The 109,005-nt window shown below is 43.6% G+C and carries 98 protein-coding genes and 2 tRNA genes; 57 read left to right on the top strand and 43 right to left on the bottom strand.

Going from position 1 to position 109,005, the window contains the following annotated elements; all coding sequences use genetic code 11:
- Window positions 1-806 precede the first annotated feature (806 nt).
- The 6 genes from BLS59_RS28810 (at window position 807) to BLS59_RS28785 (ending at window position 12,384) form a co-directional block, all read left to right on the top strand.
- Complete coding sequence (locus tag BLS59_RS28810; RefSeq protein ID WP_091156623.1) at window positions 807-1,358, top strand: adenylyl-sulfate kinase; 552 nt, start codon at window positions 807-809, stop codon at window positions 1,356-1,358.
- A 25-nt stretch (window positions 1,359-1,383) separates the two neighbouring features.
- Window positions 1,384-2,214, top strand: a complete 831-nt coding sequence (locus BLS59_RS28805; protein WP_091156620.1) for a sulfotransferase — start codon at window positions 1,384-1,386, stop codon at window positions 2,212-2,214.
- A gap of 198 nt (window positions 2,215-2,412) precedes the next feature.
- A complete protein-coding gene (locus BLS59_RS28800) occupies window positions 2,413-3,954 on the top strand; it encodes a CotH kinase family protein (protein WP_091156617.1) in 1,542 nt (513 codons plus the stop codon).
- A 205-nt stretch (window positions 3,955-4,159) separates the two neighbouring features.
- Complete coding sequence (locus BLS59_RS28795; RefSeq protein WP_091156613.1) at window positions 4,160-6,997, top strand: DNA gyrase/topoisomerase IV subunit A; 2,838 nt, start codon at window positions 4,160-4,162, stop codon at window positions 6,995-6,997.
- 174 nt (window positions 6,998-7,171) lie between these two features.
- Complete coding sequence (locus BLS59_RS28790; protein ID WP_240315371.1) at window positions 7,172-7,939, top strand: PLDc N-terminal domain-containing protein; 768 nt, start codon at window positions 7,172-7,174, stop codon at window positions 7,937-7,939.
- Between the two features lie 212 nt (window positions 7,940-8,151).
- Window positions 8,152-12,384: a hybrid sensor histidine kinase/response regulator gene (locus BLS59_RS28785; RefSeq protein ID WP_091156610.1), complete on the top strand. Its 4,233-nt coding sequence runs from the start codon at window positions 8,152-8,154 to the stop codon at window positions 12,382-12,384.
- Between the two features lie 46 nt (window positions 12,385-12,430).
- On the opposite strand, the gene BLS59_RS28780 is transcribed toward BLS59_RS28785, so the two are convergent.
- The gene (locus tag BLS59_RS28780) at window positions 12,431-12,790 is read right to left on the bottom strand and encodes a TfoX/Sxy family protein (protein ID WP_091156607.1); all 360 of its coding nucleotides are present in this window, start codon (window positions 12,788-12,790) and stop codon (window positions 12,431-12,433) included.
- A gap of 103 nt (window positions 12,791-12,893) precedes the next feature.
- Here BLS59_RS28780 and BLS59_RS28775 point away from each other — a divergent pair, with 103 nt between their 5' ends.
- The 7 genes from BLS59_RS28775 to BLS59_RS28745 all read left to right on the top strand — a co-directional run bounded on the left by BLS59_RS28775 (window position 12,894) and on the right by BLS59_RS28745 (window position 17,317).
- Window positions 12,894-13,370 carry an RNA polymerase sigma factor gene (locus tag BLS59_RS28775; RefSeq protein ID WP_091156603.1) on the top strand — a complete coding sequence of 159 codons (477 nt, stop codon included), beginning with the start codon at window positions 12,894-12,896 and terminating at the stop codon, window positions 13,368-13,370.
- Window positions 13,354-13,965, top strand: coding sequence for a hypothetical protein (locus BLS59_RS28770; protein WP_091156600.1), 612 nt, complete (start codon window positions 13,354-13,356; stop codon window positions 13,963-13,965). Before BLS59_RS28775 ends, BLS59_RS28770 begins: the two co-directional genes overlap by 17 nt.
- A 67-nt stretch (window positions 13,966-14,032) precedes the next feature.
- Entirely contained in the window at window positions 14,033-14,485 is a 453-nt protein-coding gene (locus tag BLS59_RS28765; protein WP_091156597.1) for a nuclear transport factor 2 family protein, read from the top strand.
- Between the two features lie 10 nt (window positions 14,486-14,495).
- Window positions 14,496-14,972 carry an OsmC family protein gene (locus BLS59_RS28760; protein WP_091156594.1) on the top strand — a complete coding sequence of 159 codons (477 nt, stop codon included), beginning with the start codon at window positions 14,496-14,498 and terminating at the stop codon, window positions 14,970-14,972.
- A 45-nt stretch (window positions 14,973-15,017) separates the two neighbouring features.
- Window positions 15,018-15,917 carry a LysR substrate-binding domain-containing protein gene (locus BLS59_RS28755; protein ID WP_240315370.1) on the top strand — a complete coding sequence of 300 codons (900 nt, stop codon included), beginning with the start codon at window positions 15,018-15,020 and terminating at the stop codon, window positions 15,915-15,917.
- A gap of 75 nt (window positions 15,918-15,992) precedes the next feature.
- Window positions 15,993-17,003, top strand: coding sequence for an NAD(P)/FAD-dependent oxidoreductase (locus tag BLS59_RS28750; protein WP_091156591.1), 1,011 nt, complete (start codon window positions 15,993-15,995; stop codon window positions 17,001-17,003).
- Window positions 17,004-17,005: 2 nt separating this feature from the next.
- On the top strand, window positions 17,006-17,317 hold the full coding sequence (locus BLS59_RS28745; RefSeq protein WP_091156587.1) for a 2Fe-2S iron-sulfur cluster-binding protein: 312 nt from the start codon (window positions 17,006-17,008) through the stop codon (window positions 17,315-17,317).
- A gap of 284 nt (window positions 17,318-17,601) precedes the next feature.
- Here BLS59_RS28745 and BLS59_RS28740 read toward each other — a convergent pair whose 3' ends face one another.
- From BLS59_RS28740 to BLS59_RS28715, 6 genes are all read right to left on the bottom strand, one after another.
- Window positions 17,602-18,075, bottom strand: coding sequence for an SRPBCC family protein (locus BLS59_RS28740; RefSeq protein ID WP_091156583.1), 474 nt, complete (start codon window positions 18,073-18,075; stop codon window positions 17,602-17,604).
- 45 nt (window positions 18,076-18,120) lie between these two features.
- Window positions 18,121-18,957: a sulfurtransferase gene (locus BLS59_RS28735; RefSeq protein WP_091156580.1), complete on the bottom strand. Its 837-nt coding sequence runs from the start codon at window positions 18,955-18,957 to the stop codon at window positions 18,121-18,123.
- A gap of 60 nt (window positions 18,958-19,017) precedes the next feature.
- Window positions 19,018-19,491 carry a ribonuclease H-like YkuK family protein gene (locus BLS59_RS28730; RefSeq protein ID WP_090652302.1) on the bottom strand — a complete coding sequence of 158 codons (474 nt, stop codon included), beginning with the start codon at window positions 19,489-19,491 and terminating at the stop codon, window positions 19,018-19,020.
- Window positions 19,492-20,077: 586 nt separating this feature from the next.
- Complete coding sequence (locus BLS59_RS28725) at window positions 20,078-20,809, bottom strand: lysophospholipid acyltransferase family protein (RefSeq protein ID WP_091156574.1); 732 nt, start codon at window positions 20,807-20,809, stop codon at window positions 20,078-20,080.
- 42 nt (window positions 20,810-20,851) lie between these two features.
- Window positions 20,852-21,412 (bottom strand): NUDIX domain-containing protein, encoded by a 561-nt coding sequence (locus BLS59_RS28720; RefSeq protein WP_091156571.1) that lies wholly within the window; start codon window positions 21,410-21,412, stop codon window positions 20,852-20,854.
- A 4-nt stretch (window positions 21,413-21,416) separates the two neighbouring features.
- On the bottom strand, window positions 21,417-22,040 hold the full coding sequence (locus tag BLS59_RS28715; protein ID WP_091156568.1) for a LysE family transporter: 624 nt from the start codon (window positions 22,038-22,040) through the stop codon (window positions 21,417-21,419).
- Window positions 22,041-22,241: 201 nt separating this feature from the next.
- Between BLS59_RS28715 and BLS59_RS28710 the strand changes: the two genes are divergently transcribed.
- On the top strand, window positions 22,242-23,168 hold the full coding sequence (locus BLS59_RS28710; protein WP_091156564.1) for a cobalamin-binding protein: 927 nt from the start codon (window positions 22,242-22,244) through the stop codon (window positions 23,166-23,168).
- A gap of 121 nt (window positions 23,169-23,289) precedes the next feature.
- Window positions 23,290-25,380: a TonB-dependent receptor gene (locus tag BLS59_RS28705; protein ID WP_091156561.1), complete on the top strand. Its 2,091-nt coding sequence runs from the start codon at window positions 23,290-23,292 to the stop codon at window positions 25,378-25,380.
- 314 nt (window positions 25,381-25,694) lie between these two features.
- Here the strand turns inward: BLS59_RS28705 and BLS59_RS28700 are convergent, their stop codons facing one another.
- Window positions 25,695-28,241 carry a family 20 glycosylhydrolase gene (locus BLS59_RS28700; RefSeq protein WP_091156557.1) on the bottom strand — a complete coding sequence of 849 codons (2,547 nt, stop codon included), beginning with the start codon at window positions 28,239-28,241 and terminating at the stop codon, window positions 25,695-25,697.
- Window positions 28,242-28,342: 101 nt separating this feature from the next.
- Window positions 28,343-28,726 (bottom strand): MmcQ/YjbR family DNA-binding protein, encoded by a 384-nt coding sequence (locus BLS59_RS28695; RefSeq protein WP_091156554.1) that lies wholly within the window; start codon window positions 28,724-28,726, stop codon window positions 28,343-28,345.
- A gap of 171 nt (window positions 28,727-28,897) precedes the next feature.
- Here BLS59_RS28695 and BLS59_RS28690 point away from each other — a divergent pair, with 171 nt between their 5' ends.
- Complete coding sequence (locus BLS59_RS28690) at window positions 28,898-29,602, top strand: peptidase associated/transthyretin-like domain-containing protein (RefSeq protein WP_091156551.1); 705 nt, start codon at window positions 28,898-28,900, stop codon at window positions 29,600-29,602.
- Between the two features lie 99 nt (window positions 29,603-29,701).
- Here BLS59_RS28690 and BLS59_RS28685 read toward each other — a convergent pair whose 3' ends face one another.
- The gene (locus tag BLS59_RS28685) at window positions 29,702-30,325 is read right to left on the bottom strand and encodes an NUDIX hydrolase (protein ID WP_091156548.1); all 624 of its coding nucleotides are present in this window, start codon (window positions 30,323-30,325) and stop codon (window positions 29,702-29,704) included.
- 224 nt (window positions 30,326-30,549) lie between these two features.
- Window positions 30,550-31,278 (bottom strand): hypothetical protein, encoded by a 729-nt coding sequence (locus tag BLS59_RS28680; protein ID WP_091156545.1) that lies wholly within the window; start codon window positions 31,276-31,278, stop codon window positions 30,550-30,552.
- Between the two features lie 130 nt (window positions 31,279-31,408).
- Here BLS59_RS28680 and BLS59_RS28675 point away from each other — a divergent pair, with 130 nt between their 5' ends.
- Complete coding sequence (locus BLS59_RS28675; RefSeq protein WP_091156541.1) at window positions 31,409-32,668, top strand: prephenate dehydrogenase; 1,260 nt, start codon at window positions 31,409-31,411, stop codon at window positions 32,666-32,668.
- 512 nt (window positions 32,669-33,180) lie between these two features.
- Here the strand turns inward: BLS59_RS28675 and BLS59_RS28670 are convergent.
- Together BLS59_RS28670 and abc-f are read right to left on the bottom strand one after the other, a co-directional pair.
- A complete protein-coding gene (locus tag BLS59_RS28670) occupies window positions 33,181-34,656 on the bottom strand; it encodes a type IX secretion system plug protein (RefSeq protein WP_240315369.1) in 1,476 nt (491 codons plus the stop codon).
- 248 nt (window positions 34,657-34,904) lie between these two features.
- Window positions 34,905-36,830, bottom strand: a complete 1,926-nt coding sequence (gene abc-f, locus BLS59_RS28665) for a ribosomal protection-like ABC-F family protein (protein WP_091156534.1) — start codon at window positions 36,828-36,830, stop codon at window positions 34,905-34,907.
- A 323-nt stretch (window positions 36,831-37,153) separates the two neighbouring features.
- Between abc-f and BLS59_RS28660 the strand changes: the two genes are divergently transcribed.
- The 4 genes from BLS59_RS28660 to arsB are packed head-to-tail and all read left to right on the top strand — an operon-like array spanning window position 37,154 to window position 39,632.
- Window positions 37,154-37,714, top strand: a complete 561-nt coding sequence (locus tag BLS59_RS28660; RefSeq protein ID WP_091156531.1) for a DUF6428 family protein — start codon at window positions 37,154-37,156, stop codon at window positions 37,712-37,714.
- Between the two features lie 10 nt (window positions 37,715-37,724).
- The gene (locus BLS59_RS28655) at window positions 37,725-38,138 is read left to right on the top strand and encodes an arsenate reductase ArsC (protein WP_091156526.1); all 414 of its coding nucleotides are present in this window, start codon (window positions 37,725-37,727) and stop codon (window positions 38,136-38,138) included.
- Between the two features lie 44 nt (window positions 38,139-38,182).
- On the top strand, window positions 38,183-38,512 hold the full coding sequence (locus BLS59_RS28650; protein WP_091156522.1) for an ArsR/SmtB family transcription factor: 330 nt from the start codon (window positions 38,183-38,185) through the stop codon (window positions 38,510-38,512).
- A 49-nt stretch (window positions 38,513-38,561) separates the two neighbouring features.
- A complete protein-coding gene (gene arsB, locus BLS59_RS28645) occupies window positions 38,562-39,632 on the top strand; it encodes an ACR3 family arsenite efflux transporter (RefSeq protein WP_091156519.1) in 1,071 nt (356 codons plus the stop codon).
- An 86-nt stretch (window positions 39,633-39,718) separates the two neighbouring features.
- Here the strand turns inward: arsB and BLS59_RS28640 are convergent, their stop codons facing one another.
- Window positions 39,719-41,803: a beta-galactosidase gene (locus tag BLS59_RS28640; protein WP_205411383.1), complete on the bottom strand. Its 2,085-nt coding sequence runs from the start codon at window positions 41,801-41,803 to the stop codon at window positions 39,719-39,721.
- 212 nt (window positions 41,804-42,015) lie between these two features.
- Between BLS59_RS28640 and BLS59_RS28635 the strand changes: the two genes are divergently transcribed.
- From BLS59_RS28635 to BLS59_RS28625, 3 genes are all read left to right on the top strand, one after another.
- The gene (locus BLS59_RS28635) at window positions 42,016-43,773 is read left to right on the top strand and encodes a family 43 glycosylhydrolase (protein WP_091156515.1); all 1,758 of its coding nucleotides are present in this window, start codon (window positions 42,016-42,018) and stop codon (window positions 43,771-43,773) included.
- A 66-nt stretch (window positions 43,774-43,839) separates the two neighbouring features.
- Entirely contained in the window at window positions 43,840-44,343 is a 504-nt protein-coding gene (locus BLS59_RS28630; protein WP_091156512.1) for a hypothetical protein, read from the top strand.
- Window positions 44,344-44,391: 48 nt separating this feature from the next.
- Window positions 44,392-45,348: an acetyl-CoA carboxylase carboxyltransferase subunit alpha gene (locus tag BLS59_RS28625; protein WP_091156509.1), complete on the top strand. Its 957-nt coding sequence runs from the start codon at window positions 44,392-44,394 to the stop codon at window positions 45,346-45,348.
- A gap of 650 nt (window positions 45,349-45,998) precedes the next feature.
- Here the strand turns inward: BLS59_RS28625 and BLS59_RS28620 are convergent.
- Window positions 45,999-49,136 (bottom strand): protein O-mannosyl-transferase family, encoded by a 3,138-nt coding sequence (locus BLS59_RS28620; RefSeq protein ID WP_091156505.1) that lies wholly within the window; start codon window positions 49,134-49,136, stop codon window positions 45,999-46,001.
- A gap of 215 nt (window positions 49,137-49,351) precedes the next feature.
- Between BLS59_RS28620 and BLS59_RS28615 the strand changes: the two genes are divergently transcribed.
- From BLS59_RS28615 to BLS59_RS28590, 7 genes are all read left to right on the top strand, one after another.
- Window positions 49,352-49,422, top strand: a tRNA-Gln gene (locus BLS59_RS28615).
- 177 nt (window positions 49,423-49,599) lie between these two features.
- Complete coding sequence (locus BLS59_RS28610; RefSeq protein WP_091156502.1) at window positions 49,600-50,544, top strand: ribose-phosphate pyrophosphokinase; 945 nt, start codon at window positions 49,600-49,602, stop codon at window positions 50,542-50,544.
- Window positions 50,545-50,685: 141 nt separating this feature from the next.
- Window positions 50,686-51,270, top strand: coding sequence for a 50S ribosomal protein L25/general stress protein Ctc (locus BLS59_RS28605; protein WP_091156498.1), 585 nt, complete (start codon window positions 50,686-50,688; stop codon window positions 51,268-51,270).
- Window positions 51,271-51,381: 111 nt separating this feature from the next.
- On the top strand, window positions 51,382-51,594 hold the full coding sequence (locus tag BLS59_RS32345; RefSeq protein WP_240315368.1) for a four helix bundle protein: 213 nt from the start codon (window positions 51,382-51,384) through the stop codon (window positions 51,592-51,594).
- A 20-nt stretch (window positions 51,595-51,614) separates the two neighbouring features.
- Window positions 51,615-51,740 carry a four helix bundle protein gene (locus BLS59_RS32750; RefSeq protein ID WP_394330857.1) on the top strand — a complete coding sequence of 42 codons (126 nt, stop codon included), beginning with the start codon at window positions 51,615-51,617 and terminating at the stop codon, window positions 51,738-51,740.
- 87 nt (window positions 51,741-51,827) lie between these two features.
- Entirely contained in the window at window positions 51,828-52,388 is a 561-nt protein-coding gene (gene pth, locus BLS59_RS28595) for an aminoacyl-tRNA hydrolase (protein WP_091156495.1), read from the top strand.
- A gap of 17 nt (window positions 52,389-52,405) precedes the next feature.
- Complete coding sequence (locus tag BLS59_RS28590) at window positions 52,406-52,756, top strand: Spx/MgsR family RNA polymerase-binding regulatory protein (protein ID WP_091156491.1); 351 nt, start codon at window positions 52,406-52,408, stop codon at window positions 52,754-52,756.
- A gap of 22 nt (window positions 52,757-52,778) precedes the next feature.
- Here the strand turns inward: BLS59_RS28590 and BLS59_RS28585 are convergent, their stop codons facing one another.
- Both BLS59_RS28585 and BLS59_RS28580 read right to left on the bottom strand, forming a co-directional pair.
- The gene (locus BLS59_RS28585; protein WP_091156486.1) at window positions 52,779-53,090 is read right to left on the bottom strand and encodes a type II toxin-antitoxin system RelE/ParE family toxin; all 312 of its coding nucleotides are present in this window, start codon (window positions 53,088-53,090) and stop codon (window positions 52,779-52,781) included.
- Window positions 53,077-53,304: a hypothetical protein gene (locus BLS59_RS28580; RefSeq protein ID WP_091156483.1), complete on the bottom strand. Its 228-nt coding sequence runs from the start codon at window positions 53,302-53,304 to the stop codon at window positions 53,077-53,079. Before BLS59_RS28580 ends, BLS59_RS28585 begins: the two co-directional genes overlap by 14 nt.
- A gap of 239 nt (window positions 53,305-53,543) precedes the next feature.
- Between BLS59_RS28580 and BLS59_RS28575 the strand changes: the two genes are divergently transcribed.
- Window positions 53,544-55,526: a M1 family metallopeptidase gene (locus BLS59_RS28575; protein ID WP_091156480.1), complete on the top strand. Its 1,983-nt coding sequence runs from the start codon at window positions 53,544-53,546 to the stop codon at window positions 55,524-55,526.
- 175 nt (window positions 55,527-55,701) lie between these two features.
- Here the strand turns inward: BLS59_RS28575 and BLS59_RS28570 are convergent, their stop codons facing one another.
- Entirely contained in the window at window positions 55,702-57,438 is a 1,737-nt protein-coding gene (locus tag BLS59_RS28570; protein ID WP_091156477.1) for a thiamine pyrophosphate-dependent enzyme, read from the bottom strand.
- 87 nt (window positions 57,439-57,525) lie between these two features.
- Here BLS59_RS28570 and BLS59_RS28565 point away from each other — a divergent pair, with 87 nt between their 5' ends.
- Both BLS59_RS28565 and BLS59_RS28560 read left to right on the top strand, forming a co-directional pair.
- Entirely contained in the window at window positions 57,526-57,840 is a 315-nt protein-coding gene (locus BLS59_RS28565) for a hypothetical protein (protein WP_091156474.1), read from the top strand.
- Window positions 57,841-57,869: 29 nt separating this feature from the next.
- Window positions 57,870-58,271, top strand: coding sequence for a VOC family protein (locus BLS59_RS28560; RefSeq protein WP_162842803.1), 402 nt, complete (start codon window positions 57,870-57,872; stop codon window positions 58,269-58,271).
- A gap of 9 nt (window positions 58,272-58,280) precedes the next feature.
- Here the strand turns inward: BLS59_RS28560 and BLS59_RS28555 are convergent, their stop codons facing one another.
- Window positions 58,281-59,435, bottom strand: a complete 1,155-nt coding sequence (locus BLS59_RS28555) for a peroxiredoxin family protein (protein WP_091156466.1) — start codon at window positions 59,433-59,435, stop codon at window positions 58,281-58,283.
- Window positions 59,436-59,523: 88 nt separating this feature from the next.
- Window positions 59,524-61,566, bottom strand: a complete 2,043-nt coding sequence (gene ispG / locus BLS59_RS28550) for a (E)-4-hydroxy-3-methylbut-2-enyl-diphosphate synthase (protein WP_091156463.1) — start codon at window positions 61,564-61,566, stop codon at window positions 59,524-59,526.
- Window positions 61,567-61,711: 145 nt separating this feature from the next.
- Here ispG and BLS59_RS28545 point away from each other — a divergent pair, with 145 nt between their 5' ends.
- Window positions 61,712-62,548 carry a hypothetical protein gene (locus BLS59_RS28545; RefSeq protein WP_091156460.1) on the top strand — a complete coding sequence of 279 codons (837 nt, stop codon included), beginning with the start codon at window positions 61,712-61,714 and terminating at the stop codon, window positions 62,546-62,548.
- A gap of 3 nt (window positions 62,549-62,551) precedes the next feature.
- Here BLS59_RS28545 and BLS59_RS28540 read toward each other — a convergent pair whose 3' ends face one another.
- From BLS59_RS28540 to BLS59_RS28510, 7 genes are all read right to left on the bottom strand, one after another.
- Window positions 62,552-62,803 carry a Txe/YoeB family addiction module toxin gene (locus BLS59_RS28540; protein WP_262492980.1) on the bottom strand — a complete coding sequence of 84 codons (252 nt, stop codon included), beginning with the start codon at window positions 62,801-62,803 and terminating at the stop codon, window positions 62,552-62,554.
- The gene (locus BLS59_RS28535) at window positions 62,803-62,997 is read right to left on the bottom strand and encodes a DUF2683 family protein (RefSeq protein WP_091156456.1); all 195 of its coding nucleotides are present in this window, start codon (window positions 62,995-62,997) and stop codon (window positions 62,803-62,805) included. Before BLS59_RS28535 ends, BLS59_RS28540 begins: the two co-directional genes overlap by 1 nt.
- A 47-nt stretch (window positions 62,998-63,044) precedes the next feature.
- Complete coding sequence (locus BLS59_RS28530; protein ID WP_091156452.1) at window positions 63,045-63,656, bottom strand: RDD family protein; 612 nt, start codon at window positions 63,654-63,656, stop codon at window positions 63,045-63,047.
- 530 nt (window positions 63,657-64,186) lie between these two features.
- Window positions 64,187-65,182 (bottom strand): MBL fold metallo-hydrolase, encoded by a 996-nt coding sequence (locus tag BLS59_RS28525; protein WP_091156448.1) that lies wholly within the window; start codon window positions 65,180-65,182, stop codon window positions 64,187-64,189.
- Window positions 65,183-65,261: 79 nt separating this feature from the next.
- Complete coding sequence (locus BLS59_RS28520) at window positions 65,262-66,092, bottom strand: alpha/beta hydrolase family protein (protein ID WP_091156445.1); 831 nt, start codon at window positions 66,090-66,092, stop codon at window positions 65,262-65,264.
- 8 nt (window positions 66,093-66,100) lie between these two features.
- A complete protein-coding gene (locus tag BLS59_RS28515) occupies window positions 66,101-67,627 on the bottom strand; it encodes a carbon-nitrogen hydrolase family protein (RefSeq protein WP_091156442.1) in 1,527 nt (508 codons plus the stop codon).
- Between the two features lie 208 nt (window positions 67,628-67,835).
- Window positions 67,836-68,207 carry a DoxX family protein gene (locus BLS59_RS28510; protein WP_091156438.1) on the bottom strand — a complete coding sequence of 124 codons (372 nt, stop codon included), beginning with the start codon at window positions 68,205-68,207 and terminating at the stop codon, window positions 67,836-67,838.
- 166 nt (window positions 68,208-68,373) lie between these two features.
- Between BLS59_RS28510 and hemA the strand changes: the two genes are divergently transcribed.
- The 14 genes from hemA to BLS59_RS28440 all read left to right on the top strand — a co-directional run bounded on the left by hemA (window position 68,374) and on the right by BLS59_RS28440 (window position 81,640).
- Window positions 68,374-69,603, top strand: a complete 1,230-nt coding sequence (gene hemA, locus BLS59_RS28505) for a glutamyl-tRNA reductase (protein WP_091156434.1) — start codon at window positions 68,374-68,376, stop codon at window positions 69,601-69,603.
- A 314-nt stretch (window positions 69,604-69,917) separates the two neighbouring features.
- Window positions 69,918-71,492, top strand: coding sequence for a hydroxymethylbilane synthase (hemC, locus tag BLS59_RS28500; RefSeq protein ID WP_091156651.1), 1,575 nt, complete (start codon window positions 69,918-69,920; stop codon window positions 71,490-71,492).
- A 90-nt stretch (window positions 71,493-71,582) separates the two neighbouring features.
- Window positions 71,583-72,554 carry a porphobilinogen synthase gene (gene hemB, locus BLS59_RS28495; RefSeq protein ID WP_091156430.1) on the top strand — a complete coding sequence of 324 codons (972 nt, stop codon included), beginning with the start codon at window positions 71,583-71,585 and terminating at the stop codon, window positions 72,552-72,554.
- Window positions 72,555-72,633: 79 nt separating this feature from the next.
- Window positions 72,634-74,004, top strand: coding sequence for a glutamate-1-semialdehyde 2,1-aminomutase (gene hemL, locus BLS59_RS28490; RefSeq protein WP_205411382.1), 1,371 nt, complete (start codon window positions 72,634-72,636; stop codon window positions 74,002-74,004).
- Between the two features lie 74 nt (window positions 74,005-74,078).
- Window positions 74,079-74,948, top strand: a complete 870-nt coding sequence (locus tag BLS59_RS28485) for a sensor histidine kinase (protein WP_091156427.1) — start codon at window positions 74,079-74,081, stop codon at window positions 74,946-74,948.
- Window positions 74,949-74,966: 18 nt separating this feature from the next.
- Window positions 74,967-75,674, top strand: a complete 708-nt coding sequence (locus tag BLS59_RS28480) for a response regulator transcription factor (RefSeq protein WP_091156644.1) — start codon at window positions 74,967-74,969, stop codon at window positions 75,672-75,674.
- 3 nt (window positions 75,675-75,677) lie between these two features.
- A complete protein-coding gene (locus BLS59_RS28475; protein WP_091156423.1) occupies window positions 75,678-76,199 on the top strand; it encodes a tetratricopeptide repeat protein in 522 nt (173 codons plus the stop codon).
- Between the two features lie 77 nt (window positions 76,200-76,276).
- On the top strand, window positions 76,277-77,302 hold the full coding sequence (gene hemE, locus BLS59_RS28470; protein ID WP_091156419.1) for a uroporphyrinogen decarboxylase: 1,026 nt from the start codon (window positions 76,277-76,279) through the stop codon (window positions 77,300-77,302).
- Between the two features lie 90 nt (window positions 77,303-77,392).
- Window positions 77,393-77,926 carry a protoporphyrinogen oxidase HemJ gene (hemJ, locus tag BLS59_RS28465; RefSeq protein ID WP_091156415.1) on the top strand — a complete coding sequence of 178 codons (534 nt, stop codon included), beginning with the start codon at window positions 77,393-77,395 and terminating at the stop codon, window positions 77,924-77,926.
- Window positions 77,927-78,016: 90 nt separating this feature from the next.
- Window positions 78,017-78,205 (top strand): hypothetical protein, encoded by a 189-nt coding sequence (locus BLS59_RS32110; RefSeq protein WP_091156410.1) that lies wholly within the window; start codon window positions 78,017-78,019, stop codon window positions 78,203-78,205.
- On the top strand, window positions 78,205-78,774 hold the full coding sequence (locus tag BLS59_RS28455) for an RNA polymerase sigma factor (protein WP_091156408.1): 570 nt from the start codon (window positions 78,205-78,207) through the stop codon (window positions 78,772-78,774). The genes BLS59_RS32110 and BLS59_RS28455 overlap by 1 nt, the downstream gene beginning before the upstream one ends.
- Window positions 78,764-79,558, top strand: a complete 795-nt coding sequence (locus BLS59_RS28450) for a hypothetical protein (RefSeq protein WP_205411381.1) — start codon at window positions 78,764-78,766, stop codon at window positions 79,556-79,558. The genes BLS59_RS28455 and BLS59_RS28450 overlap by 11 nt, the downstream gene beginning before the upstream one ends.
- A gap of 28 nt (window positions 79,559-79,586) precedes the next feature.
- Window positions 79,587-80,411 (top strand): outer membrane beta-barrel protein, encoded by an 825-nt coding sequence (locus BLS59_RS28445; protein ID WP_091156400.1) that lies wholly within the window; start codon window positions 79,587-79,589, stop codon window positions 80,409-80,411.
- A 230-nt stretch (window positions 80,412-80,641) separates the two neighbouring features.
- Window positions 80,642-81,640 (top strand): ABC transporter ATP-binding protein, encoded by a 999-nt coding sequence (locus BLS59_RS28440; RefSeq protein WP_091156640.1) that lies wholly within the window; start codon window positions 80,642-80,644, stop codon window positions 81,638-81,640.
- Between the two features lie 635 nt (window positions 81,641-82,275).
- Here BLS59_RS28440 and BLS59_RS28435 read toward each other — a convergent pair.
- The 12 genes from BLS59_RS28435 to ilvD form a co-directional block, all read right to left on the bottom strand.
- Window positions 82,276-83,004 carry a hypothetical protein gene (locus BLS59_RS28435; RefSeq protein ID WP_091156396.1) on the bottom strand — a complete coding sequence of 243 codons (729 nt, stop codon included), beginning with the start codon at window positions 83,002-83,004 and terminating at the stop codon, window positions 82,276-82,278.
- 167 nt (window positions 83,005-83,171) lie between these two features.
- Window positions 83,172-84,422, bottom strand: coding sequence for a threonine ammonia-lyase IlvA (gene ilvA, locus BLS59_RS28430; protein ID WP_091156393.1), 1,251 nt, complete (start codon window positions 84,420-84,422; stop codon window positions 83,172-83,174).
- Window positions 84,423-84,424: 2 nt separating this feature from the next.
- Window positions 84,425-85,591 (bottom strand): 2-isopropylmalate synthase, encoded by a 1,167-nt coding sequence (locus BLS59_RS28425; RefSeq protein ID WP_091156391.1) that lies wholly within the window; start codon window positions 85,589-85,591, stop codon window positions 84,425-84,427.
- 198 nt (window positions 85,592-85,789) lie between these two features.
- Window positions 85,790-86,641: a class I SAM-dependent methyltransferase gene (locus BLS59_RS28420; RefSeq protein ID WP_240315367.1), complete on the bottom strand. Its 852-nt coding sequence runs from the start codon at window positions 86,639-86,641 to the stop codon at window positions 85,790-85,792.
- A gap of 123 nt (window positions 86,642-86,764) precedes the next feature.
- The gene (leuB, locus tag BLS59_RS28415; protein WP_091156389.1) at window positions 86,765-87,835 is read right to left on the bottom strand and encodes a 3-isopropylmalate dehydrogenase; all 1,071 of its coding nucleotides are present in this window, start codon (window positions 87,833-87,835) and stop codon (window positions 86,765-86,767) included.
- Window positions 87,836-87,898: 63 nt separating this feature from the next.
- The gene (gene leuD / locus BLS59_RS28410) at window positions 87,899-88,489 is read right to left on the bottom strand and encodes a 3-isopropylmalate dehydratase small subunit (protein WP_091156388.1); all 591 of its coding nucleotides are present in this window, start codon (window positions 88,487-88,489) and stop codon (window positions 87,899-87,901) included.
- Window positions 88,490-88,493: 4 nt separating this feature from the next.
- The gene (locus BLS59_RS28405) at window positions 88,494-88,829 is read right to left on the bottom strand and encodes an antibiotic biosynthesis monooxygenase family protein (RefSeq protein ID WP_091156386.1); all 336 of its coding nucleotides are present in this window, start codon (window positions 88,827-88,829) and stop codon (window positions 88,494-88,496) included.
- Window positions 88,830-88,914: 85 nt separating this feature from the next.
- A complete protein-coding gene (gene leuC / locus BLS59_RS28400; protein WP_091156384.1) occupies window positions 88,915-90,330 on the bottom strand; it encodes a 3-isopropylmalate dehydratase large subunit in 1,416 nt (471 codons plus the stop codon).
- A gap of 150 nt (window positions 90,331-90,480) precedes the next feature.
- Entirely contained in the window at window positions 90,481-91,539 is a 1,059-nt protein-coding gene (gene ilvC / locus BLS59_RS28395) for a ketol-acid reductoisomerase (RefSeq protein WP_091156633.1), read from the bottom strand.
- A gap of 163 nt (window positions 91,540-91,702) precedes the next feature.
- Window positions 91,703-92,308: an acetolactate synthase small subunit gene (ilvN, locus tag BLS59_RS28390; protein WP_091156382.1), complete on the bottom strand. Its 606-nt coding sequence runs from the start codon at window positions 92,306-92,308 to the stop codon at window positions 91,703-91,705.
- 112 nt (window positions 92,309-92,420) lie between these two features.
- The gene (gene ilvB / locus BLS59_RS28385) at window positions 92,421-94,160 is read right to left on the bottom strand and encodes a biosynthetic-type acetolactate synthase large subunit (RefSeq protein WP_091156380.1); all 1,740 of its coding nucleotides are present in this window, start codon (window positions 94,158-94,160) and stop codon (window positions 92,421-92,423) included.
- A 111-nt stretch (window positions 94,161-94,271) separates the two neighbouring features.
- Window positions 94,272-95,984, bottom strand: coding sequence for a dihydroxy-acid dehydratase (gene ilvD / locus BLS59_RS28380; RefSeq protein WP_205411380.1), 1,713 nt, complete (start codon window positions 95,982-95,984; stop codon window positions 94,272-94,274).
- Window positions 95,985-96,462: 478 nt separating this feature from the next.
- On the opposite strand from ilvD, the gene BLS59_RS28375 reads away from it, so the two are divergent.
- Window positions 96,463-97,242, top strand: coding sequence for a Fic family protein (locus tag BLS59_RS28375; protein ID WP_091156378.1), 780 nt, complete (start codon window positions 96,463-96,465; stop codon window positions 97,240-97,242).
- Between the two features lie 78 nt (window positions 97,243-97,320).
- Here the strand turns inward: BLS59_RS28375 and atpC are convergent, their stop codons facing one another.
- From atpC to BLS59_RS28355, 4 genes are all read right to left on the bottom strand, one after another.
- Window positions 97,321-97,575 (bottom strand): ATP synthase F1 subunit epsilon, encoded by a 255-nt coding sequence (atpC, locus tag BLS59_RS28370; RefSeq protein ID WP_091156376.1) that lies wholly within the window; start codon window positions 97,573-97,575, stop codon window positions 97,321-97,323.
- 143 nt (window positions 97,576-97,718) lie between these two features.
- Window positions 97,719-99,224 (bottom strand): F0F1 ATP synthase subunit beta, encoded by a 1,506-nt coding sequence (gene atpD, locus BLS59_RS28365; RefSeq protein WP_091156374.1) that lies wholly within the window; start codon window positions 99,222-99,224, stop codon window positions 97,719-97,721.
- A 162-nt stretch (window positions 99,225-99,386) separates the two neighbouring features.
- A complete protein-coding gene (locus BLS59_RS28360; protein WP_091156371.1) occupies window positions 99,387-100,376 on the bottom strand; it encodes an NAD(P)H-quinone oxidoreductase in 990 nt (329 codons plus the stop codon).
- A 286-nt stretch (window positions 100,377-100,662) separates the two neighbouring features.
- Window positions 100,663-103,053 carry an ABC transporter permease gene (locus BLS59_RS28355; protein ID WP_091156369.1) on the bottom strand — a complete coding sequence of 797 codons (2,391 nt, stop codon included), beginning with the start codon at window positions 103,051-103,053 and terminating at the stop codon, window positions 100,663-100,665.
- Between the two features lie 153 nt (window positions 103,054-103,206).
- Here BLS59_RS28355 and BLS59_RS28350 point away from each other — a divergent pair, with 153 nt between their 5' ends.
- The 7 genes from BLS59_RS28350 (at window position 103,207) to BLS59_RS28320 (ending at window position 108,924) form a co-directional block, all read left to right on the top strand.
- On the top strand, window positions 103,207-103,668 hold the full coding sequence (locus BLS59_RS28350; protein ID WP_091156367.1) for a redoxin domain-containing protein: 462 nt from the start codon (window positions 103,207-103,209) through the stop codon (window positions 103,666-103,668).
- Between the two features lie 346 nt (window positions 103,669-104,014).
- Window positions 104,015-104,088, top strand: a tRNA-Arg gene (locus BLS59_RS28345).
- A gap of 90 nt (window positions 104,089-104,178) precedes the next feature.
- Window positions 104,179-104,751, top strand: a complete 573-nt coding sequence (locus tag BLS59_RS28340; protein ID WP_091156366.1) for an adenylate kinase — start codon at window positions 104,179-104,181, stop codon at window positions 104,749-104,751.
- Window positions 104,752-104,894: 143 nt separating this feature from the next.
- A complete protein-coding gene (obgE, locus tag BLS59_RS28335) occupies window positions 104,895-105,899 on the top strand; it encodes a GTPase ObgE (RefSeq protein ID WP_091156364.1) in 1,005 nt (334 codons plus the stop codon).
- A gap of 304 nt (window positions 105,900-106,203) precedes the next feature.
- On the top strand, window positions 106,204-107,202 hold the full coding sequence (gap, locus tag BLS59_RS28330) for a type I glyceraldehyde-3-phosphate dehydrogenase (protein ID WP_091156362.1): 999 nt from the start codon (window positions 106,204-106,206) through the stop codon (window positions 107,200-107,202).
- Window positions 107,199-107,633 carry a GNAT family N-acetyltransferase gene (locus BLS59_RS28325; RefSeq protein ID WP_091156360.1) on the top strand — a complete coding sequence of 145 codons (435 nt, stop codon included), beginning with the start codon at window positions 107,199-107,201 and terminating at the stop codon, window positions 107,631-107,633. Before gap ends, BLS59_RS28325 begins: the two co-directional genes overlap by 4 nt.
- Window positions 107,634-107,733: 100 nt before the next feature.
- Window positions 107,734-108,924, top strand: a complete 1,191-nt coding sequence (locus BLS59_RS28320; RefSeq protein ID WP_091156358.1) for a phosphoglycerate kinase — start codon at window positions 107,734-107,736, stop codon at window positions 108,922-108,924.
- The last annotated feature ends 81 nt before the right edge of the window (window positions 108,925-109,005 follow it).

The raw sequence follows: 109,005 nt of genomic DNA, 5'->3' as shown, positions 1-109,005 counted from the left end.
GGCTACGGCCACGGATGCCTGCTGCTTACTGCCATAAACACTTACCGGCAGCTTCTCGTACCGGGTTTCTTCCAATAAATTTAATCGGGCCATAATTTTCTCCTGAACCTTTGATTTTATATGTTGAACAAAAAATAGCTATACAAAAAACCCCCGCCGAAACGAGGGTTTTATCAAACCAATTAACAAAACTGTTTAAACCTCACCGACATGAGGCTAAAGTAAATTCCGTTATATATTATATACTGCATTGCGATACAAACATAATAAAACTAATTTTTAATTCCCATTACTTTTTAAATTATTTTAATAAGTAATTTCTTTTTTACAATGAGTTTATAGGTTAATAAAAATAGCGGGCATAAAAAAAGAGCTCCTGATGGGCAGGAACTCTAATTCACCAATTATAAAACATAAATATGAGAAGAGAGATGCAGGGGACGGGATCGAACCATCCGGTTGCTGCCAGCCAGCGCCTGCGTTGTAGCTATAAAATGAACCACCATTTAAAAACTATCTGCTGCAAATATATAATTAATTCTATTATATCTATCTATTTAGTAGAATAAATAAAAATATTTATTGCTGCATCATATTACATGGAAAGAGAGGGTAATGATGGCCATTATAACTTCATATGGCCCGCAATTCTAAAATTGTTATCTCCGTCATTTCCGCTTTCGTCGATACAATTACCTTATGTATCGATACACCGCAGCCCGACGGCAATTTTAGCGGAATTATTGTCGTTTTAACCTTTAAGTAATAAACGTTTAAACGGGCACTGTTATTTAAATTCAATTACTATGATCATACTTCTTTGCGGTTTATCTGGTTCGGGGAAAACAACCCTGGCCAATAGTGTAAAAAATGGCTTGACCGGAGCAGGCATTTTAACCGAGATAATTGATGCCGATGAATACAGGCAAAAGTTATTTACTGACCTTAAATATTCTAAGGCTGATAGGTTTGAAAATGTCCGCCGTTTAGGTTTTATTGCAAATAAGTTTAGCACACATGGTATTGTTACCATCATAAGCGCCATTATGCCCTATGAGGATATGCGCCGCGAATTGATTGAAACTTATGACGAGGTAAAGCTGGTACATATAGATTGTTCCCTGCAAACATTAATGGACAGGGATACCAAGGGCCTTTACCAGCGAGCCTTGCTGCCCGAGGGACACCCGCAGCGGTTATGTAATTTAAGCGGGATTAATGATCCTTTTCAACCGCCGCACTTGCCCGATGTGTACATCAACACTCAAGCAACCGGTATTGCCGAATGCACCGCGCAGTTATCGGCATATATACAATACCACCATCATTCGTCACGTAAAAGATCGGTGGCCTGTTAAAAATATTAACCTTTAAATTCTATCCATGCAAAATCAAACTTTAATAATTACCGGTATGCATCGTTCCGGCACTTCGTTAATAACCAACTGGCTTAGCCGGTGCGGCCTGCAAATTGGCGAGCGCCTTGCTGCGGGAAATGACGGTAATATAGAAGGCCATTTTGAGGATGTAGAGTTTTTGAACCTTCACGAAGAAATACTTAATAACAATGGGCTTGAAATTTCGGGATTGGTTGATGTAAAGGATGTTAAACTTTCACCATATCATTTAGGCAGGCTGCAAAGTATAATTGGCGTAAAACAAAAGTTATATAAACAATGGGCATGGAAAGACCCGCGTACATGTTTGTTTTTTGATACTTATGCCCAATTGCTGCCCAGTGCCAAATACCTAGTTATCATTCGCGATTACCGGTCGGTATTAAATTCGTTGATAAAACGCGAGTTTGCTTATATAGACAAAAAGTACATGAGCCGTAAATATTTGTCGAGGCTTGCATGGGTGCATTTTAGGCGCGACCGCAGGCAAAAGCAATTTTATGCAGCGCATGCGGATAATTTTTTAAAGGTTTGGATAAACTACAATGAGGAGATCTTAAAAACGCTTAAACGGTTGTCAGCTGGTGATTATCTGGTTATAAACTATTCGCTGCTGCTGAAACAAGACGCTGAAGTGATAAGGTTTTTAAAAAATGAATGGAAATTCAATATTAATTACAGCAGCTTTAAAGACATTTATAAAGACGGTTTAATGAGCAATGGTACCGACGATATAGACGCGTTTGTAGCAGATAAATCCTTGTTGATAAAGGCCGGGTACCTGCAAATACGTTTGCAGCATTACATGAAAGATTAGTTTCTTAATCCCCCGCAAAGCAGGTCGCCGTGTTTTAATTGAAACGGCGGCCCTTTGTGATATATACGAAAATTTGGTTAACGGTGGTAAAAACACGGTTTTTGATCTATAACGATTTAGATTGTAAATATTAATGTAATGTCATTGTTACAATAATATTAAAACAATGTATATTAGTAGCATTAACCAATTTTAAACGTGAGAAAAAAATTACTTTACCTGCTATTAATTGCAGCTGTAACTGGCTGTAAAAAAGAATCTAAACAGGCGGTTACGCCTCCAGTTGTCTCCACTACAGACACCACATCTGTACCAATTCACTTTAGTTTAAAGGCCGAATACAACCCCAAAAAACTGGGAACCGATTCGGTGATCTTTACTACGGTTGGCGATTCGATTTTTGGTGTTGTACCCGCAATGAGCAACGAAAAAAACTTTACCTTAAGTTTTTCGCCATTTAATGCCGATGTGAAAATTGGTAATCAAAGACAGCTAAGCGGTATGATTGCACATGATTTTACCAATCCTGTTACGTTTACTTACACCGATAAAAACGGCAAAGTAAAGGACTACAAAATCAAGATCTCCAATTTTACCGGTATCCCGATCTTAAATTTAACAACAACCGGCCCGGTGGTATCAAAGGACAATTATGTTGATGGTAGCCTTATCGTAAACGCGAACGGAAAGTACGATGTGCAGGCTGGCTCTATTGATCTGCAGATAAAAGGCCGCGGCAACTCAACCTGGGATATGCCTAAAAAGCCATATCGCCTAAAATTCAAAAACAAAGCCGGGATGCTGGGATTGCCCGCAGCCAAAAACTGGGTATTGCTGGCCAATTACTCAGATAAAACATTGGTACGTAACAGTATAGCGTTTGAAATGGCACGCCAGTTTGGGTCAGACTATGCGCCGCATGGCCGTTACGTAGAGGTGTTTATGAACAAGGAATACCTGGGCAGCTATACCCTTTGCGAGCAGGTGGAAGTAAACCCCGGTCGGGTTGATATTACCGAACTTAAAGCAAAGGATAACGGTGCCGATGTAATTACCGGCGGCTATTTGCTGGAGCTTGATCAAAGGCTTGATGCTGCTAAATATTTCTGGAGCAGCCAGGGCTTGCCGTTCACCATAAAATCGCCCGATGCGATATCTGATGCACAGCTTGCTTACATATCTGATTATGTAAATCAAACAGAAAAAGCTTTATTTTCTGCTGATTTTGCCGATGCGGACAAAGGCTATGCTAAATTTATCAACGTAGATTCATTTATTGCATGGTTCCTGGTAAAGGAGATCATGAAAGATAGTGACGCGAAAGATTTTAGCAGCGATTTTTATTACAAAGAGCGCGGCGGCAAATTAGGGATGGGCCCGGTTTGGGATTTCGACCTGTCTGGCGGTAATACCGATTATACAGATGCCGGTCTGCCTACCGGCTGGTGGATCAAAGATTCGAAATGGTTTAGCCGTTTATTCCAGGATCCTGCTTTTAAAGCTAAAGTAAAGGCACGCTGGCTGGTGCTTAAAGCAAATGCTATCCCCAATATCTTTGCCTCAATTGACAGGGGTGCTGCTTACCTTGACCTATCACAACAGCAAAACTTTAAAAAATGGGATATCCTGGGTATTTACGTATGGCCAAATACCTATGTAGGCGGTACTTATCCTAACGAAGTTAACCACCTTAAAGAATGGTTACACACCCGTATAGACTGGATGGACGCCAATTTATAAGCGGTAACAACCAATAAATAAATGACCAATGCCGGGCAAACAAAGCAATTTGTTGTTTAGCATTGGTCATTTTAGTTTTATAGCTATTTTTTATCAAATTGTGCCAAATTGTGGATTGTTTGGTGGATAAAATGTGTTTGTACCCGATCAATACATCTGCACATAATTTTTATCTTTACCAATCCAAAAGTTTTTTTAGCAAATAATGAGTGAAGATCTGAACGAAAACGAGATACCGGCCAATAACAACGAAAAATTACATAACGTTACCTCACTCGACGGGTTATACGAAAACTGGTTTCTTGATTATGCCTCTTACGTAATACTTGACCGTGCGGTGCCGCACATCAATGATGGCTTAAAGCCGGTACAGCGCCGTATCCTGCACTCTCTTAAAGAGATGGACGACGGGCGTTTTAACAAAGCCGCCAACGTAATTGGTAACACCATGAAATATCACCCGCATGGCGATGCTTCAATTGGTGACGCTATGGTGCAGATAGGGCAAAAAAACCTGCTTATCGATTGCCAGGGAAACTGGGGCGACCCAGTTACCGGCGACTCGGCAGCGGCGCCACGTTATATTGAGGCCCGTTTGTCTAAATTTGCGTTGGATGTTGTTTTTAATGCCGATACTACGGTTTGGCAAGCCAGTTATGATGGTCGTAATAAAGAGCCTATAACCCTGCCCGTTAAATTTCCCTTATTGCTGGCCCAGGGCGCCGAAGGTATTGCTGTAGGTTTGGCTACTAAAATACTTCCCCATAATTTTATTGAACTTATTGATGCTTCCATAGCCGCATTAAAGGGTATCCGCCCTAATTTACTGCCCGATTTTCCTACGGGCGGTATGGCCGATGCTTCGCTATACAACGAGGGGCAGCGCGGCGGCAAGATAAGGGTGCGCGCCAAAATTGTTGAGCGCGATAAAAAAACGCTGGCTATTACCGAAATTCCTTTTACCACCACAACCGGTAGTTTAATTGATAGCGTAATATCTGCCAATGATAAGGGTAAGATCAAGATCAAAAAGATTGAGGATAATACCGCCCAAAACGTTGAGATCATTATTCACCTGGCACCCGGTATCTCGCCCGATGTAACTATCGACGCGTTGTATGCCTTCACCGATTGCGAGGTTTCCATATCGCCTAATACCTGCGTTATACAGTCAGATAAGCCGCGCTTTATGAGCGTGAACGATATGCTTACCGAGAGCACGTTCTTTACTAAGGATCTGCTGAAGCAGGAGCTGGATATCAGGCTAAAGGAATTGATGGAGAAGATCTTCTTTAGCTCATTGCTTAAACTGTTTATACAGGAGGGCATGTACAAAAATCCGGAGTATGAAACTTCCGGAAATTTTGAAACGGTTGTTGAGGTGCTGAACCGTTTATTTGAACCGTTCTTTCCGCAGTTTTATAGGGAGATATTACCCGAAGACTATAAAAAACTGATTGACAAGCCAATGAGCAGCATCACCCGCTTTGATGTTAAAAAAGCGGATGAACAGATGAAAGCACTGGAAAACGAAATAAAACAGGTAAAACATCACCTGAAACACCTTACCGATTACACCATTGCCTGGTTTGAAAAACTAAAGGAAAAATATGGTAAGGATCGTGGCCGCAAAACAGAACTGCGCACTTTTGATAAAGTTGAAGCAGCACAGGTTGCCCTGGCCAATATTAAATTATATGTAAACCGGGTTGACGGTTTTATTGGGTCGAGCTTGAAAAAAGACGATACTGTTGAGTTGGTTGGCGATTGCTCGGATATAGATGAGATCATTGTTTTCAGGGCCGATGGACGCTGCATCATCACCAAGGTACAGGATAAGGTATTTGTGGGTAAAGATATTATTCACGTTGCCGTATTTAAAAAGAACGACGAGCGTACGGTTTACAACATGATATATAAAGATGGCGAAAGCGGTATCAGCTATATCAAACGTTTCTCAGTAGTGGGCGTAACCCGCGATAAGGAGTACGATTTAACCAAAGGCACAAAGGGTACCAAAACGCTTTACTTCACCGCCAACCCTAATGGCGAGGCCGAGGTGGTTAACGTACAGCTTAAACCCCATTCTAAGTTAAAAAAGCTGCAGTTTGATGAGGACTTTGCGGTAATCGCCATAAAAGGCCGCGGGTCAATGGGTAATATTATTACCAAATACCCGGTAAAAAAGATACTGCTGAAAAGTAAGGGTGTATCAACCCTGGCCGGTCGGAAGATCTGGTATGATGATATTTTAAAACGCCTTAATGCCGATGGCAGAGGCAAATACCTGGGCGAATTTGACGGCGACGACCGCATCCTGAATGTGTTGAGTAACGGTATTTACGAGCTTACCAATTTTGATTTGAACAATCATTTTGATGATAAAATGATCGTAATCGAAAAGTTCGATCCTAAAAAAGTGTTCTCGGTTATTCACCTGGATGGAAAATCGAAGAACTACATGGTGAAGCGTTTTGTGTTTGAGAATATCGCCCTTGGCAAACAGGTAATTATTATTAGTGAAGAACCAGGATCAAAACTTATTCATATTGGTAAATCAAATCAGCTGGTATCTATAGTTCAGTTAAAAGGTAAAGAGCAAACCCCTGAAACAATCGAGGTAAACCTTGCCGACCTTATAGATGTAAAAGGGATGAAAGCCATGGGCAACCGCCTGTCGCAACTCCCTATAAAAACAGTTGAACTTATAGCCGACGAAGAAGTTGCAGATGAACCCGCCGACGTGGAGGACAATGTTGAAGCAGATGAACCGGCAACCACCGACGAAACCTCGGATGAGGCAGATGAAGATGAGCCTGAAATACCAGTAGCAGAACCTATAAAGCCGTTGGCCCCACCTGCAAAGCAACCAATAGCAGAATCGGTTGAGCCACAAGGCGAAAAACCGACAGCACCTGCCGGGGAAAAACCGGCTCCACCGGAAACTCCACAGCTACCGCCCGCACCTAAGAAAATTGATTTTGAGATCACCAACCCCGATGATATCGATATTGACGATAAAGGGCAATTGGGATTATTTTAGAAAGATAAAGCGCCATCTGGAATTTCCTGGTGGCGCTTTTGGCATGGGGAAATATTAACCGGTTTAAAATCGCCATACATTATTAATAATAAAAAGCAGTTTTTATGAAGAAAACTATAGGTAAACACTCGGTATTTTTATATTTTTGAATATAATACCTATATCTTTTTTCATATGAATATGTTGTTTGGTGGCAGTAGCCTTTATTATATCCCCCTTATTTTAGAAGCTGTTTGCGCCATACACTGTTTACGCCGCGGTACGCAGCAAAAATGGCTTTGGATAATTATATTTCTGCCTGTTATAGGAAGCCTTATTTACATCTATTCCGAAATATTAACTAACCGTTCAGTAATGCGGGTGCCCAAGATTGATGTGGGCGCGGTGCTAAATCCCGGTGTTAAGCTTAAACGGCTGGAAGATCAAGTTCGTTTTACCGATACCTTTGCCAACCGCATAAAACTGGCCGATGCATACCTTGCAGGCGGCTTTACAGATAAGGCGGTAGAAATATATATAGCCAGCTTAACAGGTGCCTTTTCAGAAAACGAGCACGTGCTTGCCCAGCTTATTGTTGCTTACTCGGCACAGGAACGCTATGCCGAGGTTATCCCCATTGCAAAAAAACTGTACAAACTGCCACAGTTTATCCGCTCAAAGGCACATATCCTGTATGCCATAGCGCTGGAAAAAACAGGCCAAACCAATTTAGCCGAAGAAGAGTTTAAGTTGATGAAAGGGCGTTACTCTTATTTTGAGCCGCGGTACCAATACGGGCTATTCCTGGTGCGTACCGGCCGGCCGGAGGATGCTTACCAGGTATTTACTGATATCCTTAACGAAGTACCCCATCTGAGCCAAATGGAGCGCAAAAGCAGCCAGCAATGGTTTTCAAAAACTAAAGACGAACTCAAAAAGCTCTCGGCTCAAAAAACGGTTTAAATAGGGGGAGTTAAGCTTACAATAAAGCAAGTTTCTTAAAATCGGCCGCGGTCAACACAGCCGTAATCGTTGTTGCAGGCCTGTATATCTTTAAATCGGATATGATCTCATTCAACCAACTTTTTATAATGATATTCGTATAAAGAATAGTCCCGTAATTTTTGTTTCCCAATTTAAATTTTTGGAAGTCATTTAGCGTTAATTCTCAAAAAATGAATGTCGTAAAATACCTGTTTGCAATTTTATTTACGGGGATTGTTATGCAGTCGTTTTCGCAAAGCAGGCAGTTTCATTTTGAGCATCTGGGAACGGTAAATGGCCTGTCGGAAATTAACCCAAATTGCATTTTACAGGATAGTCGCGGGTTCATTTGGATAGGCACCCGCGACGGCCTTAACCGTTACGATGGTTATAAATTTAAAGTTTTTCGCGCCGATCTTTCAAACCCCAACAGCCTTAGCAGTAATTACATCCAGGACATAGCCGAAGATGAAAATGGTAATTTGTGGATAGCCACCACCGATGGCCTAAATATGTTCGACCGGAAAAGCGACCGTTTTTTCCATTACAAGCATGACGCTAAAAACAAAAAAAGCATTGCCGACAATATTATAAGCAAAGTAATTGTTGGCGGTAAAGGGAAACTATGGCTGGGCTTTGCCAAGGAAGGCTTAAGCTTGTTTGATATAAAAACCGGGGCGGCAAAAAATTACAGGAGTAATGATACCCCCGGTGGCTTAAGCAGCAACCAGATCACAACCCTTTATAAAGATCGGGACGATAATATTTGGATAGGTACTTTTGATAACGGACTTAATCTTTATAAACCTAAGAGTAACAGCTTTATCAGTTATAAACATAGTAGTAAAGATACTACGTCTATATCGGCAAACCGTATCATGAGCATTTTGCAGGATAGCAGCAAGCGGCTTTGGGTGGGCACTTTTGAGCATGGTTTAAACCTGTTTAATGATACCACCAAAACCTTTCGCCATTTTGTTAATGATCCCACAAATGCCAATTCGCTGGTACATAACAGCGTGCAATCCCTCGCCGAAGGCAATAATCACAGTATTTGGATAGGTACCGAAAATGGCGGAATCAGCGTATATAACCTCAAGCGCAACCATTTCAGCAACCATTTTCATGACGATGTTGATGCCGCCAGCTTAACCAGTAATTCGGTTGATGTGATAACCCGTGATAACATGGGTAATATGTGGATAGGCATGTTTGGCGGTGGTGTTAATTTGTATAAGCGCAGTACAGGTCGCTTCGCCCATTTCAAACATACCTCATCGGCCAATAGTTTATCAAATGATTTTGTGCTTTGTTTACTGCAGGATACCAGCAAAAATATATGGATAGGTACCGATGGCGGCGGTTTGAATATCATGGATCACAAAACCGGCTTGTTCTCCGCATACCGGCATAAAGCAGGTGATAATACAAGTATAAGTGGCGATTATGTTTTGGATATAAAGCAAGATGCACAGCAAAATCTTTGGATTGGCACCTGGGGCGACGGGTTGAATCTGATGGATATAAAAACGCGCAAATTCAAATCATTCAAAAATAACCCTAATGATCCCAACAGCCTGGCCGGTAATAATATATACGCGCTAACAATAGTGCCCGACAAAAAGATATGGATAGGTACTTTTGGCGATGGTGTAAGTGTTTACGACCCTACAGCAAATAAATTTACTAACTATAGTAATAATTTAAAGGATACAGGCAGCGTTAGCAGCAATCTTATCAACTCTATCTTTTGTGATAGTAAGGGCAATATATGGGTAGGTACCAATGATGCGGGGCTAAATCTTTACGATAAAAAAAGTAATTCCTTTATTCACTTTAAACGGGGTAAAAACAGCAATAGCCTAAGCGATAACACCATACTTGATATTTATGAAGACCACGACGGTAATATATGGCTATGTACCTACAACGGTTTAAACATGCTTGATCCGGCTACCCGGCATATAAAAAGATTTGGGGCCAGCGAGGGGTTGCCTATATCTTTCGCTTACGCCATACAGGAAGATAACAAGGGTGTTATGTGGATAAGTACCAACCGCGGTTTGGTGTATTATGACCGGGCAAACAAAATATTCAAAAATTTTACGCTGGAAGACGGCTTGCAGGGCGATGAATACAAACCCCACGCGGTTTTAAAAGATCGCGAAGGGAATATTTATTTCGGCGGTATCAACGGCTTTAATCGCCTAAATCCCGATAGGATAAAAACTGCCGTTTACGAACCGGTGTTACGCTTAACCGATTTTGAACTGTTTAACAAACCGGTGCCGGTAAGTCAGGTTAAAAACGATCCTTCGCCATTAAAACAGGATATCTCCGAAACCAGCTCTATCACGCTTAATTACGATCAATCCATTATTTCGTTCGGGTTTGTATCGCTTAATTTTTTATCAACCAATAAACAGGATTACGCCTATATACTGGAGGGCTTTGATAAAACATGGAACTATGTAGGTAGTAAAAACACAGCTGTATACACCAACGTGCCGCCAGGGAGTTACACTTTTAAGGTTAAAAGTAGGGACAGCTCGGGCAAATGGTCATCAAAGGAATTAAGTGTCGAACTGATCATAGTGCCACCATTTTGGGATACCTGGTGGTTTAAAATTTTGGCAGGTATAACCATTGTGGGCATGGCCTGGGGCTTGTACCGTTACAGGCTGAACAGCATAATTAAACAAAAAGCTATACTGGAGCGAGAAGTAAAGGAGCGCACCCACGAAGTATTACAGCAATCAGAGGAGTTGAAGGCGCAATCTGAAAGTCTGCAGGCTTTGAACGAAGAATTACAAACCCAATCAGAAGAGTTGCTGGATCAGCGCGAGCATGAACAGCAGGCCCGGCAAGAGGCCGATAGGGCCAACCAGGCCAAAAGCGTTTTCCTGGCCACCATGAGCCATGAGATCCGTACGCCAATGAACGGCGTGATAGGGATGGCCTCGCTGTTGATGGAAACCAAACTGGACGATGAGCAGAAAGAATTTGCCGAAACCATTGTAACCTGCGGTGATAGCCTGGTGAATGTAATTAACGATATTCTTGATTTTTCGAAGATAGAATCGGGCAGCATGGATCTGGAACATGATGATTTCGACCTTCGGCAAAGTGTAGAGGAAGTGATGGACATTTTTTCCAAACGCTCTGCAGAGCGGGGCCTCGACCTTATTTACCAGATAGATTACGCCCTGCCCATACAAATAGTAGGCGATAGCCTGCGCCTTAAACAGGTGATCATAAATCTGGTGAACAACGCCATAAAATTCACCCAACATGGTGAGGTATTTGTAGATATTTCATTGCTGCGCGATATGGGTAATGATGAGCTGGAAATAGGTTTTTGTGTTAAGGACACAGGCATCGGTATTCCCCAGGATAAACTTTCGAGCCTGTTTAAACCGTTTTCGCAGGTTGATTCATCCACAACACGCAAGTACGGGGGCACCGGGTTGGGCCTTATTATCAGTGAACGGCTGGTGAAGCTCATGGGCGGCGATATAAGTGTAGAAAGTACTTACGGCCGGGGTTCGGTATTTAAATTTACAATTACTGCCACCCGCAGTAAAGTTCCGTCGAAATATCACCTTTACCCATCAACACTTACCCATGTAGAGGGCAAAAAAGTGTTACTGGTTGATGACAATGATACCAACCTTACCATCCTTAAAAATCAGTTAGAGCAATGGAAACTTGTTGCTATAACGGCTACATCAGTAAAGCAGGCACTTGAAATTTTAAAGACTAACACCGATATATGCCTGGTGATAACCGATATGCAAATGCCGCAGGCCGATGGTGTTGCGTTGGCAAAAAGCATCAGTAAAAGCACCAGCCCAATACCCGTTATTATGCTAAGTTCCATTGGCGACGAAACCAAAAAGAAATTTCCAAAACTGTTCTCGGCTATATTAACCAAGCCCGTTAAGCAAAATAATTTATGGCGAAGTGTTAACGCCGCCATCACCCATCAGCAGGAAGAACAGCCCAAAGAAGAGCAGAAATCAAAATTACAGGTTGGCTTCGCGGCAGAACACCCCATGCAAATATTGGTAGCCGAAGATAATCCCATCAATCAAAAACTGGTAGAGCGGGTACTGAACAAACTGGGTTACACTGTTGAAATGATCAGCAACGGTTATGAAGTATTAGAAAAGATAACCGAGAAGCATTACGATGTGATACTGATGGATATCCAGATGCCCGAACTCGATGGATTGGAGGCCACCCGTTTTATCCGCAACCAAACTATAAAACAGCCCTACATTATAGCCATGACCGCCAACGCGCTTTCCGAAGACCGGGAAATTTGCCTGAAGGGCGGCATGAATGATTACATATCAAAACCCATGCGTATAGATGAATTGGTGGAGCTACTAAAGCGGGCCTATAATGGCCTGGAGAAATAGAAGTGCAGATAAAAAGTTCACACTTTGTTTGCCTAACAAAGACCTTTTACCTTTCGCCTTTACCCTTTTGCCTCTTTTTTGATGCTTTTGCAACTTTATTAAATTCCAGCGCCAGTTTAATCCAATGATTAAGTTGGGGATTGGTTTTTAGTTGTTCGCCATCTACCCAAACATAATCTTTCATGGGCCTTTCGCCACTCATCATTTGCTGGCAATGGTCTTTTTCAAGTTCAATGACGACTTGTTCCTTGCCAATACGACATAGCAGCGTTTGGTTACGGATGCAGATGCTCAATTTATCATTCACCATAAAGCACAAACCCTGAAACATCTCTATTTCTTCGGTAACGTTTTCGTCGCTCAGGGCTTCGCGCACACGGTTGGTTAATGTTTCATCGTAGGGCATGATGCTGGTTTTTGTAGGTGCTGATGTAAAATTAAAATAAATGTAGCATTTTAAAAAAGCCTGTATCTAACAACAAAAGCAGTGTTAACAGGTAACTTAGTTTATGCAGTTCGAGGAGATCTATAATACTTATTACAACAAGATATTTCGTGTGTGCATGGGCTATATGAATGATCATGATTGGGCGCAGGATGTTACGCAGGAAACCTTTATTACCGTATGGCAAAAACTGGCGCAGTTTCGTAACGAGGCAGCTATCGGCACCTGGATATTCCGTATTGCATCAAACCATTGTTTGCGGCACCTGGAGCGCCAAAACCGGATACCCAAAGGCGAAATGCCAATCCAACTGGAAGATAAACCCGTGCCCGATACCGAAAGTCAGATGCTGTTCCTTTACAAGTGTATTGCCGAATTGCCCGAGATAGACCGCATTATTATTTCGCTGGAACTGGAAGATATAAAGCAGGCCGAGATAGCCGGGATAGTAGGTTTGTCAGAAACAAACATTAGGGTGAAAGTTTACCGGATAAAGGAAAAACTATCGCAAAAATTCAAGAAATATGAGCAGCAATATTGATTTTAAAGCCCTTTGGCAGCAGCAGGAAGCTATGGCAAAGCCGGATATCACTGAGGTAATAAAAAAGGCAAAAAACCTGAAACATAAAACCAGGAATAAATTGATTTTGCTAAATATTGTGTTGATCGCCACTGTACTATTGTATGTTTTTGTGCCGGGTTTTACAAGCCATACCAGCCTCATCACAACCAAAGCAGGAGGGGTATTGGTAATATTTGCCATTGTTTTATTTTTGGCAGCAAGTAATCGCTTGCTTGTGGACCTTTTTTCCGGCAAGCCGGAGGCCGATACCTTTGCCTATTTAACAGCACTTTTATCCATCCGTAAAAAACAGGAGTTTATCCAAACCCGGATAATGAATTTATATTTTTTGTTTCTATCGGCAGGAATGCTTTTGTATATGATAGAATTTGTTCGGAAGATGAATTCTGTTTGGGGTAGTGTCACTTATATCAGCCTTTTCGGATGGATGGCGATTGTTTATTTTTACATAAAACCACGCACCATTAAAAAACAACGAAGCGAATTGAATGCCGCCATTGAAAAACTGGAGGCTATAAACAACCAGTTAATACAAACAAAAGATGCAGAATAAAAAGTTTGCCTATCTTTAATTATTATTTCGGATTGAAACAAATCCGGTAATTCAGCATCTAATAAACATGGAAGAAGGTCCAAAAATAGTAGCAGCAATAACAAATTTATTTAAAGGTGCCGATGCGAGGGATTGGGAATTGGTGCAAAGCGTAATGGCGCCAAGTGTTTTCGTTGATTATACATCAATGAAGGGCGGTGAAGCCGAAACACAAACGCCTGAGCAGGTGGTAGCAGGATGGGCCGATTTTTTGCCCGGTTTCGATAGTACAAATCATCAGTTATCGTCATTTAAAGTGCAGTTGCACGGTCACGAGGCAGAGGCACAATACAGCACCACTGCAGATCATTTTATCGGTAGCGAAGTGTGGACAGTTATTGCAACCTACCAAACCAAATTGGTAAAAGAAAACAGCAAGTGGTTAATTAACTATCATAAAATAAATTACGACAGACAAAGCGGCAACACAAGCCTGCCCAAAATGGCGCATCAAATTATAGCCGACAGGGTAAATAGTTAATTATTAAAGCATGAAGCATCACCGCTACAATGCCAATATAACCTGGATGGGTAATACCGGCCAGGGAACTAAAGACTACAAGTCATACGAGCGCAGTCATGTCATCAATATAAATGGTAAGAAAGTCATTCAGGGCTCGTCAGATCCCAATTTTCGTGGTGATGCTACAATGTATAGTCCGGAGGATCTGTTGCTTTCATCCATATCTGCCTGTCATATGCTATGGTATCTGCACCTTTGCACAACTGCCGGCGTAATAGTTACCGCTTATGTTGATCATGCCGAGGGTACCATGATAGAAAATGCCGATGGAGGCGGTCGTTTTACGCAGGTCATTTTAAAACCTACCATCACCCTGCAAAATAAAAACATGATGGAAAAGGCCGACGAGCTGCATCATAAAGCAAATGAGCTGTGTTTTATAGCCAATTCCTGTAATTTCCCCATACTGCACCAGGCGGAGTATCTTATAGCAGATCAGCTATAGTAACCGGCACTCACATTATTCATTAAAAGCGCTAAATTTAGCACCATGATATTCGATTTCAGGCTTAAGGTGTTTTATACGGTGGCGCAGCGGCTTAGCTTTACTAAAGCGGCTAATGAGTTGTTTATTACCCAGCCTGCTGTTACCAAGCACATAAAAGAGTTAGAACAACAGTTGAATGTGCAGTTGTTTAAGCGTAATGGCAATAATATTGCCCTTACGGTTGCAGGCAAAGTGCTGGTGCAATATGCTGAAAAGATCTTCCAGACCTATACCGCCCTGGAAACTGAGTTGGCGCAGCTTAATAATATAGAGGCCGGTACGCTGCACATTGGCGCAAGTACAACGGTAGCGCAAACCATTTTACCCAAAATACTCGCCCTGTTTAAAAAGACCTATCCCGATATCAGCTTCAATTTTATACAGGGTAATACCGACTATATATCGCAACTGATATTGGAGGAGAAAATAGATATTGCAATTGTTGAAGGCGCTGCCCATTCGCCGCAGCTGGCTTACTCCTCATTTGCTAAGGACGAAATTGTATTGGTAACCAAGGCAAACAATAAGTTATCAAAAAAAGCCGAAATCAATCCCAAACAATTGTTGGGTATCCCGCTGGTGCTGCGCGAGGCCGGCTCAGGTACGCTCGATGTTATTTTCAGCGCCCTTACCGATGCCGGCATCAATCCAAAAGACCTCCATGTTGAAATTCAACTCGAGAGCAGCATCGCTATAAAACAGTATCTTTTATACTCCGATACAGCTACATTCCTGTCTATACAGTCGGTTGTGAGTGAACTGAAATATAACGAACTAACGATTATAGATATTAAGGGCCTCGAAATTTTCCGCACCTTTCAGTTTATCCAGTTACATGGCAAAAACAGTAAACTCATTGATCTTTTCAAACGTTTTTGTCTTGCCAATTATAACTTAAAGTAATTGAGCATTACTATATATCATTTGATTGCTCATCGCTTTTCAGGCACCTTTGAGTGCTGAATTAATTAGCGATGTATGGAACAAATTACTACTGATATTTGCATTATAGGCGCGGGCCCGGTTGGTTTATTTGCTGTTTTTGAAGCCGGACTTTTAAAAATGCGCTGCCATTTAATTGATGTGCTGCCACAGTTTGGCGGTCAGCTTTCCGAAATTTATCCGCATAAACCCATTTATGATATTCCGGGCTATCCCGAAGTTACCGCCCAGCAACTGGTAGACAGGCTGATGGAGCAGATAGCCCCCTTTCATCCAACATTCAGCCTGGGCGAGCGGGTAGAAACCCTTAATCGTAATGATGATGGCTCCTATATTATCCAAACCAATGATCATACAACCGTACATTGCCAGGTAGTAGTAATTGCCGGCGGCCTGGGCTGCTTTGAACCCCGCAAGCCGGAGATTGACCGCCTGCTTGATTTTGAAGGCAAAGGCGTGGCCTATATGGTTAAAAACCCTGAAATATTCAGAGATCGCAGGGTAGTTTTAGCAGGTGGCGGTGATTCTGCACTTGACTGGGCTATTTTTTTAGCCAACGTTGCCGAACGCGTTACGCTTATTCACCGAGGCGATACGTTCAGGGGCGTGCCTGATTCAGCCGAAAAGGTTTTTGAGCTGGCCAAAGAAGGTAAGATAGACCTCATTCTCAAATCAAACGTAGTTGCACTAACCGGAGAAGGCCATTTACAGGAAATAACCCTGCTTGATCGTAATAATGAGGTAAGTCACATAGCCGCTGATCATTTTATCCCGCTGTTCGGCCTGAGCCCCAAACTGGGTCCCATTGCCGATTGGGGTTTGAATATAGATAGATCGGCCATTGTGGTTGATACGGTTGACTACAGTACCAATGTAGAACGTATTTATGCCATTGGCGATATCAATACCTATCCGGGTAAGCTAAAGCTGATACTATGCGGTTTTCACGAAGCCGCGCTGATGGCCCAAAGCGCTTTCAAATATGTTTATCCAGAACAAAAGTTAAGTTTTAAATACACTACAGTTTACGGCGTAAGCGCCTTTTAATTATGATTAACTTAGTTATTGAAGACCAGGCCGGGCAACGCGTTCCGGTGGAAATACCCGAGGGGATTAACCTTAGCCTGATGGAAGTTTTAAAAGCTTCAGAATATGATATACTGGCTACATGTGGCGGCATGGCGCTTTGCGCCACTTGCCATGTGCAGGTATTGGAAGGCCCCGAGCAATATTTTCACCCAACTGATAACGAACTGGACCTGCTTGATACCCTGCCGGATGCAGGCACCGACAGCCGCCTTGCCTGCCAGATAAGGATAACCGAAGATATGGATGGTATGGTGTTCAGGTTGAAGGGGTGAGGTTGTTATTTTAAAAGGTCTTCTGCTGAAAGTAACCACTCATAAAAAGGCAGAGAAAATAAACCAAGCCTTTACTCCGTAGGAGTTTCGTGTTTATAGGAATTTTAAGCAAATCAATAGCTCCATAGGAGTTTCCTGTTAAATAAGGAGGCACCTACGGAGCCATGCCTCTTTGATTAGGGCTATAAACACGGAGCCCCGATGGGGCTAAGCGATGATAAACGGCAGTTATTTATACAAATCCCTTTTATATTTATTACCTTGTTGAAGAAAAGAGTTAGCTGTTATACCTTGTACACCCCAAACAACTGCTCAATAGCCTTTTCTCTAAAGGCAAATATCTTTTCAATTTGTTTGCCAACAAAAACGGTATTGGTTATGCGGCCTATTACGCCGTATGGTATGGCATAATTAAGGATATCGGTCATCACAACGCCGCCCTTTATCTCCTTAAAATGGTGCTGATGATGCCAAAGCGCATATGGGCCAAAACGCTGCTCATCTACAAAATACTGTTTATCGGCAACGTGGGTTATCTCCGTCATCCAGTTCATTTTTATACCCAGCAGCGGCGAAATTTTGTAGGTGATTATCATACCCGCATACATCTTGGTATCCTGGGTATAATCTGATGTTACCACGAAACTCATTTCGGGCGGGGTAATTTTGGCCAGGTTCAGCGGCGATGAGAAAAAATCCCATGCCTCATCCAAAGGGATAGGGATTTTTTGCTCAGTTTTTAAAGCGTATGTTTTCACAAATACTCGACAATAAAAGTACGTAATTGTTTTACTTTTCGAAAACTATCGCTCGGTTGTACCAATTGGCAGCCCCCGGCGCGACCACTCGCTCCACGAGCCAACGTATAATTGTGGTCCGCTGATGCCTGCATGTTCCATCCCTAAAAGCGTGTGGCAAGCCGTAACACCCGATCCGCAGTGTACAATGACGTTCTCCGGGGCCACTTCGCCAATGGTTTCCTCATATTTTGTTTTCAGGGTTTCGGCATCAAGATACCGGCCATCGGCACCCAAATTAAAAGTGTAGGGCAGGTTATAAGCACCCGGTATATGACCGGCAATAAGATCCAGCGGTTCTGTTTGGCCCAAATAACGTGGGGTTTCACGCACATCAATTACCATGCGGTTTGCAGATTGAGCGGCTATAGCGGTTTCTTTAATATCTACCGTGCCTTCAAATTGAGCAGGCACGGGGTACGCAGCAACCGGGGTAGGTGTGTATTCTTCCTTGCTTAGTTCAATACCGGCGTTTACAGCAGCCTGTAAACCGCCGTTTAATACCTGCACGTTGGTATGGCCAATGGCGCGCAGCATCCACCAAAAACGAGCACCGCCAAATGCGCCGGCTTTATCGTCATACACTATTACATGGCTGTTTGGCGTAATGCCAAGTTTGCCCAACAGGGTAGCAAAATCATTTATATTGGGTAAGGGATGGCGTCCGCCTTTGGCGGCGTCGGTAACTTCGGCAGCCAGGTCCCTGTCCAGGTCAACATGGGCAGCGTTTTTAAGGTGACCGGCAAGGTATCGGTCATGGGTATCTTTCCCGGCACGGGCATCGATAAGTATGGTGTTCGCACCGGCAAAAGCCGGGGCGTTAATTTCAATCAGTGGCAACATAGTATATCCGGTTTGTAATGAAAACCAAATATAACTACCCCATTTTGAGTTTTATGCTTTTTACTGCACTATTTTATTGGCGCAGTATGAGCTGGCAAACGCTTCTGGTTTGGCTTTAAACACAAAGCCCATACTTAAAATATAACCCATAGCCTCGTGCAGGGCCGCGTTCGATTTAAACATCGGGTTGGTGTTAATATCGGCATGTACCTCCAGTTCCACATCGTACAAGTCAAGCAGATCGCAAAGTTTGTAAGCAATGTCAATAGATTTTTGCACTTCGCTTAGCATACGCTCCTTGATGGTCATTTTTTGCGATGTACGTTCCTGGTGTATGAACATAAAAGCGCCGCGTTTTTCACGTAAAAAAACAATCACCGTAGCAAAATCAGTTACACTGCCCTTTACCTGCGAATCTGTTCCAATACATACTTTGAGTTTGTTACCGAGGGCGGCTTCGCGTTCAATTGCCTTTTCAACCTCTTCCATAATGGGCGTTTGGATCACTTCGCCGCTGAATTTTCTCCAGGTCATAAAAAATTGATTTTAGTGAATTTTTGCTGACCCGTTTTATGGGTCTATAAAAATAAGCGATTAGCTTTCATATAAACGTAAACAAGGTGTGATTTATTTGTTAACATTTGCCTGAATATTAACAGGTTGGAGAAATAATTGGGCGGGATTTATGGGGGTTGTTCGGATTTATTGGATTGTCTGAACCTTGATTTAGAGGATTAAGAGATTCGCAAGACTTTTGAAGATGAGAATTGTCTGAACCGGGATTTATAGATTCGCAGAATTTTTTATGGAGTGAGATTTGTGTTAACGGGGATTTATAGAATTGGGGATTTGTTATTTTTTTATGGGGTGAGGGTTTAATAACTCATCGCTTAAATAATGGCGTTGCCTGCGGCCAGGCTTTCCGCTCATACTGCACAAGGCCTTAGCCGCAAGGCCGGTATCCGCTGCAATCCCTAACGTGGGTTGTCTGAATGTGAATTTTCAGAATTAATGAATATTTAGAATTAAAATCGTGTAAATCCCGATAATCCTTAAATTATGTTAAATCTATAAATCAAGGTTCAGACAAAATCCGAAATTCCAATTCCGAAATCCAAAATCAAGCCAACGCTTCCCTGATCCGGTTTTCGGCCTGTAGTACCAGTTCTTCAACCGGGGTTTTGCCGGGTTCAATGGGTTCAAGCACAGTCCAGGTCATGGGGGTAAATGAATTGAGCGGGTACAATCCGTAACGGATCATTTTCCAGGAATCTTTTATGGCAATAGGCACAAGCAATGCCTCTGGGCATTTTTTTAATATGGTGGCAATACCGCCGCTCTGAAAGCTTTTCACCGTGCCATCTTTTGAGCGTGTTCCCTCGGGGAATATCACTGCCGACCATTTATTTTCCTTCATGCGGTTGGCCAGTTTCACAATTTCGGTAATGGATTGGCGCGGATCTTTACGATCGATATTAGCGCCGCCGCCGTGCTTTAAATTATAAGATATGGATGGGATGCCTTTAGTAAGCTCAATTTTTGAAATGAATTTGGCGTGGTATTTACGCAAATGCCAGATGAGTGGCGGAATATCAAACAAGCTTTGGTGGTTGGCCAAAAAAATGATAGGCCGGCCGGTTGGCAGGTTTTGTTTATCAACATAAGTTACCGTATTACCATTGATGTAAAAAGTACTTAACAGGCAAAAATTCAATACGTCCACCACTTTTTTATGTGCGGAATAGCCAAAAAAACGGAAAATGATCCATTGCAAAGGGTGAAATATCACCAGTACTAAAAGGAATGCGATAATAGCAAACGGGGACAAAATATAGCCTAAAAACTTCTTCATCGTCGGCCAAATTTAGGTTTTTTTGTGGAAATGGGGATTGTTTTATAAACGGTTTTCGGTTATCATGAGCTGAACTTTAAGTACCGCGGCAACCGTCATAGCATCGGTGATCTCGCCGTTGCACACCATCTGGTACATTTGCGCAAAAGGGATTTTTTTAACGATCAACTGCTCGGTATCCTCGGGTTCGGCCTCAAACTGGGCCAGGTTACGGGCCAGATAAATAATGCTCAATTCATCGCTTACCGAATTACTGAGGTGCAAACGCTGAATTTCCGTCCACTGTGTAGCTTTAAGGCCGGTTTCTTCCAGCAATTCGCGCTTTGCAGATTCCAGTGGATCGGTACCTTCGGGGCCGCCGCCCTCGGGCATTTCCCAGCTGTACTGGTTCAGCACAAAGCGGTACTGACCAACAAGATAGGTGTTCATATCTTCATCCAAAGGCAAAACGCCAATAGCCAGGTTTTTATAATGCAGTTTGCCATAAATTCCCGGATTGCCAGATGGGTTGATGACCTGGTACTCGGTAACACTTATCCAGGGATTATTATAAATAGCCTTCTCGGAAGTTATTTGCCAGGGGTTATCTTCGGGGTGCTGCATGGTTTTAGTGCTTAAAAAACGACAAATAAATTTGCTTCACAATATGGTAAGCTGCGAAAGAGAAAAATAAAATAGCAATGCTGGTATTGATAAGCTTGGTGCTCAATGCAAACTTTCCTTGAATATATTTGGCAAATTTGGCATAAAGAAACAAGCATAAAAAAGCGCCTGCTGCCGAACCGATGCTAAATATCACAAGGGCAACCTTGCCATCTAAGATCCATTCGTGGGTAATTAAATAGGTGCCCGTAACCATCCAAAACGGAATTTGCATCGGGTTTAAAAAGCCAAGCAGGATGCCATATTTAATACTTGCATGTTCGGAATAGTGGGTTTCTGGTGGTTTTTTACGGTGTATCCAGGTAATAGTGCCAAGCACACCAAACAGTATCACCATTACCCAATCAATAATTACACCCAGCCTTAGCTCGCCAGAGAGCCAGCGCGCGGCGTGCATTATAAAATAGGTAAAGAAAAATTCAACACATGAAAACGCGATAATAAAGCGCACGGCCTCCTTTATTCCCCGGTTTATGGTGATTTGTATGAGCGTAAGGTTGATGTTTCCGGGTGGTATATAACCAATGAAATTGGCAATAACTCCGATAAAAAAGGTCAGGAATATCATTGGCGCAAAGATATGTTCAAAATGTGCAGATTTCAAATGTGCAGACAGAGTGATTTGAAAATTTGAAGATTTGAGAATTTGAAAATGACAGAATAATTTATTTTCAAATCTTCAAATTCTCAAATCTTCAAATCCATTGCAACATGTTTATGTACATTTGCACATCTGTAATCTGCACATCAAGATCACATCAAAATCAACATGCCAACTGATAAAATAGTTTCCTTATTACCATCTGCAACTGAAATAATTTGCGCCCTTGGGCTGCAGGATAAACTTATTGGCCGCTCGCACGAGTGCGATTATCCCGAAACGGTTAAAGCCTTGCCTGTATGTACCGAAGCTAATTTTGCAAATGGATTGAGCAGTTTGGAGATAGATATTAAGGTAAAAGAAATTTTGGCCGATGCGCTTTCGGTGTATACCGTTAAGCGCGAGCAAATAAAGGCGCTTGCGCCCGATGTGGTGATAACGCAGGATCAGTGCGAGGTTTGTGCCGTTTCCCTTACCGATGTGGAGCAGGCGCTTGATAATTACCTTGATAAAAAAGCCCGTATCATTTCACTGCATCCCAATAGTTTGGAAGATATTTTTAACGATATCACCAATATTGCTGCCGCGCTGAATGTACCACAGGCAGGTGCCGATCTGCTTGAACTCCTGAATGAGCGGGTGGATATCATCAAACATAAATTAAAATTTGCCGACAGTAAACCAACCGTAGCCTGTATAGAATGGCTTGATCCGATGATGATATCTGGTAACTGGGTGCCTCAATTGGTGAGCATAGCCGGTGGTACACCTGTTTTGGCGCAGCAGGGTAAGCACTCGCCTTATGTAAACTGGGAAGATATTCAGGCACAAAACCCCGAGATTATTGTAGTAATGCCTTGTGGCTTTTCTATAGAACGCACCCTCAAAGAGATCGATATTTTGATGCAGCTGCCTGGCTTTGCCGATTTACAAGCCGTGAAAAACAACCGCCTTTATATTGCCGATGGTAACCATTATTTTAACCGCCCCGGTCCGCGTATTGTTGATTCCATTGAGATCCTGGCCGAGATAATTCGCCCTAAACAATTTGCTTTTGGTTACGAAGGCGAAGGGTGGATAAAGTTTGGAATGTAATCTGCGTAATCACGCAGCCATTTTCCTGGCATCTGTATAGTCAGTAATAATCAACTTGTTACAGTACAGAAAGTGCTTAGTGAGTTAAAACACATATTTTTGTTTATCTGCCAAAATACCTATGATAAAAAGATATACCCCGCTACTTTTAATTTTCATCTCTGCGTTAACTGCGCAGGCGCAAAGCAAAAAGCTTAAAAAAGATACTGTTACCCGCTTGCAAACGGTCACTGTTAAAGGTTACCTGAGCGAGCAACCCGTGTTAAGCGTACCGGCATCAGTAAGTGTGCTGGGCGCGGCGCAGCTAAAATTGCAGCCCGATAACTCGTTTGTTACGGCTTTAAACACCGTGCCGGGCATCCGGGCCGAGGAGCGGTCGCCGGGGAGTTACCGCTTATCAATCAGGGGGAGTTTACTGCGGTCGCCATTTGGGGTACGGGATGTTAAGGTTTATTTTGACGAGATACCGCTCACGGATGCTGGTGGTAATACCTATCTCAATGCTATCGACATAGGCAATATTCAGGGCATCGAAATTTTAAAGGGACCGGATGGCAGCTTGTTTGGCGCCAACTCGGGCGGAGTGGTTTCGTTAAGCCCGATAAGCAGGTATAATGATAGTAGCTATATTTCGGCAGGCATCAGCGCCGGATCTTACGGCCTGTTTCACCAAAAAGCTACCGTACAACAACGCACGGGCAATAATCTGCTGAACGTTAATCAAAGCTACCAGGCTTACCAGGGATACCGGGAGCATAGCAACATGAGTCGCAACTACATACAGCTTACCGACAAATGGAACTACAGTAACAAGAACGAATTGCGGTTGATCGGTTTATATTCCGATCTTAAATATGAAACACCTGGTGGCATAAACCTTGCGCAGCTGGCCGCAAATCCGCAGCAACCACGCCAGCCTACAGTTACACCCACACTCAAATTACCCGGTGCTTTGCAGCAAAAAATAGGCATCAGCACTACTATGTATCTGGGTGGTTTGGTAAATGAATATCATTTTAGCGACCGGATCCGCAACGTGCTATCAGTTTTTGGTAACCATGTTGATTTTGCAAACCCGTTTATCAGTAATTTTGAACAACGCAGTGAGAATACCTATGGTTTTCGTACTTATTTTGAGCTGGCTGGTTTACCTCATGAAAATACAAATTGGAAAGTGAACCTTGGGGTAGAATGGCAGCAAACCAACTCCCGCATCAGCAATTATGGCAACAGGGCAGGGGTGAAGGATACCACCCAAGCCAGCGACGATATACATACCAATCAGCATTTTGTATTTGCCCGGTATGCTGCGGATTTTAATAAACGCCTGCACCTGGAAGCGGCATTAAGCCTTAACTGGTACCAGTACGATTTTAAGAATTTATACCCCAATAATCAATCTAACTTCACCAATCGCGATTTTACGCCGCAGTTGATGCCGAGGCTGGCGTTATCCTACCAGGTAACTAATGATTTTATCTGGCGTGCATCGGTGAGTCGTGGTTATTCTACGCCAACAACCGCCGAGGTTAGGCCTACAAGTAATATAATTAATACAGGTTTACAGGCCCAAACCGGCTGGAACTATGAAACAGGTTTCCGGCTGCGTAACGAAGACCAAACCTTGCTACTGGACGCATCCATTTTTTACTATCATATAAGTAACGCGATTGTACGACGTATAAATGCCAATGAGACCGAAGATTATATCAACGCCGGCGGTACAAATCAACCGGGCTTTGAACTGTCTTTTACTGACTGGATCATCAAACCGAATAGCACCCATATCATCCGTGGTTTACAGTTCAATGAATCGTATTCGTTAAGTAAATTCAAATTCAGGGATTACGCAGTTGCAGGTGTCAGCTATTCAGGTAACGAATTAACCGGCGTGCCACAGCAGGTTTTTGTGAGCAGTTTACAGGTAAGGGTACCTTATAACCTGTCGCTATTTGTACAGCATAACTATACCGCAAAAATCCCGCTGAATGATAAAAACACGGTTTATGCAAATCATTACAACCTGTTGCAGGCAAAGGCGAATTGGCAGCCCACGATCGGCCGAAAAACACATCTGGAGATTTTTGCCGGTGCCGATAACATCCTTAACCAGAAATATAGCCTGGGTAATGATTTAAATGCTGCAGGTAACAGGTATTATAACCCCTCTCCATTGAGGAATTATTCGGCAGGAATGAATGTGATGTTTTAGGTGTAATTACAAAGTCTTTCGCGCGGGCCAGGGGCTTGTTAAATATCACTGAAAGAGCGCACAAGTATTGGAAAAATTAGAAGTTTGGCTAAAGCCGACCTGCTGTTTCTTAGTCCGTCCCATAAATGGGACGGCAATGAATTGAAATTCTTAAAACCAGCCCCTATTCATCATTGCCGTTGGCTTTAGCCAACGGTTCACAAATAAAAGTTATATGGCTTTAGCCAAACTTTGCACTTGATATTACAGCTCAATTCCTCCGAACACTCGTAGGCTTCAGCCGGGCGACTGCATTGTTTTTCCTTCTTTATTACCTATTCCCCCGCAACAGCCACATTACCACCACGACCTTTAAGGTCAAAGGCACGGAATTTAATTACACCGCCATTATAGGTGACAGGGCCGGTATATAATTTACTTTTCGCGTCTGGGTCTTTCCCGTTGGTAGTATAGCGAATGGCTAAACCGGGGTATTCTACATTGCTCAGGTATTTACCATCCTGCAAGCTGATACCCGGTTTTGGTATCCGGTAATTGTAGCCATTGCCATAATAGGTTAATCTTGGTAGTTCGCGTTTACCCAGTATGTTCAAAAATTGGGAGTATGCCTGTTTGTACGCCTCATGCGCTTTTGTCGTATCTTTTTCTGTAGCCCAATCCGGGTTTTTTCCCCAGGCACGTTCTGCAAGGGCCAGCAATTTAGGGAACATCATGTATTCCATGCGGTCGGTACTTTTTACGGTTTCGGCCCATAGTGCGCCTTGTAAGCCTATAATATTGCCTTTGCCATAATCTGTAAGGCGCTGTTTGCCAATAAACAGGTTTTTGTTAATGGGGATGCCGTTTTTGTCTACATCGGCATTTTTGAAGTAATCGTAAGGAATGAAAGAGTAAAATTTATCAATACCCAGGAAAGCGCCCCAATAATAGCCGGGCTCATCAAAGGCCTTGTAGCTTGCCATATCAAAGTATAAATTGGTAACACAGGTAAGCACCACTTTGTATCCGCCATTGGCGAGACGATACGCCAGATCTTCCTGTCCATCGCCCAAAACATTGTTCCATACATCGGCTTGCAGGTGTTCGCCTGTAAAATCTGGATTGGGCACGTAGGTATTCGCGCCATCCAGGGTGGTTTTGCGTAGTGCCATTTCTTCCCAGCCGGAGAGGCGAACGCCCTTTGATTTCAGGATCTGGTTAACCCTGCCGTAGAAGTAATACCAGAGGTCGCCGGTGTTTTGTATCTCGGGATGGGTGGCTTTTAATGCGAGGTAAGCCGGCGATTGTTCCCACACATGGGCCGGTACCTCATCCCCACCAAAATGGATGGTTGGCAGCGGAGCGCCAGCTTCTTTGTACATAGCAATCACATTATCAACTACCGTTTCCACAAAGTTATAGGTAGATGGCAGCGATACATCGATCACGTTATCGTTCCAGAACTGTACCGAGCGATATTCCGATTTATCGTTTAAATCGTACAGCAGATATTTAATTGCCTCATCTTTTTTTCCTTCGGCCGCCAAGCGATCATAGCGGGCATTCATGGCTTTTATAGCCGCCCTTGCATGACCGGGTGTTTCCAGCTCAGGGATCACGGTTATGTGACGATCTGTTGCGTATCTCAAGATCTCCAGATAATCGGCGCGGGTATAAAAGCCGGTACCCACTGTATTATTCACATCGGGGCCAGAACCGTGAGATGCCGGCAAAAAGTGCTTACTATTCAGTGTATGGCCGCGTTTTGCACCAACATTTGTAAGCTCGGGCAGCGACGGAATTTCCAAACGCCAGCCTTCATCATCCGTTAAGTGCATGTGTAGTACATTTAATTTGTACAAGCTCATGGCATCTATCAGTTTTATCACCTCTTTTTTAGGCTGAAAGTTTCTTGCTACATCAAGCATTACCGCACGGTGGGCAAAGCGGGGCTCATCGGCAATTTCAACACACGGAATTTGGACTGATGCAGGTGCTTTAGCTATGGCCGTAGCCGGTATCAGTGTTTTAAGCGACTGGATGCCATAAAAGATCCCTGTTGCTGTTGATGCACGGATTGTTACCGCAGATGACTTAACGCTTATCTCATACGCTTCGTTTGCCAATCCGTCCTTGTATTCAAGCGTTAATCCGTTGTCAGAATAGCGATTGGTGCTCCTTTTTCCAAATAGGTTTTTAATATCGTTATCCAAAATGGATAGCTCTTTTTTAAACTTACCATCGGGGTTGGAAATATGCAGATTAGCAGAGAATGTAAAACTCCCATTGGTTTCGCTATAATTAACAGGTGTAGGGAAAACCTTTGGCAACTGATCGGCTGGGATATCGGCAATGGCTTTATTCCTGTCGAAAACGATTTCAGGAGTTATCAGGCCCTGGTAAGTAGGCTTATAGGGTTTAATGTCAAACGAGCCAATGCTATAGCCCTTATCTGGTTGCGCATCCCAAACAAGGTAGATGCCCTCGGGGCCATCGGTTATGTTTACAACAGGATCGTCATTTATATATTCAATGCGGGCACTTTCACCGGGTTTTACTTCCTTGAAACCATTGGTTGGGGTAATGCTGTACAGATCGCCGTTTACCTGGTTTATTTTGGCATTGCCGCTCACTGCATTTTCGGTAAAGCCACGACCTGAGTTAAAATAGAATTTCCACCCGGCGGCAGGCAATGTATTTTTACCTTTATTGCTGATTACCAGTGCGGTTACGGCCTCATTTTTGTTTTGATAGTTATTATCAACTACCTCCCAGCTGATATGCAGATCGGCGACATTAAATTTATTGCCATTGGTTTTAAAGGTAAAGGCAGTGCTTATAAAAACTGCCGCGATAAGCACCGTTGTGAAAATTTTACGCATAGTGGTGTTTGCTGGGGATAATAGCTGACAGTAAATATATACAACTTTTTAAATAATTTTAATAAGTTGGAAAATTTATTATTGGAAATCGTAATTAGCTATTAGTCATCTGTTTTATCATTCAAATCGCCATTTAGTTTCATTTCCTCATAGTCCTTTATTAGCTTTTTGGTGGCACGGGTAACGTATGCAGTGATGATCAGTTCTTTAACATCAGCTAACGATACGGTTTCCAACCGTACCAACATGTATTTATAGTTGATGAAATGCGGCGTTATAAAAAATGTATGCGGATCGGCGGTCATCCATTTATCACGCTCGATAGTATGGATAGACAGCATATAGTCCTTAACCTTTACAATAGCCAGCATCTTGCCGTTTACATAAAAGGCAGGATCTTCAAAGTGCATGCTCTCGGTAACACCCGGCAACGGCAATAAATAGCCGCGTATAAATTGCATGAAAGCCATAGTGGGTGAAGCCATAATTAAAGTTAGTTAAAAAGATAAAAAATATCGCGAATATTTAATTAACCGTACAGCCATGGCGGCTTAACCTCACATATTTGTCATTAATGTGGTTTAAACAGTTAAAAGTGTTAAATTTCAAACTATAATACTTCAAATAGGTTTAATTTACAGTTTAAATCATCTACCATGAAACCTAAATATCTGATATGGATTGCCGCCCTTTTTTTTGCGGGTACCGCGAGTGCACAAAACAACTTAAAAGGTACCGTTTATGAGTATGGTAAATCTACCCGGTTGCCCGATGTTTTTATAAAGGACATGAACAATAACCGGCAGATAACCATCACCGATAAAAACGGTAATTTTTCTATTGCGACCGTAACTGGCCATACGCTTATATTTAATTCTCCGGGATATGTGTCTGATACACTGTATGTAACAGATTTAAGACCAAAACGTATCGACCTTAAAACGCAAACCATATCATTAAAAGAGGTTAACATATCGGCAAAAAAAGAGGTGTTTGACCCGCATAAGGAGTATCCCGAAATTTACACCCGCAGTAAGGTTTATCCCTTTTCGCCATCTACCTGGTTTGGTAAAAGCGGACGCGATGCGCGCAGGTTAAAGAGATACTTTAAGCGCGAAGAAGAGCAACGCGAGGTTGACCAAGTGTATACCGATACTTATGTAATGAGCCTGATCCCATTGAGGGGCAGGGAGTTAATTAACTTTATGTCGCTTTACAGGCCTACTTATGCTTTGCTGAAGGATAATAACGGCGAATCGGTGGCGATGTTTGTAAAAGAATCCTACCAAAAATACCAGGCATTACCGCCAGAAAAACGTGCGTTGCCAACCCTTACCGGTGGTGCCGATACGCTACAATAATTAAACTTAATACAATTCGTCAGTAGCCGTCAGTACGTCGTCAGCAACCGTCAGTAGCTCGTCACGAGTCGTCAGTAGGTCGTCAGCGAGCGTCAGCAGTTAATCAAATAAAGTTGACTTGTCGCCGGCGATGATCTTTTGGCAGAGGGTTATGATCTGACTTTTCAGGATACGGTCCTCGGATATTTCGGGCAGGTTATCCACGTCGAAATACTGCACATCCAGCACATCGAAACCTTTGTTAAGGATTAGCGATGCCGCCCTGCAATGGAAGATCATTTTGTACACGTACCAGGGTTGCGCCGGATGCGGATGCATTTTCTTATCGAACACAGCCAGCAAGGTTTCGGGTACCACATCAAGCCCGGTTTCTTCCTGAAACTCTTTAATGATCACTTCGCTGGGGCTGTACCCAACATCGGCCCAGCCGCCGGGTAACGACCAACGGCCATCGGCACTTTCCTTCGCCAGTAGCACCTTATTATCTGCCGATAGCACTATACCCCGCACATCAACTTTTGCAGTAGGATAATCGGCAGCTATGGGGAAGTTGAACTTTATGGCATCGGCACCCCAGCCGGTAACCTTATCCAGCATCTCGTTGCCAATTTGCTGCAGTTCGGTATAGCGTTCAATGTCGTATTCGTTTTTGGCATAAAGCAGGCCAATATCAGCAACAGAGCGCAGGCGGGTTATGAGGGTTAAAAGTTCGTTATTATTCATGGGGGAGTTTAGAAAAATTATTAAGCTCAATTATCTGTGGCGGGTTTTATTAAAGGGCCTGTCACCCTGAGCCTGTCGAAGGGCGCGCGGAGAGGCCTTTGCCCGCTATGCTTCGACAGGCTCAGCATGACACCCTTTTATGCTATTGCTCGCAATAGCAACAACTGATTTTGCGAGGGTGTTACATCTGCACATCTAAAATTTGAAATCTGCACATCCAATACCTATCCTCTGCCCAACAACTCATCCAGCTTGTTGCGTTCGGTTTGCAGTTCGCGGGCAAGTTTCTTTTCCTTTTCGTTGGCTTTGGCTTTGTAGGTTTTGTATTCCTCGTCCAGCTCGCTGTATAGTTTTATGCGGTATTTGGCTTCGCGGCTGTGCGCGCCCGAGCGGGCAATTACAATGGCGGCTATCACCCCAAAAACAATAACAAGGCCCCACATCAGCAGGTTATAAGTAGCCTTTGTAAAAGGAATACCAATCAGGTTTATCTGATCGCGTTTGGCGTTTGATTCAGAAAGGGTTTGATCTTTGGTGCTCACATCGGCTTTTAAGCCGGTAATATCCTGGGTTTGTGTAGTCAGTTTGGCTTCGGCAGCGGCAAGTTTTTTACGTTCGATGTTTAGCGTATCCCGCATATTTTTCCATAGGGCCGATGCCAGCGGCTGCTGATAATGGAACAATTTACTTAGCAAATATTGGTACTGCCCGTTAAGCGATTTATCTTTCGCCAAAGCCGAATCGGCAGCAGTAGGGCGGGGCTGGGCGTAGTTATACTTTGCCGGGGCACCCGGAACGGCTGGTTTTAAAGCTGCATTATATTTTACAACCGGTTTTATAACAGCAGGCTTAGCGCCTGCCTTTTTTGTACTATCCTGGGCAAAACTATAATTATTACTGCCTAAAATAATTAATATTAAAACTGAGATACGGAATATTAAATGCTTGTTCATCAAGGTAAAATTAGGTATCCAATGTTAACAAAACAGTATTTTAAAGGTTTTTATTATAAATTACTGCTGTTTCTTTTGGCTAATGTAAGCTTTCATACGGAATTTTGCTACTCATGGTTATATTAGCAGTATGAATATAGGCATTATTGGCTTAGGAGATATGGGGCGTTTGTACGCAAAGGCTTTTGCCAAAGCGGGTTACACGGTTTGCGGCTGCGATTTGCCCGCCAATCGTGAAAAACTGGAGGATGAACTGAGCCCTTTCGGCATTAAAATACTGGATAGCGGCAGCGACGTTTCCCGTACCAACGACCTTATTATATATTCTGTTGAGGCCGATAAAATGGAACAGGTAGTGGCCGAGTGCGGTCCGGCTACAAAGTACGGCGCTATAGTTGCCGGCCAAACATCTGTTAAAACCCCCGAGATTGCCACCTTTGAAAAACACCTGCCTGCCGATGCGCAGATCATTACTTTTCATGGTATGCACGGCCCTGGTTTTGAACCCCGCGGCCAAACGCTGATCCTTATCCCGTACCGCGCTACTGCCGAAGCTTACCAGCGCATGTATGACCTCTTCACCGCCATAGGATCAGACATTGTGGAAATTGCCGATTACCATGAGCACGATAAAATTGTTGCCGATACCCAGGCCGTAACCCACGTTGGTTTTGAGAGTATGGGTACGGCTTGGAAATCTGCCGGTTTTTTCCCCTGGGAAAACGCATCATACATAGGCGGTATAGATAATGTAAAGATCCTTACTACGCTGCGTATTTTTAGCTACAAGGCCCACGTTTATGCGGGGTTGGCCATCCTTAACCCTTACGCTAAGCAACAGGTAAAACGCTATGCCGAATCAGAATCGGAATTGTTTAAGCTGATGATAAAGGAGGAGGCTGCGGCTTTCAGGGAGCGCCTGTACCGCGCCCGCGATTTTGTTTTTCACGAAAGCCGCAAACCTATTATGCTTAATGATACCGTGATGAAGGAATTTTCGCTATCGCAAAAGCCTGAGCAGCAAAAACCAAATTCGCACCTGAGCATCCTGAGTATGGTTGATGCCTGGTACCACCTTGGCGTAAACCCTTACGATAACCTTATTTGCCAAACGCCGCCTTTCCGCCTGCGTTTGGGCATTGCCGAATACCTGTTCAAAAACGAAGACCTGCTGGAAGAATCAATAGAAACCGCCCTGTATGATAAAACCATTCGTGGCGATGATTTGGAATTTCATTCGGCGGTAAGAGAATGGTCGTCAATTATTGGTCATGGCGATATGAACGGCTACAAAAAACATTTTAACGATACCCAATCATTTTTTGCCGGCAGGCTTGAAGAGGGCAAACAACAAAGTGCCGAACTGATCAGAAGGCTGATGATGGATTAGGGAGTAAGCTGAAGGCGGAAAGCAAAGGGCTTAAAGCTTTAATTGCTGTTGGGTGTTATGCAATCCAGCGCTAACCGCAGAGGACTCATCCGACCATCGCTACGCTCGGTCACCCTCTCAACGGCAAGCCTTGAACAGGGGATGGATTGGCTTGATATTATAGTTTCCCCGTCCCCGCCATCGCTCGGCCCTTACCTACAAGTGTTGGAAGATAAAAAGCGTTGTCATTTCGAACGAGGTACGAGGAGAAATCTTCTACGATATGCAATTGAACTTAGCCTTTCGTAGAAGATTTCTCCTTGCCGCTCACACGCAATTCCCATGCAGGCTCGTCGAAATGACAACCTTTTTACTAAAATTTTATCTTCCCAATACTTGTAGTTACAAACGAGCGCAAGTAGATATCTAACAGAAAAGCCAAAAAACTTCCCCGCCCTCTTTCCAGCGAAGCTGAGAAAGGGCGGCCGCACGTAGTGCCGGCGGGGTGAGTCGAACGACCAACCGGCCCCAATCTACTTCACCGTATTCAATTCAGCAAAGCCTACCAGTTCGTCCCAGCGGGCTGTGGGTGGGCGGTAGTAAACTAATAGCTGGTAATCGTTCTCGGTTTCAAAGTGGCTGCCTTCCATGGGTACATCGTCGGCTTTGTGGGTTTGGGCATCAACCCAAACGTATTCGTAATCATATACGCCCTGTTTTAAAAGCAGTTCAATGTGGTATTTGCCATCGTCGCCAATGGTGAGCTCACTGTGCTCATCCAGCTTATAATCATTAAACCTGCCCACTATATAAGGGCTACCCGAAGTTTCGGGACGATTGGCTGCCAATGTAAAATAGGTGTGTGTATAATCAGCATCCGTACGCGGGTCTACCCCGTCGGAGTTAAGGGGGAAAAACTTGCCGTTGTTATCATAATAAAGCACATAGTTCGGATTGTCGCGAACGGGGTCGGCTAATAGCACAACAACGTTGCCCGTATCCTTAAAAATGCGTGCAACCCGCTGCGAGTTTAATTTAAGCGTACGGGTATCAAACAACCTGAACTCGTTACGGCCTGGAAAATCGTTAATGCTCACATCATTAAATACCAACACCGATCCTTTGATGTTGGTGGGCTGTGTGTTTAAGATTCCGGTTTCGGTACGGGCATTTTGCATTACAAAGGTGCGCACATTGGCCGATGGATTTTGGACGGGCAGGCTGCCATAATCAACCGTAAAATTTAACTTTTGATTGGTTTTGCGTAATTGCGTATTTGGCGATGCGATGGTATTCGCCGCTATATTTACCCTTTTGCCCAGCACGTATAAACGACGGGTAAGCACCAGTTTATTCTGATCGCCGTTTTCATAAACTTTTAAAATATAATTACCCGATATTTTGGGGGCGATGTTATTATTGGGGACAAGCTGCTCATAATGCGTATACTTTTGCATGGTGCCCGTGGAGTAGGTATAGGTATACAGCCGATCGTCCTGAAAGCTTTGCAGATACTCGGCCGGCGAAAGGTTGGATGAATTCCAGCGGGTATCGCAATGTTCAATAGTATAATTGTAAGTGCGACTGCCCCCGCGCAAGTCATCAAAGGCCAGCAGCACTTTCTCGTCTGTTCCTAAATTTATCACCGGGAAATCGCCCTGCTTGCGGGTGTTATAAAACTCAACGCTTTTTATAGCGGTGTTGTAAACGGTATTATCGTAAGGCGTTTGGGCGAAGGATCGGAGGGTGAGGAATGTAAGGAGGAATAATAATATCACCTTTGAAAGCCACACGTTATTGCGGATGTGAAAATCTGTAGATATTGAACAAGAGCTGATGTTTGAAAATTCTGGAAGGCTGTCATGCTGAGCTCGTCGAAGCATGGTGTGTAGGGCCTCTGCGCTCAACCCTTCGACAGGCTCAGGGTGACAGGCCTTTTTTAACCTGGTTATGGAGGATTGTCCTATAGTGTTAGGGACTGCTTCGTACCTCGCAACGACGATTTTCATAGGACTAAGATATAAATAATAACAAAAATGTCATTGCGAGCGTAGTGCGGCAATCTCATACGCAAGGTTCGTTACCTGTCCTCTGAGATTGCTCGTACCTCGCAATGGCAATTATATACGACTAAGATATAAAAGTCGGATAACAAAAATGTCATCCTGAGCGTAGCGAAGGATCTATTGTTGACTTTGCAAGTCGTAAAACAGATGCTTCACTACGTTCAGCATGACAAATTAAATTATAAAAGCTATTACGCTTCCAGTTCCAGGATCTGCTCGGCCAGGGCTTCCCATTTTTGCTGAATTTGTTTCAGCTCGGTTTGCTTTTGGGTGTAGGCAGTGTTGGTTTCTTTTAGCTTTTGGCTGTCGTTATAAATTTTGGTATCGGCCAGTTTGGTTTCCAGGTTCTTAACCGTTTTTTCAAGTTCGGCAATCTGCTCTTCCATTTTTGAAAGGTCCTGGTTTAACTTTTTAAGCTGCTGGTGCTTGTTTTCGCCACCATTTTGCTGCTTAACCGGCTCTGTTTTTTTCTCTTCCTTTTTAGGTTGAGGCGCAGGCACGGCCGCTTTAGGCTCCAACTTGCGTTTGTCGTTCCATACATCATACTCGGCATAAGTGCCCGGATATTGTTTGATCTTTTGATCTTCAATGAACCAGATCTTGTTGGCCACATTATCCAGGAAATACCTGTCGTGCGATACAACGATCACCGTACCTTCGTACTGTTGCAAGGCCTGGATCAAGATATTTACTGATGCCATATCCAAGTGATTGGTAGGCTCATCCAGTACCAGGAAGTTAGCATCGGCAGTAAGCGCTTTAGCTAAAGCCACGCGTGATTTTTCACCTCCTGATAATACCTTGATCTTTTTAAACACATCATCGCCGGTAAACAAAAACGAACCCAATATAGAGCGCAACTCCGTATCAGTATGCTTTGGAGCAAATGACTGCAACTCCTGCAGAATCTGGTGCTCCAGGTGTAAACTCTCCAGCTGGTGTTGTGCAAAAAATGTTTGTGTAACGTTATGGCCGGTTACGGCGGTACCTTCAAATTCTTTATCAGCGCCTGCTACAATACGTAACAGGGTTGATTTACCTTTACCGTTGGCACCAATCAGTGCAATTTTGTCGCCTTTTTCAATAATAGCCTCGGCATCGTCCAGGATATCAATTGCAGGATATTTTTTGGTGATATGCTCTAAAGTAGTTACATGGCGGCCAGATTGCCTGCTGAATTTAAAACTGAAGTTAACCTCCGGGTTATCATCATCAACATCGTCAACACGCTCTAGTTTATCCAGCATTTTAATACGCGACTGCGCCATTTTTGCCTTGGATGCCTTAGCGCGGAAACGCTCAATTAAACGTTCTTCCTGTTTTATTTTCGATTGTTGATTTTTAAACTCGCCACGCTGGATCTCGGCACGTAAGGCCTTTTCTTCCAGATAGAAAGTGTAATTACCCGCATAAACATTCAGCTTGCCCTTGCGCGATTCAACCGTGCGGTTGATCACCTTATCCAAAAACCACCTATCGTGCGATACAATGATGATAGCGCCGTTAAATGCCTTCAGGTAATCTTCCAGCCATTGGATAGATGGTAAATCCAGGTGATTGGTAGGCTCATCCAGCAGCAGGATATCCGGCGCTTGTAACAGGATTTTGGCCAGCATCACACGCATGCGCCATCCTCCCGAGAAAGTGCTTAGCTTACGCTGACAATCAGCTTCGCTAAAACCTAAACCGGCTAAAATTTCGTGTGCCTTGTATTCAATATTGTAACCGTCAAGCACTTCAAACTCATGCTGTTTATCGCTTAGTTTGTGTAACAGGTCTTCGGTATAATCGGTTTCCAGCTTTTTAAGCAGGACTTCTATCTCGTCATGTAATTGGTTTTGGCGCTCAAAAGCCTCCATTGCCACATGCACAATATTTTTATCAGATGAGTATGACAGCAAATCCTGGTTAAGGTAACCCATGGTAAGGTCCTTAGCCATTGATATGGTGCCCGATGTAGGTTTATAGTCGCCTACAATAATTTTTAAGAGGGTAGTTTTACCGGTTCCATTGGCACCTATTAAACCAATTTTTTCACCGGGTTTTATATGCCAGTTGGCTTCATCGTAAAGGGCCCGCGCACCAATCTCAAACGTAAGGTTATTTATAGCAATCATTTGCGCGCAAAGATACGGTTTTAAGGGGAAAGGAGGAAAGGTAAAAGGTTAAAGGCGAAAGGTATTATACGGTGCTATACGGGAGTAACAGCATGTGCATATCGAATAATGAATTTCGAATGATAAATGATGAGGTTTTTTGGTGTTTCATCATAGGGAATCCAACGGTAGGAGGGTTAACTCTTGATAGTGCAATTGAATATCAACCTGTTGATGTCAACTCAATAAATTCTTTTCCACCCTATCTCAACAAAAAAAAAATTTTTCCTTTTCTATTTAATTATTAATCGTAATATTGCAATATAGTATTTAACCATAGCAATATGAACAATCACGAAGCCATAAACTGGGCCGATTTTAAAAATCAGCTGTTACTGCACCCCGATCTTGACCTGCAATTTCAATACGCCGAAAACAAGTGGGTTGATGCATCATACCACATCACCGAAATTAAACAGGCACCTATTACATCTGTTGATTGCGGCGGCAAAATGAACAGATGGACGGAAATTATCATACAATTATGGGAACCCGTAAATCAGCAGCAGGACCGCGCAATGCAGGTAAACAAAGCGCTGTCAATAATTAACCTGGTTGAAAAAACGCTTCCGCTAAACCCGCTGGGTACTGTTAAAATAGAGTTTGGTAACTCGGAATTTGATACCCGCCAAATGTACCCGAATACTATCGGTGCCAACGGCGGAAACCTAATTATTGATCTCAGGCCCGATAGTGTGCAGTGCAAAGCCCTTGAACGTGGCGGCAGCTGCGGTACCACCGCCACCGGCGAAGAATGCTGCACACCCGCAAGCGAAAAACCTAAAATAGAATTAAAAAATATGGCAATTGCCCCGGTATGTGTTCCCGGTGGTGGCTGCTGCTAATTATTAACCAATGAAGAATATATTAGTACTATGCACCGGCAACAGCTGCCGCAGTCAGATAGCACATGGCTACCTGCAAAAATTTGCCGGCGATAAGGCGCAGGTATACAGCGCCGGGGTAGAAATTCACGGCGTAAACCCCAAAGCCATAAAAATTATGGCCGAAGATGGGGTAGATATCTCGCACCACACCTCAAACAATGTAGATGAATATATGGCCATTCCGTTTGATTTGATCATTACCGTTTGCGATAATGCAAAGGAAAACTGCCCGTATTTTCCATCAAAAGCCCTGCGTTTCCACCAAAACTTCCCCGACCCGGCAAAGGCAACCGGTACCGACGACGAGGTAATGGACGAGTTTAGGAAAGTGCGCGACATGATTAAAACTTACGCCGCAAACTTCATTAATACGCACATTTAACCCGCGTTTGATTTTTAACCGCTTTAACCGTAATATTGCTTGCAATGGGTTTAACAAAAACAGAAAACTTTACCGAGGCTCAAAACGAACTGGCCAAAATGCTTAAGGCGCTTGCCCATCCGGCACGTATTGCTATAATTGAGCATTTGATAAAGGCCAACGCCTGCATTGGTAATGACCTGGTTGATGTGCTTGGCCTTGCCCAGCCCACCACTTCGCAGCATTTACGTGAGCTTAAAGAAGCCGGCCTGATAAAAGGTACCATCGAGGGCACTGCTATGAATTATTGTATTGACCAGGTGAAATGGAAACAATATGCCGATACACTTAGTACTTTCTTTACAACCGTAAACTTTCCTGAAAACTGCTGTTGATTTTTTTTGTTTCATTGTATTGCTACATCGCAATATATAAATGTAATTTATGACCGCCAATAACTGTAACCCAACCCAGCGTAAAAAGCTCTCGTTTTTAGATCAATACCTTACCCTTTGGATATTTTTAGCCATGGGCATGGGCGTTGCCTTAGGTTATTTTATACCATCGGCAAAGGGGTTTATCAATTCGTTCAGTTCGGGGACAACCAATCTGCCTATAGCCGTTGGGCTCATATTAATGATGTACCCACCGTTTGCAAAGGTTAGGTTTGAGCAAATGGGCAAGGTGTTCAGCAATGTTAAAATACTTTCCCTTTCGCTGGTCATGAACTGGCTTATAGGGCCGGTGCTGATGTTTTTATTGTCGGTAGTTTTTCTGCGAAACCATCCGGCTTATATGACGGGCCTTATTATGATTGGCTTGGCCCGCTGTATTGCCATGGTAATGGTATGGAACGAGCTTGCAGGCGGTAACCGCGAATATGCCGCGGGGCTGGTTGCCTTTAACAGTATTTTTCAGGTGATTTTTTACAGCCTGTTTGCATGGGTATTTGTTACCATACTGCCACCGTACTTTGGCATTGCCGGGTTGCAGGTAAACATCAGCATAATGCAAATAGCCCAAAGCGTGTTCATTTACCTGGGGATTCCTTTTGCAGCCGGTTTTTTAACCCGGTATATTTTGCGCAAAATAAAGGGCGATATATGGTATACTAACTATTTTATCCCTAAAATAAGTCCGCTTACACTTATTGCGCTGTTGTTTACCATACTGGTTATGTTCAGTTTAAAGGGCGGACTTATCGTACAGATCCCCCTTGATGTGGTGCTTATTGCCATACCGCTGGTTATTTATTTCGCCATAATGTTTGTGGTAACGTTCATAACCGGCAAATGGCTGGGTGCCGATTATGCACAAAACGCAGCACTGTCCTTCACGGCAGCCGGTAATAATTTCGAGCTGGCTATAGCGGTTTCCATAGGCGTGTTCGGCATTAACAGCGGCGAGGCCTTTGCGGGCGTTGTTGGTCCGCTGGTTGAGGTGCCTGCTTTAATTGCCTTGGTTAACGTGGCGTTTTGGTTGCGTAAAAAGTATTATGGTTTGAGCCGGAATTAGCAGATTTAATGGAACACGATTATCATTTCTCCTTCAATATATACTGATTTTTACTACTCAGCATAACCATTATTTTCTCCGCAAACTTAATTCACCTCTACAATCTTCATGCCCCAGGGTTCTAATAACATATTAGAATTACTGTTTACGCTTGTGCCGGATAACAGCTCTTTGCCGTTACCGTAAGGATAAGTAAAGCTGGCTTCCTTATTAGAGTAATTGAAATAATAATGCACCGTTTTACCGGCCGCATTTACACCAAACTTGGTAATTACAGGAAAGGTTAATTGTTGATCGGCACCCCAAAGACCGGCTTTTTTAACCGCGTTTGCCAATATTTTATCGGTAACGGCATTGCCTGTAAGGCAGCCTATATAAGTTGCCAGTCCTTTTCCATAAGTATTTTCGGTAATGGCTGCATATTTACCCCAAACCGGGTGATCGTAGTAAGCCAGCACTTTGGCTGTTGTTGGGGTAATGAGCTCCATCCAGGTATTGGCTTTTTTGTCTTCGGGTTTTAGGTTAAAATCATCGCCTTTAAGGCCCACGTTTTCGGGTATGGTAAACTGGCTGTAGTAAATACCGCAAGCATCATCAATTATACCGGGTTGGTGGGTGCTGCGCACTTTTACGTTCTCGTCACTAAAACCGCTTTTTAACGTATAGATGATGTGGCCGCCATTTTTTACATAACGGTTTAATCGTTGCAGCAAACTATCCGGGGCTGCGTATAAAAGTGGTACTATCAGTAGTTTATAGTTTTCGATATTCTGGCTGGTTGGGTCAACAAAATCGCAGCTAACGTTCATGTGGTAAAGGCCATCGTAAAGCTGGCGAAGTACATCGTTGTAGGCGGTTTGTGAGCCGCCGCCAAAACCAAATGCTTTAAACCCGGTGAGGGCCTCGTTGCTGAATAGTATAGCAACATCGTTCTTCTTTTTCAGGTTGATAAGCTTCGGGCCCAACCTGTCAAAATCCTTGCCTATGGTTTTTGCCTCGTTATAAACAGGGTTGGGCTCAAAATCATGACTAAGCAAACCTTTCCAATAAGTTTCGGCCGAGTTATGGATGGAGTGCCAGGGCCAGTAACTCACCATATTGGCACCAGATGCCAGGTGACTAAAAGCCTGTAACCTCAACTGCCCCGGATAAGGCACCCATTCCGGAAAGCCCTGCGCTTCTGTTTCTGAAACAAGATAGTTTTTACCGCCTTTCATTGAGCGGGTAACATCGCCGCCAAAGGAGATCTCTACCCCGGTTAATTTATCCTGGCTGGGGTGATAAATATCTATTCCGGCAATATCCATTGCTTTTGACGCTGCAAAAAGATCAACCTCAGATTGAATACCGAAAGAGTAGCCACGCCAATCAAGGTCGAAATTTTGGGTGATAAACTGGTTTGGCCGTTTGTATTCGCGCACAATAGCCGCCTGCCAGGCTAAATACTGCGTAACCAGTTGTCGTTGAAATTTAGCAAATTCTGAGGAAAGGCTTGCGTTGATTGTATTGTTCATTGAGGGGAAATCTTCCCAGGTATTGATGCGGTTGCTCCAATAGTTTAAACCGAATATGTTGTTAATATTATCCAGCGTTTTATATTTGGCCTGCATGTATTTCACAAATAAGGCCTGCACGTTGGGGCCAGATGTACCGTACGTTTTGGTTTCATTATCTACCTGGTAACCAATAACTGTGGGATTATCTTTCACATGCTCCATTATTTTACGGATCACGCGCTCGGCATAAATCCTAAAATCGGTATTGGTGATATCCATGTTCTGCCTGGGGCCATATTGGTTTTGACCCCAGCGTGTAATGGCCAAAATTTCGGGATGTTTACGGGCCATCCAGGTAGGTATGGCATAGGTTGGCGTACCAATAATTACTTTTATACCGCCTTTTTGCATGGCTGCCAGAACCCTGTCAATATGCGTAAAATCAAAAACACCGTCCTGTGGTTCAACCGTGCCCCAGGTAGATTCTGCAATGCGCACTACATTTATGCCGCAATCCTTCATCATCTGTACATCTTTGTCCAGCCTTTCGTACGGCATATACTCATCATAGTAAGCCACCCCGTATAATAGCTTATCCATTTTAGGATATTGGGCAAATAGAGTGCCGCCAAAAAATAATTGCGCTATGAAAAACAGCAGGTATTTCTTATTCATAAAACGGTAATTGGTTACGAAAAATGAAAGTACAAATTAATTGTGTTATTAACACATAATAATAAAATGTTTCAGGTTGATGAAAGGTTAGGGTCAACTGGGTTTTATTTGATCTGCGGCGAAAAGAATGTTTTGTGAAACAGATGTAGTAGTGCGGGGTAGCTATAAAAACAGATATTTGCCTTATTACCAATGTAACCTGTTTATAGCCTATGAAAACAGTCGCCCGTATTTTATTGCTCTTGTTGTGCTGTATGGATGTGCATTATGCAAACGCACAATCCAAAAAACTTACCTATTGTAACCCGCTCAATCTCGATTATGGTTATACCCCATTTGAAACCTTTGCAAGCTGGGGTAAGCACCGCGCAACGGCCGACCCAACTATTACCCTGTTCAAAGGTAAATACTACCTGTTCTCCACTAATCAGTTTGGCTACTGGTGGAGCAATGATATGCTTAACTGGAACTTTATTTACCGCAAATTTGTGCGCCCCTATAACCAGGTAAAAGGCGATGAGCTCTGCGCCCCCGCCACCTTGGTTTTAGGCGATACATTGTTGGTGATAGGATCTACCTATAATAAAGATTTTACCCTTTGGATGAGCACCAACCCCACCAAAGACGATTGGAAAGCAGCCAAAGATTACTTTAAAGTAGGCGCGTGGGACCCCGGTATGTTTGCCGATGATGATGGCCGGGTGTACATCTACCACGGATCAAGCAATACGCTGCCCATGTACGGCCAGGAGATCGACCGTAAAACCTTCGACCCGATTGGCCCCAAAAAGGAGCTCATCAAACTAAATCCCGAACAATATGGCTGGGAGCGCTTCGGCGAACATAACGATAACGTTTTCCTGCTGCCCTTTATGGAAGGTGGCTGGATGAATAAGCACAACGGTAAATATTACCTGCAATTCGGCGCGCCCGGTACCGAGCAAAGTGGCTACGGCGATGGCGTTTTTATTGGCGATAAACCGCTTGGTCCGTTCACTTATCAAAAGCATAACCCGTTTTCGTACAAGTTGGGCGGCTTTGCCAAAGGGGCAGGGCATGGCGCAACCTGGCAGGATAAGTTTGGCAATTACTGGCACATCTCCACGATGGGGATCTCGGTAAAAAATAACTTTGAGCGGCGCATAGGTTTCTGGCCGGCTGGGTTTGATAACGATGGCGTGCTGTACACCAACACTGCTTACGGCGATTATCCGCAGTACTTAGCCACCGGTGCCGAAGATCATCTGAAAAGTAATTTTACCGGCTGGATGATGCTGAACTACAATAAACCGGTAGATGTATCATCAACCCTGGGCGCTTACACCGCCAATAACGCGGTAGATGAGGATATCAAAACCTATTGGAGCGCCAAAACTGCCAATAAAGGTGAATGGTTTAAAACTGATCTCGGCGCCGTAAGTACTATAAACGCTGTGCAAATAAACTATGCCGATCAGGATGCTACCTTCCTGGGTAAATCATTGGGTGTTTTTCATCAGTATATAGTTTATGCCTCGCTGGATGGTAGGGTGTGGAAGCCCGTTATCGACAAAAGCAAAAACAAAACAGATGTACCGCATGATTATGTGGAACTAAAAACTCCCGCCAAAGCCCGCTACCTTAAAATGGTAAACCTACATATGCCCACAGGTAAATTTGCACTGTCGGGTTTCCGGGTGTTTGGCAAAGGTGCAGGTGCAAGGCCCGATACTGTTCAAAACCTGATCGTTTTACGTGGCGACAGCGAGCGCCGCAACTCCTGGCTTAAATGGAAACCGGTTGATAACGCCACCGGTTACACCATTTACATGGGAATAGCGCCCAATAAGCTGTACAATAACATAATGGTTTACGGTAAAAACGAGTTCTATTTTAGCGGTATGGATAAGGAATTGCCCTATTATTTTCAGATAGAAGCATTTAACGAAAACGGAATTTCGCAGCGCACAAGGGTGGTAAAGGTGGAGTAATGATTGTTTTCATCTTATCGCCCTTCAATGGCCTGATAGTTGTGGGTTTTCCTAAAAACGTAACCTATGATAAAAACTATCCCCATTTTTGTATTGATGTTATTTTTTTACGGCCATGTGAAGGCGCAGGCTGCTGATAGTACTTTGAAAAAATCGCCGGTTAAAAGCTTGAGCGATAGCCAGTATGATGCCTTGCTCAAAGGCGAGGATATATACAGCATGCCCCCGGTAGCCCCCATTAACCATTACCCCACGCCCGAAAGGGCAATAAAATTCAAGGCCGAAATTGACCTTAGTCCGGTACAGGTAACAAAAATTGCTGCTATAGCCAAGGAATTAAAACGCAAAAAGCTGGAGATGGGCGTGTTTATTGTGCGTAATGAGCGGGCTTTGGATAGCCTTTTTCGCAGGTCGAGGCTGGATGATGGCACCATTGTTTTTTATGCAAACCGGTCGGGATTGTACTATGGCGAGCTCAGAAACGCAATTTTACAGGCTTGTTTCCGCACGGGTAACCTGATGTCGCCGGGGCAAATAAAAAAGCTGGAAACATTGCAAAATCATAATTGATAAATTTGCCGTTTGATTTGTTTAATTTAGCAGCCCCAAATAAAGTGTATGAAGATAACTTTTGATTTTGAAAAGCCGTTGGCCGAGCTGATACAGCAGATTGAAAAGGTGAAGCAGGTTGAGGACAAAAACAAGCTGGACATGTCTGCAACAGTTGCCGAACTGGAAGCAAAGCTGGAAGCCGCCAAAAAGGATATATATGCCAATCTTACCGGCTGGCAAAAGGTGCAGATCTCGCGCCACCCCGAAAGACCGTATACCCTGCAATATATTGAACTGATGTGCGATGATTTTATTGAATTGCACGGCGACCGTACTGTTGGTGATGATAAAGCCATCATAGGCGGTTTTGGAACACTTAATGGCCAAACCGTTATGTTCATCGGTCATCAGAAAGGGCGGAACACTAAGGAGCGCCAGTACCGCAACTTTGGCATGGCCAATCCCGAAGGTTACCGCAAAGCATTAAGGCTCATGAAAATGGCCGAAAAATTCAACAAGCCCGTAGTTACTTTAATTGACACCCCCGGCGCATTCCCAGGTCTTGAAGCCGAAGAACGCGGACAGGGCGAAGCCATTGCCCGCAACCTGCTGGAAATGTCGGTGCTTAAAGTGCCCGTTATCTGCGTTATTATTGGCGAAGGTGCATCTGGTGGTGCATTGGGTATTGGTATAGGCGATAGGGTATTGATGCTGGATAACTCATGGTACTCTGTTATATCACCAGAAAACTGCTCAACCATCCTTTGGAAAACATGGGAAAATAAAGAACGCGCTGCCGAAGTGCTAAAACTTACCTCGACAGAAATGCTGAAGAATAAACTGATCGACGGTGTTATAAAAGAACCCCTTGGCGGTGCCCACCAGGATCCCGTAGCTATGGCTGCCATCCTTAAAAAACAATTACTAAAAGATATCAAAACCCTCAGCGAGAAAAACATCGACCAACTGGTTACCGAACGTATAGATAAATTCTGTTCGATGGGTGTGGTTAACGAAGGATAATCTCTGGGTGTAAGGATTTTTGGAATAAGGATTTTTAGACCAAGGATCAAAGATTAATTTAACAGAAAAAGCGGCTTATGGCCGCTTTTTCTGTTAAATTAAGGTTGTCATCCTGAGGAACGAAGGATCTGTTCTGATACTTGCAAGGTGAAAATACAAGTCGGTGAGTAGATGCTTCACTATGTTCAGCATGACAGTGTAACCTATCCTTGCGCTCGTTTGTAGCGACAGGTGTTGGGAAGACTAAAAAGTTTGTCATTTCGATAGAGCCGGGGTGGGGAAAAAGCGCGGTGTGAAAGAGAAATCTTCTGCAGAATATAGAGCTTCAATGCATATCGTATAAGATTTCTCCTCGTTCCTCGTTCGAAATGACAAACTATTTAGCCCCTTGCGCTCGTTTGTAACGAGTGCTTAAAATGTTCTTGCGTCTGCGACGCTTCTTCGCGATGCAATCGCGTGACCGGGTTAAGCACTCGTTACAAACGAGCGCAAGAGATGCGTATTAAACAGCAAAAGCGGCCATAAGCCGCTTTTGCTGTTTAATTAAGGTTGTCATCCTGAGGCACGAAGGATCTGTTCTGAAACTTGCAAAGCGAAAATACAAGTCGACGAATAGATGCTTCACTCCGCTCAGCATGACAGTAGGCGGCCTACCTTGTTGGTGGTACGCCGAATTTTTTATAATAATCTTTAAGTTGTGCTTCTAATTTGGCGTTAAGCGCGGTTTGCTTGTGGGTTTTGGTAGCATTTGCCATGCTGCTTAGCATAGACATGGCATACTGTACATCCCGGTTATCCACGCCCGAATCTCCGGCTTGCATAAGCGAATAGCTGTAATTGAGCAGGCTAACTACATAGTTGTCGGTTTGCTCGGTAAGGCGGTTTGCTATCGCGATTTCATCCAGACGGTACGCGCTTTCAGATAGCCAGTATTTACGTACGGCTATCTCCATTGATGTTATAGTGCTTGGCATCACCTCGTCGTATTTTTTAAGTACGTTCTTTGCCTCGGCAGTATGACCTTCTTTTTCCAGATTATCGGCCAGGCTGGAGTAAAGCCGTGTTACCAGCGGATAAAACATCGTCATTGATTCACGATCAAGGTAACGGGCGGTTTTCATATTACCCCATTTAAACTTGTTTATCATGTTATTGTACATGAGGCTTGTATTAACGGCATCAGCCGGGCCAACGCTGGTATCTGGCTTTAACGGCAGCAGGCGGTAGGCAAAACCTTCGTTATATAAATACTTATCAAGGCCCATCATGTTATCGTTAGGCACGGTTACGGCAAAGTAAATAGGGCGTTTCCAGTTGTTATGCGCCACGATATCCATCATAGCCAAGTTATCCTTGGTAATATATTTTCCCTCGAACGACCAATCCATCTCGGGAGCAATTTTATCCTTTTGGGCAGCCGGTACCGAACCGGTTTTTACAACCTCATCGGCATTAATGGTCATCCTGAAGTTTTTGGTTGGCAGGTAATTACCAAATTCGCCATTGTTGTACTCAACCATGGTTTGCTTATCATCAGATGTGATAAAGTCAAAAACATCCTTCAACTCAGTATAACCCGGTATTTTTTGATCGTTAAAGTAAATTACATCGCGCACGCCAGGTTCAAACTTTTTATACGGCATGCTGATAGGTAAAGGCTCCGAATCGTTCATCTTGTTTTTCATACCGCGGATGTACCAATCGGTACCCAGCAGGCTTAAGTTTACGATACGTACATCGGGGCGCACATGCTCTACCTCCTGTATGTACCAAAGCGGGTAGGTATCATTATCGGCATAGGTAAATAAAATGGCATTGGGTGCGCAGGAAGTGAGGTAGTTGTAAGCCATATCATGCGGGGTAAGCTTGGTTGAGCGGTCATGATCATCCCACTCCTGGCTGGCCATTAATATAGGGGCGGCCAGCAGGCATACCACGGTTGCAATAATGCCGCTTACCTTACCGTTTATTTTTTTGCTCAATACATCGGCAATGGCTACTACGCCAAGGCCTATCCAAACGGCGAAGGCATAAAAGGAGCCGGCGTAGGCATAATCACGCTCGCGCGGCTGGTTGGGGTCCTGGTTAAGATATAACACGATGGCCAGGCCGGTAAAGAAAAACAGTACGGCAACAACACCGGCATTCTTTTGATCGCGGGTAAAATGGAAGAACATTCCAAATAAGCCAATAATAAGCGGTAAAAAGAACAGGCGGTTATAGCTTTTACTATCGGTAACGGAAGCTGGCAGCTGTTTGTTGAAATTCCAGCCGCTTATCCAGTCGCCATCGATAGAAGAACCGGTACTTGCAGGATCCAGGTCATTGGTACGACCAACAAAGTTCCATAAAAAGTAACGGGTGTACATATGGTTAATTTGCCAGGTGGCAAAAAAGCCCAGATTGGTTGCAAACGTAGGTTTTTCGCCCTCGGCCAGGTGAGTCCAGCTGCGGTAAAACTGAGCATGGCCGGCTTTTTCGCTAAACATGCGCGGGAAAATCGTGTTCCTGTCGTAAATGGTAGTTAGCTTTTTGCCGGCAACCTCATATTTGGTTTCGCCGCGGCGATAAATGTTGGCACCTTCGGTTTGGTCGGTAGGGGTAGAGTCGAAGAACTGACCATACAGCAGCGGTGTATCGCCGTATTGATCGCGGTTAAGGTAGCTATTTAATGAGAAAGCGTTTTCCGGGTCGCTGTTGTTCAGGTTGGTATCGGCCTTGGCACGTACCACAATCATCACAAACGAGCTGTATCCAAACAAAATAAACAGTAAACAAACCAGGAAGGTATTTAAGGCAAAACGTCTCTCGCGTATTTTTACAATATATTCCAGCAGGCCTAAAATAACTACGCCGGCAACTATGCCAATTATACCTGCGCTGATGCCCAGCACTAATAAAAAGCTTACCGAGGCAACAATAATAACCGGGTTAGATGGCTTTATGGTGTAATACAATGCAGCAACTATAGTAATAATAAGCAGTGCAAAAAACACAACTGCGCCACTGCCAAAGCCCATGCCCAGGGTGTTCACAAAAAGCAGATCGGAAAAGGCTGCACCTTTAACGGTGTACTGTATAACACCCCATAGCACAAATGCTACAGCAACAACGCCGGCAAAAAATGCCAGCAGGGTACCTTTTGTAGTAGCGTTTTTAGCCCTGCGGAAATAAATTACCAATGCAATTGCCGGTATCACCAGCAGGTTTAACAGGTGGATACCTATGGAAAGCCCCATTACATAGGCAATAAAAACTATCCATTTATCGGCATGGGGTTCATCGGCGTGGGCATCCCATTTTAGTATGGCCCAAAATACAACAGCGGTACATAATGACGATTGCGCATAAACTTCAGACTCAACAGCCGAAAACCAGAAAGTATCTGACCATGCGTAGGCCAGTGCGCCCACCAAACCCGAACCTATTATAATAATAGTGTTGGTGATATTAAGGTCCTCCGCTTTTTTAACAAGTATTTTTTTTGCGAGGGCAGTAACCGTCCAAAATAAAAACATGATGGTTGCCCCGCTGGCCAATGCCGATGCCATATTGGCCCAGTAAGCCACCTTGGTAGTATCGCCCATGGATAACAAAGTAAAGGCCTTGCCTATCATGGTGAACAAAGGTGCACCCGGTTGGTGAGCCACTTGCAGGCGGTAAATACAGGCAATAAACTCGCCGCAATCCCAAAAGCTCGATGATGGTTCGAGGGTTAAAATGTAGGTGAGGGTAGCCAGGATAAAGGCTATCCAGCCAAAAATATTGTTAAATTTAGTGTAGTTCATGTCAGGATATTTTCGATAGCAAAAGGTTTAATATAGCCGAAAGTAATAAAAACTATCTCGACGGGGAAACCAAAACCGCCTTATTAACACTTTTTAACGCATTTTTGGGTGTAAAACAGGTTGTTAAATACTTTTTTTAAATTCTGTTTTGAGAGTTAAAAAATCGTCTTATATTTGCATTCCTTTTCGGAGAGTAAAAACAAACCAAAGGAGATTGCCTGATAGTATAATGGTAGTACGACGGTTTTTGGTACCGTTTGTCTAGGTTCGAATCCTGGTCGGGCAACAAGAAGATTTCGGATTTCGTATTTTCAATTTCGGATTTAGGTTCGATAGAAAAAATGAAATCCGAATTGTATTTTAGGCTGTTGCTAACGAAGCTGTTAATTTTATCTTACCTTGGTAAGGGATTGAAAATTAACTAAATCCGAAGTCGAACATCCGAAATTCAAAATCAAGAAAAATGCCTTTACAATTTAATCCGGTTAAATTATTTGCAGGCTCAGGCTCAACAGCACTGGCTAAAAAAATTGCTGATGCTTACGGTCGCGAATTGGGCGATGTAGTACTTTCACGTTTTAGCGATGGCGAGTTTCAGCCACATTTTAACGAGTCGGTACGCGGATGCGATGTTTTCCTGATCCAGAGTACCCACCAACCCACCGATAATTTAATGGAGTTATTAATGATGACAGATGCCGCCCGCCGTGCATCATCACATTATGTAAACGCTGTTATCCCTTATTTTGGATTGGCCCGGCAAGACAGGAAAGATAAACCCCGTGTTGCCATAAGTGCCAAGCTGGTAGCCAATTTATTGGTGGCAGCCGGTATTAACCGCATCATGACGATGGATTTGCACGCGGCGCAGATACAGGGATTTTTTGATATCCCGGTTGATCACCTCGATGCTTCTATCATTTTTGTGCCGTATATAAAAAGCCTGGGCTTAGGTAATTTAACCATTGCCTCGCCAGATATGGGCGGTTCATACAGGGCACGCAGCTTCGCCAAGTTTTTTAATGCCGAGGTTGTAATTTGCGATAAACGCCGTAAACGCGCCAACGAAATTGAATCGATGACGTTAATTGGCGATGTTACCGACCAGGATATTGTGTTAATTGATGATATCTGCGATACCGCAGGTACGCTGGCCAAAGCCGCCGGATTAATCATGGAGCGTGGTGCACGCAGCGTTCGCGCGGTTTGTACACACCCGGTATTATCTGGTAAAGCCTATGAAACCATCGAAAATTCGGCTTTAACCGAACTGATAGTTACCGATACCATCCCGCTGAAACATCAAAGCGAAAAAATAAGGGTGCTATCAACAGCCGAGCTTTTTGCAAAGGCAATAAGCAACGTAAACGAACATGGCTCAATAAGCCAGTTGTTCAGGGTAGATTAAAGAGCAGCCTCACCTAACTCCTCTCCAAAGGAGAGGAGTTGGATAAACGGGGTTTAGTGAAATAGAATAAAGATCTCCTTATTTAGCCCTCTCCTTTGGAGAGGGTTGGTTGAGGCTTAAACAATAAATAAATAAAAAACAATGAAATCAATTGCTATTAGCGGTTCTCCAAGAGAGAACGTAGGGAAAAGAGACGCTAAAGAACTGCGTTATCAAGGCCTTGTGCCTGCAGTACTTTACGGTGGGCCAACTCAAACCCACTTTGCAGTGTCCGCAGCTGATTTGAGAGCCGTAGTTTATACTCCGGTTGTTCATTTCATCGATCTTGAAGTTGCAGGTGTTAAATCACAGGCTATCATTAAAGATATTCAGTTTCACCCTTTAACTGAACAAATCATCCACATCGACTTTTTGTTGCTTGACGAGAAAAAGCCAATCGCTATCGAGATCCCAGTTAAATTAACCGGTACATCTCCAGGTGTTAAAGTGGGTGGTAAATTAGTTCAAAAACTAAGGAAACTGCGCATCAAAGCATTACCTAAAGATCATTTAGATGCTATTGAAGTAAGTATTGAAGCCCTTGAAGTAGGTAAATCAGTAAAAGTTGCGGAAATTAACCTTCCAAACCTTACTATTACCAATGCCCAGGAAGATACTATCGTATCGGTAACTACTTCACGCGCATTACGTCAGGCAGAGCAGGAAGCTGCTTCAGGTAAAAAATAATTTATCCCTGATTTAAAAAAAACGCGCCAGGCTTTGCCCGGCGCGTTTTTTTTTGACAAAAGATGAAAGGATAAAAGACAAAGGATTTATTTGCAATGTATATTACGCTTGATGTTAAAACACAATTTCAGACAGCTTAAAATTTGGATTGACTCCGTGGAGTTATCCCGGGACATTTATCAACTAACTCAGAAGTTTCCGAATGAACATAAATTTGGAATTTCAAGCCAGTTATACCGGGCAGCCGTTTCGATACCGTCAAATATTGCTGAGGGATCGGCGCCCGAAAGTCAGAAAAAGATTTTGCACATTTTTTATCAATAAGTTTAGGTTCGGCTTTTGAATTGGAAACACAATTAATCATAGCTGAAAAGTGCAATTTATGCGTAGATGCAGATTATGCCGATTTGCTGCTTAAAATTCAATCCTTACAAAAACGAATCAGTGCTTTTGCAGCCACTATACTTTAGTCTTTTATCCCTACTCCTTAAAAAGTCCTTTATCCTTGCTCTTTTCGTCTTTACTCCCTAAAAAAGTCTTTTATCTTTGCCCCACAAATGAAATACTTAATAGTTGGTTTAGGAAATATAGGGCCCGAGTATGCTGATACCAGGCATAACATTGGTTTTATGGTGCTTGATGAGCTGGCAAAGCAGGAGAACGCTAAGTTTTACAACATGCGCCTGGCTTATTATACCGAGGTATCGTTCAAAGGGCGCACCCTGCATTTAATAAAGCCCACCACCTTTATGAACCTTAGCGGTAAGGCCTTAAACCATTGGATGCAGGATTTGAAGATCCCCATTGAAAATGTGTTGGTAATTGTTGATGATATTGCCCTGCCCCTGGGTACGTTGCGGTTAAAGCCTAAAGGCAGTGCCGCCGGGCATAACGGCTTAAAACATATTGAGGCCACGCTTGGCAATAATAACTACGCCCGCCTGCGTTTTGGCGTTGGCGATAACTATCCCAAAGGCCGCCAGGTTGATTATGTGCTGAGCGGTTTTGATAAAGACGAACAGCCCGAATTGCCGGCATTAATTGATCGCTCCATTGAAATGGTGAAAAGTTTTGCCACCATAGGTACTGAACTTACCATGACACGTTTTAACAAATAAGCCTTTACATTTACACCATGAAAGTTTACGGAATTACCAATTGTAACACAGTAAAAAAAGCGCTCGACTGGCTAAAGACCAACAAGGTTGATTACGATTTTCAGGATTTTAAAAAGCTGGGCGTAAGCAACGATAAACTACAGGAGTGGGATAGCAAAGCCGGTTACGAAAAATTCATGAACAAACAAGGCCTTACCTGGAAACAGCTGGATCCCGCCGTTAAAGAAAGCGTTAAAACCACCGCCGATGCCTTACAGCTTTTACAACAAAAAACCAGCATGATAAAACGCCCGGTAATTGAGGATGGCGACTTCCTTTTCTTCGGCTTTGATGAAAAGGTTTATGCCGATCATTTTCTAGGGAAGTAGAACTTGTGCGGTTGGTATACTGCTATTTATTGCCGCCGCTGCTTTCAAAACCTTCAGGATTTCTTTTGGTATGAAAAATTGAAGTTACAAACACGGTATCCAAGTGGCTATCGTACCAGTAAACAATTACATAAGGGAACTTGCTCATCGGTGTAAAATGCAGATCCGTATTGTATTTTTTTGAGTAAAGCTCCGGGTTTGAACCTATTAAGGTCAATGAGCTTTTAATCATACGTCTAAAGTAACCGGATAACCCTTTTTGCTGCTTTTCATACCAATCGCAAGCATCAATAAGTTCAAGTTCGGCTCTTTTTAAAAGCTTAATTGTAGCCACGGTTCAGATCGTCTTCTATATCTGTCCAGTTACGGGCAGTTGTTTTGCCATCTAAAAAATCTTGTTTTGACTTGAGCAGCCCGGCAATATCTTTTTCAGAAAAAACGTAATCCTTCTCAACATCAACGGTATAACTCAACCCAAAACGGTTCAATATCTCCTGTAAAAGCGGCAGATCGTTCTCGTTTTGTATGTTAACTGTCAGGGTGGTCATAATCAAATTTACTAAACATAATTTTAATTGACATATTTTATCCCATTTATTACATCCGGATAATATTTTGCAGCTAAAATCAATTAAATCTACCTGATTTATAGTGTATTGAATGGAAAATGCAAATTCAATAAACGCGGTAATTCAATAATTAATATTTCGGTAACAATCGTTTTACCAAGAACATTCAAAACAATTTTTTGTAGTATACTTGCTTAGTATACTCAAAAATTAACTGAATGAATTTAAAACTGACGGCCGGTTTCAGCATGGCCTTTATGCTGGCAGTTGGTGTTGGCAGCGCACAGCAAACCACACCTGCTACCCCTCCAGCATCCGATTACAATTATCATGAAACTTTCGGCCCTTTGTTCTACACCAAAAACGGAACAGAATTTCGTGCGGCAGATGGCCAGCCCGGTGCCAAATACTGGCAAAACCGTGCCGACTATGCCCTGGCAGCAAAACTGAACGACCAAACCGACGAGATCAGCGGTTCGGAAGTGTTAACTTATACCAATAACAGTCCGCAAAACCTGGGCTTTTTGTGGATGCAGCTGGATCAGAATTTATTTAAGTCAGATTCTCGTGGTACTGCCATAGTGCCGCCTTCAGGCAGCCGTAACTGGGGCCGTGGTCAAACTTTTGATGCAGGTTATAAAATAAAATCGGTAAAATATGCCGCCGGTAAAGGCGACTTTGCCGACGTTAAATACCTGATCAATGATACCCGTATGCAAATTTTCCTGCCTAAGGAAGTTACTGCAAACGGCGGCCAGGTGAAAATTAAAATTGAGTATTCATTCGTATCGCCAAACTATGGGTCAGACAGGATGGGTTACCAGGTTACCAAAAATGGTAAAATGTATGCTGTAGCCCAATGGTACCCGCGCATGTGCGTTTATGACGATGTAATGGGCTGGAATACCCTGCCATACACTGGTCCGGGTGAGTTTTACCTGGAATATGGCGATTTCGACCTGAGCATTACCGCCCCTGCAAACCATATCGTGGTAGCATCTGGCGAGTTATTGAACCCGCAGGATGTATATACGCCGGAGCAACAAAAACGCTGGGCCGAAGCTGAGAAAAGTGAAAAAACGGTAATTATCCGCAGCGCAAGCGAAGTAACCGATCCAAAATCTCGCCCGGCCGGTAAAACCGAGCTTACCTGGCACTTTAAAATAAAGAATGCACGTGATGCCTCATGGTCATCATCGGCAGCGTTTATTGTTGATGCCGCCAAGATGGATTTGCCAAGCGGTAAAAAATCAATCGCTATATCGGCCTACCCTGTAGAAAGCGATGGCAACAGCGCATGGGGCCGTTCAACCGAATACGTAAAAAAATCAATCGAATACAACTCATCTAAATGGTTTGAATATCCTTACCCTGCGGCTACCGCGGTTGCCAGTATAGTTGGTGGTATGGAATATCCAGGTATTGTTTTTTGCGGATATAAAGCATCAAGGGGAAGCCTTTGGGGGGTAAATGACCACGAGTTTGGCCACACCTGGTTCCCGATGATAGTAGGCTCAAACGAGCGTATGTACGGCTGGATGGACGAAGGTTTCAATACTTTTATTAATACCCTATCTACCAAAAACTTTAACGACGGTGAGTACTACAAAAAGCCAGGCGATATGCACAAAATTGGCGACAACTTTACCAGAGTGGGTTTAGAGCCGATAATGAGCCAACCGGCCAACCTTAAAGAAGGTAATACCGGTACTTTACTATATTCAAAACCAAGTGCTGGTTTAGTATTACTGCGCGAGCAGATCTTAGGCCCTGAGCGTTTTGACTTTGCTTTCCAGACTTATATTAACAGGTGGGCATTTAAACACCCTACACCTGACGACTTTTTCCGCACCATTGAAAATGCCGCCGGCGAAAACCTGCAATGGTTTTGGAGAGGCTGGTTCATGAACGACTGGCGTTTGGATGTAGCCGTTAGCGATGTTAAATATGTTGATAACGATGCTTCAAAAGGTGCGCTGATCACGTTAGATAACCTGGGTAAAATGGCTATGCCGGTTATCCTGGATATTAAAACCAAAAGCGGCAAAACCGACCGTGTAAAATTGCCGGTTGAAATTTGGGAACGTTTTGGAACATTCGTTTACAAATACCCATCAACAGAAGAAATTGAATCTGTAACCTACGACCCAGACAGCGTACTGCCCGATTACAACCCGAGCAACAACGTTTGGAAAAAATAAAAGCAAAAAACCCGGCAACCGCCGGGTTTTTTGTTGTTGGACTGTTTTACTTTGTCATGCTGAACGTAGTGAAGCATCTGTTCTGCGAATAGCGTATCCATTATGCAAAGTTCAAGAATAGATTCTTCGTACCTCAGAATGACAGGAGTAAGAAAATACAAATGGGGATAAGCTTTTACAGCAAATCCTTCAAATGCTTGTAATTGGCTTTTACGGTATCCAGCACTTCATCCATGTGGCCGTTGAGCATGAGTTTGGTCATGGATACGGCCATGCCTTTTACTTGTTCAAACTCAATTTTGGGAGGCATAGCCAGCGCGTTAGGATCGGTAAATACGTTTATCAGCGCGGGGCCGTCAAAGGCTAAGGCATCGGTTATGGCCTGTTTAACCTGGCTGGGTTCGGTTACGGTGAAACCCTTTATACCCATAGCCTGGGCTACCAGTGCAAAATCGGGATTGTACATATCTGTTTGCCAATCGGGCAGGCCGGCTACTTCCATTTCCAGCTTTACCATGCCCAGCGAACGGTTATTGAAAACAACAATCTTAACGGGCAGCTTGTATTGAACAATAGTTGCCAGATCACCAAGCATCATGGATAAGCCGCCATCGCCGCAAAGTGCAATCACCTGCTGGCCGGGGCGGGCCAGCGCGGCACCGATAGCCTGCGGCATGGCATTAGCCATAGAGCCATGATTAAAAGAGCCTATCATTTTTCGCTTGCCTGTGGCGTTTATATAACGGGAACCCCACACGCAGGACATGCCCGTATCTACCGTAAATATGGCATCATCAGTGGCCAGCTTATCCAATACGCTGGCCACAAATTCTGGGTGGATCTTGTCGGTTTCGCCGCTATCGTCAACATAGGTTTGCATTTTATCTTTTACATCGGCATAAACTTTTAGCTGAGCTTTCAGGAAGCTGTCATCATCTTTTTGGGCGATGAGCGGCAGCAGGGCGGTAAGGGTGTCCTTAACAGATCCGCATAAACCCACATCAACCTTAGCCCGCCGACCGATACGCTCGGGTTTGGTATCAACCTGTACAATTTTGCAATCGGTAGGCATAAACGGCGTGTAGGGGAAATCTGTACCTAACAAAATCAGCAGGTCGCTTTCGTGCATACTGTGATAGGCAGATGGCAGGCCAAGCAGGCCGGTCATGCCAACCTCATTGGGGTTTTCATACTGAATATCCATTTTAGCGCGGAAGGAGTAGGCAACCGCAGCATTCAGCCTTTGCGATAGGGCAACCACTTCGTCATGCGCATCGGCAGCACCTATACCGCAAAAAATAGTGATCTTATTATAGTTACTGATAAGGTCTGCCAGCTTGTTTATATCCGCATCCGACGGCCTGATCACCGGGATAGGGTTAAAATTTTGTACCGCCGAATCTATTTCTTCGGCATCCATCTTGGTTACATCGCCGGGTAAACCTATTACGGCCACACCTTTCTGGTGCAGCGCACTCTGGATGCCGGCTTGCAGCATGCGGGGCAATTGTTTGGCGGTGGTGGCTATCTGGTTAAAATAACTGCAATCATCAAACAGCTTAATGGTATTGGTTTCCTGAAAGTAGCCCGTACCAAACTCAAACGTGGCAATGGTAGATGCTATGGCAATAACCGGTGCGCCCGAGCGGTGGGCATCATACAAGCCGTTTATTAAATGCACATGGCCGGGGCCGCTGCTGCCCGCGCAGCAGGCCAGGCCATTCAGCTGGGCTTCGGCACCGGCGGCGTAGGCACCTGCCTCCTCATGGCGCACGTGTACCCATTGTATGGTTCCTTCGCGCCTTACGGCATCGTTCACCTCGTTTAAGCTATCGCCGGTTACGGCATATATCCTTTTAATACCGGCGTTCACCAGCATTTCAACCAATTGGTCTGCAACGTTTTTTGCCATTTTTGTAGTTTTTATATAAAGCAAACCCCGTTGCGCTGTAAGAGTTTTTTAAATTGTAAATTGCTTTATCATTTCAACCTGATATTTATGGGACGCATAGTTATAGTAGCCTACAAACCCAAGCCCGGCAAAGCCGAAGCCTTGAAAACACTTACTAAAACCCATGTACCTCGCCTGAAAGCCGAAGGCCTGGTAACCGATCGCGAGGCCATAATTATGAAAGCCGCAGATGGTACTATAGTAGAGGTTTTTGAGTGGCTATCGGCCGAGGCCATTAAGCAGGCGCATAGCAACCCGGTAGTACACCAGCTTTGGGCCGAATATGCCGAAGTATGCGATTACGTGAACCTCAACAGCCTGGCCGAGGCTGCCAATATGTTTGCGGAGTTTAACGCGATGTAAGCTGGTACATGTTTTGTACAACTATCTGCATGAAACAATTATTGAGTGCTGTTACCATAGTTGCCAAAGATTTACCGCTGCTTAAACATTTTTATACCGATGCCCTGGGGTGGGAGGTACTTACTGAAAACGAAAGTGTTATAATGCTTAAGCTAAATGCAACGGTGCTCACCCTTTGTACCGAAGCGTTATTTGCCGAATACACGGGCGTACTGAATGATGCCCCTAAAGGCAAAGGTTTTTATTTAACCATTAACCTCGAATCGATAAGGGAGGTGGATAGTAGTTTTATTGTGCTTTCGGCCTCCAAAGTCAACATCACCAAAGCGCCCGCCAAGAATTTCTGGGGCGGCTACAATGGCTTTTTTACAGATCCGGAAGATAACCTCTGGGAACTTTGCTATAACCCAGTTGCGGCTACCAAAGCTTAAGGAATAGTGTTACAAATTTGCATCGAGCACTTTACTTACCTCGCTGTTTACATCTGGCGAATAGCCATCAAGCGTGTAAAGTATGGTGCCGCTTTTGCCTATGATGTACAAAACAGGCGATGAATAACTGTTGTATAACGATTCGATTGTTTTACCGTTATAAACCGTAAGCATACTTAGCTTTCGTTTATCAACAAACAGTTGCAGCTTATTTTTAATTGGATCGTCGATGGTGTTTACACCAACAAAAACAACCTTTTTATCGTCGTATTTTTGATGTAGTTTTTCCAGCTCAATCATTTGCTCCTGGCAGGGTACGCAGGCTTTATACCAAAAATCCATCACCACAACTTTTCCTTTAAAATCACTTAGCTTAACATTACCGCCGCTTAAAGCCGGGAGTTCCCAACCAGGTGCTACGGAGCCTATAGGTAACAGTTTTACTTCTTCGTTGCGCGTACCGGTAAACTGTTTTTCTTTAGTATAGGCGGGGAGTGCTGTTTTCTCAAACCGGCTGTCGGCCGGTGCGGTATTCAGTTTAATATCGGTTATCCAGTTATTAAACGTTCGTATGCGTTTGGCATCGTGGTTTACATCTGTTAAAACAGAGGTGAACTTTATGGGGAGGTATGTTTTTGTTGAGATATAAAGGAACAAGGGCGCGTTCAAAAGCAGCTGTAACTTATAGCATTTTTCGTTGTTCTGGTATTCATAGCCGATGAAAGTTATTTTGTCGCTATTATTTTTTACCTGCAACAGATCATTGATCACGTTGAAAAATGGCGGGAAAAACATATCCTGGTTATTTATTTCGGCAGGATATTTATTAAAATCTGTTACGGTAAGCTCTTTTTCAAATTTATCATATAGTAATGTGCCATTGTAAAGCTTTTGCACATAGCTATTTAATACGGAAATTTTATAGCCTATCTGCTTATCGGCAGGGTTGCTTTTAAATGTATAATCGGAGATGTTTCCCGGGCTTATGGTGGTATCTTCTCCTATGTTTAATTTGATGGAGTTGTTATGCAGCTTGTATTCGCCGGATTGAACACCTTTTACGCTTTCATTTATTTTGACTAAAAGGCTGGGGATATTTACCTCCTGTGATTTGCCGGCAGCAGATAATAACAGGAGGCACATTGCGAAAAGAAAAGGTTTCATAGCTAATAAGGTTAACTATTTAAAGATATGGATATTAAATACCTTTATTAGTTAAAAAGAGTTAAACCTTAAAAAAGTACTGAAACTGCTACTCTTGCTCAATCCAGTTACCATCATCTTTAATGATGCCTATCAGTTCATCGAGGGCGTTGGCGGCGCTGATGTTTTTCTTTACGGCTTCTTTACCGCGATAAAGAGTGATCTTATCTGTACCCGAACCTACGTAACCATAATCAGCATCAGCCATTTCGCCGGGACCATTTACAATGCAGCCCATAATTCCGATTTTCAAGCCCTTTAAATGACTGGTGCGACTACGGATCATCTGCGTGGTAACCATCAGATCGAACAGCGTACGGCCACAGCTTGGGCAGCTGATATATTCTGTTTTGGAAATGCGCGACCGGGTAGCCTGCAAAATGCCAAATGCGGTTGAGGTAATAATATTAGCCGGTAATTCGGGCGCATCAATCCAAATGCCATCGCCAAAACCATCAACCAATAAAGCGCCTAAATCGGTAGCGGCGTAGAGTTGTAATTTGGTGGTGGTATCGGTTGCATTTTGTCCATGGTCCATGGTCCATAGTCCATGGTCTTTTTCAAACTCATAACTTCTTCGTACAATTACAGGTACCTCCAAGCCAAATTCCTCTAACTTAAAGAAGAAGCCGCGCTGATCTGTCATGCCGTTGAGGGCATCCGTTTCCAGTACAAATACAAGGGAATTATCGAAAGGTAATAAGCCAAACGCGTCCGATTCCAGATCGGTAGCCTGTAACCTCACCAGGTTAAGGGTTGATGAACGGTCGGCATTGAGATCAGTATATTCTGTTAGAGTAAACAGGGGGTGACAGTTGGTCTTGTCGGCCAGTTTTTGCCAGGTGTTGTAGTTGTACAGCTGTTTTAAATTGGCCGGGAAAGTGAATGACGGCAATTCATCGGCCAGGTAAACAAAATCAACCGATTGCTCGGCCATATTATATTTATCAAGCAAGGCCGAATAAAGATATCCCGCATCGGCCAGAATAGCCGGGTCTTTCAAGTTCTTTTTCGACAGATCGATTACTACCCTCGGCACCATATGCCCGCCAATAAAAGCATTAGCCTCGTAAGTATGGCGTTTTTTGTATTCGTAAGGACTATGTTGTTCAGGCGAAAGGTTAAAGGTTAAAGGTGAAAGGTCTGCATTTTCCACCTTTAACCTTTCGCCTTTCGCCTTTTCCCTTAAAGAATAGCGTTTCACTAATTCAATAGCTACGGGTGCTTCGGCTTCGGGTTCTTCGGTTAGGGAAACGCGCACGGTATCGCCCAGGCCATCTTCCAGCAGCGTGCCAATTCCAACTGCCGATTTTATGCGGCCATCCTCGCCGTCGCCGGCTTCGGTAACGCCAAGGTGCAGCGGATAGTTCATGCCTTCGGCAACCATGGTTTCAACCAGCAAACGGTAAGCCTGTACCATTACTTGCGGATTGCTTGATTTCATGCTGATCACCAAGTTATAGTAATTCAGCGTTTCGCACATGCGCATAAATTCCATGGCCGATTCTACCATGCCCTGCGGGGTATCGCCATAACGGCTCATGATCCTGTCGCTCAGCGAACCGTGATTGGTGCCGATGCGCATAGCGGTGCCGTACTCCTTGCAAATGTTTACAAGCGGGGCAAATTTCTGGTAAATGCGGTCAAGTTCGCGCTGGTATTCCAGGTCGGTATAATCAATCTGGTCAAATTTCTTTTTATCGGCGTAGTTGCCGGGGTTTACACGCACCTTTTCAACAATGCGGGCAGCCACCTCGGCAGCGTTAGGGGTAAAGTGAATATCTGCAACAAGGGGCACATTGTACCCACGTACGCGCAGTTGTTTTTTAATTTCGGCCAGGTTTTTAGCTTCTTTGATGCTGGGTGCTGTAATGCGCACATACTCGCAGCCGGCATCAACCATACGGATGGATTGCTCAACGGTACCAATAGTGTCCATGGTATCGGTAGTGGTCATGCTTTGTATGCGGATGGGGTTATTGCCGCCCATAGGCACATCGCCAATGTTTACCTCGCGGGTAACAAAGCGCGAATATTCGGTTAACGAATTACAATAACGGCCTTGCAGCAATTTAACAGCATCAGTATTCATGCAATGGTGAAATTAATAAGCTGCAAATTTAATGAATATGTTGGGGATTAATCTGTAGTGTATGTAAATCATAAATTAACGGGCGGTTAATTTATGATGTGATTTAAATATATAATTTAGGGGTTGCTAACCTTATCGGCCATAAATGAAAAATACCTTATTACCAATACTTGTAATCTCGCTGTTTATCTCCTGCAAAAGCAATACTAAACAACCTGCACAGGATTCCTTAACCGTTGCTCAAACGCAGGTAGATGCCAAAACCATTATCGAAAAATTTGGGCCGATTGTACAAGGCGTGTGGGTTAAAAGTGATTATGTAGATAAGGTGATTAAAACCCGATCGCCCTTGGCGGCCATGGACGAAGCTAATGGTGCGACCACTTTTTATATTAACACTGCTAAGATAAAGGGCGATAGTATAAAGTTAATGGTGGGTTGGGGAAATCATGATGGCAGTGAGCTTACAATTAAATTCAAATACGGTAGTAATAGCTCAAGAATATTATTTGGCGCCGGCGAATTGGGATATTCTATAAAAAACAGTGATACCATCTTAACTACCTACTGGCCCGATGAGAAAAGCAAACAGATAATAACTACAAACTATAAAAGAGCTTTGCATAAACAACCAGACGAGCATTTAGGCTACGGACTGGACTATATAATTAACAAAGGGCTTATAGCAGGTAATTATTTGTTTACTGATAGCACAGGCGCTACATCCCGGGTTAATTTTGAGGCTGACGGGGAAGTAAGTGGCTTTTATAAATTTACAAAGTATGGCATCAATATAGATCTGAACTCAGATGCAATGGATAATTTAGATGAGATAGGGTTCGATTTCGATAGTAAGAATCACAAATCGTACTCCTTTAAATTTGACGCGGATACCCTAAAACTTTATGATACCAAACCCAATGCCGATTCGAGCGAGTTGGTTTTGGATAAGTTGAGGTATAAGTTGGTAAGGGTGAAATAAGATTTAATAATGTCCTTTTAACGAAAGTATAAAAACAACATTGTCGTCAATTTCATAAACGAGTCGGTGCTCTTTGTTTATTCGCCTTGACCAAGTGCCAGATAGGCTGTGTTTTAATTGTTCAGGTTGGCCGATACCGCTATACGGGTTATCGATAATAGCCTGAAGCAGTTCTTTAATTTTCTTTATCGCTTGTTTGTTACCACTTTTTTTAAAGTAATCAAGGTCGATGTCGGCTTGTCTGGTAAATTCAATTATCGCAGATCATCAATATTTACGATACGCGTTTCGCCATTTTTTACCTGTCGCCTGCTTTCTTGTATTTTGGCCACAAATTCGGGATCATAGGCAGTTTTTTCTTCCTCAAAAGAAATCTTAAATGCTTTCATGAAAGTTTTCAAAGCATCTAACTGCTCTTTATTTTGCGGATGTACAATTAGCGTTTCCATAATCAAATTTAAACATTTTAGCTGTATGTTGAAAGAGGGCACTGATCTTAAAACAACCTTTCCTTAATCACCAGCGTACCGGCCATCATATCATGCAGGCATTGCTGCTTTTTGTTGAAAAAGGCCAGTAAGTAGCCGATGAAAAAGGTTAACACCGAAAATATTTTACAAACGTTACGCGCTATAGCCGTGCCGGCGGTTATGCGGTTGCCCTGCATATCCACCACTTTTATACTGAGCATTTGCTTGCCGAAGGTGGCCTGTTTGGCCGAGCTTTCCATTACTATGTGGTAAATTATTTTAACCAATGGCACGCAACCCAATATGCTGATGGTAGTAACAATGCGGACTTCCTTATCGCTGATAAAAACTATGACTACAACAAAAGCAATAACCACAAATATGCCGAAAATAATAAACCAATCCAGCGCCGAGGCCATCAACCGCTGATCAAAGCTGCCGAAGTATTGCATAAGCAGCGATGGTTTTGCAAAACCAAAAAGCTCCCTTAGTTCGGCCATTTCCTGGGCTTCTTTATAATCGTCCATTTTGGGCGTTTTTATAAAGTCGCCGGGTTTAACATGCAGGGATTTTAAGTCCTCTATGCTAAAAGGCCCTTCGGGTTTGCCATTGATAACTAATATGTAGGATTGGGGCATTTCTTTGCTTTTCTGTTGGAATGATTAAGGGGCGAAAAGTTACAACAAAACCTGTAATTCGGCAAGCATGGCCTTTTTTGCGGTATGTCATCCTGAGGGACTGTCATACTGCTTTACCTTGCGCTCGTTTGTAACGAGTGCTCGCGTTTGCGACGCTTCTTCACGCGATGCAATCGCGTAACTGTTTTAAGCACTCGTTAAAAACCACAGGTGTTGAGAAGAGTAAAATGTTGTCATTTCGATACGAGGAACGAGTGAGAAATCTTATGCGCTATGCTATTGGAGCTTTGCATTCCGTATAAGATTTCTCCTTCGCGCCACGCTTTTACCCGCCCGGGCTCTATCGAAATGACAAACTTTTTATAAAATTCAGTCTTCCCAACACCTGTGGTTACAAACGAGCGCAAGGCGAAAAGCATAGACCTTTTAGGCACTTGTCATCCTGAGGCAAGAAGGATCTATTGGCGGATTTGCATTGTGTATAACAGATCCTTCGTGCCTCAGGATGACAAATAAAATATTTATTGTTCCTACCTAAACCTCTTCCACCATTCTGAATTATAGCCGCCGTTAACTTCGGTGGGTTTGCCGGGTTCGGGTAAAAAGAGGGTGATCTTTTTGTCTTTGGCATATTTCTCCAGCCTTTCAACGGGCTCATACCAGGCATGCGGGGCCAGGCTAAAGGTGCCGTAGTGAATGGGCATCATTAGTTTGCCTTTAAGAGCGATGTGAGCATTGGAAGCATGATCTGGTCCCATGTGAATATCGGGCCAGAATTTGCCGTAGGCGCCAACCTCCAGCATGGTTAAATCAAAAGGCCCGAAAGCCTCACCGATCTCCGCAAAACTTGGCGACCAGCCCGAATCGGCACCGAAATAAATATTATGTTTTGGCCCCTTTATCACAAAGCTTGACCATAAGGTTTCATTGCGATTAACAACACCCCTGCCAGAGAAATGCCTCGATGGGGTAGCAGTAAGCACCACATCGCCGCCAATCATGGCAGCATCGCCCCAATCCATTTCATTAATGTAATTTTTAACGATGCCCCACTCGGCAAGGTATGGGCCAACTCCCAGCGAACAATAAAAGGGAATGGTAGTACCCGCAAAAAACTTGATGGTATCCTTATCAAAATGATCGTAATGATCATGCGATATAATGATGGCATCCAGCGGTGGCAGGTCGGCAAGGGCTATAGGCGGCGCAAAAAAACGCTTGGGGCCAATCAGTTTCGAGAATGAAGCACGTTCGCCCCAAACCGGGTCGGTAAGGATGCGTTTGCCATCAATCTCAATTAAAATACTGGAGTGGCCTACCCAGGTAATGCGCAAACCGCTTGCGGGTGGGGTTTGGTAAACAGACTTATCGGTGCTAAACGGACCCAATGTTTTCTTGGGTACATTTTCGGCTTTGTTTTTCATGTATTCCCGCATAATGGGAATCATTTTGCCAAAGCCGGCCTCATCTGTAGGTATTACATTTATATATTTTTTTCCTTTTTTTTGTGATCCTTCTAAACTCATAGAAACAATTATAGCACTATATATCAGTTATGATGTTTATTAACACCAAAAAGTTACGGTAGATTGTTATTGGTGGTTTTTATTTACCCAAAAATGATATTGTGTTGTCGCAAAACGCAATGAGCGAGGCTGGTAGCGTGTCGTTTGCGTAAGGATGCGAGCCGCCAAATGTATGGTCGAAACCTGGGAAAACCACAAACTCGGCATTGGGTTGAGCTTTGTGTAATTCCTGTGCGTGACTTAGCGGAACGGTTGGGTCGGCATCACCATGCATGAGCAGCCAGGGTTGGGTTAAGCGTGCCGCCTGTGCAAGTATATCAAGCCGCAGCGGATTGCTGTCCAAATCAATAAGCGTTGTTGATTTCAGCGGCATTTGCTGGCCGGTGCGTGAATTGTGCATATAAATTACGCCCTGCAGCCGCCATTGTTCTTCAGATTGTTTAGGCCACAGATTATGAAAATTGGAGATGGAAGCCATGGTAACCAGTTTACGAATGCGGCTGTCTTCGGCAGATTTAATAATGCTGATGCCGCCACCCATGCTATGCCCAATGAGGTACACCCCGCTGGCCACCGCCATACCCGATCCGCTGCAGGCGAAATCAATAATTGTATCCAGGTCTTCCAGTTCAATAGAAAAAGTGTTCTCGCTGAAGGCCATCAGATCGGCAAAATCAACCGGGTTATCGGGCGTGGTTCCGTTGTGCGAAAAGTTGAATTTTAGATATTTATAGCCATTGTGGGCAAAATATTCGGCAACCAGGTTATGTGTACCCCAATCCTTAAAGCCCTTAAAACCATGCGCAAAGATCACTACGGGGGCATTCCTTATAGCATCGTCATAAGTAACATCAACAAGCATTGGTCTGCCTTTTGCGCCGGATAGGGTATAATTATCTTTTCTGATCATGATTACAATTATACCCTTTTCCCGTTAAAAGTGATATTATACAAATCGGTACGCCTGTCTTTTAAATTTTGTACACTGCCATACTCATGTAACTCGTTTAATAACGACAGGTCGACATCGGCAATAACTATCATTTCACTGTTAGGCGTGGCTTCGCTTTGGATACCGTTGGTTGGGAAACCAAAATCCGATGGTGTAAATACCGCCGACTGTGCATAGCTGATGCCCATGTTGTTTACGTTGGGCAAATTACCCACGCAACCGGCAATGGCCACGTAACATTCGTTTTCCACGGCGCGGGCCTGCGCGCAAAACTTAACGCGGTTGTAGCCGTTTTGTGTATCAGTTAAAAAAGGTACAAACAGGATCTGCATATCCTGACTGGCCAAAATGCGCGATAGTTCCGGGAACTCCACATCATAACAAATGAGGATGCCTATTTTGCCGGCGTCGGTTTCAAAAACCTTTACCTCGTCGCCCCCGCGGATACCCCATGAACTGATCTCGGATGGGGTGGGGTGAATTTTGTAAACCTCCTCCATACTGCCATTGCGCCTGAACAGGTAGGATACATTGTACAGCGAATCCTCAAAAATGGTAGGCATACTGCCCGCTATAATGTTCACATTGTAGGATACCGCCAGTTTTGAAAACTCCTCAATAATGGGCTGGGTATATTTGGCCAGTTCGCGCATGGCCTTGGCCGAATCCATATGGTTATAATCGGCCATCAGCGGGGTGCCAAACAGCTCGGGGAATAATATAAAATCAGATTGATAATCGCTCACCGCATCAACAAAATACTCGGCATGTTTCATCAGCTCGCTGATGTTGTTGTAAGGGCGCATTTGCCACTGCACCAAACCTATACGCACCGAAGTTTTTTGATTGATAACCGAGCTTATTTCTTCGTAATACACATTGTTCCACTCAATGAGGGTAGCAAACCCTTTCGAGCGGCTATCCTCGGGTAGATAATTGCGCAGCACCTTGCGCACGTGAAAATCGTTGGCCAGCTGAAACGACAGGGTAGGATCATAGATCTCCTTATATTTTACCTTGTCGATATACTGCCGCGGGGTAAGCTCGTTCTGGTATTTCTGGTAATTGGGTATACGGCCGCCGGCAATGATGCTTTTAAGGTTCAGTTTTTCGCAAAGGGCCTTGCGGGCTTCATATAACCTGCGGGCCAGGCGCAGACCACGGTATTTTGGGTGGATGAATACATCTATGCCGTATAACACATCGCCTTTATCGGTATGGGTTTTAAAGGTGCTGTCGCCGGTAATTTGTTTGTAGGTATGGTTATCGCCAAATTTTTGATAATCAACCATAATAGCCAGCGCGCAGCCGACTACCACATCATTCACGGTGATACAGATCTGGCCTTCGGGGAAAAGCTTTATGAGTTTTTTTATGGAGTTAGCATCCCAGTAATCCTCGTCCATATCCATATAGGCCGATTTCATTGACTTTTTTAGCTCCTGGTAATCCTGTACTTCCAGGTTACGCATTTCAACACTTTGCAGATCCATATTTTAATTTTGTGTGTTATAATTTATCCATTGTGGCTACTACTCACCCGACATCGCTTCGCTTGTCACCCTCTCTGCGCGAAGCGCAGAGAGGGGTTTTCATTTGGCAGATACAAATCCACCTTTTTTTAACCCTCTTTCCACCGCAGGTGAAGAGAGAGGGTGGTCCAGCGAAGCGATGACCGGGTGAGTCCTCTTCGCCGTGTATTCAATTTCTATGCCACCAGGCCCAAAGCATTAGCACCGGCTGTAAAATTAAGCGTACCCAAGCAATAAGTGGTGTTACGGTTAAGTTACCTAATTTTAAAGGCGCGTTCATAAGCATGGTAATGTGTACAGGTAAAAAGGCGGCCAGCATCAGTATAATACCATAAACCGCCCAAGGCCTTGTTTTGGGAAATATAAGCAGCAGCGCAAATAAAATTTCAAAACCTCCGGCCAGTATGTTCAACAGAACAGGGTAGGGTAAATAATGCGGAATAATGTGGTAGTACGATACCGGGTTATAAAAATGATTAATACCGGCAAGCGTGTAACCAACTACCAGCAAAACCAAACTTGTGCTTTTAATAAAACGCATTGGTTAATATACATTATTTTGCTAAGTATTGTTTTAAGCAGTTTTAATGTGGTTTTATAGTTATTTCAGCTAATTTATAACCATTCTAAATACACCTGTTTGACAAAGTGTTGACATTGCATCACATTTATAGTGATACTTTTGTTGGGTCAAATTTAAAACTGCTTTGAAGTATTTAAAGGTTATTGCTTTTACACACAAACAGATTGAGCTGAAGGAAATAGGAAGATTGGTTGTTTGCCAGGAAAATCTGACCGAAAAACTACAGCAGGTTAAAACTCAGTTTGGGATACCGGAGATATTTTATCTGGCCACATGCAACCGTGTTGAATTTGTTATGACTACCCCCCAGGTAGTTGATAAAGATTTTGCCAAACGTTTCATAGAAGCATTTAACACCGAGCTTTGCGAAAACTCCCTAAGTACTTTCATGGATGGCGCTTCTATTTATGAAGACCAGGAAGCAATGGTACACTTACTGCGTACCTCATGTTCGCTGGAGAGTTTAATTGTTGGCGAAAAAGAGATCCTTGCACAATTACGTAAAGCATACGAACACTGCAAAACAGCTGGTTTAACCGGCGATGGCTTGCGCATGGTGATGAACTGCGTTGTTAAAACAGCCAAAGAAGTTTATACCCATACCAATATTTCTAAAAATCCAATTTCGGTAGTGTCATTAGCTTACCGAAAATTACGTGATCTTAATCTTTGCGCTACCGATGCCCGCATCCTTATAATCGGCGCAGGCGAAACCAACCGCAACATTTCCAAATATCTTCAAAAGCATAAATTCACCAACTTCGCGGTTTTTAACCGTACAGTATCAAAGGCGCAGCAATTAGCTACCGATTTAAAAGGTGAAGCATTTGACCTCGAAGCATTAAAAACATACAGCAAAGGTTTTGATGTGATCATTACCTGCACATCGGCAGTTGAGCCTATCATCACTACCGAGATCTATAAATCGTTGCTCAATGGCGATACCAGCCGCAAAACTATTGTTGATCTGGCTATCCCTAATGATACCGCTCCCGAAGTGTTGGAGCAATTCCCAGTTAACTTTATCGAAGTACATTCCCTTAACGAGGTTGCCAAACGTAACCTGCAGGAACGCTACCAGGAGCTGGTGCATGCCGAAGGTATTATTGACCAAAACATTGGTGAGTTTTTAATGCAGCTTAAACAGCGCCGCATTGAAGTTGCCATGCGCCAGGTACCCGAAAAGATCAAAGAGATTCGCAATACAGCCATCAATTCTGTTTTTGCCGATGAGGTGCAGGGACTGGATGAGCAATCACGCGAGATCCTGGAAAAGGTGATCAACTACATGGAGAAAAAATATATCAGCGTGCCCATGATCATGGCCAAGGATATATTGATCAACGAGAATTGATTTTTAAGATTGATTGCTGGCGCGAGTTTAGCGCAGCGTAATTCGTGACATACCATGATTTAAGCTTCCAGCTTAAATGTTTAAACTGAAAAATTAATTTTATATGTTAAAGCTGAAAGCTTTAACCATGCTGAGGCACTGGCTACACTTCGTTAAGCCCGCGCCAGCAAATTCTGAAAATCCCCAAATTCTGAAAATTCTTCATCAGACAACACATAACCGTCATATTGTTGCAATTAGAAAAAATTGCTGAAATTGATGTACCTTATCATCAGCATAAAAAATTAAATTTGCAGTTGAAAACAAGCATTCTTTTGGACAGAAAACTTATTATAGGAACTCGGGGCAGCGAATTGGCCCTATGGCAGGCTAATTTTATTAAGGATAGCCTGGCCGCAATTAACATTACTGCCGAACTTAAAATAATTAAAACCCAGGGCGACCGTATACTTAACCTCAGTTTTGATAAACTGGAAGGTAAAGGGTTTTTTACCAAGGAATTAGAAGAAGAATTACTGGCCGGCACTATTGACCTCGCGGTTCACTCGCATAAAGATTTGCCGACTGAAAACCCTCCGGGACTCATCATCGCAGCAGTTTCAGAACGGGAAGATCCCGCTGAACTGTTGCTGATATTGAAAGATTGTGTGGATGTACACCAAAAGCTGTCGGTTAAATACGGCGCTATTGTGGGCACTTCATCAAACAGGCGCAAAGCACAACTGCTGGCTTATCGCCCAGACCTGGAGATAACCGATCTGCGTGGCAATGTACCTACCCGTATAGGCAAGCTGCGCGACGAAAAATATGATGCCATAATGCTGGCAAAAGCAGGTGTAAGCCGTTTAGGTATCGACCTGAGTGAATTTCACGTAGAGGAATTAACCCCTGCCGAACTGATCCCGGCCCCCGCACAAGGCGCGCTGGCTATCCAGATCCGTGAGGTTGATCAGGAACTGTTTGAATCATTGCAGGCCCTGCACCATGCCGATGTAGCCGAGGAACTGGCTGTTGAACGTACGGTACTTAAATTGTTTGGCGGCGGCTGTCATTTGCCTTTAGGCTGTTATTGCCGCAGGGATGAGGGCATGTTCCAGGTGTTTACTTCAAAGGCAAACGAGGGCGATGAATTTCCCGACCGTTTGTTTATCGAAGCCGCCACTACCGAGGGCCTTGCCGAAAGGGTTGTAGCTAAGTTTTCAAAGGATAGGAAATTTCCGGGAAAGGTTTTTATCTCCCGCGAGTTATCTGATCAAAGCTATTTTAAAAAATCGATGGAGAACAGGAACATCCAGATTGAGGCGCGTTCGCTTATCCGTACTGTTCCTGTTATTACCAAACTTGATTCCTATATATTAAGAAATATCGACTGGGTGTTTTTCTCTAGTAAAAACGCGGTTGAATACTTTTTTCAGCTCAATCCGCAGTTTCCTAAAAAGGTAAAATTTGGCGTTATGGGCAGCGGAAGCGAAGAAATGCTACGCCGCAAAGGTTACTTTACCGACTATGTTGGCGAAGGTACCGACACCGCCGAGGTTGCCGAAGAATTTGCCAAACTGGCCAATGGCACCATTGTGCTGTTCCCCGGTGCCGAAGGCTCTATGCGCAGCATACAACAGGGCCTGTCGGCCGATACAAAGATCATCGACCTGCCGGTTTATGAAACTGTGCTGGAAGAAGAGGTGGAAGCCAGCGGCGCCGATGTACTGGTATTTACCAGTCCATCGAACGTGGAGGCTTATTTTGCCGATAACCTGCTTGATCCCTACCAAAAGGTAGTGGCCATAGGCAAATCAACCGGCAAAAAATTTGATGAAATGGGTGTAAAATACACGCTGCCCTACTCACCCGACGAAGTTGGGCTGGCCGAGGCAGTGTTTGGACTTTAGTAAGTCCATAGTCGATGGTCGATAGTCCATAGACTTAAAACAATGCAATAAGAACCATGGACTATCGACCATGGTCTATGGACTAAAGATATGTTACAAAGACCACGTAGAAACCGGAAAAGTGAAGTGATACGCCAAATGGTGCAGGAAACGCATGTTAGCGCGGCTAACCTGATCTTCCCGCTGTTTATTGTTGATGGTACATTCCAGAAAACGGAGGTAGCGTCAATGCCAGGTATTTTCCGTTATTCTATTGATAATTTGCTGCGCGAGATTGAAAGCTGCATGAAGCTTGGCTTAAACTCTTTTGATCTGTTCCCTAACATCGATGATTCGTTGAAGGATACCATGGCAACCGAAAGTCACCGCGAAGAAAGCCTGTATTTAAGGGCCATTCGCGAAGTGAAGAAGAACTTTCCGGAGGCTTGCGTTGTTACCGATGTAGCAATGGACCCCTACAGTAGCGATGGTCATGACGGTATAGTAAAAAACGGTGAGATCCTGAACGACGAAACACTGGAAGTATTGGGCAAAATGGCTTTGGCCCATGCCCAATGCGGTGCAGATATCATTGCCCCATCAGATATGATGGATGGCAGGGTAGGATATATTCGCCGCGTGTTGGACGAAAACGGCTTTACAGACGTTTCTATTATGTCGTACTCGGCCAAGTACGCCAGCGCGTTTTATGGTCCGTTCAGGGATGCCTTAAATTCGGCACCTAAATTCGGCGATAAAAAAACCTACCAGATGAATCCCGCCAACCAGCGCGAAGCACTGATAGAAGCAAATTTAGATGAACTGGAAGGTGCCGATTTTTTAATGGTAAAACCCGCCCTGGCCTATTTAGATGTTATAAAACTGATAAAAGATAATACCGAACTGCCCGTAGCAGCCTACAACGTAAGCGGCGAGTATGCCATGCTAAAAGCCGCTGCACAACGCGGCTGGCTCAACGAGCAGCGTGCCACAACAGAGGTGCTCACCAGCATCCGCCGTGCAGGCGCAACCGCGATATTAACGTATCACGCCAAGGAAGTTTTGGAAAATAAATGGCTTTAATAAGTCAAAATTCAAAAGTAAAAATTCAAAATAAGCACTGAATTTTTGACTTTTGAATTTTGATTTTTGACTTGTAAAAATGTTAGATTCAATAAAAAAGATGTTTTCGGGAGAGGCTAATGAGCCGGTGAATACTACGGGTAAGCCCGACATCAGCAGGGAAAAATCTGCCGATTTGTATGCAAAGGCTAAAACGTATTTCCCGGGTGGGGTAAACTCGCCTGTGCGGGCGTTTAAGTCTGTTTATGGTACACCGCTGTTTATTCAAAAAGGTGATGGCAGCCATATTTGGGATGCAGATGGCAACGAGTTTGTTGACTTTTGCTGCTCATGGGGACCGCTTATCCTGGGTCATAACAACGCCAAGGTACGCGAAAAGGTAACCGAGGTAATGCAAAACGGCATGTCTTTCGGTGCGCCAACGGCTTTGGAAAACGACCTTGCCGAACTCATCCTTAAAAACAATAAATTTATTGAGAAGCTGCGTTTTGTAAGCTCCGGTACCGAAGCGGTAATGTCGGCCATCAGGCTGGCAAGGGGTTATACCAAGCGCGATAAGATCCTGAAATTTGAAGGCTGCTACCACGGCCACGTTGATGCCTTGCTGGTAAAAGCAGGTTCAGGCCTGGTTACTTTTGGCGAAACATCGTCGGCAGGTGTACCAAAATCCTTTGCTGATGAAACCATCGTGGTGTCGTTAAATGATAAAGAAGCGCTTACAAAAGCCTTTGAAGAATTTAAAGATCAGATAGCAGCAATAATTATTGAGCCGGTACCGGCAAATAACGGCTTGCTGCTACAGGAAAAAGAATACCTGCAATTCCTGCGCGAAATATGTACACAAAACGGTACCCTGTTAATTTTTGATGAGGTTATCTCTGGTTTCCGTGTAGGTTTTGAAGGCGCGGCCGGTTATTATCAGATCAAGCCGGATATCATCACCTATGGTAAGATCATTGGCGGTGGTTTGCCTGTTGGCTGCTACGGTTCATCGGCACAAATCATGAGCCATGTATCGCCGGAGGGTTCGGTTTACCAGGCAGGTACGCTTTCGGGCAACCCAGTAGCAATGGCTGCGGGTATTGCCCAATTGAGCGAATTGCTGCGCATGGGTTTCTATCGCGACCTGAACAATAAAACGGAAGAATTTACCGAGGCTATCCAGCGTTTTGCTACGGCCCGTAACTATAAGTTTAAGGTGTTTGGTATCGGTTCTATATTCTGGTTTGCTTTTACAGATAAAGAGTATATTCGTAAAGCCGAAGATATTGACGCCGCAAGTATGGAGAAGTTTAAAAAGTTTCACCGCGAACTGATCAACAGGGGTATTTACCTTGGTCCATCAGGTTATGAGGTTGGCTTTATATCATCGGCACATACCAAAACAGACCTTGAAAAAGCAAAACGCGCTATTTTTGATAGCCTTGATCTGGTGTTCAGTAATAAATAATTGACTATCTGCTTCATTGAAGGTTTATAAATTAAAAACTGGCAACTGGCAACAGGAACCCGACAACAGATAACATGAAAAAGACATTTGTAATTTTTTACTCGCTTATCATATATGCCGTTGCCCAACTGGTTTGGTGGGGGTATATGCTGGTAGCGCCGCATCCGCGCCCGCTTAGTATGGTGCTTTGCGAGGGTTCTATGTTTATTTTGGTATTTACGTTTGGTGCTATTAACCTGCATAAAGCCATCAATAAAGAGCGTAAGCTGCAGGAGCAAAAGAAAAACTTTTTACTCTCGGTAACGCATGAGCTTAAATCGCCGTTGGCATCCATTAAAATTTTACTGCAAACTATTCAAAAGCGTAATTTAAGCAGGGAGCAGGTGTTGGACTTTATAGACAAGTCCCTTAACGATGTGGAACGCCTGGATGATATGGTAGAGAATATGCTGCTGGCATCTAAAATAGATAACCGCTCGTATAGCTTCCCTAAGGCCAGTTTTAACCTTTCGGTATTGGTTGATAGCATTGTGAACCGCCTGCAAATAACCAAATGCGATTGCAACCAGCAGATCATCGATGCCGAAATTGAACCCAAGATAGAGATCACCGGCGATAAGTTTGCGCTTACCTCTGTAGTAACCAACCTTATTGAAAACGCGGTTAAATATTCAAGTCCATGTTCGGCAGTGGGTGTTAAACTGTTTTCAAAGGATGATAAAGTGTTTCTGGAAGTTGCTGATCATGGTATCGGAATCTCCGATAATGAAAAAACACGTATTTTCGACAAATTTTACAGGGTGGGTAGTGAGGATACCCGTAATACAAAAGGTACCGGACTGGGCCTTTATATAGTTAAAGAGGTGCTGGACAAGCACCAGGCCAGCATAAGGGTTAGGGATAACCGCCCTGCCGGCAGCGTTTTTGAAGTTGTATTTGGATAAACCTAAATTGTAACAATGATGCCTAACAAAAAAAGAATTTTATTAGCCGAAGACGAAGAACATTTGTTGGAAGCCATCAAACTTAACCTTGAGCTGGAAGGTTATAAAGTTTCGACAGCAAAAAATGGTAAAAAGGCTTTACAATTATGTAAAGAAGAGCGTTTTAACCTGGTTATATTAGATGTAATGATGCCCGAGATTGACGGTTTTGTGGTTGCTGAAACCATCCGCCTGGAAAATACCGAGGTGCCTATTATGTTTCTTACCGCCAAGAATACCAATGAGGATAAAATTGCCGGTCTTAAAAAAGGTGCCGACGATTATTTAACCAAGCCATTTAACCTGGAAGAACTGATTTTAAGGGTGAACAACCTTGTAAAACGCAGCCTTAAAGGCGATGACCTTAAAGAGTTTAACAGCTACAAAATTGGCGAAAAAACTATCCACTTTAACTCGTTTGAGTTGGTGAATGAGGATGAATCTATCACCCCGCTTACCAAAAAGGAAACCATGCTGCTTAAGCTTTTAATTGAGCGCAGGAATGATGCGGTATCACGCGAGCAAATCCTGGAAACAGTATGGAACTATGATGTATATCCATCAACCCGTACCATCGATAACTTTATCCTTACCTTCCGTAAGTACTTTGAACCGGATCCTAAAAACCCGGTTTATTTTCACTCTATACGTGGCGTAGGCTATAAATTTACCGATAACCAGCATTAGTGGATGTTTAGTAACCGGGTGCGCATATTTATTGCATTTGTTTTCCTGTTGTCGCTGGGCCTGTTGTGGTACCTGCACATTTATGAGCTGGCGGCAGTAGCTGCAATGATGATCATATTGCTCATTTGGGATTACTTTAAGCAGGGCACCCTGGTTGTAGCGGCCAAATATTTCCACATTAAGGATTTTGATAAAGCCGAAGCATCATTAAAAGAAATCATAAAACCCGGGTGGCTCAGCAAAAAGCGGCGCGGGTTTTATGAATATATGTACGGCGGCATTTGCATACACCGGCAGGATTTTGAAGCTGCCGAAAGGCATTATGAAATAGCGGCACTATATCCACTGCGGTCGGTTAATGAGCATGTGGCTTCGCTGGTAACCGTGGCCAACATCAGCATAAGGCATGGCAATTATGATAAGGCCAAAGCCTATCTGCAGCTTACCGAAAAACACGCCGATAAAATTACGGCCAAAATGAAGGATGCGATAAGCAAGCTTCATCATGAATTAAAAAAACACTAATAGAGTTGGGAGCAAGGAACAAGGAGTAAAGGATAAAAACCCGCACCTTATTCTTCGCTCCCCGCTCTCTATACATTATGAGAGATTCGTTATTAATAAAGGCAGCATTTTCCGAAAAAACAGAACGCCCGCCGGTATGGATGATGCGGCAGGCAGGCCGTTTTATGAAGGAATATTGGGATATCAAAAACAAATATTCCTTTCTGGAGATGTGCAAAACGCCCGAACTTGCTGCCGATGTTACCATGTTGCCTGTTAATTTATTGGGTATTGACGGGGCTATCCTGTTTTCGGATATCCTGGTTACCGGCGAAGCAATGGGCGGCGACCTGAGCTTTACCCAGGGCGTTGGCCCTAAGTTTGCCAACCCGGTGCGCACCCAAAAAGATGTGGACAACCTGCAAACTGATGTAGGCGACAGGCTGCAATACGTTGCCGATGCTATAAAGGTAATTCAGCAGCGCCTTAACGGCAGCATCCCGCTTATTGGTTTTGCCGGCGCTCCTTTCACCGTAATGAGCTATTTGGTTGAGGGGGGATCATCAAAAGATTTTAAACTAACCAAACTGATGCTGCACAATGAGCCTGCAATGGCCCATCAGCTGTTATCAAAAATTGCTACTGTTACCGCTGATTACCTGAACCTGCAAATTGCTGCCGGTGTAAACGCCGTACAGATCTTTGACAGCTGGGCGCAGGCTTTGAGCTGGGACGATTATAAGGAGTTTAGTCATTATTACATACAGCAGATCATCAGCAAGCTTAACCGCAAGGATATCCCCGTGATATCGTTTTGTAAAGGTAGTTCGGTTTTTGCGCCCTTAATGGCCGAAGCCAAACCGGATGTGGTTTCTATCGACTGGAATGTAGATTTGCTTGATATCAAGAAACGTTTACCCGCCGGTGTAGCCGTACAGGGTAACCTTGATCCGCATATATTATACGCTGATAAAAAGGTAATAAAAGACCGCATCTACCGCCTGTTCGACAGGATGAAGGATGAGCCGGGCTTCATCTTTAACCTGGGCCACGGCATTATGCCCGATATCCCGTTTGATAATGTGAAGTACGCGATAGAGGTAGTAAAAGAATACAGGAATTAGCAATACAATATGTCATTGCGAGCGAGGCGTGGCAATCTCATCATATAGTCTGAGATTGCTTCGTACCTCGCAATGACGTTATAAAAAGTCATGTACCAATACGTTTTAGCCATACACATCATATTTGTAGTCTGCTGGATGGCGGGGCTGTTTTACATGGTGCGCCTTTTTATTTACCACACCGAAGCGCAGGACAAGCCCGAACCTGATCGTACCATATTATCCAAACAGTTTGAGGTAATGGAAAGTAAACTATGGTGGATCATCGCCACACCATCCATGTACCTGGTAATTATTGCAGGCGCAACCATGCTTCACCTTGCCCCATATTGGTGGAAACAGCCCTGGTTACATATAAAGCTATTGTTTGTGGTTGGCCTTATAATCTACCATTTTATTTGCCAAAGTAAAATGAAACAAATGGCCAAAGGCGTGTTCAAATGGTCGTCTACCCAACTGCGGCTTTGGAATGAGTTGGCTACTTTACTTCTTTTCGCCATAGTTTTCCTGGTAGTACTTAAAAGCGCTCTAAACTGGATATTTGGTGTGGTAGGCTTAGTGGCCTTCGCCGTAATACTAATGATAGCGGTGAAAATTTATAAGCGTTTCAGGGAGAAGAAGTAGCAGTTAATTTATTTACCTACTGGCGCAGATTTCCAATCCGTGACATAGCATGGCGCGGCTTTCAGCCGCCATAAGCTGAAAGCTTATATCATGCGCCGCACGGGTTACGCTTCGCTAAACCCGCGCGAGGGTGCGGTTAATAATTATCCTATCCCCAATACAATAATTCAAACTCGGATACAAATACCTACTTTGCTTATTCATTTTGAGTTTACCGATAAAAATATTTCGCACCGCATGCAACCATTTGGCCCCGGCTTTCATCTTACCTTTAAATGATGCTTTTGGAGCCAACATATACTATTGATCAACTGTTCATACGCTGCAAAGCGGGTGAACGAAAAGCACAGGAATTACTGTACAAACAGTTTGCCGGTAAAATGCTGGGGGTATGTATGCGCTATGCTACCGACAGGATGGAGGCCGAAGATATTCTGCAGAATGGCTTTATAAAAGTATTCCAAAAACTAACTGATTACCGGGGCGAAGGGGCATTTGAAGGATGGGTGAGGCGTATTATGGTACATACCTCTATTGAATACTACCGCAAGCACCACAAAATGATGCAGGTGGTTGATATGGAGGAGGCCGGTAATGAACCATCTGTTAACCCAATAGCATCATCTAACCTGGATGCTAAGGTACTGCTGGGATTTATCCAGCAATTATCGCCGGGTTACCGTATGGTATTTAACCTTTACGCCTTGGAGGGTTACTCGCATAAGGAAATTTCAGGGATAATGGGGATTAGTGAGGGGGCGTCAAAGTCGCAGTTATCAAGGGCGCGCACTATTTTAAAAGAACAAATTGCAAAAATGGAGGGCAAAAGTTATGGATATGCAGGATAAAGATCTGGATAAACTATTTCAATCGGCACTTGAAGATTATGAGATAGCACCATCTGCAGGGGTATGGATGGGTATTACCGAAAAGCTTGATGCCGGTAACAATAAACGGAAATGGATGCCATTTTTGAGCATAGCGGCCGGTTTAGTGCTGCTGATAACCATTGGTGTGCTGTTTATGCCTAAACAGGTAAAGGTTGATCCAGCCAAGAATAATGATAATGCTTTGGTGAAAACCCCGCCTATTGTAAAACCTGTACAGGCTACCGCGGCGCCGGTTTTAGCAAAGGTTGATCCGCTTAAAAACAAAAAACAACAAAGGGCGGTTATAGCACCTGTGAATAACCTGGCGGTGATAAAGAAACATAAACAAAGCGAAGTAATTGCACCTGCCAAACCGGCAACAATAATTGAACAGCAAAGTAATCCTGCAACGGCAGACGATCAGCCTGTATTGGCAGCCGTGCAACGTAACCATGATATTGCCAACCCTGTTTTGCCCGATAGCGGTACGCCCATCATGGTAAAACAAACTACAGATAATGCACCTGTTTTTGCCAGTATTACACCGCCTGTAACAACCACTGCTACTTTGCCAACGGTTAATAAACAAGCGCCGCCTGTAAAAAAACGCCGTATCCGTAGTTTTGGTGATGTACTTAACGTGGTAATAGCAGCCGTTGATAAACGCGACAAAAAGATCATTCAATTTAGCAATACCGATGGCGAGGACGCTACCATTACCGGTGTAAACCTTGGCATCATTAAAATAAATAAAGACAAATAAATCCTAATCTATATATAACTTCAGCAATATGAAACGCTTAATTTTTACCATTTTGGTATGCGTTGCGGCAAGCAATGTGTTTGCACAAACTACTCCAACAGATTCAACTAAAACAGTTATTACTAAAGATAGTGTCAATATTAAAAAAGGTGTGCATATAAAGCTTGGCTTTGGCGGCGATGTGGCTTCAGTAAATGTAAATGATACTGCTTATCACGCTTCAAAAGCACCGGGTTTTTCATTCGGCGTAACCTTTTCGCGCATCGATCTGGGTTTTGCCACGCTGATTGATAACGGCAGTTTCACGCTATCGCCCAAGAACGATTTTTTAAGCTATCGCCAGTGGAAAACCAGCAACTTTGGTTTCGATCTGGTACAGTTTGGCTACAGGTTCAACAGTTCCTTCAAGATCTATGTTTCGGGCGGGTTCGACTGGACAAATATCCGTCTCCGTAAAGATATCACTATCCAAAGGAATGCCCCCGTGCTAACTTATACCGAAGATGATATCCACTACAGTAAAAACAAGTTTGCATCGTGCTACCTGCGTATCCCGCTTTCATTTTACTACCGTAGCCATGAGGATGATAACGGCAACTGTTTCCGCCTGGTTGCCGGTCCCGAAATTGGCATATTACTTAACGGTCGTGTAAAGCAAATAAGCGAAGAAAATGGCAAGCAGAAATTTGATGACGATTATCATTTCACCAGGCTACGTGCCGGCGGCTTTGTGCGCATGGGCTACGGTATAATGGGGATCTACGCCAAATATTACGCTACCGATATGTTTGAAAACAGTCCCGAGCAAAAAGGGCTGCGGAACTTCTCCTTCGGGTTGACATTCGGCTTCTGACAGGATTGTTGACAAGAAATAAAAATATTGTCATTTCGAACGAGGTACGAGGAGAAATCTTATTCGCCCTGTAATTGGAGCTTTATATTCTGCAGAAGATTTCTCTTTCGCGCCACGCTCATGCCCTTCGCTTGCTCTATCGAAATGACAACGATTTGATGATTTCGCAGATTACAAAAAAATCAGCGAAATCATTTAATCAACCAAATCAACGGTCTATCTTTGCCCTGATGTCAGATACTCCTTTTTTGCAGGCTATTGCAGTAAGTAAAATATATCCCGGTAAGCACATGGCCGGTGTTAAAAAAACAGATATTGTTATACAGCCCGGCAAAATAACGGCCATTATTGGCGAAAGCGGCAGCGGGAAAAGCACCTTATTACGCTTGCTTTATGGCTTGCTTTCTCCCGATGAAGGAACGGTACTGTTTAAAGGCGAACGCATTTGGGGCCCAGAAGAAAAACTGATTCCCGGGCATGATGCCATGAAAATGGTTACCCAACATACTGACGACCTGAACCTGTTTGCCAAGGTTTGGGACAATGTAGCCGCCATGCTGCCCGCAAATGATCTGGCCGCCAAACAGCAAAAAACAAGTGAAGTATTAAAACAGCTTAACATGGCCGCCATGGCCGATAAGCGCGTGGCCGATTTAAGCGGAGGCGAAAAACAAAGAGTGGCTATTGCAAGGGCAATAATTACGCGTCCGCAGGTTTTGCTGCTGGATGAGCCCTTTAACCAGGTTGATACATCGTTCAGAGAGGGCCTGCAGCACGATATAAGGCAGATAGTAAAGGAAACCGGCCTTACCGTGGTTATGGTATCGCACGACCCGGCAGAAGTACTTTCCATGGCCGATGAACTGGTGGTGCTAAAGTATGGCGAGATTGTAGAACACGGCCATCCCAAAACTTTATATAAATCACCCCAAAACCTTTATACGGCCAGGCTCCTAAGCAACTGCAACATACTAACGGCTGCTGAGGCCGGTATTTGCGGAGTTACTGCTACAAAAGATAATATAGTGATATACCCGGAATGGATCAAACTAAAACTCATTACCAAAACCAAAAGCTGGACGGTTAAACAGGTGTTATTTAAAGGCTTTTATGAGGATTTAATACTGGAGCATAACGACATTATACTGCGTGTAACCAACGAAGAACCCGGTAAATATACCGAAGGCGACAAGGTAGCCGTAAGGGTAGGGAAGTGGCTGGAATATTAAAGGCAAACCAATAACAATTTGTCGTCCTGAGTTATAAAAAAAGTAGAGAAGGACTGTCTGCCGAGTTTTAAAAACCGGCGGTATATGAAGGGGAATGACATCATACACCATGTCATTGTGAGGTACGAAGCAATCTCACAGGACAGGTGATGAACTTGCTTTATGAGCTTGCTTCGTACAGCAATGACAAACTCTTATATTCTATTATGTCATGGGTAGCCTGTCGAAGCATAGCGAGCAAAGACCCGCTATGCTTCGACCCTTCGACAAAGTAATAGCCCATGAAAAGACAGATGGGTAACCCCTACGGGGCATAATCTACTTGATGTTTTTTTTTCTACAAACAGGTAATCCCTGCGGGACATAAAATAATTTGCACTATTGATAGGAAGCAGTAGTTTTTTATGTCTCGTAGGGATTACCCGTTTGTAGCCTAATAGAAAAAAAGTGTATTTGTCCCCAGCGGGGACTACCCATGTTCTTTAATATTCAGAATGTCTATTGATAGGCTATTACTTTCGACAAGGGGGGGACAGGCCCTTTACATTGAATTTGTTATAGAGGGAAATGACAATACGGCTAAAGACTTACGACGTTTTTAAAACTTCGTAAGTCTGCCATGTTCTTCGCAGGGATTAAAATAATGGATAAAGGGAAGGATCTGTATCCAGGTGTAAACGTAAATAACCATTTTCCACTTTTTTCTGATCTTCTGTAAAGTCTTCTGCTACTACCACGGTAAATCGTGCTTCAAGGTTATATCCTCCGGATGTTGCTTTGGTAAAACTAATGACCTCAAATGTAGAGCCTTTTTGAAAGCCGGCCTTTAGTTTGCTAACGTAGTGCAAATCATGAGTAGAATAAGAAAAGTATGATTTGTGATCGATTGTCATACCTATGGCTATGCCATCGTGGGAGTTTTCGCGGCCAAAATCTTCTGCATATGGGTGTGTGCCAACTGTATATAATTTGAGCATATCCTCAAACTCCGGATAGTATAAAAAAGCCTTGTTTATGTCTTGTTTTTTATATTTTTTTATAGCTGATAGGTATACGTAGGCATCAGTTGAGGCTATATCGTTTTCCCGGTAATACAATACCGAATCTGGATTGCCAACAATTTTATAATCTGTACCATTATTATCCATAACAACCTTTTGGCCAACCTGTTGGTTCCCCGTTATTAAATGATTATAGGGTTTGGTGTTAGATGTGTAAATTTTACCATCCACAGTATAAGAAATGGAATCACTTACCGCAGCTATTACGGGGCCGGGAGGGTCCACTTTTACAGGGCGTTCTTTTTTGCAGGATGTAAGTATAGATAAAAGTAAAAGCGCGTAAAAAATGTTGAGTTTTTTCATAGAGAAATTGTGCGAAGGTAAAAATTGTTGTATGGTTAATTATTATTATTATTAAATAGTTATTATTTGCAGATATGACTTACCGGCTATAAAATGGTTTATCCGAAAAATAAAAAAGCCCGTATTTGCTTAAAATACAGGCTGATTAATTTTATTACAAGTATTATTTATACCAGGTATTCAAACAATGTTTGATCCTTATTCAGTTCAATTACGCTGAAGCGGTGCGCCTCCATGCGTTTAAGCAGGGCAGGATAATCTGCAGCCGATTTTAGTTCGATACCTACAAGGGCAGGGCCGTTTTCTTTCTCGGTTTTTTTGATAAACTCAAACCGGGTAATATCATCATGCGGACCTAACACATTATTCACGAACAGCTTTAAAGCTCCCGGGCGCTGCGGAAAACGTACAATAAAGTAATGTTTTAAACCTTCATATAGCAGGGATTTTTCTTTGATCTCCTGCATGCGGGCAATATCGTTGTTACCACCGCTGATAACGCATACTACCTTTTTGCCTTTTATTTTATCCCTGCATGCATCCAATACCGCAACAGATAATGCACCCGCCGGTTCAACTACAATGGCATCCTCGTTGTATAACTTTAGTATGGTGGTACAAACCTTACCTTCGGGAACCAGCAGCATTTCATCAAGCACATCCTGGCAAAGCTGGTAGGTTAGCTTACCTACGCGCTTTACAGCTGCGCCATCAACAAAACGGTTGATCTCGGGCAAGGTAACAGGGCCACCATGTTCAAAGGCTTCCAGCATGGAAGGGGCACCCTCTGGTTCAACACCAATAAGGTCAATGCCCGGTACGTTTTGTTTTAAGTAGCTGCCTGTGCCGGCTGCAAGTCCGCCGCCGCCGATGGGCATAATAATGGCTTCAATATCTGGCAGGTCCTGCAGAATCTCTACGCCAACAGTTCCCTGGCCTTCAATAATACGGTAATTATCAAACGGGGGGATAAATGTCATCTGGTGAGCCTCGGTATAAGCAAGGGCTTCCATCAGGCAATCATCAAAGGTATCGCCTGTTAAAACCAGTTCAACACTGCCATGGCCGTGCATTTCTGTTTGAGTAACTTTTTGTTTCGGGGTAATTTCGGGCATAAAAATTACGCCTTTGGTACCCAGTTTATTACAGCTGAATGCCACACCCTGTGCATGGTTGCCCGCGCTGGCGCAAACTACGCCACGGCTTAGTTCTTCTTCGGTTAGCTGGCTTATCATGTTATAAGCACCACGCAATTTGTATGAGCGTACTATTTGCAAGTCCTCGCGTTTCAGGTATATCTCGCACTCGTATCTGGCAGACAGGCCTGCATTATATTCCAGCGGCGTGCGTTTAACTACATCCTTTATGCGGTCATACGCAGCGTTAAAATCCAGCTGGTTTTTAGTTTCGGTTTCCATTATTAATTCTTTACCAACTTGTAAACCATCAAGGCATGCAAGTCTTCATCGTTTATATCAAGCTTAACATCAGCAAGCGTTAAAAAGTCGTTGTAAGTACGGGCAAGTTCCTCTTTATCTAAAGTATAGCCCAAACGTTCCAGGTGGAACTTCAGAGCGTGCCTGCCGCTGCGCGCGGTTAGCACTATTGTGGCGCTCGGAAAGCCTACATCTTCAGGACGAATGATCTCGTAATTTTCACGCATTTTAAGGAAACCATCCTGGTGAATACCCGAGCTATGTGCAAAGGCGTTGCTGCCAACGATAGCTTTATTTGGCTGTACCGGCATCCGCATTTGCGTACGAATCATCTGGCTAAGTTCATAAAACCTTTTAGAGTCGATTTGGGTATGTAAGCCCAAAACCTGGTGTGTTTTCAGGATCATTACTACTTCCTCAATAGAGGTATTGCCTGCGCGTTCGCCGATACCGTTTATGGTACCTTCAATTTGGCGGGCACCGTTCTGTAAACCTGCAATGGAGTTGGCGGTAGCCAAGCCAAGGTCATTATGGCAATGTACCGAGATAATAGCCTTATCAATGTTCTTTACGTTTTCTTTAAGGTACTTGATCTTTGCGCCGTACTGGTCTGGCAGGCAATAGCCATTGGTATCGGGGATGTTTACCACGGTGGCACCGGCTGCAATAACAGCCTCAACCATTTGTGCTAAATATACCACATCGGCACGACCGGCATCTTCGGCATAAAATTCGATATCTTCAACGGCACGTTTGGCATATTTTACAGCTTCAACGGCACGTTCGAGGATCTCCTCGCGGGTGCTGTTAAATTTATGCTTGATGTGCATATCTGACGAACCAATACCGGTATGGATTCGCGGATGTTTGGCGTATTTCAATGATTCAATAGCGGCATCAATATCGCCTTTGTTGGCACGGGTGAGTGCGCAAACGGTGGGGTTTTTTACCGCCTTTGAAATTTCAACCACACTGTTAAAATCTCCCGGACTTGAAACGGGGAAACCCGCCTCAATAATATCCACGCCCAGTAGTTCCAGCTCCTTTGCTATCTCAATCTTTTCGGGGGTTGTAAGCTGGCAACCCGGTACCTGCTCGCCGTCGCGAAGCGTGGTATCAAATACATAAACGCGGTTGGGATCGTGTAACATAATCTTTTCTTTAGATTTGAGATGTTAGATATGAGATTTGAGATCCCTTATCCATCATCAGTTTTTAATTAGATTTGAGATGTCAGATATGAGATTTGACACTCGCTATCTTCCATCTTTGTTTTAGTTTTTATAGTGCATAAGCGCGAAATTTAAAATACCGAAAAAATCTCATATCTCAAATCTCACGTCTCATATCTATTCTTTCACTGCCACAAACCTTAGCCTTTTATAATCGGCGTACCATTGGCCGTTTTCATTATAATAGGGTTCAAGTTTTTGGGTTATTTCGGTTAATATTTGTTGTTTTTCATCATCGGGGATGCCTTCCAGGTATTGCGCGCCAAACATGGTTACCCATTTTGCTACGCCCTGGTCGCCATCCTGCAGTGGTGTTTTACGATCATAATGGGCAGTATAAGTTACCCTGAAACCGTGTTCTTCCAGCATCTTGGCATACTCGCCGGTAGATGGAAAAAACCACACCTTATTATCAGCCTGCACCTGGTAGCCATGATTTTGCAGCACCAGTTGTATAGCCTCAATCAAACGGGCCACGTTACCTTTGCCGCCCATTTCGGCCACAAAACGACCGCCATGTTTAAGGCTATTGTATACGCTGCGCATCATACCGTTCTGAAACTTTACCCAATGAAGGGCAGCGTTTGAGAACACGGCATCGTATTTATTATCATCATTAGTAAAGAAATCAGAAGCATCTTCAACCGCGAAATCAATATCCGGGTATAAAGCTTTTGCCTGCGCAATCATATCCGGCGACAGATCGGTGCCACGTACTTTGGCTCCTTTACTCTGGATCTGCTGCGTTAAATGACCAGTACCGCAACCCAGATCAAGGATATATTCACCGGGTTTTGCATCCAGTAATTGCAGCACATCCTCGCCGTATTGAAATACAAAGGCGTGCTTTTGGTCGTATAAATCAGCGTTCCATTTCATATTTTCAGTCATTATGTCATTGGTCATTAAGTCATTGGTGTTTACCTTTAACCTTTCGCCTTTGACCTTTTTTCTTCTACTTTTAGTCATTGGTCATTAAGTCATTGGTGCTTACCTTTAACCTTTCGCCTTTGACCTTTTCTTTCAGTCATTGTGTCATTGGTCATTAAGTCATTGGTGTTTACCTTTAACCTTTCGCCTTTGACCTTTCACCTACAAATATTCCAGCACCTTTTGGCCCATTGCTTTGGTGCCTAAAATTTTGCTTTTGTCGGTATTGGCATCGGCAATATCGCCGGTGCGGTAACCTTCTTTCAAGGTTTTATCTATTGCTGATGTAATCAGTTTGGCTTCTTCTTTTAGTCCGAAACTGATTTCCAGCATCAGTGCTACCGATAGGATAGAGGCCAGTGGATTAGCTTTATCCTGCCCGGCAATATCATGCGCCGAACCGTGGATAGGCTCAAAAAAGCCTGTACCATCGCCAATTGATGCCGATGCCAGCATCCCCATTGAACCCGCAATCTGGGATGCCTCATCTGTTAAAATATCACCGAAAAGATTGGCGGTTAATACCACATCAAACTTTTTAGGGTTTTTAACCAGCTGCATAGCGGCGTTGTCAATAAACATGTGCTCGGTTTCAACTTCAGGATATTGTTTGGCAATTTCCTGAACTACCTCGCGCCAAAGGCGTGATGATTCCAGTACGTTTGCTTTATCAACAGAACAAAGTCTTTTACCGCGAACCATTGCTGCTTCGTAGGCTTTAATGGCGATACGCTCTACCTCGTAACGTGAATAGACCATCAGATCTGACGCGGTATTGCGGTCTTCGCTGCGTTTCTTTTCGCCGAAATAAACATCACCTGTTAACTCACGGAAAAACAGGATATCGGTACCTTTCAGTATCTCCGGTTTTAGGCTTGATGCATCCAGCAGCTCATCAAATAACATGATAGGGCGCAGGTTGGCATATAACCCCAGTTCCTTGCGGATCTTTAACAATCCCTGCTCGGGCCTAACCTTTGCCGATGGATCATTATCATATTTTATATGACCAATGGCGCCAAATAAAATGGCATCACTGGCTTTTGCTTTTTCTAAAGTTTCATCGGGCAGGGGATTGCCTGTAGCCTCAATACCGGCGTGACCCATCAGGGCTTCGTCGAACGTAAACTCGTGGCCAAATTTTTGACCAATTGCTTCCAGTACAGCTTTACCCCAGGTGGTAACCTCGGGGCCTATCCCGTCGCCGGGTATTACTAATATTTTTTTAGTCATTGTGTCATTAGTCATTATGTCATTGGTTTCCCGGATGACCTTTTACCTTTCGCCTTTAACCTTTTACCTTCCCTGTTCAAATTCCTCAACCAATTCCTTTTTGCTCAGGATGTAGTCTATATCATCATAACCATTGGTCATGCAGGCTTTTTTGTAGGGGTTAACCTCAAATGTTTCCTGTTCGCCGGTGGCAACAATTTTAATGAACTGATCTACCAGGTCGATTTCTACAACGGCGTGCTCATCTGCATAAACCGCGTCGAAGATCTTTTTAAGGAAATCGTCGCTAACCTGCACCGGCAGCAAGCCATTGTTAAGTGCATTGCCTTTAAAAATATCGGCAAAAAAGCTGCTTACCACGGCATCAAAGCCGTAGTCGGCAATTGCCCATGCAGCGTGCTCACGACTACTGCCGCAGCCGAAGTTTTTACCCGCAACCAGTATTTTACCGCTGTAATTAGGGTTATTAAGTACGAAATCCTGTTTAGGATTATCGTCGCCGTCAAAACGCCAATCGCGGAATAGGTTGTTACCAAAACCATCGCGGGTAGTGGCCTTCAAAAAACGAGCGGGGATGATCTGATCCGTATCGATATTCTCGATAGGCAAAGGCACCACGCTGGTTTGTATATGTTTGAAAATTTTAGTACTCATCTTTTTAGATTTGAGATGTTAGATATGAGATTTGAGAATTTGCATCTCCCAACTCGATATCAGTATAATGTTCAACAGTAGGGAAGGGGTTGTAAAAGTGATGTAACAACTTTTTCCATTCCTGGTATTCTTTTGATCCTCTGAAGCCTTCTGTATGGTCGGTGAGTTTTTCCCACTCAACCAGCAGGATAAACTGACTGCCATTTTCCACGCATCGTTTTAATTTATGTGAAATATAGCCTGCCATTTTTGATATGATGCGCTGGGCTTTTGAAAACGCTTCGATAAAAGCATCTTCCTGACCGGGGATCACATTAAGTATGGCTACTTCGAGTATCATCTATTATAGATTTGAAATGATTAGACGAGAGATATAAGATTATAGATTTCGTCTCAAATCTCATATCTCACGTCTCATATCTGATTTATACCAATTCCCCCTCTTTCAAAAACTCCCGTATATCCGTTACCTTACCGGTAATTGCACTTGCGGCAGCCGTTAGCGGGCTGGCCAGGAAAGTGCGGGAGTTTGGTCCTTGCCTGCCTTCGAAATTACGATTGGAGGTAGATACGCAGTACTTGCCTGCCGGAATCTTGTCTTCGTTCATACCCAGGCATGCGCTGCAGCCCGGCTCTCTTAAAGGGAAACCTGCGGCATCAAAAATTTTGTCCAATCCTTCGCGGATGGCTTGTTCCTGCACTTGTTTTGAGCCGGGAACTACCCAAACCACTACGTTATCTGCCTTGTGCTTGCCTTTTACAAACTGGGCAACCTCACGCAAATCTTCAATGCGGCTATTGGTGCAGCTGCCGATGAACACATAATCAATAGGCTTGCCTAACAGTGTTTCATCATCATGCAGGCCCATGTAATCAAGGGCTTTTTTGTACGATCCCTGTTCTTTTGCTTCAAATGACGCAGTTTCGGGAACGTGTTGTGTAACGCCAATGCCCATACCGGGGTTTGTTCCGTAGGTGATCATTGGCTCAATATCTTCGGCTTTAAAGCTTAAAACTGAATCAAACTGTGCATCCTCATCAGAGTACAGTGTTTGCCAGTAAGCTACTGCCTTGTCCCACTCTTCGCCTTTGGGGGCAAATTCACGGCCTTTTACGTAGTTAATTGTTGTTTCGTCGGGAGCTATTAATCCGCAGCGGGCACCCATTTCGATGCTCATGTTACAGATGGTCATGCGGCCTTCCATGCTCAGCGAGCGGATGGTATCGCCGGCATACTCCACGGCATAACCTGTACCGCCTGCCGCGCTGATCTGGGCAATAATGTACAGGATAATATCTTTAGCGCCAACGCCTTTTTGCAAAGTGCCGTTAACTTCTATCTTCATTCTTTTTGGGCGAGATTGCAGCAAACACTGGGTAGCCATTACCTGCTCAACCTGTGAGGTGCCTATACCAAACGCTATGGCACCAAAGGCGCCGTGTGTTGATGTATGGCTATCGCCGCAAACATAAGTGCCGCCCGGGCGCGTTATACCCAGCTCGGGGCCAATAACGTGCACTATACCCTGAAAAGGGTGACCTAAACCATAAAGCTCGATACCAAAGTCTTTACAGTTTTTGGTAAGCATATCAACCTGGTAGCGGGAAAGTTCTTCTTTGATTGGGAGGTGCTGATCAATTGTAGGAACATTATGATCTGCGGTGGCCACTGTTTGTTTTGGCCTGAAAACCGGTAAACCCCTGGTACGCAAACCATCAAATGCCTGCGGACTGGTTACCTCGTGTATGAAGTGTGTGTCGATGTATAAAATATCAGGAAAACCCTCGTTGCTACTGACGACGTGCGCATCCCAAATTTTATCAAATAATGTTTGTCCCATAGCCTCACCTAAATCCTCTCCAAAGGAGAGGACTTTGCTTTTTATGTTTATTATTTCTATCCATTAAAACCCTCTCTGAAAAGAGAGGGTTTTGTGTTTTTTAATTTGCTTCATCAAAACCCTCTCCTTTGTAGAGGGTAGGGTGAGGCCTTACGCTTCTACAACCTGGTTTTCAGGGCGTAGGCTGCGTACAGTTTTACCTGCTTGCCAAATTTCGCTTTCGCGTAATTCTTTTAATTCCGCATCTAATTTTTCGCGGTAATCTGGTTGGCTGTTCAGGTCGATAGAACGTTGAGATTCTTTGCCGGTTGCAACGCTTTTGTATAATTCTTCAAATACTGGTTTAGTAGCATCACGGAATTTTTTCCACCAATCCAAAGCGCCGCGTTGTGCTGTGGTTGAGCAATTGGCATACATCCAGTCCATACCATTTTCTGCAACTAAAGGCATTAATGATTGGGTTAACTCTTCAACAGTTTCGTTGAATGCTTCAGACGGAGAGTGGCCATTGGCACGCAGTACATCATACTGTGCTGCAAAAATACCCTGGATACAACCCATCAGCGTACCACGCTCGCCGGTTAAATCACTAAATACTTCTTTTTTGAAGTTAGTTTCGAAAAGGTAACCGCTACCTACGGCAATACCTAATGAAATAACACGCTCAAATGCTTTACCTGTAGCATCCTGGAAAATTGCGTAGCTTGAGTTTAAGCCGCGACCTTGCAGGAACATACGGCGCAATGAAGTACCAGAACCTTTAGGTGCAACCAAAAATACATCAACATCGGCAGGAGGAACGATGCCTGTTTGCTCGTTAAAGGTGATACCAAAACCGTGAGAGAAGTATAATGCTTTACCCGGAGTAAGGTGTTTTTTAACGGTTGGCCATAAAGCTATCTGTGCTGCATCGCTTAATAAGTAGCAAATTACAGTTCCTTTTTCAAGAGCTTCTTCAATTTCAAAAAGGGTTTCGCCCGGTACAAAGCCATCGCTTACAGCTTTATCCCAAGTTTTGGTGCCTTTACGCTGACCAACAATTACATTAATGCCATTGTCTTTTTGGTTTAACGCCTGGCCCGGACCTTGAACGCCATAGCCAATTACAGCTACAACTTCGTCTTTCAGTACTTCCTGAGCTTTTGATAAAGGGAACTCATCGCGGGTAACCACATTTTCTTCGGTACCGCCGAAATTTAATTTTGCCATTGTTTTATTTTGTTTGATGATATGTGATTTCACCGGTTTAGGTGATTTCACTGATTTATTTAAAGTTTATATTTTGATTATTAATTTAGTCATTGTGTCATTGGTCATTAAGTTATTGTTTTTGACCTTTCGCCTTTGACCCTTTTTCCTTTCGGCCTTAACCTTACATGGTGAATACCTTTTGTCCTTTGTTGAGGTATTCGTTTTCAATAACGTCTTCGCCCGGTTCAAGTCTTTCAAACTCGCGCAGTTTGCTATTAAAGCCGTCACTATCTTTAATAATGGCTACACGTGCGCTGCGTACAAATTCAATAAGGCCGTAAGGCTGCAATATGCTTATCAGGTTATCGGTTTCCTCGCGGTGACCGGTGGTTTCAAACACGGTATAATCTTTACGCAATGTTACTACACGGGCGCCATTTTCACGTAGTAAACGTTCAACGCTTACACGCTCGGCAATTACATCTGTTGATACTTTATATAATGCCATTTCCTGCCAAATCACATCCTCATTGGTGTGGTAATATACTTTTAGCACCTCTACCTGTTTTTCAATCTGGCGGGTAAGTTTACGTACTACGTCCTCCGATTCGTTGATCACGATATTGAAACGGTGAATACGGTCAATCTCCGACGGAGAAGTATTCAGGCTTTCAATATTGATTTTCCGGCGTGTAAATATAATAGCAATTCGGTTTAAAAGACCAATTTGGTTTTCAGTATAAACCGTGATGTTAAATTCCTGTTTTTCTATATCCTGATCGCTCATAGCTGATATTGTTAAAGTTTTTTCTTTGCCTCACCTAAATCCTCTCCAAAGGAGAGGATTTGACCTTTTATTTTTTAAAGCCCTCTCCTTTGGAGAGGCTGGGAGAGGCCTGTTATTTTAATCTGATCTCACTAACGCTGCATCCCTGCGGTACCATTGGGAATACGTTATTCTCTTTGGTAACCATTACTTCTAAAAGGAATGATCCTTTATTGTTCAGCATTTCATTTAATGCCGATGGAAGATCCTTACGGTCGTCTATCATTTTGCCGGGGATGCGGTAAGCAGCAGCCAGGGCCACAAAATCGGGGCTTTGAATATCTACGAACGAGTAACGGCGTGAGTTAAACAGCTCCTGCCATTGCCTTACCATACCCAAAAAGCGGTTGTTAAGGATAATGATCTTTACATCAATACCGCTTTGCATAATGGTGCCCATTTCCTGGCAGGTCATCTGGAAACCGCCATCGCCAATAATGGCAACAACTGTACGGTCCTGCGCACCAAATTTAGCGCCGATTGCTGCCGGTAAGGCAAAACCCATAGTGCCTAAACCACCACTGGTAATGTTACTGCGGGTATTATTAAGTTTAGCGTAACGGCAGGCTACCATTTGGTGCTGGCCTACGTCGGTTACTATAACAGCTTCGCCTTTGGTAATTTCGTTCAGTTGTTTTATTACCTCACCCATCGTCATTTCTGGCGTGGTTGGGTTCAGTTCTTTTTCAATTACCTGTTCAACTTCCTGGCGGGTATAGTCGTTGAATTTGGCTAACCACTCGGTGTGTTCTTTTTTCTCAACCAGTGCAGTAAGCATTGGCAGGGTTTCCTTACAATCGCCCCAAACAGGTACGGTTGATTTTACGTTCTTGTCGATCTCGGCAGGGTCAATGTCCAAATGGATCACTTTTGCCTGTTTGGCGTATTTATCAAGGCGACCGGTTACCCTGTCGTCAAAACGCATACCGATTGCAATAAGCACATCGCATTCGTTGGTTAATACGTTTGGTCCGTAGTTGCCGTGCATACCCAGCATCCCTACGTTTAAAGGATGATCTGTTGATATAGCGCCGGCACCAAGGATGGTCCATGCTGCGGGGATACCACTTTTTTCAACAAAGGTTTTAAACTCCTGCTCGGCACTACCCAAAATAACACCCTGACCCCAAAGGATAAACGGTTTTTTAGCTTCATTGATGAGCGCCGCTGCCTGCTCAATATATTGCGGGCGAACTATTGGTTTTGGTCTGTAACTGCGGATATGGTTACACTTGGTGTAGCCTTGATAGTTAAATAACTGGATCTGCGCGTTTTTTGTAATGTCTATCAATACTGGGCCCGGGCGACCGCTTTTGGCTATGTAGAAAGCTTTGGCAATCACTTCAGGGATCTCTGTAGCATCGGTTACCTGGTAATTCCATTTGGTTACCGGGGTGGTGATGTTTATTACATCTGTTTCCTGGAAAGCATCGGTACCTAAAAGGTGCGCGAAAACCTGGCCGGTGATACATACTAACGGTGTGCTGTCTATCTGTGCATCGGCAAGGCCGGTAACAAGGTTGGTTGCGCCGGGGCCACTGGTTGCAAACACTACACCTACTTTACCAGAGGTGCGTGCATAACCCTGCCCAGCATGAATACCACCCTGCTCATGGCGGACCAGAATATGGTTTAGCTTTTCATTATAATCAAACAAGGCATCGTAAATGGGCATTATAGCGCCACCCGGATAGCCGAAGATAGTATCAACACCTTCGGTTAACAATGCCTCCAATAATGCTACCGATCCTGAAACTTCAACTGCTGTTTGCTTAGGAGTTGATTCAGTAAGTATTTCTTGTATAGCTTCCATATCTTTATTTTATTTCGGAATTCGGATTTTCGAATCCGGATTTTTTAATCTTTTGTCTTTTAACTTTTTTGATTCAGGCCTTTTACCTTTCGCCTTTATCCTTTCACCCTTCTATGGCATTTCATCAGTTACACAACCTTCGGCTGCGGAACTTACTGTTTTGGCATATCTGTATAAAAGTCCTTTTGTTGCCTTTAGTGCCGGTTTTACCCAGGCTGCTTTGCGGGCAGTAAATTCTTCATCGCTTATCAATACATTAATGGTACGGTTAACCGCATCAATAAATATCCTGTCATCATCCTTTACAAAGGCAATACCCCCGCCGTCATAAGCTTCCGGCGTGATATGACCGACGACGAAGCCGTGGGTACCACCCGAGAACCTGCCATCGGTAATTAATGCCACTGAGCTACCCAGTCCGGCACCAAATATGGCTGATGTTGGTTTCAGCATTTCGGGCATGCCCGGGGCGCCTTTCGGTCCTACGTTGCGGATAACCACAACATCACCCTTTTTTACACGACCGCTTTGTATACCGTGGATCAGTTCAAACTCACCATCAAATACGCGTGCAGGACCTTCAAAGCTGGTACCTTCTTTACCGGTAATTTTGGCTACACTGCCACCAGTGGCAAGGTTTCCATATAATATTTGCAAGTGACCAGTTGCCTTGATAGGGTTTTCAGCCGGGAGTATTATTTTTTGTGTTTCGAAGTTTATTTCAGGAACTGATGCTAAGTTTTCGGCAATGGTTTTACCGGTTACGGTAAGGCAATCGCCATTCAGCCAGCCTTGCGCAAGGCAATACTTCATTACAGCCGGAACACCGCCAACCTTGTGCAGGTCTTCCATCATGTATTTACCGCTTGGCTTCATATCGGCCAATACCGGGATGCGGTTACTTACGGTTTGGAAATCATCCTGGGTTACTTTAACATCAACGCTTTTTGCCATCGCAATAAGGTGCAATACCGCGTTGGTTGAACCGCCCAATACCATGATCACTACAATAGCATTTTCAAATGCCTCGCGGGTCATGATGTCTGACGGTTTAATATCCTTCTCTAATAATATCTTGATTGCTTTACCTGCGGCAAGGCACTCTGCTTTTTTATCTTCGCTTAACGCTGGGTTCGATGATGAATAAGGCAAGCTCATACCTAATGCCTCAATAGCTGCAGCCATGGTATTAGCTGTATAAACACCACCGCAGGCACCCGCGCTTGGGCAAGCATTTTTAATGATGCCCATAAAGTCCACATCGTCAATAGTGCCAGCCATTTTTTTACCCAAAGCCTCAAATGCCGATACAATGTTCAGGTCTTCGCCTTTCCAGTGACCTGGTTTAATAGTACCACCGTATACCATAATTGACGGGCGGTTTAAACGGCCCATAGCCATAATGGAACCGGGCATATTTTTATCACAACCGGGCAGGGTAATTAAACCATCATAATACTGGGCGCCGGTAACAGCCTCAATGGAATCGGCAATAATATCGCGGCTCACTAATGAATAGCGCATACCTTCGGTACCGTTGCTCATGCCGTCGCTTACGCCAATGGTATGAAATATCAGGCCTACCATATCTTCATCCCAAATACCTTGTTTAACCAGCTTGGCCAAATCATTCAGGTGCATGTTGCAGGTATTGCCATCATAGCCCATGCTTGCCACACCAACCTGTGCTTTACGCATATCGTCGTCAGTAAGACCTATTCCGTATAACATGGCCTTGGCAGCAGGTTGTGTTTCATCCTGCGTAAAGGTTTTGCTGTACTTGTTCAATTCTATAGCCGCTGTAGTATCTGATGATGAACTCATTTTATGTTGTATGATAGACTGATTTTTAAAATATTCTTGTTGCTGATCCAGGTTTAACTGATTTTGATAATCGGTATTTGTAAGATAGATATAGCAATAAAGAATGACAATAGTTTAAGTAAATTTTTTTAAAAAGTATAATATTCTGTATTTTATTATTTAATCAATATAATATATTGATTAATTTGTATATAAAGATATAAAATAATTTGTTATTTATACCAAAGTTCAAAACGGTATTCGGTACATATTTTATGCATGCATAGTAAGTTGCTGTTTTTCTTCCTGAAACTGGGTAATTGCCCGCGAAAGTTTGTTCAGATGTGCAAATTGTTGATGTGCAAATCTGAAGACGGACCATACCGCTTGTATTAAAATCAGGACGTCTTTAACCGCATCTTTTATTAGTTTTACGAAAGTTTGGCAGTCGGGTTAAAAAACTCAACTGTTAAGTTTATTGAACTATCTGTACAGCACAATGAATTTTGATATTTTAACAACCGATTTACTGGATGCTTATTTACAAAAAGCTGATGCTGAAGCTTTGCAGCAAAAATTTGAGCAATTAGAAGAAAGTAAATTATCGGCAGATAACTTTAGTTTCTATACTTCTGTATCGGCTGTATTTTCATCTAAAATTGAGGGCGAACATATTGAGCTTGATTCTTTCATGAAACACAAAATGCTGGGTGTTAAATTTTTACCAGACTATACCCAAAAGATTGATGATTTGTATGAAGCCTATCAGTTTGCTCAACAAACCGCGCTCAATTATGTATCTACCAAAGCTGCCCATACCTTGTTAACCAAACACATTTTACAACAGGAAAGGCGCGGACAGCTAAGAACCGGTAAAATGTTTGTTATCACTCCCGATGGTAAAATAGAATATGTTGCCTGTATGCCAAACCTGGTTGAGCAGGAGATGAGTAAATTATATACTGATATCGACACACTGTTAGCGGAGGAGTTGAATTTGGTGGAAACTTTATTTTTTGCGGCGCAGATCCATCTTGTATTTGTTAAGATCCACCCATTTGAAGATGGTAATGGCAGGACTGCACGGTTACTTGAAAAATGGTTCATAGCTCAAAAATTAGGTGCAAAAGCATGGTTTATTCAATCAGAAAAATTATACTATGATCAGCATCAAACTTATTACAGCAACATCAGGCTGGGCTTGGAATATGATCTCCTTGATTATTCACAAGCGCTGCCTTTTTTGCTGATGCTGCCTGAGGCATTGAATCTGAAATAATCTACTATAAAAAAACGCGCAAAAAAAAACGTCCGGGTGTTATACCCAGACGTTTTTTTTTGAAAAATAAGGGTACTACTATTTGTGCTGAATGCCTTCAGCAAGAATAATGACCTTATTGTTTAATACTTCAACAACACCGCCTTTAATCAAAAAAACTTCTTCTTTACCAGCGTTGCCGCCACGTACGGTTAGCTTACCATCCTGTAGGGTTGATATGATAGGGGCGTGGTGGTTTAATATTTCAAATAATCCCAAAGTACCCGGAACGGTAACCGATGAGGCCTCGCCTTCGTAAATCTTTTTATCGGGAGTAAGGATTTCTAATGTCATTTGTTTTTAGATGTGAGATATGAGATATGAGATGTGAGACGAAACGTCTGTACCTCTTATATCCTATATCTCTTGTTCTTTTAAACATGAGATATGAAATTTGAAATGCTTAATCTCAAATCTCATATCTCAAATCTCATATCTTAATTATTAGCTTCTGCTAATAATTTTTTACCTTTTTCAATAGCATCTTCAATGCTTCCAACTAAGTTGAATGCACCTTCAGGATACTCATCCACTTCACCATCCATGATCATGTTGAAACCTTTAATGGTTTCTTTAATGTCAACCAATACACCTTTTAAACCGGTGAATTGCTCGGCCACGTGGAAAGGCTGTGAAAGAAAACGCTGAACACGGCGCGCACGAGATACAACTAATTTATCTTCTTCAGATAACTCGTCCATACCCAGGATCGCGATGATATCCTGCAGCTCTTTGTAGCGTTGTAAAGTTTCTTTAACACGCTGAGCTGTATTGTAGTGCTCATCACCTAAAATAGATGGACTAAGGATACGTGATGTAGAATCCAAAGGATCCACAGCAGGGTATATACCTAACTCGGCAATTTTACGTGAAAGTACAGTTGTAGCATCTAAGTGGGCAAATGTTGTTGCCGGTGCAGGGTCAGTTAAATCATCCGCAGGTACGTAAACGGCCTGTACAGATGTAATTGAACCACGTTTTGTTGAGGTAATACGCTCTTGCATGGTACCCATTTCGGTAGCCAGTGTTGGTTGGTAACCTACCGCAGATGGCATACGACCTAATAACGCCGATACTTCAGAACCTGCTTGTGTAAAGCGGAAAATGTTATCGATAAAGAAAAGGATATCACGTCCTTTACCATCCTCATCACCATCACGGAAGTATTCGGCAATGGTTAAGCCTGATAAAGCTACACGCGCACGTGCACCAGGAGGCTCGTTCATCTGACCGAAAACGAAGGTTGCTTTTGAATCTTTCATCACTTCGGTATCTACTTTAGATAGATCCCAGCCGCCTTCTTCCATTGAATGCATAAATGCATCGCCATATTTTATAATGCCTGCTTCAAGCATCTCACGTAAAAGGTCATTACCTTCACGTGTACGCTCGCCAACACCAGCAAATACCGATAAACCGGCGTAAGCTTTAGCGATGTTGTTGATCAGCTCTTGAATTAATACTGTTTTACCAACACCAGCACCACCAAACAAACCAATTTTACCACCTTTTACATAGGGCTCTAACAAATCGATAACTTTGATACCGGTGAACAATACTTCAGTTTCGGTAGATAAATCTTCGAAACGGGGAGGAGTATTGTGGATAGGGCGACCATTGGTTTTATCTAAGTTGGCTATACCGTCAATAGCATCACCTACTACGTTAAATACACGGCCTTTGATATTTTCGCCAATTGGCATTTTTATGGCCGATTCAAGATCCACTACCTTCATGCCGCGTAGCAATCCGTCTGTTGAATCCATCGCAATCGCACGTACACGATCTTCACCTAAATGCTGTTGAACTTCTAAAATGATTTTCTGGCCATTATCTTTCGTGATCTCTAACGCATCATAAATTTTGGGAAGATGAGCATCATCAGCGAAACTTACGTCAACTACCGGACCAATGATCCGTGATATTTTTCCAATGTTTGGCATATATAACCTGGTGTTTTAAAGAATTTTCCTTTTTAATAGTTATCTCACGTATAAAATTACTAAGATGCTATTTCAGAGGCGCAAAGTTAAGATTTCTATTGAAATATTTAAATACCAAAAGCAACATTTTTGCATGATAATTTCTGAGGGTTAAAATTCGCTTTAAACATGCTCAAAATCAAGCATTATTTTGCCAATATGTGTGCTGCTTTCCATCAGCTCATGTGCTTTTGACGCATCGCGGGCCGGGAATACGGCATGTATAACAGGCTTTATTTCGCCGGATTTTAGCAGCGGCCATATAATTGCTTTTAGTTTTTTTGCTATTTCGCCCTTAAACCCAATATCTCTTGCCCGCAGGGTTGATCCTGTTATTACCAGCCGTTTCATCATTACCTGCGCCAGGTCAACCTGGGCATCCTTGCCTTTCATGGTGTTGATCATCACCAGCCGTCCCTCTACCGCCAGCGACTTTATGTTAGCGGGTGTGTAGTCGCCGCCTATCATATCCAGTATCACATCTACACCTTTACCGGCGGTAAGTTCCTGTATAACAGTAACAAACTGTGTTGTTTTATAGTTGATGGCCTTTGCCGCGCCAAGCTGTTCGCAAAACTTGCATTTTTCATCGGAACCGGCCGTAACGTAAACAGTGTGGCCTAATGCCCGGGCCATTTGTATGGCTGCAACACCAATGCCGCTCGATCCGCCGTGGACCAGCAGGGTTTCGCTACCCTTTAATCCGGCCCGGTCAAATACGTTGCTCCAAACCGTAAAAAAGGTTTCGGGGAGCGAGGCCGCTTCTATAAAAGAAAGGTTATCTGGTATCGGAAGGCATTGGGCTTCGGGCGCATTACAGTATTCGGCATAACCGCCGCCTGCTATCAGGGCACATACCTTATCGCCAACTTGCCATTGGGTAACGTTGGCGCCAACAGCGGTAATAACCCCTGCAATCTCCAGGCCGGGAATATCCTGCGGTGCTCCGGGCGGCGGGGGATATTTACCTTCGCGCTGTTTTATATCCGGCCGGTTTACGCCTGCCGCCATCACCTTTATCAATACCTCACCGGCAGCGTAAACTGGTAGGGGCCGCTCGGCCATTTGTAAAACTGAAGGCTCGCCGGGATGGGTTATTACTATTGCTTTCATGGGGTAAATATCAGCAATAGTAACCCTAATTAATGCGATTATGTTTGGGTTCTAAAGAATCAAAATTTTGTCATTTCGAACGAGGTACGAGGAGAAACTTATCTCTTGAGCGTAGCGAAAAATCTTCTACGATATGCAATGCGAACTTTGCATTCTAGCCAAACGTGCTGTAGAAGATTTCTCTTTGCCCCTCATGCACAATTCCTATGCAGGCTCGTCGAAATGACCACCTTTTTATAAAATTCCAATCTTCTGAATAACTTGTGGCTGTCGGGGGTTATCACCGTCATTCGTTTTTCAAACTATCTACAGGGTTGGCAATGGCTGCTTTAAATGATTGGGAGCTGATAGTGACGAAGGCGATAAGCACCGCACCCAAACCCGCAGCGGGCAGCATCCACCATTGCATCTCCTGCCGGTAGGCAAAACCCTGCAGCCACTTGTACATGGCAAACCAGGCCAGCGGCGCCGCTATGGCAAATGAAATAAGTACCAGCTTTATAAAATCTTTAGACAGCATGGTTACTATTGCCGATACGCTTGCGCCCAACACCTTGCGGATCCCAATTTCCTTATTACGCTGCTCGGCCGCGTAGGCCGCCAGTCCGAATAAACCCAGGCAGGCAATTACTATAGCCAGCGTGGTGAATATCAAAAACAATTGCCCCATGCGCTGCTTGGTGCGGTAAAGGGCATCAAAGTCCTCATCCATAAAGGTATATTCAAACTGTTGGGTAGGGGCCAGCGTTTTCCATATATGCTGGGCCTGTGCCAAAAATGCCGGGAGGTTTTTTGTGCTAACCTTTATACAAAGCGAAGTTCGCCAATCCTGGTTCATCACCATTACCAGGGGGCCTATGTTATCCCTCAGCGAGCTGTAGTTAAAATCTTTTACAACGCCTATTATATGATACGTACGCTTGTTGTTGTCCTGGCCGGCGTAAAGCGGCTTGTTTAAAACATCATTGGTGTAGCCCAGCATATTTGCCGCTGCCTGGTTTATGACCATTGCCGATGAATCTGACGCAAACTGACCCGAAAAATACCGGCCCATTGACAGGTGCATGCCCATTGTATGCAAATAATCTTCATCAACAGACCAATACTCGGTTAGTAAGCCTGTTTTTTGATCGCTTGAAACACTATTTGGAAACCTTACCACATTGGTTGGATAGTAGGCGCTAAGCGTGGCATCGGCTACGCCGGGCAATTGTTTTATCTCTTGTTTAAGGATTTTGGGATCATTTAAGGCATTTACATTTTTTACAATGAGCAGCTGGTCGCGGTTAAAGCCAAGGTCTTTATTTTGGATGTATTTAAGCTGATTGTAGATAACGAGGGTGCCAATGATAAGAAATATGGATATAGAAAACTGGAAAACAACCAGGAAACTGCGTAGTACGCCACCTTTAAAACCCGATGATATTTTACCCTTTAAAACATCTGCCGGTTGAAACGCCGATAGAAAGAACGCCGGGTATGAACCAGACAGCACGCCCACCACCACAACAATGATCAATACAGCGGGCGAAAGCCAGGTAAAGGTTTGCAGGTTTATGGCCATGCTTTTGCCCGATAGTTGATTAAACACGGGGAGCAATAGCCAGGCGGCCAATACTGCAACAAGCGTAGCCACAAAAGTTACCATGAGCGATTCGGAAATAAACTGGGCTATAAGATACCAGCGCGATGAGCCTAATACCTTACGTACCCCAACCTCTCTTGCGCGGTTGGCAGACCGCGCTGTAGATAAGTTCATGAAATTTATGCAGGCCAGTACCAATATAAACAATGCTATGGCCGAAAAAATGTAAACGTACTGGATATTACCATTGGCGCTAAGTTCGCGCTGCCGGTTTGATTGCAGGTGGATATCTTTAAGCGGTGTTAAATTTATCCTGATATAATTGCCACTCTTTTCAAACTTATCAATATTCATACTGCTGCCAAGCGACCGCCTCATCAGCTCTGGAAATTTTGCCTGCAGTTTTTCATAATCAGCACCGGGCTTAAGCAATACATAGGTGCTAAAGCTGAAGTGGTTAAATGTTTTGTCGTTAGCTGATTCCTGGGATAAGATGGACAAAAAGAAATCGGCCGTAAAGTGCGATTGGGTAGGGATATTTTTTATTACCCCCGTTATTTTATGGGGGATGCTATCGTTATTAATAGTGAGTGTTTGCCCTGCAACGTTTGTTTTGTTAAAGTATTTTTTTGCGGCGGCTTCGGTAATTACTATGGCGTTAGGGTCATTTAAAGCAGTTTTAGGGTCGCCATCTATCATTGGTAATGTAAATACATCAAATATAGATGGGTCGCAGTAAATCACTTTATCCTCTGCAATTTCCTCATTTCCGTTTTTAAAGCGGATGTTTAAAGCCGGCGATATTCTTACCGCTTCTTCAACTTCGGGAAAGTTGTGCTTTAAGGCATCGGCCAGGGGCGGGGCGACTATAGCAAAAGAGGTTACTACGCCACCATACTTTAAATCGGAGTTTACGCGGTATATGCTTTCAAACTTTGTATTGTACCTGTCATAACTTAGTTCATCAACAACATAAAATACAATAAGCAGGCAACCCGCTAAACCCAAGGCAAGCCCTGCAACGTTTATAAACGTAAATCCTTTGTTTTTTAAAAGACTGCGAAAAGCTGTTTTGATGAAATTTTTTATCATAACCCGTTATACATTAAAGACCAACATGACTATAAAGATATAACTAATTATTTAGTTTGAAAAAATATTGCCATAGAAAAACCATAATAAATTAAGGGTTATTCATTGTTTCATAAAATGAGTTCATTTGCAAGTACAAAAACACACAACATTATGTCATTACAAGTTGGCCAGGCGGCACCACAGTTTACATTAGTATCATCGGCCTTAAAAAGTGTTGCTTTGAGCGATTTTAAGGGGCGTAAAGTAGTTATACACTTTTTTCCTTTAGCCTTTACCGGCGTATGTACCACGCAGCTTTGCACCATGCGCGATAGCTTTGGTTATTATGATGGCTTAAACGCCACCATATTGGGTATATCTGTCGACTCGCCATTTACACTGGCTAAGTTTAAGGAAGAGAACAATTACCAGTTTGATTTACTGAGCGATTTTAATAAAGAAGTATCGGCAGCTTACGGTGCCTTATACCAGGAATTTGTAATGGGTTTAAAAGGTGTTTCAAAACGCGCCGCCTTTGTTATCGACGAAGAGCAGAACGTTATTTATGCCGAAGTACTTGAAAACGCAGGCGAACTGCCAGATTTTGCGGCCATAGCCGAGGTGGTTAAATAGGGGGCGCAAGTAAAAAATTGTCATTTCGACGAGGTACGAGGAGAAATCTTCGACGATATGCAATCGGTGCCTGGTGTTTCGTAGAGGATTTTTCGCTATCGCTCAAGAGATAGTTTCTCTATCGCACCCACGCACTTTCCTGCCTCGGCTCTATCGAAATGACAACCTTTTATGGGGAATTTGATCTTCTGGGTACTTGTAATTCAGTATTTAATTAACAAAGCAGCAGGTTGGCCCTGTTAATTAAATATTCATTATCAGCCCATTGGTGATTATATCATAAGTTATTTGATAAAAATTTTGCATCGGAAATTTTAAATTCTATCTTTGCATTCCGTTTCAAAAAGCACTTGTAGCTCAATTGGATAGAGCACCTGACTACGGATCAGGAGGTTAGGGGTTCGACTCCCTTCAAGTGCACTTTTAAAGTACCAAGGTTCATCCTTTAAGTACTCGCTAACGCTAAGCCTTTCCGTGTTGTTACAGAAAGGCTTTTAATTTATTAAGAGCATGCTAAATCTGGTATTGTTTGGTCCTCCCGGAGCAGGGAAAGGGACTCAATCGCAAAAGCTTATTGAAAAATACGATCTGATCCACCTTTCAACCGGTGATCTTTTGCGCGGCGAAATTTCGCAGGGAACAGTACTTGGGTTAGAGGCAAAGAAGTTGATGGATGACGGTAAACTGGTTCCTGATGAGGTAGTTATAGGTATGATAAGCAATAAGCTTGATGCCAATAAAGATGCCAAAGGTTTTATTTTTGATGGTTTTCCGCGTACTGTAGTACAGGCGGCAGCGTTAGATACGCTGCTTACCAGTAAAAGTTCGGCCATATCTGGCATGATAGCCCTTGAGGTTGATGATGATGAACTGGAACGTCGCTTATTGCAGCGTGGTTTACAATCGGGCAGGGCAGATGATGCCAACCCCGAGGTTATCCGCAAGCGAATTAAAGAATATAATGATAAAACCGCTCCTGTAGCTGGTTTTTATCAGCAACAAAATAAATTTACAAGTATCAATGGCGTTGGATCGGTAGACGAGATATTCGCCCAGATTTGTAAGGTTATTGAAGGTTATTAAATAAGTCCGGAAGTCGGGAAAGTCCGAAAGTCGGGAAGTCAGTAAAGTCCGAAAGTTAAGAAGATCAAATTCTTATCTTCCGGACTTTACTGACTTTCGGACTTTTCGACTAATTTGACTTTTCCGACTAAAAAGAAAAAATTATGTCGCAAGGTTCCAATTTTGTTGATTATGTGAAGATCTGTTGCCGTAGTGGCCACGGAGGGGCGGGCTCTGCGCATTTACACCGTGATATTTTAACCTCAAAAGGCGGTCCCGATGGTGGCGATGGTGGTCGTGGCGGTCATGTTATAGTTAAGGGTAATGCCCAGCTATGGACCATGCTGCACCTTAAATACCGCAAACACGTAATTGCCGGCGACGGCGATTCGGGCGGTAGTTCATTGCGAAGCGGTAAAACCGGCAGAGATGAAATATTGGAAGTGCCGCTTGGTACAACCGTAAAAAATGCCGAAACCGGCGAAGTGATCTTCGAAATTACGCAGGACGGCGAAACAAAGATCTTAACACCCGGTGGTCGCGGTGGTTTAGGCAACTGGCATTTTAAAACGCCAACCCAGCAAACCCCACGCTTTGCCCAACCCGGTGAAGACGGCAAGGAAGACTGGAATATCCTCGAATTAAAAATACTGGCCGACGTTGGTTTGGTAGGATTCCCTAACGCGGGTAAATCAACCCTGCTTTCGGTAGTATCAGCCGCCAAGCCCGAGATTGCCGATTACGCGTTTACAACATTGGTACCCAACCTGGGTATTGTATCATACCGCGATAACCGCTCATTTGTAATGGCCGATATCCCGGGTATTATAGAGGGTGCATCACAGGGCAAAGGTTTAGGTTTCAGGTTTTTGAGGCATATTGAGCGTAACTCGGTACTGTTATTCATGGTACCTGCCGATACTACCCGCACTATTAAAGAAGAATACCAGATCCTGCTGCACGAATTACAGGAATACAATCCCGAACTTATTCACAAACCCCGCGTACTGGCCATAACCAAATCTGATATGCTGGACGAGGAACTGCAGGCAGAAATGCAGCTGGAAGTACCGGAGGGTATCCCATCTATATTTATATCATCAGTAGCGCAAAGAAACCTCACCGGGTTAAAAGACCTGCTTTGGACCGAGATAAATAAACAGGCGTAAGGCCCCACCCCGCCCCTCTCCAAAGGAGAGGATATTTTAGTGGGCGTTACTTCATTTAGGCTAAAGCCAAACTTTTGTGTCAATTTATCCGTTGGTTAAAACCAACGGCAATGAATAAGCTACAAAAAATGTTTTAAAATTCATTGCCGTCCCATTTATGGGGCGGTTAAAATAAGAAGCTAAGTGGCTTTAGCCAAAGCTAAATCATCTCAATTAATTCTTGTCTGCAAAAACAAATCCTGTTTCTTGTATTACAAATTACCCATCCATCTTCATTAACTTTGGTGCTTTATAAAAGCATAAAATGAAAATAGCTATAAATGGATTTGGCCGTATAGGGCGTATTTTTTTAAGGAGTATTTTAACCCGGCCCAGTATACAGGTTGTGGCCATAAATGACCTTACAGATACCCAAACACTTGCCCATTTATTTAAGTACGATTCTGTTCACCGCGGCTTTAAGGGCACGGTTGATTTCGACGCGGACAACCTGTACATAAACGGGCAGCCGATAAAAGTATTTGCCCAGCGCGATCCGCTTGCGCTGCCCTGGAAAGAGTTGAATATCGATGTGGTGGTAGAATCTACCGGGAAATTCACCTCAAGGGAAGGAGCCGAAAAACACCTTGCTGCAGGTGCCAAACAGGTAATTATCTCGGCACCATCTACAGATAAAAATGTGCCCACGGTGGTACTGGCGGTAAATGATGATGAGGTAGATCTGAGTTCGCCCATATTATCAAACGCTTCCTGTACCACCAATAACGTAGCCGCAATGGTAAAAATCCTTGACGAAAACTGGGGTATTATCGATGGCTACATTACCACCGTACACTCCATGACAGGCGATCAAAGTCTGCATGATATGCCGCATAAGGATTTGCGCAGAGCACGTGCGGCATCGGCCTCCATTATACCTACAACTACAGGTGCTGCTAAGGCGATAACAGCTATCTTCCCGCATTTGGAAGGACGGTTGGGCGGTGCAGGTATCCGTGTGCCTGTACTTAACGGCTCGTTAACAGATTTTACCTGCAGCCTTAAAAAGCAACCAACCATTGCCCAAATTAACCTGGCGTTTAAACAGGCTGCCGATGGCCCCATGAAAAATGTACTGGAGTATACCGAGGATCCCATCGTATCAACAGATATATTGGATAACCCCCATAGCTGCATTTTTGACGCACAGCTTACTTCAATAGTAGGCGGGCTGGTAAAAGTAGTAGGCTGGTATGATAATGAAATGGGTTACAGCAGCCGCCTTGCCGATTTGGTTGAAAAACTGGCCTTGTTAAAAAAATGATAAAATTTATTAAAGTAGAAGACTTGCTGCCCATTCGCAATGAAGTACTGCGTGAGGGGCGGCTCAAATTAGATGAATGCCGTTTCCCTACAGATACTATTGAGGGCGCTTTTCACCTCGGTTATTATAAAAATGACGAACTGGCCTGTGTGGCATCATTCCACCCGCAAAGTTACGGCGAGTTTACAGGCACGGGTTACCAGTTACGCGGCATGGCCACTACTGAAAAATACCGGGGGCAGGGATTGGGCAACCAACTGGTGAACTTTGCACTTACTTATTTACGCGGTCAAAAGGCAAATTACGTTTGGTGCAACGCGCGCAAAAAGGCAATCCCGTTTTATTTTAATACCGGGTTCGAAGTAGTATCGCCCGAATTTGAAGTACCCGGAATAGGACCGCATCATGTGATGTATGTTAAATTAAGTTGAAGTTTTTGCCAAAATCAAACACCTTTTTTACTTTTTCGTTAAGAATTTAGAATAAAATGCTGAATTTGCGCGCCTTACTATAAATGACCCATACAATCATATGAAAACAGTAGATCAAATTAGTTTTGCCGGTAAAAAAGCCCTTATCAGGGTTGATTTTAATGTGCCTTTAGATAAGGATTACAACATTACCGACGATAACCGGATGACGGCTGCTTTACCAACCATAAAAAAGATTTTAAAGGATGGCGGTAAAGTTATTTTGATGTCGCACTTAGGCAGACCAAAAAACGGACCGACAGAAGAATTTTCTTTAAAACACGTAGTGCCTCATTTGTCAGATCTTTTAGGTCAGCAGGTTGAGTTTGCCGATGATTGCATTGGCGAGCAGGCTGTTGAAAAAGCAAAAAACTTAGGTAATGGCGAAGTGCTTTTATTAGAGAATCTTCGTTTTTACAAAGAAGAAGAAAAAGGCGACGTTGCATTTGCAGAAAAGCTTTCGAAATTAGGCGATATATATGTGAATGATGCTTTTGGTACCGCTCACCGCGCACACGCTTCAACAGCTATCATAGCGCAGTTTTTCCCGGATGCCAAATACTTCGGTTACCTGATGGCTGCCGAACTTGCCAATGCCGAAAAAATACTGAACGGTGCTGCAAAGCCTTTCACCGCTATTATGGGTGGTTCAAAGGTATCAGACAAAATTGAACTCATTGAAAAACTGTTGGATAAGGTAGATAACCTGATCATTGGCGGTGGTATGGCTTACACATTTGCCAAAGCCGATGGCGGTAACATTGGTACCTCATTGGTTGAAGCCGATAAGCTTGATCTTGCACTTAGCCTTAAACAAAAAGCAAAAGATAAAGGCGTAAAACTTTACTTGCCAGTTGATAACGTTATTGCTGATGATTTTTCAAATAGCGCCAAAACCGGCGTTGCCAAAACCGGCGAAATTCCAGACGGCTGGATGGGCTTGGATATCGGTCCCGAAACTGTAAAGATCTTCAGTAAAGTAGTTGAAGAATCAAAAACCATTTTATGGAACGGCCCAATGGGTGTTTTTGAAATGGAAACATTTTTGGTAGGTACCAAAGCCATTGCCGAAGCAGTAGTTAAAGCTACAGAAAACGGTGCATTCTCCCTTATCGGTGGTGGTGATTCTGCAGCAGCAGTTGCCAAGTTTAACCTTACCAACGAAGTAAGCTATGTATCAACCGGCGGTGGCGCACTGTTAGAATATATGGAAGGTAAAGAGTTACCAGGCGTAAAAGCTATAAACGAATAATAGATTCATACCCTATAATGAAACGGCCTCCGGTATTACCGGAGGCCGTTTTTGTTTTAAGGATTATTCCGGGGTTCAAGG

The sequence above is a fragment of the Mucilaginibacter pineti genome (assembly GCF_900101875.1).
Lineage (GTDB): Bacteria > Bacteroidota > Bacteroidia > Sphingobacteriales > Sphingobacteriaceae > Mucilaginibacter > Mucilaginibacter pineti.
The sequence above is the reverse complement of the archived record's forward strand: the minus strand, read 5'-3'. Positions and strand labels throughout refer to the sequence as shown.

What these genes read in the sequence shown, in the direction of transcription:
- BLS59_RS28810 (WP_091156623.1), top strand. Translation starts at nt 807, where the DNA reads ATGATCATACTTCTTTGCGGTTTATCTGGTTCGGGGAAAACAACCCTG.
- BLS59_RS28805 (WP_091156620.1), top strand. Translation starts at nt 1,384, where the DNA reads ATGCAAAATCAAACTTTAATAATTACCGGTATGCATCGTTCCGGCACT.
- BLS59_RS28795 (WP_091156613.1), top strand. Translation starts at nt 4,160, where the DNA reads ATGAGTGAAGATCTGAACGAAAACGAGATACCGGCCAATAACAACGAA.
- BLS59_RS28790 (WP_240315371.1), top strand. Translation starts at nt 7,172, where the DNA reads ATGAATATGTTGTTTGGTGGCAGTAGCCTTTATTATATCCCCCTTATT.
- BLS59_RS28785 (WP_091156610.1), top strand. Translation starts at nt 8,152, where the DNA reads ATGAATGTCGTAAAATACCTGTTTGCAATTTTATTTACGGGGATTGTT.
- BLS59_RS28780 (WP_091156607.1), bottom strand. Translation starts at nt 12,790, where the DNA reads ATGCCCTACGATGAAACATTAACCAACCGTGTGCGCGAAGCCCTGAGC.
- BLS59_RS28775 (WP_091156603.1), top strand. Translation starts at nt 12,894, where the DNA reads ATGCAGTTCGAGGAGATCTATAATACTTATTACAACAAGATATTTCGT.
- BLS59_RS28770 (WP_091156600.1), top strand. Translation starts at nt 13,354, where the DNA reads ATGAGCAGCAATATTGATTTTAAAGCCCTTTGGCAGCAGCAGGAAGCT.
- BLS59_RS28765 (WP_091156597.1), top strand. Translation starts at nt 14,033, where the DNA reads ATGGAAGAAGGTCCAAAAATAGTAGCAGCAATAACAAATTTATTTAAA.
- BLS59_RS28760 (WP_091156594.1), top strand. Translation starts at nt 14,496, where the DNA reads ATGAAGCATCACCGCTACAATGCCAATATAACCTGGATGGGTAATACC.
- BLS59_RS28755 (WP_240315370.1), top strand. Translation starts at nt 15,018, where the DNA reads ATGATATTCGATTTCAGGCTTAAGGTGTTTTATACGGTGGCGCAGCGG.
- BLS59_RS28750 (WP_091156591.1), top strand. Translation starts at nt 15,993, where the DNA reads ATGGAACAAATTACTACTGATATTTGCATTATAGGCGCGGGCCCGGTT.
- BLS59_RS28745 (WP_091156587.1), top strand. Translation starts at nt 17,006, where the DNA reads ATGATTAACTTAGTTATTGAAGACCAGGCCGGGCAACGCGTTCCGGTG.
- BLS59_RS28735 (WP_091156580.1), bottom strand. Translation starts at nt 18,957, where the DNA reads ATGTTGCCACTGATTGAAATTAACGCCCCGGCTTTTGCCGGTGCGAAC.
- BLS59_RS28730 (WP_090652302.1), bottom strand. Translation starts at nt 19,491, where the DNA reads ATGACCTGGAGAAAATTCAGCGGCGAAGTGATCCAAACGCCCATTATG.
- BLS59_RS28725 (WP_091156574.1), bottom strand. Translation starts at nt 20,809, where the DNA reads ATGAAGAAGTTTTTAGGCTATATTTTGTCCCCGTTTGCTATTATCGCA.
- BLS59_RS28720 (WP_091156571.1), bottom strand. Translation starts at nt 21,412, where the DNA reads ATGCAGCACCCCGAAGATAACCCCTGGCAAATAACTTCCGAGAAGGCT.
- BLS59_RS28715 (WP_091156568.1), bottom strand. Translation starts at nt 22,040, where the DNA reads ATGATATTCCTGACCTTTTTTATCGGAGTTATTGCCAATTTCATTGGT.
- BLS59_RS28710 (WP_091156564.1), top strand. Translation starts at nt 22,242, where the DNA reads ATGCCAACTGATAAAATAGTTTCCTTATTACCATCTGCAACTGAAATA.
- BLS59_RS28705 (WP_091156561.1), top strand. Translation starts at nt 23,290, where the DNA reads ATGATAAAAAGATATACCCCGCTACTTTTAATTTTCATCTCTGCGTTA.
- BLS59_RS28700 (WP_091156557.1), bottom strand. Translation starts at nt 28,241, where the DNA reads ATGCGTAAAATTTTCACAACGGTGCTTATCGCGGCAGTTTTTATAAGC.
- BLS59_RS28695 (WP_091156554.1), bottom strand. Translation starts at nt 28,726, where the DNA reads ATGGCTTCACCCACTATGGCTTTCATGCAATTTATACGCGGCTATTTA.
- BLS59_RS28690 (WP_091156551.1), top strand. Translation starts at nt 28,898, where the DNA reads ATGAAACCTAAATATCTGATATGGATTGCCGCCCTTTTTTTTGCGGGT.
- BLS59_RS28685 (WP_091156548.1), bottom strand. Translation starts at nt 30,325, where the DNA reads ATGAATAATAACGAACTTTTAACCCTCATAACCCGCCTGCGCTCTGTT.
- BLS59_RS28680 (WP_091156545.1), bottom strand. Translation starts at nt 31,278, where the DNA reads ATGAACAAGCATTTAATATTCCGTATCTCAGTTTTAATATTAATTATT.
- BLS59_RS28675 (WP_091156541.1), top strand. Translation starts at nt 31,409, where the DNA reads ATGAATATAGGCATTATTGGCTTAGGAGATATGGGGCGTTTGTACGCA.
- BLS59_RS28670 (WP_240315369.1), bottom strand. Translation starts at nt 34,656, where the DNA reads ATGAAAATCGTCGTTGCGAGGTACGAAGCAGTCCCTAACACTATAGGA.
- abc-f (WP_091156534.1), bottom strand. Translation starts at nt 36,830, where the DNA reads ATGATTGCTATAAATAACCTTACGTTTGAGATTGGTGCGCGGGCCCTT.
- BLS59_RS28660 (WP_091156531.1), top strand. Translation starts at nt 37,154, where the DNA reads ATGAACAATCACGAAGCCATAAACTGGGCCGATTTTAAAAATCAGCTG.
- BLS59_RS28655 (WP_091156526.1), top strand. Translation starts at nt 37,725, where the DNA reads ATGAAGAATATATTAGTACTATGCACCGGCAACAGCTGCCGCAGTCAG.
- BLS59_RS28650 (WP_091156522.1), top strand. Translation starts at nt 38,183, where the DNA reads ATGGGTTTAACAAAAACAGAAAACTTTACCGAGGCTCAAAACGAACTG.
- arsB (WP_091156519.1), top strand. Translation starts at nt 38,562, where the DNA reads ATGACCGCCAATAACTGTAACCCAACCCAGCGTAAAAAGCTCTCGTTT.
- BLS59_RS28640 (WP_205411383.1), bottom strand. Translation starts at nt 41,803, where the DNA reads ATGAATAAGAAATACCTGCTGTTTTTCATAGCGCAATTATTTTTTGGC.
- BLS59_RS28635 (WP_091156515.1), top strand. Translation starts at nt 42,016, where the DNA reads ATGAAAACAGTCGCCCGTATTTTATTGCTCTTGTTGTGCTGTATGGAT.
- BLS59_RS28630 (WP_091156512.1), top strand. Translation starts at nt 43,840, where the DNA reads ATGATAAAAACTATCCCCATTTTTGTATTGATGTTATTTTTTTACGGC.
- BLS59_RS28625 (WP_091156509.1), top strand. Translation starts at nt 44,392, where the DNA reads ATGAAGATAACTTTTGATTTTGAAAAGCCGTTGGCCGAGCTGATACAG.
- BLS59_RS28620 (WP_091156505.1), bottom strand. Translation starts at nt 49,136, where the DNA reads ATGAACTACACTAAATTTAACAATATTTTTGGCTGGATAGCCTTTATC.
- BLS59_RS28610 (WP_091156502.1), top strand. Translation starts at nt 49,600, where the DNA reads ATGCCTTTACAATTTAATCCGGTTAAATTATTTGCAGGCTCAGGCTCA.
- BLS59_RS28605 (WP_091156498.1), top strand. Translation starts at nt 50,686, where the DNA reads ATGAAATCAATTGCTATTAGCGGTTCTCCAAGAGAGAACGTAGGGAAA.
- BLS59_RS32345 (WP_240315368.1), top strand. Translation starts at nt 51,382, where the DNA reads ATGTTAAAACACAATTTCAGACAGCTTAAAATTTGGATTGACTCCGTG.
- pth (WP_091156495.1), top strand. Translation starts at nt 51,828, where the DNA reads ATGAAATACTTAATAGTTGGTTTAGGAAATATAGGGCCCGAGTATGCT.
- BLS59_RS28590 (WP_091156491.1), top strand. Translation starts at nt 52,406, where the DNA reads ATGAAAGTTTACGGAATTACCAATTGTAACACAGTAAAAAAAGCGCTC.
- BLS59_RS28580 (WP_091156483.1), bottom strand. Translation starts at nt 53,304, where the DNA reads ATGACCACCCTGACAGTTAACATACAAAACGAGAACGATCTGCCGCTT.
- BLS59_RS28575 (WP_091156480.1), top strand. Translation starts at nt 53,544, where the DNA reads ATGAATTTAAAACTGACGGCCGGTTTCAGCATGGCCTTTATGCTGGCA.
- BLS59_RS28570 (WP_091156477.1), bottom strand. Translation starts at nt 57,438, where the DNA reads ATGGCAAAAAACGTTGCAGACCAATTGGTTGAAATGCTGGTGAACGCC.
- BLS59_RS28565 (WP_091156474.1), top strand. Translation starts at nt 57,526, where the DNA reads ATGGGACGCATAGTTATAGTAGCCTACAAACCCAAGCCCGGCAAAGCC.
- BLS59_RS28560 (WP_162842803.1), top strand. Translation starts at nt 57,870, where the DNA reads ATGAAACAATTATTGAGTGCTGTTACCATAGTTGCCAAAGATTTACCG.
- BLS59_RS28555 (WP_091156466.1), bottom strand. Translation starts at nt 59,435, where the DNA reads ATGAAACCTTTTCTTTTCGCAATGTGCCTCCTGTTATTATCTGCTGCC.
- ispG (WP_091156463.1), bottom strand. Translation starts at nt 61,566, where the DNA reads ATGAATACTGATGCTGTTAAATTGCTGCAAGGCCGTTATTGTAATTCG.
- BLS59_RS28545 (WP_091156460.1), top strand. Translation starts at nt 61,712, where the DNA reads ATGAAAAATACCTTATTACCAATACTTGTAATCTCGCTGTTTATCTCC.
- BLS59_RS28535 (WP_091156456.1), bottom strand. Translation starts at nt 62,997, where the DNA reads ATGGAAACGCTAATTGTACATCCGCAAAATAAAGAGCAGTTAGATGCT.
- BLS59_RS28530 (WP_091156452.1), bottom strand. Translation starts at nt 63,656, where the DNA reads ATGCCCCAATCCTACATATTAGTTATCAATGGCAAACCCGAAGGGCCT.
- BLS59_RS28525 (WP_091156448.1), bottom strand. Translation starts at nt 65,182, where the DNA reads ATGAGTTTAGAAGGATCACAAAAAAAAGGAAAAAAATATATAAATGTA.
- BLS59_RS28520 (WP_091156445.1), bottom strand. Translation starts at nt 66,092, where the DNA reads ATGATCAGAAAAGATAATTATACCCTATCCGGCGCAAAAGGCAGACCA.
- BLS59_RS28515 (WP_091156442.1), bottom strand. Translation starts at nt 67,627, where the DNA reads ATGGATCTGCAAAGTGTTGAAATGCGTAACCTGGAAGTACAGGATTAC.
- BLS59_RS28510 (WP_091156438.1), bottom strand. Translation starts at nt 68,207, where the DNA reads ATGCGTTTTATTAAAAGCACAAGTTTGGTTTTGCTGGTAGTTGGTTAC.
- hemB (WP_091156430.1), top strand. Translation starts at nt 71,583, where the DNA reads ATGTTACAAAGACCACGTAGAAACCGGAAAAGTGAAGTGATACGCCAA.
- hemL (WP_205411382.1), top strand. Translation starts at nt 72,634, where the DNA reads ATGTTAGATTCAATAAAAAAGATGTTTTCGGGAGAGGCTAATGAGCCG.
- BLS59_RS28485 (WP_091156427.1), top strand. Translation starts at nt 74,079, where the DNA reads ATGAAAAAGACATTTGTAATTTTTTACTCGCTTATCATATATGCCGTT.
- BLS59_RS28480 (WP_091156644.1), top strand. Translation starts at nt 74,967, where the DNA reads ATGCCTAACAAAAAAAGAATTTTATTAGCCGAAGACGAAGAACATTTG.
- BLS59_RS28475 (WP_091156423.1), top strand. Translation starts at nt 75,678, where the DNA reads ATGTTTAGTAACCGGGTGCGCATATTTATTGCATTTGTTTTCCTGTTG.
- hemE (WP_091156419.1), top strand. Translation starts at nt 76,277, where the DNA reads ATGAGAGATTCGTTATTAATAAAGGCAGCATTTTCCGAAAAAACAGAA.
- hemJ (WP_091156415.1), top strand. Translation starts at nt 77,393, where the DNA reads ATGTACCAATACGTTTTAGCCATACACATCATATTTGTAGTCTGCTGG.
- BLS59_RS32110 (WP_091156410.1), top strand. Translation starts at nt 78,017, where the DNA reads ATGCGCCGCACGGGTTACGCTTCGCTAAACCCGCGCGAGGGTGCGGTT.
- BLS59_RS28455 (WP_091156408.1), top strand. Translation starts at nt 78,205, where the DNA reads ATGCTTTTGGAGCCAACATATACTATTGATCAACTGTTCATACGCTGC.
- BLS59_RS28450 (WP_205411381.1), top strand. Translation starts at nt 78,764, where the DNA reads ATGCAGGATAAAGATCTGGATAAACTATTTCAATCGGCACTTGAAGAT.
- BLS59_RS28445 (WP_091156400.1), top strand. Translation starts at nt 79,587, where the DNA reads ATGAAACGCTTAATTTTTACCATTTTGGTATGCGTTGCGGCAAGCAAT.
- BLS59_RS28440 (WP_091156640.1), top strand. Translation starts at nt 80,642, where the DNA reads ATGTCAGATACTCCTTTTTTGCAGGCTATTGCAGTAAGTAAAATATAT.
- BLS59_RS28435 (WP_091156396.1), bottom strand. Translation starts at nt 83,004, where the DNA reads ATGAAAAAACTCAACATTTTTTACGCGCTTTTACTTTTATCTATACTT.
- ilvA (WP_091156393.1), bottom strand. Translation starts at nt 84,422, where the DNA reads ATGGAAACCGAAACTAAAAACCAGCTGGATTTTAACGCTGCGTATGAC.
- BLS59_RS28425 (WP_091156391.1), bottom strand. Translation starts at nt 85,591, where the DNA reads ATGTTACACGATCCCAACCGCGTTTATGTATTTGATACCACGCTTCGC.
- BLS59_RS28420 (WP_240315367.1), bottom strand. Translation starts at nt 86,641, where the DNA reads ATGACTAAAAGTAGAAGAAAAAAGGTCAAAGGCGAAAGGTTAAAGGTA.
- leuB (WP_091156389.1), bottom strand. Translation starts at nt 87,835, where the DNA reads ATGACTAAAAAAATATTAGTAATACCCGGCGACGGGATAGGCCCCGAG.
- leuD (WP_091156388.1), bottom strand. Translation starts at nt 88,489, where the DNA reads ATGAGTACTAAAATTTTCAAACATATACAAACCAGCGTGGTGCCTTTG.
- BLS59_RS28405 (WP_091156386.1), bottom strand. Translation starts at nt 88,829, where the DNA reads ATGATACTCGAAGTAGCCATACTTAATGTGATCCCCGGTCAGGAAGAT.
- leuC (WP_091156384.1), bottom strand. Translation starts at nt 90,330, where the DNA reads ATGGGACAAACATTATTTGATAAAATTTGGGATGCGCACGTCGTCAGT.
- ilvC (WP_091156633.1), bottom strand. Translation starts at nt 91,539, where the DNA reads ATGGCAAAATTAAATTTCGGCGGTACCGAAGAAAATGTGGTTACCCGC.
- ilvN (WP_091156382.1), bottom strand. Translation starts at nt 92,308, where the DNA reads ATGAGCGATCAGGATATAGAAAAACAGGAATTTAACATCACGGTTTAT.
- ilvB (WP_091156380.1), bottom strand. Translation starts at nt 94,160, where the DNA reads ATGGAAGCTATACAAGAAATACTTACTGAATCAACTCCTAAGCAAACA.
- ilvD (WP_205411380.1), bottom strand. Translation starts at nt 95,984, where the DNA reads ATGAGTTCATCATCAGATACTACAGCGGCTATAGAATTGAACAAGTAC.
- BLS59_RS28375 (WP_091156378.1), top strand. Translation starts at nt 96,463, where the DNA reads ATGAATTTTGATATTTTAACAACCGATTTACTGGATGCTTATTTACAA.
- atpC (WP_091156376.1), bottom strand. Translation starts at nt 97,575, where the DNA reads ATGACATTAGAAATCCTTACTCCCGATAAAAAGATTTACGAAGGCGAG.
- atpD (WP_091156374.1), bottom strand. Translation starts at nt 99,224, where the DNA reads ATGCCAAACATTGGAAAAATATCACGGATCATTGGTCCGGTAGTTGAC.
- BLS59_RS28360 (WP_091156371.1), bottom strand. Translation starts at nt 100,376, where the DNA reads ATGAAAGCAATAGTAATAACCCATCCCGGCGAGCCTTCAGTTTTACAA.
- BLS59_RS28355 (WP_091156369.1), bottom strand. Translation starts at nt 103,053, where the DNA reads ATGATAAAAAATTTCATCAAAACAGCTTTTCGCAGTCTTTTAAAAAAC.
- BLS59_RS28350 (WP_091156367.1), top strand. Translation starts at nt 103,207, where the DNA reads ATGTCATTACAAGTTGGCCAGGCGGCACCACAGTTTACATTAGTATCA.
- BLS59_RS28340 (WP_091156366.1), top strand. Translation starts at nt 104,179, where the DNA reads ATGCTAAATCTGGTATTGTTTGGTCCTCCCGGAGCAGGGAAAGGGACT.
- obgE (WP_091156364.1), top strand. Translation starts at nt 104,895, where the DNA reads ATGTCGCAAGGTTCCAATTTTGTTGATTATGTGAAGATCTGTTGCCGT.
- gap (WP_091156362.1), top strand. Translation starts at nt 106,204, where the DNA reads ATGAAAATAGCTATAAATGGATTTGGCCGTATAGGGCGTATTTTTTTA.
- BLS59_RS28325 (WP_091156360.1), top strand. Translation starts at nt 107,199, where the DNA reads ATGATAAAATTTATTAAAGTAGAAGACTTGCTGCCCATTCGCAATGAA.
- BLS59_RS28320 (WP_091156358.1), top strand. Translation starts at nt 107,734, where the DNA reads ATGAAAACAGTAGATCAAATTAGTTTTGCCGGTAAAAAAGCCCTTATC.